Here is a 114263-nt window from a genome sequence, read left to right as displayed (position 1 = left end):
ATTGTCTCCGTTCCTGACCGCAGTGACTCAACTCGTAAGCCGACTTTGGCGCGAATTGTCGCAAAAACAAGATCAGATGACGCCGAGAGAGAAGAATCCGCGAAAAATTATACGCGCATCGGCATCAGGACGTAGAGGGCGTCGACGCCGGCCGTGTCGCGAATGAGCGTCGGGGAGCCTGCATCGGCCAGAAGGAAGATGGCGTCGTCGCCAGACAACTGGCTGGTGATATCCAGCAGATATTTGGCGTTGAAGCCGATTTCCATCGCGTCGTTCTCGTAGCCGACAGCCACTTCTTCCGTCGCACTTCCCGAATCCGGGTTGTTGACGGTGAGCAGCAGCTGGCCATCGGAGAGCGCCAGCTTCACGGCGCGGCCACGCTCGGACGAAATGGTCGAGACTCGGTCGACGGCACGGGCGAAGGTCTGGCAATCGACGCGCATTTCCTTGTCGTTCGCCTGCGGAATGACGCGCTGATAGTCGGGGAAGGTGCCGTCGATCAGCTTGGAGGTCAAAACGACCGAGCCGATGGAGAGGCGGATCTTCGAGTCCGAGATCTCGATACCGATGATCAGATCCGGATTGTCGATCAGCTTCTGCAATTCGCCGACCGTCTTGCGCGGAATGATGATGCCCGGCATGCCCTCGGACCCCGAGGGCGCATCGACATCGGCGCGCGCCAAACGGTGACCGTCGGTCGCAACCGCGCGCAGCTTAAGGGCGCCGGAGGCTTCGATCGTGTGCAGGAAGATACCGTTCAGGTAGTAGCGGGTCTCTTCAGTCGAGATCGCGAACTGGGTGCGATCGATCAGCATCTTGAAGTCGGCCGCCTTCATCTTGAAGCTGTGGCTGAAGCTTCCGGCGGTGAGATCCGGGAAATCGGACTGCGGTAGGCACTGCAGCGAGAATTTCGACCTTCCCGAAGCGACCGTCATGCTGCCACCGTCAGGCGTGGTGGCGAGCAGGACTTCCGATCCATCCGGCAGCTTGCGCACGATTTCATAGAGCAGATGCGCGGGAACTGTCGTGGCTCCGGCCTGCTCCACCATCGCCGGCGTGCTTTCGGTGATCTCAAGATCGAGGTCGGTCGCCTTCATGTCGAGCGCTGCCCCTTCGGCCTTCAACAGGACGTTCGACAGGATCGGGATCGTGTTGCGACGCTCGACCACGCGATGCACATGGTTCAGCGACTTGAGGAGATTGGACCGTTCAAGAGTTATACGCATGAGACGCTACCGCTTTCGACGTGTCGTCATCCGGAGGCCCGGATGGAAGAAGGGCCGGCCTTAAGCCCGGGCCGGACGATGTGGACGGGCAAAATGGCAGGAAACGAACCGGAAAAGCAAGAGCCTCCAAGGTTTTCCACGCCCATGCACACCTGAGCCTGACAGAATGGTTTATGGCCGGGCGCCCTTGTAGAAGATCGGGGCGTGGAGGATAAAGACGCCATGACAGATCATGACAAATCCGAAGCGCAGGCGCCGTCCGCCAAGCGCTACCGCCTCAACGACACACTGGTGCCCGCCCGCCCGCTGGAGCCGGCGCTTTACTTGGTCGCGACCCCCATCGGCAACCTGAGCGACATCACGCTGAGGGCTTTGGAGACGCTGGCCGGCGCCGACGTGGTCGCCTGCGAGGACACCCGCGTCACCCGCGTTTTGCTCGATCGCTACGGCATCGAAAATCGCCCTTACGCCTATCACGAATACAATGCCGACGAGGCGGGAGCCCGGCTTCTCGCCGCGCTGGACGCCGGCAAATCGGTGGCCCTGGTCTCCGATGCCGGCACACCGCTCGTCTCCGATCCCGGTTATCGTCTCGGTCAGTTGGCGATCGAGGCCGGCCATCGTGTCGTGCCGATCCCGGGTGCGTCTGCGCCGCTCGCCGCCCTTGTCGGCTCCGGCCTGCCCAATGATGCCTTCCTCTTCGCCGGCTTCCTGCCGACCAAGGACAAGGCCAAACGCGAACGTATGAAGGAACTCGCCAAGGTGCCGGCCACGCTGATCTTCTTCGAATCCCCGCACCGTATCGGCGATACGCTTAACGCTGCCGCCGAGGAACTCGATGCCAGCCGCCCGGCCGCCGTCTGCCGCGAACTGACCAAGACCTTCGAGGAATTCCGCCGGGGCACGCTGGGTGACCTCGCGGCGATCTATGCTGACAAAGCCGTGAAGGGCGAGGTGGTGCTGGTGATCGGCCCGCCGATGGCGGATGCCGCTCCAGATGCGGCCGACGTCGACAGTCTGCTCGCCGAACTCGCCGGCACCATGCCGACCGCCAAGGCGGCTACCGAAGCAGCCAAACTGACAGGTCTGCCGCGCAAGGACCTCTATCAGCGCCTGCTGGAACTCAAGGGGGCCGCATGAAGCGGCAAGGCGCGGATCGAAAACGCATCCGCGCCGAAAGGCTGGGCCGCTGGTCGGAATATCGCGCAGCGGTCGCGCTCCTTCTCAAGGGATATCGCATCCTCGCCTTCCGCTACCGCACCCGGGCAGGCGAAGTCGACATCATCGCCCGCCGTGGCGATCTCGTCGTTTTCGTCGAAGTGAAAGCGCGAAAGACCGTCTCATCCGGCGTCGATGCCGTCGGCTGGGAGGCCCAGCGGCGCATCCACAATGCCGCAGATCACTGGATTTCCAGGCAGTCCGACGCGACAAAACTGTCACTTCGCCATGATATCATCGTGGTGCGGCCATGGCGCTGGCCGACGCACCTGCCGGGTGCGTTCTAGCTTCGTTTCGGCTTCGTTGTGGAAAACTCGAAACCCGTCTTTTGTGACAGGTCTGTCACGAAACATTCAAGTGGCTGTCATCGATCAGCCCTAATGCAGGCCTCACCGCAACAACCGGTGGAGAGGATCTGTCCCATGATCAAGAAGATTTCCCTGGCCGCTCTGGCCCTGACCATGACCGCATCGACGACGCTTGCCGCGACCAACATCACCTGGTGGCACGGCATGGGTGGACGCAACGGCGAAGTCATCAACGAGCTCGCCCAGAAGTTCAACGCCGCCCAGAGCGAATGCGCCATCACGCCCGTTTCCAAGGGCTCTTATGAAGAAGCCTTGTCGGCCGGCATCGCCGCCTTCCGCTCTGGCGAGCAGCCGAACATCCTGCAGGTCTTCGACGCAGGTGCCGCGACCATCATCAATTCCAAGGGCGCGACCATTCCGGCTGAAGACCTCCTCAAGGACAACGGCTTTGCCTTCGACCGCAATGCCTTCATCGAAGGCGTTCGCTACTTCTACGCCGACTCGGACGGCAAGTTCGTCGGCATGCCGTTCAACTCCTCGGCCCCGATCATGTACATCAACGACGAAGCCCTGAAGAAGGCCGGCGTCGAAGCCCCCAAGACCTGGGAAGAGTTCGAAGCCATCGCCCCGAAGCTGAAAGAGGCCGGCTTCATCCCGCTCGTCCAGTCGCAGCTGACCTGGCAGTTCACCGAGAATTTCTTCTCGCGCAACAACATCCAGTTCGCCTCGAACAACAACGGTTATGACAGCGTCGTCGACACCACGATCAACGTCACCGACGAGCGCCACGTCATGATGTATGACAAGCTCAAGGCCTGGTACGACCAGGGCCTGTTCGGCTATTACGGCGCGGCCTGGAACGACAACCAGAAGGTCTTCGAAGAAGGCAAGGCTGCTCTCTGGATCGGCTCGTCCGGCTCCTTCGGCGGCCTGCAGAAGACCGCGACCATGCCCTTCTCGGCAACCTTCCTGCCATATTGGGGCTCGATCGAAGGTGCTGGCGTCCACTCCTTCATCGGCGGCGCTGCTCTCTTCGCCATGTCGGGCAAGTCGGCTGAAGAAAACAAGTGCACGGCCTCCTTCTTCAACTTCCTGACCTCGACCGAGATCCAGAAGTTCTACCACCAGGCCACCGGTTACGTCGCCATCACCAATGCTGCCTATGAAGCGGCCAAGGCGGAAGGCTACTACAATGAGAAGCCCGCCGCTGAAATCGGCATCAAGCAGCTGCAGCTGCCGGGCGCCGAGTGGGATAAGGGCTATCGCCTCGGCTTCTACCCGCAGATCCGCTCGGTGATGGAACGGGAATACAACCGCATCTTCGCCGGTGAAACCACCCCGAAGGAAGCCATGGAAACCATCAAGAAGGAAGCCGACGAGCTGCTCGCCCGCTTCGCCAAGACGGCCGGCTGATCATCCCCGGGCGATTGCCCCTCACCCCACCCTCTCCCCGCAGGCCGGGAGAGGGTGTGTAGACGCTGCGGCATCGCCCTTCTCCCCGCTTGCGGGGAGAAGGTGCCGGCAGGCGGATGAGGGGCTCCCGTTCCATGCGGGAGGCCCCTTCTTCTCGAAAGACACCACCATGAAGCGCGTCCAGTTCAATTCGCGATATCTGCCCTATCTGTTCCTGCTGCCGCAGTTCGTGATCATATCGATCTTCTTCTACTGGCCCTCCGCCCAGGCGATCACCTCGTCCTTCTACATCGAGGATCCCTTCGGCTTCGGCTCGAGCTTTGTCGGTTTCGCCAATTACTCGGATGCGCTCGCCTCGCCGGAGTACCGCAAGATTGCCGGTTTCACGGTCGCCTACAGCCTGATCGTCACCACGCTCGCTTTGTCGCTCGGTCTCCTGCTCGCTCTAAAGGCTGATGCGGTGATCAGAGGCAAGTCGGCCTACAAGACGCTGCTGATTGTCGTCTATGCCATCGCCCCGCCGGTCGCCGGCCTGATCGGCATGATGTTCTTCGACCAGCATATCGGCCCCTTCGTCAAATTCGCCGCCCTGTTCGGCTGGGACATGAAGGTCGGCCTCAACTATTTCGACACGGCCTTTGCCATGGTCGCGGTCGCGGTCTGGAACCAGATCCCCTACAACTTCATCTTCTTCCTCTCCGGTCTGCAGGGCATCCCGGCCTCGATCCGCGAGGCAGCCGCCATCGACTGCAAGTCCGGCACGCGGCGCTTCTGGACGGTGATCCTGCCGCTCCTCACCCCGACCGCCTTCTTCCTGCTGGTCATCAACATGACCTATTCGTTGTTCGATACCTTTGCCGTCATCGACGTCATCGTGAAGGACAAGCCGGCCAACAACCCGATCACGCTGGTCTACAAGGTCTATCTCGATGGCTTCCGCGGCAACGATCTCGGCTCGTCTTCGGCCCAGTCGGTCATCCTGATGTTGGTCGTCCTGGTCCTTACCATGATCCAGTTCCGTTTCATCGAACGCCGCGTCCATTACGGTTGAGGAGAGCGCCATGTACCGCACCAAATTCTTCGACCATCTGATCCTGATCGCGGGCGTGATCTTCATGCTTGGACCGCTGGTCGTCGCCTTCACCACCTCGACCCACTCCGCTGCCGAAATCCACACCCATGGTCTGATGCTGTCGATCGGTGATGACTTCACGTCGACCTATGACAAGGTTCTATTCAAGTCCGGTGGTTTCACCGGCCAGGTCACGGGCCTGACCATGGCGATGAACTCGCTGATCCTCGGCTTAGGCTTTGCCATCGGCAAGATCGTGCTGTCGATGCTGGCGGCCTATGCCATCGTCTATTTCCGCTTCCGTTTTGCAACGCTCGCCTTCTGGCTGATCTTCACCACGCTGTTGTTGCCGCTCGAAGTGCGCATCATGCCGTCTTACAAGGTAATGAGCGATCTGGGTCTCTTGAATAGCTACCAGGGCCTAATCCTGCCGCTCCTGGCCTCGGCCACCGGCACCTTCTTTTTCCGGCAGTTCTTCAAGTCCGTGCCCGACGAACTGCTGGAGGCCGCCCGCATCGACAATGCTGGCCCCTTCAAGTTCTTCGTCGATATCTTGCTGCCGCTCTCGCGCACGATGATCGCCGCAGTGTTCATCATCATGTTCGTCTATGGTTGGAACCAGTATCTCTGGCCCATGCTGATGACGACAGACGAGAGCTTCTACACCCTGATGCGCGGCATCAAGCAGATCCTCCAGGTCTGGGTCGGCGCGCAGATCCCCGATTACAACGAAGCCTTTGCCATGGCCGTGCTCGCCATGCTGCCCCCCGTTATCGTGGTGGTCGTGTTCCAGAGCTGGTTCATCAAGGGCCTCACCGAAACCGACAAGTGAGAGAGGAGCGCAACATGGCTTCCATCGATATCAACGAGGTCTGCAAGATCTACGACAAGGGCGGCGCCAAGGCCGTCGACAGCGTCGACATCCAGATCGAGGACGGCGAGTTCATCGTGCTCGTCGGCCCCTCCGGTTGCGGCAAGTCCACGCTGCTGCGCATGGTGGCGGGCCTTGAGGCGATCTCGCAAGGCACGATCTCGATCGGCGACCGAGTGGTCAACGAGGTCGAGCCAGCGGACCGCGACATCGCCATGGTCTTCCAGAACTATGCGCTCTATCCGCATATGACGGTCTACGACAATCTGGCCTATGGCCTGAAGAATCGTGGCACCCCGAAAGAGGAAATCGCCGCGCGTGTCGCCGAAGCCGCCAGGATGCTGGAGATCGAAAAATATCTCGACCGCAAGCCGCGCGCACTCTCGGGCGGCCAGCGCCAGCGCGTCGCCATGGGCCGCGCCATCGTCCGCAAGCCCGCTGTCTTCCTTTTCGATGAGCCACTCTCCAATCTCGACGCCAAGCTTCGAGTCTCCATGCGCGGCGAAATCCGCAAGCTGCAGAAGCGCCTGAAGACGACCGCGATCTATGTCACCCACGACCAGCTGGAGGCCATGACGCTCGCCGATCGCCTGGTGGTCCTGAACGGCGGCCGCATCGAGCAGATCGGCACCCCGCTTGAGGTTTACAACCGTCCTGCCTCCACCTTCGTCGCAAGCTTCATCGGGTCTCCCGCCATGAACCTTCTCGACGGTGAGGTCGAGCACGGACGGCTGATCGTCGGCGTGGCTCCCCTCGATATTCCAGGTGATCTGCCGGAAGGCCCGATCCGCATCGGCCTTCGGGCCGAGGATCTCGTGGTCGCGGAACCGGACGAAGCCCAGTTCGTGCTGTCAGTCGACTACGTCGAGGAACTCGGCGCTCAGCGGCTGGTCCACGGTTTGGTGGGCGATCAGATGCTCACGGTAATCGTCTCGCCGAACGCGCCGCTGACCGGCCGGCTGCCGGTCAGGATCGCGCCTGAAAAGCTGCATTTCTTCTCGGCCGATACCGATAAGCGCATCGAGCCGGTAACCGCAGGAGAGGCGCCCGCGCCTGTCAGGCAGGCTCCTGTTCCAAGCTTTGCCTGAGCGCTCCCGATAGATTGCATTTGAGCAATCTGACAAACCGGGTTTTAGCGGCTTCTGGATAAGCTTCTCCCCGATTTGCTGTGTGGGGGAACCTTATGCCTGTGAAACTGCTCCTGGCCGGCATGGCCGGTCTGATGCTCGCAACGCCACGCCGCCGGAGCGAAAGCCCGGCTGCCATGGTCGCCGCGCATGGTGATCACCTCGCGCTGAAGGCTGCCCCGATCAATCCGGAATGGATCATCCGCGGCACGCCGCTCGCCCGCATCGGCGAGCACTCCACCAGCGCTGATGAAGCAAGCTCTACTGCCGTCTGGGATTGCACGGCCGGCGAATTCCGCTGGTACTTCGGCTGGGATGAAACGGTCGTCATCCAGGAAGGCGAAGTGCATGTGACCGACGCAGACGGCGAAGAGCGCCTGCTACGGGCCGGCGACATCGCCTATTTCCGTGGCGGCACCTGGGCAACCTGGCGCATCGACAACTATGTGCGCAAAGTGGCATTCCTGCGCAAACCCTTCCCCGGGCCCATTGCCATGCTCTATCGCCTGCGCAACGCCCTTCGCCAGGGAAAGTTCTCTGCCCTCTGAACAGAGAGCAGCATCAGGAAAATTCAAGGCTGTCGCCGTTGCCATCACCACTGGCGCAGCCTAAATCTGCCTTGCTTTCGAACGAGGACAGAGCTTATGGCGAAAATCACCAATGTCGCGGTCCAGATGGACCACGTCTCCACGATCAACATCGCTGGCGACTCGACCTTCGCCATGAGCCTGGAGGCGCAAGCGCGCGGCTACAAGCTCTTCCACTATACGCCTGACCGCCTGTCGATGCGCGACGGCAAGGTCTATGCGACCGTCGAGCCGATGGAACTGCGCGACGTCAAGGGCGACCATTTCACCCTCGGCGCCCCGGAGCGTATCGACCTGTCGACCATGGATGTCGTTCTGCTGCGCCAGGACCCGCCCTTTGACATGAGCTACATCACCTCGACCCATCTTCTGGAGCGCATTCACCCGGAGACGTTGGTGGTCAACGATCCGGCCTGGGTGCGCAACTCGCCGGAAAAGATCTTTGTCACCGAATTTGCCGACCTGATGCCACCGACCCTGATCACCAAGGATCCGGCAGAGATTGCCCGTTTCCGCAAAGAGCAGGGCGATATCATCCTGAAACCGCTCTACGGCAATGGAGGCGCCGGCGTCTTCCATTCCACGCGCGACGACCGCAACTTCTCCTCGCTGATGGAGATGTTCAACCAGATGTTCCGCGAGCCTTTCATCGCGCAAGGTTATCTGCCGGCCGTGCGCAAGGGCGACAAGCGCATCATTCTCGTCGATGGCGAGCCGGTTGGGGCGATCAACCGCGTGCCGGCGGAACATGATGCACGCTCCAACATGCATGCCGGCGGCAGGCCGGAACCCACGGAACTGACAGCCCGCGAGCGCGAAATCTGCGCCCGCATTGGTCCTGCTCTGCGCGAACGCGGCTTCCTTCTGGTCGGCATTGATGTCATCGGCGATTACATGACCGAGATCAATGTGACCTCGCCGACCGGCATCCGCGAAGTGAAGAAGTTCGGTGGCGCGGATATCGCCTCGCTTCTCTGGGATGCCATCGAAAGCAAGCGCGGCTGATACCAACTGCCTGAATCGGCTGCAAAAGTTCTTGAGGCGTTCTGCCTCTGCAACCCGATGCAACCCGACACTTACCTGCAGATGCGGATGTTCCGCAAATGTTCTTGCCATTCACTGCTCCTTATGCGAGATTGTTCCCGTCGTCACACGCAATATGAAGTTGCGTTGGGCGCTTCACGTCGATCGGCGAGGGCGGGCAATGGTAGCGCGTGTCAGTACGGTTGCATTCCAGGGGATCGAGGGTGTGCCCGTCGATGTCCAGGTCATGGTGGCGCCCGGCAAGGCGGGGATGCAGATCGTCGGCCTGCCCGACAAGGCCGTGGCCGAAAGCCGCGAGCGGGTGCAGGCGGCGCTTCATGCCTCGGGCCTCTCCCTGCCGCCGAAGAAGATCACCGTCAATCTGGCGCCGGCAGATTTGCCGAAGGAAGGCAGTCATTTCGATCTCCCGATCGCGCTCGGCTTGATGGCGGCACTCGGCGCCATTCCCGGTGATGCTCTCTCGGGTTATCTTGTCATCGGCGAACTCAATCTTGATGGCACGATCGCCCCGATCGCCGGCGCACTTCCAGCGGCGATCAGCGCCAATGCCGTCGACAAGGGCCTTATCTGCCCGGCGGAAAGTGGCGCTGAGGCCGCCTGGGCCGGCGCCGAGCTTGATATTCTGGCCCCCCGCAGCCTGATCGGCCTCGCTAACCACTTTCGTGGCACGCAGGTCCTGTCACGACCGGAGCCTTCGGTGCGCGCGCTACCGGCCAACCTGCCCGATCTCGCCGACATCAAGGGCCAGGAAGGCGCCAAGCGCGCGCTGGAAGTGGCAGCTGCCGGCGGACATAATCTCTTGATGGTTGGCCCTCCCGGATCTGGCAAGTCCATGCTGGCCGCGCGGCTCCCCTCGATCCTGCCGCCGTTGTCGGCGCCGGAACTGTTGGAAGTCTCGATGATCCATTCGATCGCGGGTCAGCTTTCGGGCGGCAAGCTCTCCGATCGGCGACCCTTCCGCACCCCGCACCATTCCGCCACCATGGCGGCCCTGGTCGGTGGCGGGTTGAAAGCCCGCCCGGGCGAAGCGTCGCTGGCGCATCACGGCATTCTCTTCCTTGACGAATTGCCGGAATTTGCCCCGCCGGTTCTTGATGCGCTCCGCCAGCCGCTCGAAACCGGTGAATGCATCATCGCCCGCGCCAATCATCGTGTTTCCTATCCCTCCGACTTCCAGTTGGTGGCGGCGATGAACCCGTGTCGCTGCGGCATGGCCGGAGAGCCGGGTCATGTCTGCGCCCGCGGCATCCGCTGCCAGACGGAATATCAGGGCCGCATCTCTGGCCCCCTGATGGATCGCATCGACATCCGCATCGACGTGCCGGCGGTCTCGGCCTCCGATCTCATCCGGCCCGGAACGGCTGAAAGCAGCGCCGACGTTGCCCGGCGCGTGGCGGCCGCCCGTCAGCGTCAGCGCGAACGCTTCGCGCGCCTCGAGCTGCCGTTTTCGACCAATGCCCGCTGCTCGACAGCGTTGATCGAGACGCTTGCCGAACCCGACCCTGCGGGTCTGCAGCTTCTGCGCGACGCGGCCGACAAGTTCCGCTTTTCGGCCCGCGGTTATCACCGCGTGCTGAAGGTGGCTCGCACGCTCGCCGATCTGGATGGGGTGGAAACCTTGGGCCGCATCCATCTTGCCGAAGCGATCTCTTACCGCATCGCCTCGGAACGTCTGGCGGCGGCGGCGTGATCGGCTGGAGAAGGGGTAAGTTTGGCGCGCCGAGATCCCGAAGCTGGGGGGAACGGAAGGCTGCGAGTGCGGACTGCGACTAGACGGGGCGATCTTGTTAGGCCGGGGCGCTTCGGCCTCGGTGGTTGAGGCGAAGATCAGGCCGGCTGTCCCATCTCGGCTGGGCGCAGCATATCGGTTGGCAATGACATGCGGATGATGGCGCCGCTTTCGGGATAGCTCATCTCGGCCTGGCCACGCACGCCGGAGATGACGCGCTTCATCAGCGTGGAGCCGAAGCCGCCGGCACCCGCCTGGGGCGCCGTCGGCACCGGACCGCCGCTCTCGCGCCACTCGATGACCAGCCGGCCCTCTTCGCCTTCGGCTTGCTCCAGCCGCCAGGTGAGATCGATCTGGCCGGAACCGACACTGAGCGCACCATATTTGGCAGCGTTGGTGCCGAGCTCGTGCAGGATCAGGCTGAGCACCACCACCGTCTGGCCGCCGATCGGAACCCTGGGACCGGAGGCGGAAAAGCGGGGGGTGCCGACGACCGCAAAGGGCTCAAGCGCCTGGAAGATAACGGCCTGCAGCGAGGCATCCTCGCCTTCGCGCAGGCCCCGCAGCAGAAGATTGGACCGGCCGAGTGCTGTCAGGCGGTCGCGCAGGCGCGCCGCCAGTTCCTCCGCGCTGGAGGCGTTCTTCAGCGACAGGCTGATAATGGCATTGATGGTGGCGAAGATGTTCTTCAGCCGGTGGTCGAGTTCCTGCGCCATGACCTCCTGGCCGTCCGCCAGCCGCTGGGTTTCCTGCCGCGCAGCGATCTCGGCCCGGTAGGCGGCCATCATCAGATGGATCAGGGTGAGATCGGTGACGATAACGAAGACATAGAGGCCCATGGCAACCAGCGTGCCGGCTGAGACATCGAAGCGATAGGGCGTGATGAAGAAGAACCAGGCGGCCAGGCCAGACAGAATGGAGACGAGGATGCCCTGACGCACACCAAAGACGAAGCCACAGATGACGACGGCGGGAAAGAAGGTGAGAAACGGAAAGCCAGCCGGCATCAGCGGGTCGAGCCAAGCCCGCAGAACCAGCGCAACCAGGAAGACGACGAGGCTCAACCCATAGGTGACGATCTTGTCCTTGCTGGACAGCGTTTTCTGAACCGCGGCAAAGGCCGGCAAGGTATCGAAATATGCGCGCATGGCCCCATTCGTCTCGCAGAACTTACGAATAATCAGAAATTACGGAAAGGTGTTAAAGAAATGCTAGCTGACGCGAATGACGGCTGCAACCCATCACGACACTTAGTGGTCCCTCCTGATTTTCACAAGCTCAACGGTCTTTCCCGCGGCGCTGGAGAGGATGTCGACGCATGCGCGACGCGCGTGAAAGGAGCAGTTTTTCACCGGGGAGAGAAGAAGAAAAATCATCAGACCTCGTCGCTCCGGCCCTCCTTTTAGGCTCAGAACGATCGCCACCATCTATCATCTGCGCCTTGCGACAGCCGCCCTCATAGTATCGAAGCGCAGTCACCGGGATTGGTGGCCAGCATGCGCTGGGGCTGAACTAGACAGATGCAGCCCGGGAGGGCCGCATCTGCCGATTGCGGACGGACTGTTTATTCCCCGAGCCCGGCAAACAGCGCAGTCGAGAGATAACGTTCGGCGAAGGACGGGATGATGACGACGATCGTCTTGCCGGCATTCTCCGCGCGCTGGCCGACCTTGATCGCGGCCGTCAGCGCAGCACCCGAGGAAATCCCGACCGGCACGCCTTCCAGCCGCGCAACCAGCCGGGCATTCTCGAATGCCTCGTCATTGGTGACGGTGACGACCTCGTCATAGATGGAGGTGTCGAGAATGGCCGGGGCAAAGCCCGCGCCGATGCCCTGGATCTTGTGGGGTCCGGGATTGCCGCCGGAGAGAACCGGGCTGTCGGCGGGCTCGACCGCCACCACCTGGACCGAAGGCTTCTTCGCCTTCAGCACCTGGCCCGTCCCGGTAATCGTGCCGCCGGTGCCGATGCCGGACACGAAGATGTCTATGCCGCCCTCCGTGTCGTTCCAGATTTCCTCGGCTGTCGTCTTGCGGTGGATCTCCGGATTGGCCGGGTTCTCGAATTGCTGGGGTATGATGGAATCCGGCGTCGTTTCTGCCAGCTCCTGCGCCTTGGCAATCGCGCCCTTCATGCCCTTGGCGCCTTCGGTGAGAACCAGTTCCGCCCCGAGCAGCGCCAGCATCTTGCGGCGCTCGACCGACATGGTCTCCGGCATGGTCAGGATCAGGCGATAGCCTTTGGCCGCGGCGGCAAACGCAAGCGCAATGCCGGTATTGCCCGAGGTCGGTTCGATCAGGGTCGTTTTGCCGGGCGCTATCTTGCCCTGCGCTTCCAGGCTTTCAATCATCGCCACCCCGATACGATCCTTGACCGAGGCAATCGGATTGAAGAATTCAAGCTTGGCCAGCAGATGCGCCTTCACGCCCTTTTCTTTGGCCAGCTTGTCCAGCCTGACGATCGGTGTATCGCCGATCGTCTCGGTGATCGATCCATAGACGCGACCGCGTCCGGGCTTCTTGGCATCCGTCATGTCTGGTCTCCCTGCAGATTTTTTGCTGACACCGAAGATAGGCGCATTGCCCTCGTCCCGCCAGAACCCTTTGTCTGCGCCTTGATTGAAAAGGGAAATATTCCTCCGCGCCTGATCGCAAAGCCGGTCGCAAAACTCGTCTGTGACATCGCGCCACCGCGATTGCCCTCGCGGATCAGACGGGCCGCGTCGCGATATAGGCGGCGGTGCCGGCAAGGATCCCCGCCGCTCCGCGATTGAGCAGCTTCAAGGCCGACGGTCTCTTCATCAGGTGCCGCGCCTGGGCCGCGAGCAGGATATAGGGAATGAGCACCGACATCAGCACGGCAAATGTCAGCCCGATCAAGAGAAGATAATCGACGAGACCGATGGCGCCGAGCGGCAAAAGGCTCGGCACCAGCGCGATATAAAACAGCATGGTTTTCGGGTTGCCGAGTGTGACCAACAGGCCCGAAAGGAAAGAGCGCCAAGCCCGGTTCTCGGTTTCTGCTGCCACGGACTGCGCCAGCAGGCCCGATGTCCACAGTTTGTAGGCGATATAAACGAGATAGGCCGCCCCAATAAACTTGATCACGAGGAACACCGTGGTGAATGTCTTTGCCACGAGTGCCAGCCCGAGGATCACGGCGGTCAGGTAGACGATATCGCCAAGGATCAGCCCAAAGCCCATGAAGAGCGTCGGCCGAAATCCGGACCCAAGCGCCCGCGCGACGATGGCCGTCATACCGGGTCCGGGAATAGCCGCTGCAATGAACAGCGCGCCGCAATAGGCGATAATCGTGGCCAGTGTCATGGTGGTGTCCTCTTCCGCACCCTTTGCATAAGTCCGCCCGAGCCGACTTGCAACGGTGACACGATCGGCCTTGCAGCGTGAAAGCCTCCGCTCTTAAGTGGCGCGGCCATAGCCCGGAGCCTTCCGCATGCCAAGCCTTCCCGCCTTCGTCGCTTTTGCACTTATCTGTCTCGGCATGGTGCTGACGCCGGGGCCGAACATGATCTATCTCGTGTCGCGCTCGATCTGCCAGGGGCCTATGGCCGGGCTTGTCTCGCTGGGCGGGGTGGCGCTTGGCTTCTTTGTCTACATGCTCTTGACCGCCTGCGGCATCACCGTGCTTTTGCTCGCTGTGCCGCTTGCCTATGACATGCTGAAATTCTGCGGCGCACTTTATCTCGGCTGGATCGCCTGGCAGGCGCTCCGCCCCGGCGGCCGTTCGCCCTTCCAGGTGCGGGACCTGCCGGTCGATAGCCCGCGGAAACTCTTCGTCATGGGCTTCGTCACCAGCCTGCTCAATCCGAAGGTCGCCATCCTCTACATGTCGCTCCTGCCGCAGTTCGTGGACCCCACGATTGGCAGCGTCTTCACCCAGTCGCTGATCTTGGGCTTTGCGCAGATCGCGATCGCCGTCACCGGCAATGGTCTGATCGCCCTGTCGGCCGGCACCATAGCCCTCTTCCTCGCCGGACGGCCGGTCTGGATGGTGGTGCAGCGCTGGCTGATGGGCACCGTGCTTGCAGCCCTCGCCATCCGCATGGTCACGGAAGCGCAGCGCTGACCACGCGAAGCGCGCGTGGCGACGTCGGCAGGCGGCCTTCGTCGGTCGGCTTAAGTCTTGCTCAAGAGCCGCAAAAGGCTGCCGACACCCTTCAGAAATCCGCCAGCGGCGACAGCATGAGGGGGACCTTGATGGCAGATGGCTCAAGACCTCTGATCATCAGGGCGCAGGACCCGGCATAGGGGCGGGCTTCGCCAACCCATCCGAGACGGTCTGTCGGAAAACACACCTCGACCCGATCAACCACAACGCCTAAGGCGGAGCAGATGTCCGCCATCAAGGGGATGCGAGGCGCCGCAATATCCAGCATGTGCAAGCTCTCGCCCTCAAGCTTCCAGGCAATGACGGCATCAAACGTGTGCAGGTAGCTCAGCCGGATCTCCGGATCGAAGAATGAGTTCAGCAGGAACATTTCGGACTGGCGCTGAACGGAAAACACCGCGGAAACCGGTTGGCGGTTGGCCAGAATATGTGAGACCAGCGCGACATCATCGGAGTTCGCCAGATCGAGATCCCGAGAATGAATGCCGGTGGAAGTCGTCGGCGGCACCTTCCCGCAAAACCGGAACTGCGGCAGAACTTGAAAACCAAAAGCGCGATAGAGATCGGGCTTGTCGGTCAAAAGGATGCCCACCTCGAAACCCTCTGCGTCGGCCCAGGCAAAGGCGCGCTGCATCAGGTCGCGATAAAGTCCCCGGCCACGATAGTCAGGGCGAACGGCACCGGATTGAAAACCCGCCGCCCTGACGACACGACCCTCGATAACAAGCGGCATGGCAAACGCCGAGAAATTGGCAATGCAGCGGCCGGTTTCGTCAAAGTACCCGAACGGCATCGACGACGGGTCTGGCCCGCCGAGGCGGTTTTGCAGAGTGATGTCGATGCCGAAGACGTCTTGCAGCAGATCCGCGAGCGCCTGAAAGGCGTCCGGATTGGCGAAATAACCTTGCCGTAGGGTTAGTCTCTCCGACATGCCCGGGCCCTCACACCCCCGTCGAGCCGAACCCGCCGGCACCCCGCGCCGTGTCTGATGTCTCGGTCACCTCGGCCACACGCGCCTGCGTCACCGGCGCAATCACCATCTGGGCGATCCGCATGCCGCGCTCGATGACAAAATCTTCGTCCCCGAGATTGATCAGCAGCACCTTCACCTCGCCGCGATAATCGCTGTCGATGGTCCCGGGCGTGTTGAGGCACGTCACACCGTTCTTGAAGGCAAGGCCGGAACGGGGCCGGATCTGCGCCTCGAAACCCTCGGGAATCTCGAAGATGAAACCGGTCGGCACCAGCGCACGCTGTCCCGGTGCAAGCACCATCGGCTCGTCGGCCACCACGGCAGCCCTGAGATCCATGCCAGCCGCGCCGCGCGTCTCATAAGCCGGCAGGTCGAGCCCTTCACCATGCGGCAGGCGCTTGAGATTAAGCACGGGTGCGAGGACGTCGGTCGGGATCGGGGACATGGCGCATTCCTTTGTTTTGCGCGCTCAATTGCATATTGGCCGTCGAAACGCTAGATAACCGCCGACCAAAAGGAATTCCTGAGACATGGCTGAAACCCTCGCAGAGGCGGTCTCCCGCCGCCGCACCTTTGCTATTATCGCCCACCCGGATGCCGGCAAGACGACGCTCACCGAAAAGCTGCTGCTGTTCGGCGGCGCCATTCAGCTCGCCGGTGAAGTGAAGGCGAAGAAGGATCGCATCCAGACCCGTTCGGACTGGATGAAGATCGAGCGCGAGCGCGGCATTTCGGTCGTCACCTCCGTGATGACCTTCGAATATGAAGGCAATGTCTTCAACATTCTCGATACGCCCGGCCACGAAGACTTTGCGGACGACACCTACCGTACGCTGACCGCGGTCGATGCTGCCGTCATGGTCATCGACGCCGCCAAGGGTATCGAGCCGCGCACACTCAAACTCTTCGAAGTCTGCCGCATGCGGGACATCCCGATCATCACCTTCGTCAACAAGATGGACCGCGAAAGCCGCGACATCTTCGAGATCCTCGACGAGGTCGAAGAGAAGCTGGCGCTCGATACAGCCCCGATCACCTGGCCTGTCGGCCGTTCGAAGAGCTTTTGCGGCTCCTACAATCTGGCCAACAGCAGCTATCGAGGCAGTGACACCCAGGCCGAGGCGACCAAGGTCAATGGACCGCAGAGCGTGGCCGAGCACCTGCCGGAAAACGAACGGACCGCTTTCGTCGACGAACTGGAACTCGCTGTCGAGGCTTGCCGCCCCTTCGATCATAAAGCTTTCCTCGAAGGCCACATGACGCCGGTCTTCTTCGGTTCGGCGCTGCGCAATTTCGGTGTGCGCGATCTGATCAATGCGCTGGGTGACTTCGCGCCGCCGCCACGCGACCAGGTTGCTGACGTCAGAACCGTGCATGCCTCGGAAGAAAAAATGACGGCCTTCGTTTTCAAGATCCAGGCCAACATGGACCCGAACCACCGCGACCGCATCGCCTTTGCCCGCATCTGCTCCGGCAAGCTGGAGCGCGGCATGAAGGCCAAGCTCGCCCGTACCGGCAAGCTGATGGGGCTGACGGCCCCGCAATTCTTCTTCGCCTCGCAACGCCAGCTGGCCGACACCGCCTTTGCCGGCGACGTGGTCGGTATCCCGAACCACGGCACACTGCGCATCGGCGATACGCTGACCGAAGGTGAAAACCTCGTCTTCCAGGGCGTGCCGAACTTCTCGCCGGAAATCCTCCGCCGCGTGCGGCTGGAAGATGCGATGAAGGCAAAGAAGCTGAAGGAAGCGCTGCAGCAGATGGCCGAAGAAGGCGTCGTGCAGCTCTTCTCGCCGGAAGATGGCTCGCCGGCCATCGTCGGTGTCGTCGGTGCGCTGCAGCTCGACGTGTTGAAGGAACGTCTGTCGGCGGAATACACCCTGCCGGTCTCCTTCGAGATGTCGCGCTTCTCCGTCTGCCGCTGGATTTCGGCCGAAAGCAAGGACGATCTGGAAAAATTCATGACCCAGCGTCGCGGCGATATCTGCCGGGACCTCGACGGCGACCCGGTCTTCATGGCGCAGGATCAGTTCTCGCTGCGTTACGAGGCCGAGCGTTATCCGGCGATCAAGATGGTCGCCATCAAGGAGTATCACGTCGCCAAGGCAGCGTGACGTCAAATGCTTCGGCATGCGCTCCATAGGGCGCATGCCGCGAAGCCTCAATGGGGAGGCAATCTGGTCACCGCCTCAGCGGTGACGCAGCCGCATCAGCCCTTCACCATCGACATCCACCGTCACGCCCTCATAGCCGTGCAGCTTCGGATAATCCGTCTCAAGCAGATGCGCATGGGTCGCGGTGATCACCATGACATCGGCGCCAGCGCCTTCGCCGGCCAGAACACCGGCCATCACATCCTCGAACACCAGACAATGTGCGGGATCGACGCCGAGCTTTTCAGCGCCCAGCCTGTAGCCAGCCGGGTCGGGTTTGCCGATCTTGACGTCTTCCGCGGTCACGATCTTCAGCGGCTGCGGCAGGCCCGCGGCTGCGATGCGGGCACGCGCAAGCGCCGAAGGCGCCGAAGTCACGATCGCCCAACGATGGGCGGGCAGGGCGTTCAGAAAATCGATCGCACCTGCAATCGGCACAATTCCTTCGACATCCGCGATCTCGCCGCGCTCGATTTCCAGCGCCTCCGCTTCGACATCCACACCCGGCAGGTTCAGCCCCCGGATCGTGTCGATGCCGCGCTTGCCATGCATGGTGGGCAGGAAGGCTTCGACATCAAGCCCGTGTTTTGCGGCCCAGCGACCCCAGACCCGCTCGGCGGCGGCGATGGAGTTGAGCAACGTGCCGTCCATGTCGAACAGAAAGCCATGATAGGATCTGGCAGGAAGAAGCGAGGCGGTAAGGGTCAAGAGCGTGCACCTGATGCTTGGGGGATGACAGGCAGGTAGCCAATTTGGCGGCTGGCGGCAAATGAATTGATTGGCAGCCGCTCCACCGGTGACAGGAGCGGCGGACTGGTCTAGACAGAAAGAAGACAGGGGCGTCTGGCGAGAGCCGGGCTGAGAAGCACCCTTTGAACCTGAACCAGATCATGCTGGCGGAGGGAGTCGTTCGGTCCTTTCGGCAGCCTTGCTGCGTAAGATCGTCACCGCTCCGCCTTTTGAAGGGAGCGCGCCGATGACCACCCAAATCCGCAATGTCCTGTCTATCGCCGGCTCCGATCCCTCCGGAGGTGCGGGCATCCAGGCCGATCTTAAGGCAATCTCCGCGCGCGGCTGCTACGCCATGGCTGCCTTGACCGCGCTCACTGCCCAGAACACGCAAGGTGTCTCGGCTGTCCGCCCGCTCGATCCCGATTTCGTTGAGGAGCAGATCCGTATGGTCTTCGCGGACATACAGGTTGATGCGGTGAAGATCGGCATGATCGCCAATGCCGGGATTGCGGAGGCTGTCGCCCGCGCGCTCGAACCCCATCGCGGTGTCCCGATCGTGCTCGACCCTGTTATGATCGCCAAGGGCGGTGCGGCACTACTCGACCCCACCGCCGTCACCGTCCTGAAGCGGCGCTTGCTGCCGCTCGCGACCCTGCTCACGCCCAACCTGCCGGAGGCGGCAGCCCTGTTGAACGAAGCGGAAGCTCGCGACCGCGAGACCATGGCTGCACAAGCCCAGCGACTGGCAATCCTCGGCCCCACCGCCGTTCTGATGAAAGGCGGGCATCTCGCAGGTCGAGACAGCCCGGACTGCCTGCTAAGTGGGGACGACGTCACCTGGTTCGAGGCGACAAGAATTGCGAGTGGCAACACCCATGGCACCGGCTGCTCCCTGTCGAGCGCGATTGCCGCCGAGCTGGCAAAGGGCCGTCCGCTTGCTAAAGCCGTTGGCTCGGCCAAGGACTGGCTTCAGCAGGCCATTGCCATGGCGGACCGGCTTGAGGTGGGCAGCGGCCACGGCCCTGTGCACCATTTCCATGCTCTGTAGTCGGCCGACCAGAGGCGTTGAAGATTTCAGCTGTCGGCGTGCCGCTCGAGATCACGGATGTCGAAGACGAAGGGCAGGGCGGAACCCAGCCATGATTGGTGGTGAGGTTTAAGTTCGCGCCGCTGGTCAATGGTGCCAAGCCGGATGCCGATCGCCCCGTCAGCGCTTTCACGCCAAAGCGGCGAGCCACAGTCGCCACAGAAGAACTGATCGCTCGGCTTTCCGCTGTCACCGAGCTTTCGGTAGCGTCGAGGTTCGCCGGAGAGAAGACGGAGACTGTCGGGCAGGGCTGCGGCCGTCACGCGATAGGCCGATCCGGTCAGGCGCTGGCAATCGGTACAATGGCAGATCCCGATCCGCTCAGGGTTGATTTCCGCCTCGTAACGAACAGCGCCGCACTGGCATGCACCGGTGATCTGCATGGGCAACCTCCGGACAAAGAAACGCCCGGCGCTGGAGGGCCGCCGGGCGAGATGAACTTGACTGCACCCTATTAATGATCGGCCTTGATAAAAGTTCCGTTCTGCAGCTCTTTCATCGCCTGCATCAGTTCTTCCCGGCTGTTCATCACGATCGGACCGTGCCAGGCGACCGGCTCCTTGATCGGTTTGCCGGTGACGAGCAGGAAGCGGATGCCCTTCTCGCCGGCCTGCACGGTGATTTCATCGCCGGTGTCGAAAACGACCAGCGTACGATTGCCGGAGAGGTCACGGATGTTCAGCTCCTCACCCATATATTCCTTCTCGACCTTCACCCCGAACGGCTTGGAGGCATCGCGGAACGAGCCGGAGCCGGCGAAGATGTAGGCAAAGGCCGAGCGATAGGTATCGACCGGGAAGGTCTTGCGCTTGCCCGGCGGGACGGAGATGTCGAGATAGACGGGTTCGGCGGCAATGCCGTCGACGGGACCCGCTTTGCCCCAGAAGTCGCCGCAGATGACCCGCACGGATGTACCGTCGTCATCGACCACCACGGGGATATCGGCGGACTTGATGTCCTGATAGCGCGGCTTCGTCATCTTCAGTGATGAGGGCAGGTTGGCCCAGAGCTGGAAGCCGTGCATGCGGCCAGCGAAATCGCCCTTCGGCATCTCCTGATGCATGATGCCGCTGCCGGCCGTCATCCATTGCAGGTCGCCGGCGCCCAGCATGCCCTGATTGCCGAGGCTGTCGCCGTGTTCAACGGTGCCGGCCAGCACATAGGTGATCGTCTCGATGCCGCGATGCGGATGCCAGGGAAAGCCGCGAATGTAATCGCCAGGATCGTCGTTGCGGAAATCATCCATCATCAAAAAGGGATCGGTCATCGAAGGATCGCCGAAGCCAAAGACGCGGTGCAGCTTGACGCCGGCCCCTTCCAGGGTCGGTGTGGCGCGGCTCTCATGCTTGACGGGACGAATGGACATGGGGCGGGGCTCCTCTGCCAAGTGATGGTTTCAAGGGCCCAATATAGCCGCTCCCGGCTCCCCCTGCAGTAGGGCCCAGCGGAACGCAGTGTTCACATTTGCCTATGCTGCAGCGCAGAAAAAGATTGCGACCCCTGACAAAATTCTGTCATGAAAGTGCGGATGTTTGCAAATCGTTAGCCTATAAGGCGAACACTGTTGTCGGGCAGCCCTTGTGTCGGCGCCTTCCGGAGTTGTGAAACGCATGTGTCGTTGGGCAGCCTATCGCGGAGAAGCGATCTTCCTCGAGGAACTTGTCACCTCGCCTGCCCACTCGCTCATCGAACAGTCCCATTGCGCCACCCGCGCCAAGACCGCCACGAATGCCGATGGTTTCGGCATCGCCTGGTATGGCGACAGACCCGAGCCGGGCCGTTTTCGTGACGTGCTGCCAGCCTGGTCCGACTGCAATCTGAAAAGCCTCGCTCGCCAGATCCGCTCGCCGCTCTTCCTCGCCCATGTCCGTGCCGCGACCCATGGCTCGACCCGCCGTGACAATTGTCATCCCTTTGTGCATGACACCTGGTCCTTCATGCACAATGGCCAGATAGACCATTTCGACCGCATCCGCCGCCCGATGGAAGCGATGCTCGATGACGCGCATTTCCACGCCCGCGTCGGCACGACGGATAGCGAACTGCTTTTCCTGCTTGCTTTGCAATTCGGCCTGAAGGAACGCCCGCTCGCGGCGATGGCCGAGGCCGTCGGCTTCGTCGAGCAGATCAGCCTGCATCTGGCAGGCGCTGCCGGCATCCGCCTGACGGCTGCCTTCTCGGACGGAGACACGCTTTATGCCGTGCGCTACTCGACTGATGAGTTCGCGCCGACCCTTTATGCAGCGCCCATGGGGCCGAAGGGCAGCTACTGCCTCGTTTCCGAACCGCTCAACGACGAGGCCGACACCTGGGTAGAAATTCCCGCCTCAAGTGCCGTCATCCTCAACGATAAGGGTTTGCAGGCTGCCGAATTCAAGCCGGTCTCCGCGCGAATCGAAATGGCGCCGGATCGGCCGATCGCGCTCGCCGGCTGACGCTCCGGCCTCAGTCTTCGATGCCGAGTTCACGCCTGAGCTTGCGTGTCAGGCCGCCGCTGACGGTCCGGTAGGAGCGAACAAGGTATTCCTCAAGATCCGTTGCCGTCAGCTCCGTGCTCGGGCTCACGCTCACCCATTTGCGCTTGGCGAAATAGGGCGCCTGCGCCACGCCTTCGAGCGATGTCAGGATCTCGAAACTCTCCTCGCTCACCTTGAATGCGAGATGCCGCTCACTGTCGGTCAAAAGAGCGAAGACCTTGTCCCCGACCTTGGCGACGCAACCGTCCCACTGGTCGACGAGGCTTGTGCCAGCAAGTCCTTCCACGAAGCATACGAAATCTGCACGGTCGAACAGGCTCACGCGGAAGCACTCGCAAAATGGGAGGCGATCCAGCCGGCCAGCCGCTGCGCAACTTCCTCTTTCGAGAGCTCCGGCCAGTCCTCTACGCCGTCCTTGGTGATCAGTCGCACGCGATTGCGGTCGCCGCCCATGATCCCCGTCGCCGGCGAGACGTCATTGGCAACGATCAGGTCGGCGCCTTTGCGCTCCAGCTTCGACCGTCCGTTGGCCTCGACATTTTGCGTTTCGGCGGCAAAGCCGACAACGAGGCGCGGTCGCTGCGCGCGATGCCCCACGGTCTTCAGGATGTCCGGGTTCTCGGTCAGCATCAGAGGCGGCGGCGCTTCTCCCGGCTGTTTCTTGATTTTCTGGTCTGAACCGGAAGCCACCCGCCAGTCGGCAACGGCCGCAACCATGACCGCGATATCGGCCGGCAGGTTGGCGAGCACAGCATCCCGCATCTCTTCGGCCCGCTCCACATGCAGAACACGCACACCGGAAGGATCGGGAATGGTCACAGGTCCGGAGACCAGTGTGACCTCTGCCCCTAACCGGGCCAGAGCTGCGGCAATCGCATGCCCCTGCTTGCCGGAGGAGCGGTTGGCGATATAGCGCACGGGATCGATCGGCTCCTGGGTTGGGCCTGAAGTCACGACGGCTTTCAAGCCGGCGAGCGGCTTCGGCCCGGACAAGAGCTCTTCCACCGCAACGACAATCTCCAGCGGCTCGGCCATCCGGCCAAGGCCGCGCTCGCCGCTTTCGGCCATCTCGCCCGCCATCGGGCCGATCATCCTGATGCCGTCCGCCTTCAATGTCGCGACATTGCGTCGGGTTGCAGCATTGTCCCACATCTTCGGGTTCATCGCCGGCGCGATCAGGATCGGCCGATCGCTGGCAAGAAGCACGGCGGAGGCGAGATCGTCGGCGAGCCCATGCGCCATCTTCGCCATGAGATCCGCTGTCGCCGGCGCCACCAGTACGAGATCGCAGTCCCGCGCCAACCGGATATGGCCGACATCCTGTTCATCCTCACGGGAAAACAGGTCGAGATAGACATGGGCCGCAGAAAGCGCGCCAACGGCAAGCGGGGTGACGAATTCCTGGGCCGCCCGCGTCATGATCGGCGTCACGCCCGCGCCCCGTTCCCGCAGGCGCCGGATGAGGTCGAGGCTCTTATAGGCGGCAATGCCGCCGGCGATGATCAGAACAATACGCTTGCCGGCCAAGGTCATGAAAGTAGGGCCCCTTTTGTCGGCGTGACCCTAGCGCAAATCGGCGCTGAGGCAAACGCTGTCGCAAGGGCTGGTAAACGCCGGGAGCCATTGGGAAAGGATCAGGAGATCACGTCGAGCTTCAGCGGCACCTCTGCGACGGTTCCACCTTGGCCTTCGAGATAGCGCAAACCGTCGCCCAGTGTTGAGGCCATCGATTTGACGATCCGGCTGCCGAGCCCGGTGCCCTTCGGTGCGTCATCGGCGTTCATGCCCACCCCGTCATCCTCCACCCTGAGCAGGGCGTCGTCGTCCGATATCCGCTTCAGATGCACGCGGATATCGCCTCCTTCACCGGGGGCATAGGCGTATTTATGCGCGTTGGTCACCAGTTCGGTGACGATCATGCCGACGGAAACGGCCTTGTCGGCGCTGAGCGAGATCCGGTCGGCATCGAGCAGCAGCCGCATCGGTTTTTCGGCGCTGCTCAAGGAGTTGGAGAGCTCTGCCGTCAGGCGGCCGAGATATCGGTCGAGTTCCACCCGGCTGACATCGTCGGAGGTGTAGAGGCTGCGATGCATGCCGGCAATCGCGGTAATGCGGGCCTGCGTCTCGGCAAGCTCCGCCTTCACCTCTTCGCTCCGTGCGCTGGAAATCTGCAGGCGCAAAAGGCTGGCGACCAGCGCCAACGAGTTGGCGACACGGTGATTGACCTCGGCGAGCAACGCTTCCGCCCGCTCCTTGGCCAGGCGGATTTCCTCGTCCGCCCGCTCCTTGGCGGCGCGCAGCTGTGCGTTCGCGATCGACTGCTCGATGGCGCTCGTCAGCAGAGACAGAAAGTCCTCGCTGACCGTCTTGATGACGTAGTCGGCAGCACCCGCCTTGATCGCTTCGATTGCGATCTGCGCCTCGTTCGAACCTGTCACGTAGACGACAGGTAGGTCGACGCGGGTTTCCCGCATCAGGGCCAGCACTTCATGACCCGTTGTCTGGCGCAGATAGTGATCGAGCACGATCGCGTCGAACTCCCCACTCTTCAAGAGTTCCAGCGCGTCATTCGCGGTTTCCGCATGCGCCATGTCGTGCCCGAGCCGAACCAGATGCTTTTGCACCAGGCGCGCAATGGCTGCGTCGTCATCGATATAGAGGACGCGGAAGCTCATCGGCGCGGGTCCGGGGTCATGGGATTTGCATAACGGAAAAGAAGAGACCGAGCTGCCGGATGGCATTGGCGAAATTGTCGTAATCGACAGGTTTGGTGATATAGACATTGGCCCCGAGGTCGTAGCACCGCTGGATTTCGCGCTCGTCGTCCGTCGTCGTCAGGATGACCACAGGCATTCGCCGCGTATACGGATTGGATTTGATCTGATCGAGGATATCCGTGCCGGACATGTCGGGTAGGTTGAGGTCGAGCAGGATCAGAAGATAGCGGTCTTCCGAGACCTTTCCGCTCCGGTCCTGACCCAGCACGTAATCAAGCGCCTCGGTCCCGTTGGTGAACGGAATGATGTCGTTGTTCACGCCCGCACGCCGGACGTTCTTTTCAATGAGACGAGCATGGCCCTCGTCATCTTCGATCATGATGATCGTAACTTCTTTTCCCACCGCTTTCATAATCAACTCCGTACCAAGCGTGATAGATCGTATGGCAGCCTGAGCACGAAGGTTGATCCCTCTCCCAAACGAGAGGTAACGCTGATCTCCCCGCCCAGGTTCCTTGCCAGGGAACGAACATGGGCAAGCCCGATGCCTTCGCCCGCTTTATCCTGTTGTCCGGATCGGCGAAAGAGCTCAAAGACGCGCTCGTGGTCCTGTTCGGCAATGCCGCGGCCATTGTCCTGCACCTCGATGCGAACCATGTGCCGGCCCTCGGGCATCGAGCGGATCGATAGCGCCAATGGCACCTCCGGCTTTTTGTACTTGATGGCGTTGTCGACAAGGTTGCCAAGGATCTGCTCGACGGAAAGCCGGTCGGTGATCAGACGGTCGGCACGGATGTCGAGATCGATGGTCCCGTCGCTTTCGCTGATCTGGTGATAGACACTCGCCGTGATCGTCTCGACCAGCGGCTTGAGTTCGATTTCTTCGGGCTTCAGCTGGCGGCGGCCGTCGCGTGAGATCTTCAGGATCGCGTTGATCAGCCCGTCCATCTTCCGCGTCGAAGAGCGAATGAAGCCGATCGCTTCTGGCAAGTCTTCGGAGGCAGCCAGTCGCGCCGACTGGATCTCGTCTTCCGTAAGCGGCTTGCCGTCGTTCAGCACGTAGGCTTGCAGAGCCTTGAGGGAGGTGTCGAGCTCTGCGGTAAAGCCCATGATGTTGACCAGCGGTGCCCGCAGATCATGCGTGACGATGTAAGCGAAGCGCTGGATTTCCTGATTTGCCTGCATCAGGTCTTCGGTCCGCTCGGCCACCCGCGCCTCCAACCCCTCGTTCAATCGCCGAACCTCTTGCTGCGACGTCGCCAGCGCCCGAATGTGCTGGCCAACGACGAAAAGGGCGGCGCCCATGATGACGATGATCGCCACCCCGCCGGCGATGGTGATCCATTGCAGCTGTTGCGTCGCGTCGATCTGCTGGTTGGCTCCGCCGTCAATGGCGGCATCCGACTTCTGCTTGAAATCCTCCAGGATGGCACGGATCCGGTCCATGGACTCGCGGCCGACATTCGTCTCGACCAAGGCGATTGCCTGGGCCTGCTCGCCGCTGCGGACCAGATCCACAGTGCGTGCCAGTTCGGTGAGCTTGGCATTCACCAGTTCGCTCAGCTCACGCGTGTCTCGTTCCTTGGTCGGCCGTCCATCGACCGCTGCTGCCAGCTTGTCGACGGCGGCGCGGATCTCGCCGACGGCGTCTTCGTAAGGCTGCAGGAAAATCTCGTCCCCGGTGATCAGGAAGCCCCGTTGGCCGGTTTCCGCATCTGTCAGCTTCTGCATGAGGTCGGCCGACATGCGTCGGATATCGCGCTCAACGAGGATGTCGGCGAAGGTCGTGCGGGTACGCTCGACCAGCCCGAAGCTGGCGACGATGATGATGATAAGGATCCCGGTGCCGATCAAAAGAAAGAGCAGGGCGGATCGGACCAGGCCGGTTTGTGTGGCAGACATTGATTTCCAGACGGAACAAAGAACGCGTTTCGATGTTCCAACGCGATCGTCGCCCTATTGTTCCATCCGGAGCGCGAAATAAATTTCGGTCAAATGCAATGCGTTAAAGGAGGTGTACGGCAATCGTCACAAGCGACAGGGCGATGACCCAGAGCGCCACCCGCCCGGACCGTGTATGCCGTGCCTCCGCCCGCCCGATCCGCTCGGCCGTCTCCGCATCGAAGCGAAGCCCTTCCTCGCTCATCCGCACGATCTCGCCATGCAGCTTTTCCGTCTTGGTCGCGATCTCCGGCAGCGCCTCCGCCAGTCGCATGGCGGCCTTCGCACCGTCCTTGAGGTCGGTGACGATCCGCTTCGGTCCCAGATTGTCGCGGATCCAGTCAGAAACGACCGGCTCGGCTGCCTTCCACATGTTGAAGCGCGGATTGAGAATGCGCGAAACGCCCTCGACCACGACCATTGTCTTCTGCAGCATGACAAGCTCGGGGCGCGTCTCCATGTCGAAGATCTCGGTGACCTCGAACAGCAGCGTCAAAAGCTTGCCCATGGAAATCGTCTCAGCCGGCTGGCCATGGATCGGCTCGCCGATCGCCCGGATCGCCTGGGCAAAACTCGCGACATTGTGGTGCGACGGCACATAACCGGCTTCGAAATGAACTTCCGCCACCCGCAGGTAATCGCGGGTGATGAAGCCATAGAGGATCTCGGCGAGGAAGCGACGTTCCTTCTTGCCCAGCCGCCCGGCAATGCCCATGTCGACGGCAACAATGGTCCCGGTGGGATCTACGAACAGATTGCCGGGATGCATGTCGGCATGGAAGAAGCCATCGCGCAGCGTGTGGCGCAGGAAGGACTGGATCAGCGTATCGGCAAGAGCGTTCAGATCATGTCCAGCGGCGACAAGGCCTGCGACATCCGACATCTTGATGCCGTCGATCCATTCCATCGTCACGACGTCACGACCGGTGCGCTCCCAGTCGACCCGGGGGACACGGAAGCCCGGATCATCCGCCGTGTTCTCAGCGATCTCCGAAAGGGCAGCTGCCTCCAGCCGAAGATCCATCTCCACCTTGGTGGTCTGTTCCAGCGTCTTCGTTACCTCGACGGGCCGCAGCCGCCGCGAGTTCGGGATGAACCGTTCCTGCAGATGCGAGACGAGATACATGGCCTCAAGATCGGCGGCAAAACGCTTGCGCACGCCGGGCCTGATCACCTTCACGGCCACCTTGCGGCGTCCCTCTGGCGTCTCGACCTCGGCGGGATGAACCTGCGCGATCGAGGCTGCTGCAATCGGCTCATCGAAGCGTGCATAAAGGTCTTCGATCGTCCGGCCGAGAGACTCGCGGATCGTGGTGCGGGCTGCTTCAGTCGGGAAAAACGCCATCCGGTCCTGCAGCCCCGAGAGATCTTCCGCGAATTCCGCACCCACGACATCGGGTCTCGTTGCCAGGAACTGGCCGATCTTCACATAGGAAGGTCCGAGCCGTGCCACCGCATTGGCGAGCCGATCAGCGCGGTCGACGGATTTTGCCCGGCTGCGGGCAAGCGGTGCAACGGCCGCTTTCGCGAAGCCGACGAGTGGCGGCAAGCCCTCGGAGGGCAGGGCAGCAATAACGCCCTCCCGCACCAGCACCCAGCCGACCCGCGCCAAGCGGAAATATGCACCGATCATGCTCATGCCGGTCAGATCTTCCAGCCGGAATGCAGCGCCGCGATGCCGCCGGTGAAATTGGTGAAGCGCACGCTTGCGAAGCCGGCACGCTCGATCATCCGCGCAAAGTCCGGCTGGTTCGGGAACTTGCGGATCGATTCCACCAGATACTGATAGGGCTCCGCATCACCCGTGATCATCTTGCCAAAACGCGGGATCGCGTTGAACGACCAGGCGTCATAGACCTTGTCCAAGAGCGGCAGCTCCACTTCCGAGAATTCCAGCACCAGCAGTCGGCCCCCGCGCTTCAGCACCCGGAAGGCCTCCGACAGCGCCACATCGATATGCGGCACATTGCGAATACCAAAGGCAATCGTATAGGCGTCGAAGGTGTTGTCCTCGAAGGGCAGGCTTTCGGCGTTTGCCTCGACAAAGGTGAGGTTTGGGGTAAGCCCCTTCTTTTCCGCGCGTTCTGCGCCCACACCCAGCATTGAGCCATTGATGTCGAGCACGGTCGCATGGGCCAGCCCGTTGGAGGCTTCCACGATTCGAAACGCGATGTCGCCGGTGCCGCCGGCAACATCCAGCACTTTATAGTTCGGATCCTTGCGCGGATTGAGCGAGGCGACCATCGCATCCTTCCACACCCGGTGCAGCCCGGCCGACATCACGTCATTCATGATGTCGTAGCGCTTGGCCACCTTGTGGAAGACCTCGTTGACCAGGCCCTGCTTTTCCTGCTCGTCGACCTGACGGAACCCGTAGGAGGTTTCCATGCCACCATCGGCGGAAATGCGGCTTTCGGTCATCGGTTCACTCCACGGTACGGACAGGTCGGGGGACCATAGCGAAAAGGCTTCTCACGCGCTATCTGCGCAAGTACACCCGCTTCAAGGCTGGTCTATAGACCGTAAAACAGGCGCTTCAAACAGAAAGATGGGCTGAAATGCCGGAATTGCCAGAGGTAGAGACAGTCCGTCGCGGCCTGGCGCCGACGATGGAAGGCGCACAGCTGCGACGCCTGGAGCTGCGCCGCCCCGACCTACGCTTTCCACTGCCGCGCGATTTTGCCGCAAGGGTGGAAGGCCGTCGCATCGAGGCGCTGTCGCGCCGCGCCAAGTATCTCCTCATTGATCTGGATGACGGCGCAACCGTGATTGCCCATCTCGGCATGTCCGGCTCTTTCCGCATCGAAGAGGGGGAGGCGGCAGAAACACCCGGCGTCTTCCATCACGAGCGCAGCAAGGACGAAAAGCACGACCACGTTCTTTTTCATCTGGAGCGCGCAGAAGGCCCGGTCCGCGTCATCTACAATGACCCCCGCCGATTTGGCTTCATGGATCTCGTCAACCGCGCCGAGCTCGACGATTACCCCGCCTTCCGCGATCTCGGGCCCGAGCCCGTCGGCAATAGGCTCTCAGCCGATTATCTGGCTTCGCGTTTTGCCGATCGCAGCCAGCCCCTGAAGAGCGCACTGCTCGACCAGAAAGTCATCGCCGGGCTCGGCAATATCTATGTCTGCGAAGCGCTCTGGCGGTCGCATCTGTCGCCCACCCGCAAAGTCTCGACCCTGGTGACCAAGACCGGCAAGCCGAAGCCGGAGCTGACGCTGCTTGCCTCGTCCATCCGCGAGGTGATCGCCGACGCCGTCGAGGCCGGTGGCTCGTCGCTGCGCGACCATATCCAGACGGATGGTACGCTGGGCTATTTCCAGCACTTCTTCCGCGCCTATGACCGCGAGGGCCGCGACTGCCTGACGGAGGGTTGTGGCGGTACCGTCGAAAGGATAGTTCAATCCGGTCGCTCGACATTCTATTGTCGCCGGTGCCAGAAGTGAGCCTTGAAGGCCAGCCAGGGAGAGAGACATGTCATTCGAAACGTTGTTGACTGAACGTCGCGACCGCGTCGCCGTTATTACCCTTAACCGGCCGCAGGCGCTGAATGCGCTCAATTCCACGGTCATGCGCGAACTGCGCCAGCTGCTGTCCGAGCTGGAGACCGATGCGGGCATCGCCGCGGTTGTTCTCACCGGCTCGGAAAAGGCCTTTGCCGCCGGAGCCGACATCAAGGAAATGCAGTCGCTCGACTTTGTCGATGCCTATACCGGCGGCTTCATCGGCGGCTGGGACGATATCGCCGGCTTCCGCAAGCCGATCATCGCCGCCGTCTCCGGCTTTGCGCTGGGCGGCGGTTGTGAGCTCGCCATGATGTGCGATTTCATCATTGCCTCGAAGACCGCGAAATTCGGCCAGCCCGAAATCACCCTTGGCATCATTCCCGGCATGGGCGGCTCCCAGCGCCTGACCCGCGCCGTCGGCAAGGCCAAGGCGATGGATCTGTGCCTCACCGGTCGGATGATGGATGCGGCGGAAGCCGAGAGCGCTGGTCTCGTCGCCCGCGTGGTCGAACCGGAGCGCCTGCTTGACGAAGCCCTGGAAGCCGCCGCCAAGATCGCTGGCTTTTCTCTGACCGCCGTCTTGATGGCGAAGGAGGCGGTGAGCCGCGCTTTCGAGCAGACATTGACGGAGGGCCTGCGCTCTGAACGCCGCCTATTCCACTCGCTCTTTGCCACCGAAGACCAGAAGGAAGGCATGGCGGCCTTCGTCGAGAAGCGCAAGCCGGCCTTCCGCAACAGATAAGCGCCCGCAACGGCGCGTTATCTGCAGAATCCGCGTTGACGCATTCGCGCTTTCCCGCTATATGCCCGCCCACGGTTGGAAAAGCCTTTAGTGCCTTTCCATGAAACAGCTCCCCAAGTGCTGGTATGGCAGGTCGCAACGACCCGACGCGGCGATGGTGGGCTTTGGTTTGAATTTCGAGAGAGGCATCTATGGCCAATACTTCTTCGGCGAAAAAGGCGACCCGCAAGATCGCTGCCCGCACTGCAGTCAACAAGGCTCGTCGCTCGCGCGTTCGTGGTTTCATCCGCAAGGTCGAAGAAGCGATCGCTTCCGGTGACGCAGCGGTTGCCAAGGATGCCCTGCAGGCAGCCCAGCCGGAACTGCAGCGCGCCGCCACGAAGGGCGTCGTTCACGCCAACACCGCATCGCGCAAGATCTCGCGCCTGGCGGCTCGTGTGAAGGCTCTGGCTGTCTAATTTTAGACACCATTCTGACAAAATCTAAAGAGCCTGGCGTTTCGCCGGGCTTTTTGCGTTGTCCGCCGGCCTCCCGTCAAAATTGTGTTTTAGGATATGCTTGTGCGCCGCAGCGTGTCAATGGCGTGACAGAAAATCTACATATATTTCAATATCTTGGGGGAGGTGCCTGTGTGTTGGCTCGCTTCCCCTTGGGGCAGGTTGGGCGCTTCGCGAGTCAAGAGAATTTTTATTTTTTCGCGTCCAGGAAAGTCCAATTCGGGACTGATTGTGAATCTCCTTGATTCAAAAGCGATTCTTTTTCAGCCGAATGTGACGCAAAAATGAAGTACCAAGAGTCAATGGCCATGCGCCGAATTCGCGTAAAAATCAGTGTTGATCTTGCCTTTTGATCCTGCATTAATGATCTCCAGCAAAGGGCGCGGGACTGGTCTGCAAAGACGGTCTGGAAGGTAGAAATACCGATCCGACACGCAAGCCTTTGCCGGAGCGGAGTGTTTCCATTCCGTTTTCTCTAAAAGTAACCGGCATTGCATCGGCAACCCCTGTGGTTTCCGCGTGGTGGCGGTTTTGCGCCTCGATCGGGCTTGCTGCCGGATCGAGCAAGAGTGGACCGCATGTCGAGGATGCAGTCCACTATAATGAGAGCAGGTCGTCGTCTTGGGGGGATGGTGGCCGGACTGATGCGAAGCCTTTGGCTGAAGGCTTGGAACCAGTCCATTCGGGGACTGTTGATCCGGTTACGGATCGCCATAAGAGAAGCGGCTGTCGGACGGCTTAAGAGGCGCCCGGCACCTGGAATGATTTGGAAGGCGGCAAAATGCAGACGAATTCTATGACGGCCGGTGCGTTGGCGAACGGGGACAATGCACATTCGGCGCTGGGCGCCGCATGCTCCGAGGGCGCGGGAGACAATGCCGAAATGAAGCATGACGCTCTTTTCGACCGGTTCAGCAAAAGATTGAAAGCCCAGGTTGGGGTTGATGTGTATCAGAGCTGGTTCGGCCGCCTGAAGCTGCACTCCGCCTCCAAGAGCGTGGTGCGCCTGACAGTCCCGACGACCTTCCTGAAGTCGTGGATCAACAACCGCTATCTCGATCTCATCACCACGATCTTCCAGGCCGAGGATCCGTCGATCCTCAAAGTCGAGATCATGGTGCGCAGCGCAAGCCGCAACATCCGTGGCCCGGCCCTCGACGAGCGTCAGCCAGGTGCAGAGCCCGCCCCGCAGCAGGCGGCCAGCCGCAAGCCGGGTCCGCAGCACATCGGCCAGATCGCCTCTCCTGCCGGTCCGTCCTCCGTCACCGGTCGCGCCGCCAGCACCGCAAGCCCGCTTTTCGGCTCGCCCCTCGATAGCCGCTATACCTTTGATGGCTTCGTCGAAGGCGCATCGAACCGTGTGGCACTCGCCGCCGCCAAGACGATTGCCGAAGCCGGCGCCGGCGCCGTGCGCTTCAACCCGCTTTTCATCCATTCCTCGGTTGGCCTCGGCAAGACCCATCTTCTGCAGGCAATCGCCAATGCCGCTGTTCATAGCCCGCGCGCACCCCGCGTCGTCTATCTGACCGCCGAATATTTCATGTGGCGCTTCGCCACTGCCATCCGCGACAACGATGCCCTGACGTTGAAGGACTCGCTGCGCAACATCGACCTCCTCATCATCGACGACATGCAGTTCCTGCAGGGCAAGATGATCCAGCACGAGTTCTGCCATCTCCTCAACATGCTGCTCGACAGCGCCAAGCAGGTCGTCGTCGCCGCCGACCGCGCGCCGTGGGAACTGGAATCGCTTGATCCGCGCGTCCGCTCGCGTCTCCAGGGTGGCGTTGCGATCGAGATGGAAGCGCCTGATTACGAGATGCGCCTCGACATGATGAAATCGCGTCTGGAGGCCGCCCGCAAGGACGATCCGTCGCTCGATATCCCCTCCGATATTCTCGAGCATGTTGCCCGCAACATCACCAGCAGCGGCCGTGATCTGGAAGGTGCCTTCAACCAGCTGCTGTTCCGCCGCTCCTTCGAGCCGAACCTGTCAATCGAACGCGTCGACGAACTGCTCGCCCACCTCGTCGGCGCCGGCGACCAGAAGCGCGTCCGCATCGAAGACATCCAGCGCGTCGTCGCCCGTCACTATAATGTGTCGCGCCAGGAACTGGTCTCTAACCGCCGCACCCGCGTCATCGTCAAGCCGCGCCAGATCGCCATGTATCTGTCGAAGACGCTGACCCCGCGCTCCTTCCCCGAAATCGGCCGCCGCTTCGGCGGGCGCGATCACACCACGGTGCTGCATGCCGTGCGCAAGATCGAGGAGCTGATCTCCGCCGATCAGAAGCTGTCGCAGGAAATCGAACTGCTGCGACGCCTGATCAACGAATAAGACGACATATCAAGGCCGGCTCCCAAGCCGGCCTTTCTTTTTGAGCAGATCCCATGACCGGCGATCCTTCCCTTCGCTTCTATGACGAGAACGCCGCCCTCTATGCGGCGCGTGACAGGCGTCTGCCCGAACCGCAGATGATCCGTTTCATCGAGCGTCTGCCAGCGGGTGCCCGCATTCTGGAACTCGGTTGCGGCGCAGGCGGCGACAGCGAGGCCTTGCTCGCGCGCGGTTTCGATGTCACCCCCTCGGATGGATCAGCCGCCATGGCATCCGAAGCCGAGCGAAGGTTGGGACGCCCGGTTCTGGTCCTGCCATTCCAGCAGCTGGGATACGAAGCGGAATTCGACGGCATCTGGGCCAATGCCTGCCTTCTGCACGTCCCGCGCAACGATCTTCCGGATGTCCTTGGCCGCATCATCAGGGCGCTGCGCCCCGGCGGGCGCTTCTATGCCAGCTTCAAGGCGGGCGGAGCGGAGGGGCTCGACCGCCTCGGACGCTACTACAACAGGCCTTCTCAAGAGGAACTGGAAGCACTCTGCCGGCCCGCCGGCTTCACCGAGATCGACATCGAAACTGTCTCAGGCGGCGCCTTTGACGGCGAACCGACCACCTGGCTCTATCTTCACGCGGGCCTGGCCTGAACCCTGGCGACGGGAATGATTTCAGGGCTGGTCGCGGAAGAGGGGCTGCCGTCGAAATCACCGAGCCAGTCTGTCGCCGCAAAACCCGCTTCCGTCAGCAATCGACCAATGGTCTCGCGGTCCGCAAACCGCAACCGGCTCTCGCTTAACCGCCTTTCGCTAGTTTCCAGAAGCGTGAACACGGCATCGAAGGTGACATGCTCGCCCTCGATCGCCTTCACCTGGTAGAATACTTCGACCGGCCCAATCCCGTCGACATCCCGAAACTCGCGCGTCTCGCCTTCCGTCCAGTGGTCCCACGCCCGCGCAAGCGGATTGCGGCTCTCGAACACCAACCGCCCCTCGGGCGCCAGATGCCGCCGAACAAAATCCAGCATCGCTCGCGTTTCGGCATCGTCGAGAAACACCTGAAAAACATGACCGGTCATGATCACCAGATCGAACTTTTCGTCGAGAGATAGTCTGGGGTCGAGCGCACTTCCCTCAACCCAGTGCACACGGTGGCCCATGTCCTTGCTCCGCGCCACCGCCAGCATGCCGGGTGCGGGATCGAGACCTGTCACCGCGTGCCCAAGATCGGCGAGCGCCAGCCCGATCGATCCAGTGCCGCAGCCGATGTCGAGCACCCGGCAAGGCGTGTCCGCAAGGCCGAGATAAAAGGCTTTGTCGTCCCCGTGACTGTTGAAGGCATCATACAGGACAGCCATGTCATGTCGGGCAAAGGCATCATCGACAGGCATGACACTCTCCTTCGTTTCAGCAGGCGAGATCGGCCACCACGGCGTTCAGGATCAGCATGCCTGCCGGCGTGCAGCGCAGGCGGGAATTGCCCAGCCGCTCGATGAAGCCCTGTTCCAGCAGGAACTGCTCCTTGTCCGGGTCCGGATCACGACCGGAGAGCTGTTGCCAGCGGGCGAGATCGACACCCTCGCGCAGCCGAAGTCCCATCATCAGCAATTCGTCAGCCTGGGCCTCGTTGTCGAGATCCTCCCGATCGACGATCCCGTGGCCATCCTGCTCGACGGCGGAGAGCCAGGTCTCCGGATGCTTCTGCGCTGCCGTCGCGATCTTCAATCGCCCCTGCGTCAGCCGCCCATGCGCCCCCGGGCCGATCCCGGCATAATCGCCGTAACGCCAATAGGTGAGATTATGCCGGCTCTCGGCGCCCGGCCGCGCATGGTTGGAAACCTCATAGGCCGGCATGCCCTCGCGTGCGGTAATCTCCTGCGTCGCCTCGTAAAGCGTCGCCGCCTGCTCCTCGTCCGGCACGATCAGCTTGCCGGCCTTGTGCAGCCCGTAAAAGGCGGTGCCTTCCTCGATCGTCAGTTGATAGAGCGACAGGTGATCGACCGCATAGGAGATCGCCTCCTTCAACTCGCGCTCCCAAGCCTCCACCGTCTGGTTCGGCCGAGCATAGATCAGGTCGAAGGACATACGCGGAAAGATCTCCCGCGCTAGCCGGATGGCTTTCAGCGCATCGGCCACGTCATGCAGCCGCCCAAGGAAGCGGAGATCCGCATCGTTCAGCGCCTGAACGCCCATCGACACGCGGTTGACGCCGGCGGCGCGATAGCCGTGAAAGCGCGTCGCCTCGACGCTGGAGGGATTGGCCTCCATGGTGATCTCGATACCGTCGGGCACATGCCAGGTCGAGGCAATGCCGTCCAGAATGGCGCCGACGGTCGAAGGATCCATCAGTGATGGCGTGCCACCGCCCATGAACACGCTGGTCACCGTCTTCGGTCCCGACAGCGCCCGCATCGTCTTCATTTCGGTGAGGAAGGCCTGGACGAAACGCGCCTGATCCACCGGCTGGTGGCGCACATGGCTGTTGAAGTCACAGTAAGGACATTTGGCCGCACAGAACGGCCAATGGATATAGACCCCGAAACCGGGCTCTCCCGTGTCGGGCAAAAGCGTGGACGACCTGTCGGTCAAAGCTCATGCCTCCAGGCAGGTTTCGACGAACAGCTTGAACGCCCGCGCCCGGTGCGACAGGGCTTCCGGGTCGCCCGGCTTCCAGCCGTGCTTTTCATCTGCCGTCATCTCGCCAAAGGTGCGCGCATGGCCCTCCGGCTGGAAGATCGGATCATAGCCAAAGCCCGCCGTCCCGCGCGGCGGCCAAGCAACGACGCCCTCGATCTCGCCCCGGAAAAATTCAGTATGGCCATCCGGCCAAGCAAGGCAGAGCACGCTGACGAAGCGGGCGGTCCGCTGGGCGGGTTCCGTCGCGCCGCGCTCGGCAAGCGCCTTTTCCACCTTCCCCATCGCCCAAGGAAAATCGCGTGTCCCGTCCTCGCGCTCGGCCCAATTGGCCGTGTAGACGCCAGGCGCGCCGTCGAGAGCGTCGATGACAAGACCACTGTCGTCGGAGAGGGCGGGAAGTCCCGAAGCCTTGGCCGAGGCCAGCGCCTTGATCGCCGCATTCTCCTCGAAGGTCGTGCCCGTCTCGTCGGGTTCGACGAAGTTGAGATCCTTCGCCGACTTGGCGGAGAACCCAAAGGGGCCGATCAGGTCGGCGATTTCGGCGATCTTGCCGGCATTGTGGCTGGCAACAACGATGGTGCGTGTGTCGAGCTTGCGCATAGTGAATGTCCTATTCGAGATCCCACAGGCGGGGATCGGCGCATTCCAGGCTGTTTCCCGCCGGATCGCGGAAATAGATCGATCGGGCGCCGTTCGGCCAGGTGACGGTCGATTCCAGGGGAATGCCGGCATTCTTCAGCTTGTCCGCCATGGCGTCGAGATCATTCCCGGTGACGCGGAAACAGGCATGGCCGGGCCCGGTCGTGCCGTGTCTCGGCACGTCCAGTGAGCCGGGCGGCAAGGGTTTCAGCGTTTCCACACCGTTGAAAATCAGCAGTATGCCGGATCCGCAGCGGTAAAAAATGTGGCGATTGCCGTTCCGTTGGATCGTCTCAAGTCCCAGCACCCCACCATAGAAGGTTTCGGCCTTGTCCAGATCGTCCACATAAAGGGCGGTTTCGAGAACGCCTTCGATCATGCTTTCCTGCCTTCAGGCAATCGCCTGCTTCTGCAGCGCCACCAGTTCGTCAATCCCGTTGCGGGCGAGACCCAGCAGCGTCAGGAATTCGTCCTGGCTGAACGGCTTGCCTTCGGCGGTGCCCTGGATCTCGACGATGCCGCCGGAGCCTGTCATGACGAAGTTCGCATCGGTTTCGGCTGCGGAGTCTTCCAGATAATCGAGGTCGATCACCGGCTGATTGGCGAATATCCCGCAGGAAACGGCGGCGATATGGTCTTTGAGGACCTTCTCGACCTTAATCATGCTGCGGGCTTCCATCCACTTCAGGCAGTCATGCAACGCAATAAAGGCGCCGGTAATCGACGCCGTTCGCGTGCCGCCATCCGCCTGGATGACGTCGCAGTCGATCGAAATCTGCCGCTCGCCGAGCGCTTCGAGATCAACGACGGCCCGCAGAGACCGGCCGATCAACCGCTGGATTTCCTGGGTACGGCCGCTCTGCTTGCCCGAGGATGCCTCGCGGCGCATGCGCTCGCCGGTCGCGCGCGGCAGCATGCCATATTCCGCCGTCACCCAGCCCTTGCCGGAATTGCGCAGCCATGGCGGCGTCTTTTCTTCCAGGCTCGCGGTGCAAAGCACATGCGTATCGCCGAACTTCACCAGGCAGGAGCCTTCGGCATGCTTGGAAAAATTGCGCTCGAAAGAAACTTTGCGCATTTGGTCGGTTTTTCTGCCGGATGGCCGCATTGCTATCTCCTGGGTTGTCAGAGCCTTCTAAGGACGGCGGCGGGTATTTGCAAAGAAAAACCATGTGCAGGTCCTGCAACGGCGGGCAGCCGGCCAATTACCCCTTTGTCATCCACCTGCGAATGACTATATTCTTGCCATGGAAACAATGAGATCATGCCAGCCCTGACAATGGCCGCATCCAACACGACCATCGCAGATGTTGCAGCATCGCTGGACGACCGCTCCAGAGAGGTCTTTCGGCGGATCGTCGAGACCTATCTCGATTCCGGCGATCCCCTCGGCTCACGCAATCTCTCCCGACTGCTGCCCATGTCGCTCTCGCCCGCTTCCGTGCGCAACGTGATGAGCGATCTCGAGCATTTGGGTCTCATTTACGCCCCCCATGTCAGCGCCGGCCGACTGCCGACACAGGCGGGCTTACGCTTCTTCGTCGATGCCTTCATGCAGGTCGGCGACCTCTCGGAAACCGAGCGCGACAGCATCGAACGCCAGATCCGTCCCTCAAGCCCGGACCAGCCGGTCGAAACTATGCTGACCGAGGCCAGTCGCATGCTGTCGGGCCTGTCGCGCGGCGCGGGCTTGGTCATCTCGGCGAAGAATGATCCGGTCCTCAAACATGTCGAATTCATCCGCCTGGAGCCGACCAAGGCGCTCGCCGTGCTCGTCGGTGAACACAATCAGGTCGAAAACCGCATCATCGATCTGCCCTCGGGCGTCACCGCCTCGCAGCTCACCGAAGCCGCGAATTTTCTCAATGCCAATCTGACCGGCCAGACACTGCGCGAATTGCGCAGTCAGATCGACAGCATGAAGGCCGAGGTCGCCTCCGAGCTCGACACGCTCTCCCAGGACCTCGTCAAGCGTGGGCTGGCAGTCTGGTCGGGCGAGGGGGCCGAGCAGAACCCGACCCGCCTCATCGTGCGCGGTCGTGCAAACCTGCTCGAAGGCCTCGTTGACCTCGAAGATATCGATCGCCTACGCCTCCTCTTCGATGATCTCGAGCGCAAGGAAAGCCTGATCGAGATCCTTGATCTGGCCGAAAGCGGCCCGGGTGTTCGCATTTTCATCGGCTCGGAGAACAAGCTCTTCTCGCTGTCTGGCTCGTCGCTGATCGTTGCCCCTTACCGGGACGGCGAGGACCGCATCGTCGGCGCTGTCGGCGTAATCGGCCCGACCCGGCTTAACTATTCCCGCATCGTGCCGATGGTCGACTATACAGCCCAGCTCATGGCGCGCTTGTCGCGCTCCGGGCGGTAATACCAAGTCTCGATGATAGAACCTATAGGATGGCTAATGGCAGGTCGCTGGCTAGGCGCGATGCGCCGGGCGATGCTTCCGCATCGTCCAAGCGGCGCAACAACGCCAGAGGCCTCCCATTAGCCAACTTCGGTCGGCTTCTCGCCCCTTCTGGCGTCGTCGAGATCCTCGACCGATGCGCAAGCATCGCTCTTCGGACCTCTCCTAGCCAGCAGGGACGATCGAGCCGATCCTATCGGTTCCTATCATCGAGATTTGGTATAAGGCCGAATTGGCCGGCGACCCTTGATTTTTTCACCCTAAACCCTGATATCGGGCACGAAATCGAACCCCGTGTTCGAAAACGCAGAATCATTCGGAGAACGTCATGACCGAAGAAACCAACAAGAACGGACCTGACGCGGACGCCGCAGAGGCTTACGCTACCGAAGCTCAGGAAGATCAGTCGCAGGCTGAAGCCGAAGGCGGCGAGACTGATGCGCTCGAAGCCCTGAAGGCGGAAAATGCCGACTTGCGCGATCGCTTCCTGCGCCTCGCAGCCGACATGGACAACCTGCGCCGTCGCACCGAACGCGAGATCAAGGACGCCAAGTCCTATGCCATGACGGGCTTCGCCCGTGACATGCTCTCCGTCTCCGACAACCTGCGCCGCGCCATCGAAAGCCTGCCGGAAGACGCCCGCGCTGGCGCCGATGCTGCGGTCACGGCCCTTATTGAAGGCGTCGAGATGACCGAGCGCGGCATGCTGGCGACCATGGAACGTCACGGCATTCGCAAGATCGAGCCGGTCGGCCAGAAGTTCGACCCGAACTTCCACCAGGCCATGTTCGAAGTGCCCAATCCTGACGTGGCAAACAACACCGTCGTCCAGGTCGTGCAGGCCGGTTATGCGATCGGCGAGCGGGTCCTGCGCCCTGCCATGGTTGGCGTCGCCAAGGGCGGCCCTAAGGCGGAAGCTTCCGCCGAGGATGCTGCCAAGGCCTGATCACGGGCGTCACCGCAAACGAAAAAAGCGCCCCGAGAGGCGCTTTTTTTATATCTGCACGGTGCGTCGATGCCGCTTAAGCGGCGTTCGAGGCCTGCTCCTCATTGAGGAAGGTATAAATCGCCGAGGCGGATTCCGTTGCGCGCAGCTTGGCGACCAGATCCTGGTCGCGCAGCACGCGGGCAATGCGCGACAAGGCCTTTAGGTGATCGGCGCCAGCACCTTCCGGTGCCAGTAGCAGGAAGACGAGATCGACCGGCTGGTCGTCCAGCGCTTCGAAATCGACAGGGGTTTCGAGCCGGGCGAAAACCCCGGTGATCTGCGTGACCTTGTTAAGCTTGCCATGTGGAATGGCGATGCCATTGCCGACGCCGGTCGAACCCAGCCGCTCGCGCTGCAGGATGACGTCGAAGATTTCGCGCTCGGGGATATTGGTCAGCTTGGAAGCCTTGGCCGCGAGTTCCTGAAGCAGCTGCTTCTTCGAATTCACCCTGAGTGTCGGTACGACAGCGTCCTGATGCAGCAAATCTGCCAAGGCCATATCAATTTCCTTCATGCGTCTGAGCCGGTGGCGGGCGAACGTTTTCGCGTTTGCCCGCGCCAGTCTCGTCAGCCTTTGATGTTGGCGGAATCGATCCACCCGATATTACCGTCATTGCGACGATAAACGATATTCAATTGTTCTTTTCCCGGGCTTCTGAACAGCAGCACCGGTTCGTCCGTCATGTCGAGGGCCATGACTGCCGAAGCAACCGTCATGGTCCGCAATTTCTTCGTGCTCTCGGCCACGATTGTCGGCGCATAGTCTTCCGGCAGTTCCTCATGATCCTCGTCGACGGAGTCCATGACCGTGTAGGCCACCTCGATCGGCGGGTTCGATGCTTCGCCGGCGTGATGATCCTTCAGCTTGCGCTTGTAGCGGCGCAGGCGCTTCTCGACGCGCTCAAAGGCGGTGTCGAAGGCCACTTGCGGATCATTGGCCTCACCTGCGGCGTGCAGGTTTGCGCCGGTATCGAGATGCACCAGGCAATCGGCCGAAAATCGCGACTGCGATTTTGCCACGACCACTTGCCCGGAATACCCTCCGTCGAAGTATTTGGTAACCGCATCCTGGATTCGGTCTTCGATCCGCTGGCGGAAAGTTTCACCGATTTCCATCTGCTTGCCGGATACACGCACACTCATGGAGTTTCCCTTCTTATGATTGGTTACGTGCCCATTTTACGCCAAGCGACGCCCGCGTCCAAGCTTTTAGAGTGGTGCGGGCAGTCTGTACCTTCGTTTGTCGGGCGTGATCCGGCCAATTGTCTCCGGGGCCAACAGTGTGCGCTGTCGATTGCGGCGCGCTTCTAGCCGCCATCCCGTCAAAAGTCAATGACCGGTTAATTTCCCGGATTTCAAGGGGGTCTCAGTGGGTGGGGATCTTCGCCATGGCGCGCTTTTCCCGCCGCCGCTGAACCGAGGACGGGATGTTCATGGACTCACGGTATTTTGCCACGGTCCGGCGCGCAAGCTCCACGCCGCCGGATTTCAGCGTGTCGACGATGTCGTCGTCCGATAACACCGCCTCCGGGCTCTCTTTCTCGATCAACGCCCGGATCCTGTGACGAACGGCTTCGGCCGAGTGGCTGTCGCCACCTTCTGCGGATGCGATCGACACCGTGAAGAAATATTTGAGCTCGAACAGCCCGCGCGGCGTCAGCATATATTTGTTGGTGGTGACGCGGCTGACGGTGGATTCATGCATCTTGATCGCGTCTGCGACCGTTTTCAGGTTCAGCGGCCGCAGGTGATCGACCCCGTGATCCAGGAAGGCCGATTGCTGCCGCACGATCTCGGCCGCCACCTTGCTGATCGTGCGCGCCCTCTGGTCGAGGCTGCGGGTGAGCCAGTTGGCGTTCTGCATGCATTCCGACATGAAGGCGTGATCGGGACTGTCCTTCGCCCCACCCTGGCGCCCCACCGCCACCATATAGCTGTGATTGACCAGCACCCGGGGCAGCGCATCCGGATTGAGCTCGACCTGCCAGCCACCATTGTTGTCCGCGCGCACGACGACGTCGGGCGTCACCGATTCCGAGACGCTGTGCTCGAAAGAGCCGCCCGGCTTCGGGTTGAGCTTGCGGATCTCCGACAGCATGTCGAGCAGATCCTCCTCGTCCACGCCGCAGAGCCGCTTCAGGGTGGCAAAATCCCGCTTGGCGAGGAGCTCGAGATTGTCCACCAGCATGGCCATTGCCGGATCATAACGGTCGCGCTGGCGCAGCTGGATCGCCAGGCATTCGCTGAGCGAGCGCGCAAAGACGCCTGCGGGCTCCAGCGTCTGCAGCGTCTGCAACACGGTTTCGATCTGCTCCCGGGCACGCCCCAGTCGCGCCGCCAGGTCATCGAGATCGAGCCGCAGGTAGCCGCACTCGTCAAGGTGATCGACCATGACGGCCGCAATCAGTTGGTCGGCAGGTGTCGGAAGAGCAAAAGGAATCTGCTGGTTCAGGTGGTCACGTAGGCTGATCTGCCCGGCAACGAAATCGTCGAGATCGAAGCCTTCCCCGGTCTCCCCGGAACTCCCCGGCATCGACTTCCACTGCCCGAGCAGCTCCGGCGCATCGGGACGCATGCTGGAGCCTTCGTCGGCAAAGGCGGTGTCGAAATTCGTGTCCAGCCGGTCATTGAGGTTCTCGCTGCCGCTGCCCTCATACCAGTCGCTGTCGAGCGAGGGGCTTGCAATAGTATCGTCGGTGGATTGGCCGTTGTTGACGCTGGCGCTGCCATGGGCGTCGGCGGTATCGGCAGCGTCGGAGCCCAAATCTCCGTCATCTGCATTCAATTCGAGCAGGGGATTGCGTTCCACCTCTTGCGAGATGAACTGCATCAATTCGATATGGGTCATCTGCAGCAGTTGGATGGACTGCACCAACTGCGGTGTCATCACCAGCGATTGGCTCTGTTTCAGGAACAGATTCGCGGACAAGGCCATGGCGGACGCTCGACTCCCCTGCATTCACCCCGCAAACTGCGAATTATGCAGGGCGAAATCCACTTGGCCCAAAAATTGCTTTTTATTTTGGTTTGGTCAAGCCGCAGGAGGTCGCGGGCAGACTTTTATTGTCCAGCTCAAAGGCTGAACTTGTCGCCAAGATAGAGGCGGCGAACATCGGCATTGTTGACGATGTCATTGGCCCGGCCATGGGTGAGCACTTCGCCGGCATGGATGATATAGGCGCGGTCGATGAGCCCCAGCGTCTCGCGCACATTATGGTCGGTAATCAGGACCCCGATCCCGCGCGCCGTCAAGTGGCGCACCAGATTCTGGATATCCGAGACCGAAATCGGGTCAACGCCGGCGAAGGGTTCGTCGAGCAGCATGAAGGTCGGGTCGGTCGCCAGCGCGCGGGCGATTTCCAGGCGCCGCCGCTCACCACCGGAGAGCGCCACCGAAGGTGACTTGCGCAGCTTCTCGATATGGAACTCGTTCAGCAACTCGTCGAGCTTTGCCTCGCGCTGCTTCTTGTCCGAGATATGCACTTCGAGCACGGCCCGAATATTGTCTTCCACGCTCAAGCCACGAAAGATCGACGCTTCCTGTGGAAGGTAGCCCACGCCCAGCCGTGAACGACGATACATCGGCATCGACGTCACATCATTGCCATTGATCGATATTGTGCCGGCATCAACAGGCACAAGGCCGGTGATCATGTAGAAACAGGTGGTCTTGCCCGCACCGTTCGGGCCGAGCAGGCCAACCGCCTCGCCCCGGCGCACGACCAGCGATGCCCCGTTCACCACGCGGCGGGAGTTATAAGTCTTGGTCAGACCATGTGCGATCAGCGTGCCCTCATAGCGCGCCTTGTCGCCCGGCAAACCTGCCGGCGCAGTCGCCGGATTGGCCTGCTTAGTCCTGGAAAAAAACGGAATTTGCACGTTCAAACCGATCGGTCACTTTTTCTGCGATTTGGGGTCGAGCTGGATCTGCACGCGACGCCCGCAACTGTCGAGTTTGGCCTGGCCGGTTTCCATGTGCACCGTCAGCTTGCAGCCGACGAAAACATTCTGCCCTTCCGACAGCACCACCTTGTCGCCTTCGAGCACGAAGACCTGCTGTGACATGTCGAAAAAGCCCTTGTCGGCGGTAGCCTGCTGCGTCTCCGACTGCAGGAACACCTTGTCCGAGACGTCGATCTTCTCGATGTCGGCATTGCCTTGCGTGACTGTGCTGCCCTCGCCACGGTAGAAAACCGTCATGGCGCCGGCCTGAAGCGTGGTGGTGCCCTGCACGACCTTGACGTTGCCGGTGAAGAAAGCCTTCTTCTCCTGCTCGCGAATTTCCAGCGCGTCGCTTTCGATCTGGATCGGCTGATCGTTGGACAGCTTCATCCCGGCCATCTGGCTGCTCTTCGTCTGAGCCATGGCCGCAGATCCGGCAAAGGTGGCACAGCCGGCAGCGAGCACGAGACCAGCGATCATGAGCGGGGAGAGGCGGCGATGTTTCATGGCTGGATCGTTTCCATTGACCGATTGCTGCGCAGGGAGGACGGCTCGATGTTCAACCTGACATCCCCCGAAAATATCATTGTTCGACCCTTATCCTTCATATTGAGGGAGTTCGCAACAATCGACGCGCCCTTGGTTTGAATGGCGATCGGGTCTTTCGTTTCCATTGTGCCGCCGGCAATGTCGAGGCGCGCGGAATTGAACTGCGCGTCGATCCCACTCGACAGATTGAGCGTGAACGGCTTGTCGAGATTGAGCAGATTGGCGCCCCTGTCGAACAGCCCGCCCTGGGCCACGATTCGCGCCACCACCTTGTCGTTCACAGGCACGGCCGCGGTGATGGTTTCGAGATTGATCAGGTTCGGATTCTTGATGTCCTGAAGGGCCCGGTCGGCCCGCATCGAGTAATTGACCCCGTCGGAATTGCGGCCCGCGATCGCCGGCTTTTCCATCACGATCTTGCCGTTCTCGATCTTCGCCGACTCGATATGCAGCTCTTCCGGCATCATGCTGCGCACGGCCGAAACCCCGATAAAGATCAACGAGATGATCAGTGCCGCCACCGGCAGAAGCACACGCAGCCGCCGCACGCGCGCCGAATGGCCCACCGCGCGACGATAGGCTGCCGCATCGGAGGCGGCTCCGTTTGCCTGACGGATGTCGGTGGGGGTCTGCAGCATTCGTCGCAATCCGTTTTGATGGCGGGCAGCCAGTCTGCCGAGCGGCCCGCAGTTTTTGTCGTTTCGCATGTCTCTCGGCGCTTGCCAATACGGCGCATATGGATTGTCGCAAGCGCGGCACAAGAGGAGGTGCCGGAGCATCTAAAGATCGCCCGTCTTCTCTCCTTCATGCGGAGAAAGTGAGACCGGCGCCCTTCCAAATGTTTGTGACATCGGTCATTGGCTTAGCAAGGTGCTCGCGCTATGGTTAAGTTGTTCCTTGACTGTGCTTTTTTGCTTTGGCAACGTTGGCGCCGCTCAAGTCACAACAGAAAATTCAGGGGGTCGGCGTGATCAAGTCGGAATTGGTGCAGATTGTCGCGGCCCGTAATCCGCATCTCTATCACCGCGATGTCGAAAATATCGTCAACGCAGTCCTGGATGAGATCACTGATGCGCTTGCCGCCGGCAACCGCGTGGAACTGCGCGGCTTCGGCGCCTTCTCCGTGAAGAATCGCCCCTCGCGATCCGGCCGCAACCCGCGCACCGGCGAAACCGTTTTCGTCGAGGAAAAATGGGTGCCCTTCTTCAAGACCGGCAAGGAGCTTCGCGAGCGTCTGAACCCCGGCATGGGCGATGAAGACGACGAATAAGATCGGGCCGCATTGAAAATTCAGCGCCTGGCCTTACCTTGGAGCTGACGACATGCCGCCTGCATCGAGGGCGGAACAGCAGGGAGTTGCAACATGGTCCGGAAAATCGTGAGCCTCGTGATCCTGCTGCCGCTGGCGATCCTCCTGGTGGTTCTCGCCGTCGCCAATCGTCACCCCGTCAGTCTGGCCCTCAATCCGTTCAACCCTGCAGATCAGGCCTTGTCGCTCTCGGCGCCGCTCTTCGTCCTGCTCATCCTTGCGGTCATGCTGGGCGTGCTGCTCGGCGCCGTCGTCACCTGGTTCTCCCAGGGCAAGCATCGCAAAAAGGCCCGCAGCCAGTCGCGCATGGCACAGCAATGGCAGGCCGAGGCCGATCGCCAGAAGACCCGCGCCGAACAGATCGCCGGTGCAACCCTGCCTCAGGCCACCCCGCAACTCGCCGCCAAATAGCCTCGCGGCAAATTTTCTTTTCGCGCCCTGTCCGGAATGCTAAGGGCTGGCCGAGATCAGCACCGAGCCACGGATCATTGACGTGAAGAACAAGGAACGTCGCCCCGGCGCCAAGCCATTCCCGGGAGCGAAGCCAAAAGCCAATGGCGATGCCGGCCGCCCCCGCCCGCCGAAGGCAGGGGACGTTGCTGGCAAGCCTGCACGGCCATCGTCGGCGCCTGCAGCGGGGCACGCAGCCGGCAAGTCCGAGCGCAGCAGTTCCCGGCCGATGCGTCGCAGCCCCGCAGAAGACGGCAAGGTCGCAAGCCCTGCTGATGCGGCTTCCGAACCGGCCCGCCCGCTCGCCATCCGCACCGGCGACCGTCCGGCCGAGCGCGTGCCGCTCATCCTCGAATCCTCCGGCGCCGGCGATTTCCACCTGATCGACAGCGGCGACGGTCTGAAGCTGGAGCAATACGGCCCCTATCGCATCGTCCGCCCGGAAGCCCAGGCGCTCTGGCCAAAGGCACTACCCACCCATGTCTGGGATAAGGCCGACGCCGTCTTCACCGGCGACACCGACGAAGACGGCATGGGCCGCTGGCGTTTCCAGCGCGAGGCGCTCGGCGAAACCTGGCCGCTGTCTTTGCTCGGCATCGATTTTCACGGCCGCTTCACCGCCTTCCGCCATGTCGGCGTCTTCCCCGAGCAGATCGCCCATTGGAGCTGGATGAAGCAAAAGATCGAATCCGCAGACCGGCCGCTGAAGGTCTTGAACCTCTTCGGCTATACCGGTGTCGCCTCGCTTGTCGCCGCCGCTGCCGGCGCCGAAGTCACCCATGTCGATGCGTCGAAGAAGGCGATCGGCTGGGCCCGCGAGAACCAGTCCTTGAGCCGCCTCGATAAGGCGCCGATCCGCTGGATCTGCGAGGATGCGATGAAGTTCATCCTGCGCGAGGAGCGCCGTGGCCATCGCTACGACATCATCCTCACAGACCCGCCGAAATTTGGCCGGGGTCCCAATGGTGAGGTCTGGCAGCTCTTCGACCATCTGCCGTTGATGCTCGACATCTGCCGCGAACTCTTGGCGCCCAAGGCCGTGGGCCTTGTGCTGACAGCCTATTCGATCCGCGCGAGCTTCTATTCGATCCACGAACTGATGCGCGAAACCATGCGCGGCAAGGGCGGTCTGGTCGAATCGGGCGAACTCGTGATCCGCGAGGCAGGCCTCGACGGCAAGACGCCGGGCCGCGCGCTCTCCACCTCTCTCTTCAGCCGCTGGGTACCGAAATGACCGACGACTATCGAAACGAGGGGCCGCGCCGCGTCGGCCAGGTCAAGGAAGTCACCAGCCTCGCCAATCCCATCATCAAGGACATCAAGGCGCTCTCCCAGAAAAAGGCGCGCGACGAGAGCAAGATATTTCTCGCCGAAGGCCTGAAGCTCGTCATCGATGCGCTCGATCGCGGCTGGACCATCCGCACCCTCGTCTATGCCAAGGCCGGTAAGGGCAAGCCGCTGGTCGAGAAGGTCGCCGCCCGCACCGTTGCCGCAGGTGGCCTTGTGCTGGAAGTCAGCGAAAAGGTCATGTCCTCAATCACCCGGCGGGAAAACCCGCAAATGGTCGCCGCCGTCTTCGAGCAGCGCTGGACGGCACTCAAGGATATCAGGCCGCAGGATTCCGAAACCTGGATCGCGCTCGACCGCGTTCGCGATCCCGGCAATCTCGGCACGATCATCCGCACGGCCGACGCCACCGGCGCCTCGGGCGTCATCCTCGTCGGCGATTGCACCGATCCCTTCTCTATGGAAACCGTGCGCGCCACCATGGGCTCGATGTTCGCGCTGCCGCTCATAAAGACAACGCCTGCCGATTTCCTCAAGTGGAAGAAGACGGTCGACGCCCGTCTCGTCGCGACCCATCTCGCTGGTGCCGTCGACTACCGCACCATCGACTATCGCTCCAAGCCCGTCATCCTGATGATGGGCAACGAACAATCCGGCCTGCCGGATGAGCTGGCTCAGGCCGCAGACAAGCTCGCCCGCATCCCGCAGGTCGGCATGGCCGACAGCCTCAATCTGGCCGTCGCCACTGGCGTCATGCTCTTCGAGGTCCGCCGCCACCTGCTCGCGCTCGATGGAGGCAAGTGACCCCGATGCTGTCAGCCTTCAATCGGCCGCTGCCGGTCATCCTCTTCATCATCGCCGCTCTCCTGCTCGATCAGGCGATCAAATATGCGGTCGAGATCACTCTGCCCATGCAGGAGCTGGTCCCGGTTCTACCCTTCTGGGCGCTTTACCGCACCCACAATCTCGGCGTCGCCTTCTCCATGCTGTCGCATCTCGACGCCTGGTTCATCGTGGCGCTCCGCCTCGTCATCGTCGCCTTCGTGCTCTGGCTCTGGCGCAAGACCGGCCCTGAGCAGCGTTGCGCCCATCTCGGCTTTGCCATGATCATCGCAGGCGCGCTCGGCAATCTCATCGACCGCTTCACCTATGGTTATGTCGTCGATTACATCCTGTTCTACACGCAGACCTGGTCCTTTGCGGTCTTCAATCTGGCGGACAGCTTCATCACCATCGGTGCGATCTGCATCGTCATCGACGAGGTCATCCAGCACCGGAAGCCGAAGCCCGACGCCGAGTGAGGGATAAGCGGAATTTTGTCACTTTCCTGTTGCAGTAAAGTGTTTAAACGCCCGTGACTTGAACGCTGGATTAAGCCGATGAACGTGGATGTGCTCGACCGTGGAATGATGCTGGACGCAGGCCCTGCGACGCGCCCTTCGACCGTGTCCGCCAGCCGCGATCTCCTCGGTCGCATCGGCAATCTGGAAACCCGCATCGCCGGCACAGAACGCGAAATCGACGCCGCCCAGGCCGTGCGCTATCGCGTCTTTGTCGAGGAGATGAAGGCCCAGGTTTCCTTGGAAGACGCCCGCCGTGGCCGCGAGGTCGACAGCTGGGACGCGCTCTGCGATCATCTTCTCGTGCTCGACCGCTCGATCGAGGGCGACGCCGAAGACCAGATCGTCGGCACCTATCGTCTGCTGCGCCACGACGTGGCTATCGCCCATGGCGGCTTCTATTCCGGCTCCGAATTCGGTGTGAACGCGCTCGTCGCCCGCCATCCGGGCAAGCGTTTTATGGAGCTCGGTCGCTCCTGCGTCCTACCGCAATACCGCACTAAGCGCACGGTCGAGCTGCTCTGGCAGGGTTGCTGGGCCTATGCGCTCCATCACCGCATCGACGCCATGTTCGGCTGCGGCTCTTTCCCCGGCACGCAGCCGGAAGAACACGCACTGGCGCTGTCCTTCCTGCATCAGAATGCCGTTGCCAAGGGTGAATGGGCCGTCGACGCATTGCCCCATCTTTACCGCGAGATGGACCTGATGCCTTCGGAAGCGGTCAACCCGCGCCGCGCCCTCTTCGCCATGCCGCCATTGATCAAGGGTTATCTCCGCCTCGGTGCCATGGTCGGCAATGGCGCCGTCGTCGATCAGGCCTTCAACACGACCGACGTGCTGATCATCCTGCCCATCGCCAGCATCTCCGGCCGCTACGTGAACTACTACGGCGCCGACGCCGGCCGCTTCGCCAGCGCCAGCTGACAATCGTCTCTTCTCCCCAGCGGGGAGAAGATCCCGGCAGGGAGATGAGGGGGCGGCGAAGCCGAACCGCAGACCCTCAGGTGTCACCAGTCACCGCGAAACGACACATCCGGCGGGAATGTCTCCACCTACCCCGCCTCGGCAACCATCTGCCACCTCCACCTTCCCGACCCGCAACGCCACCTCCGTCACCATCGGCAGGTCCGCAAGCTCTCTTGGGCTCATGCCGAGCAGCTCCGGATGACCCAACGGATCGTACCGCCAGTCCTTAGCGACCTGATCGCGCGGCCGAACCGCCGTCTTCCAGAAAAGCTTGAACATGGCTTCCCCTAACGCGCGCCTGCTGGACGCGAAGTCGGTTTGAACAGGCCTTGATCCTCTGCTTCCCCTCGATACTTTTCAATTGAGTTTTGACCCGGCCGGCTATAGCTTTTCTATATGAAAAACCTGAACCAGGTGCATCTGAACGGCCTGCGGGCCGTGGAAGCCGTTGCCCGCCTTGGCTCGCTTCAGGCGGCGGCAGACGAACTCGGCGTGTCGGTTGGCGCCGTCAGCCAGCAGGTGATCAAGACCGAGCAGCAGCTCGGCCGAACGCTCTTCGAGCGGACCAGCCGGGGCATGGTCCCCATCGAGACGGCGGGAGGCGTGCTCTCACGTCTTGTGGACGGCTTCCGGCTCCTGTCCGGTGCCGTCGCCTTGGCGCAGAAGACCGACGACAGCCTGCTGACCATCTCTGTTGCCCCCGTCTTCGCCGCCCGTTGGCTCGTTCATCGCATTGCCGCCTTCTCCGCGCTCTATCCCCATATCGGGCTCAGGATCGACGCCAATGACCGGCTGACCGATGCCAGCCAGACGGATGTGGATTTGCGCATTCGGGTCGGTCGCGGCCACTGGCCAGGCTTCAAATCGGAATTGATCCTCGAACAGCGCATCGCACCCGTTTGCACGCCTGTCATGGCGGCGTCTCTCAAGCAGCCCGCTGACATCCTGGACCTTCCCAAGATCATCGACAGCCGGGCCATGTTCACCTGGGATGTCTGGCTCTCAGCCGTCGGCTTGGCCGGCGCGGAGATCAAGGCGCGCCACAGTTTCAGCGAAGCCTCTCTCTGCCTGGATGCGGCGATCGCAGGCCAAGGGGTCATGCTCGCCTGGCAGACTCTCGCCTCTCACCAGTTGCAGCACGGCCAGCTGGTCGCGCCCTTCGGCCCCGCAGTAAAAACCGGCTTCGGCCACTATTTCGTCGTGCCCGAGAATGCGAAGCGGTCGGAAAAGGTGGAGAAGTTCAAGCGCTGGCTCAAGCACGAGCTTGACGGGGATATGGAGCGGCTCGCGAAAGCCGCTCCGGTTTTTGCGTCTTAATCAGCCCGCCGCGTTATAAGCCGCAATCGCCGCCATGTTGACGATGTCGCTGTCCTTGGCGCCCATTTGCGCGATCTGCACCGATTTTTCGAGCCCGATCAACAACGGCCCCATCACGGTCAGACCGCCCAGTTCCTGCAGCATCTTGGTCGAGATCGCTGCCGAATGGATTGCCGGCATGACCAGCACATTGGCCGTGCCCGACAGACGGCAGAACGGATACTGCTCCATCCGGTGCTGGTTGAGCGCAATGTCGGCGCCCATCTCGCCGTCATATTCGAAAGACACGCCGCGACGGTCGAGGATCTTCACCGCCTCGCGGACTCGCTCCGAACGCTCGCCGGTCGGATGGCCGAAGGTGGAATAGGCCAGCAGCGCCACGCGTGGCTCCAGCCCCAGCCGAAGCGCCACGCCGGCTGCCTCTTCGGCGATATCGGCCAACTCATCCGCCGTCGGCATGTCATGCACGGCGGTATCGGCCACCACGATCGTCCGTCCACGGGCCAGCGCCAGCGACACCCCGATCACCCGGTGACCGGGTGCAGTATCGATGCAACGGCGCACGTCTTCAAGGGCGGTCGAATAATTGCGCGTCGTACCCGTCACCATGGCGTCCGCATCGCCCAGCGCCACCATGCAGGCGGCGAAGTGATTGCGGTCGGTGTTGATCAGCCGCTGCGCATCGCGGTGCAGATAGCCTTTCCGTTGCAGGCGTGAGTAGAGATATTCGGTATAGGCCTCGACCCGCGTCGAAAGCCGCGCATTGACCACTTCGATCCCCGGACGGTCGAGATCGATCCCGGCTCGCTCCGCCGTCGCCTTCAGCGGCTCGTCGCGACCAAGCAGGATCGCGGTGCCAAGCCCCTGGTTGACGAAGGCGATCGCCGCCCGCATCACCTGCTCCTCTTCGCCCTCGGCAAAGACGACGCGTTTCGGATGGCTGCGCACATGCTCGTAGATGCGCTGGGTGGCCGCCGCGATCGGGTCGCGACGGGCCGACAGTTCATGGGCGTAGGCACCGAGATCCTCGATCGCCTTGCGCGCCACGCCCGTCTCCATCGCAGCCTTAGCGACAGCAACCGGAATGGCCGAGATCAGCCGCGGATCGAAGGGTACCGGAATGATATATTGCGGCCCGAAACGCGGCCGCTCGCCCTGATAGGCGGCCGCCACATCATCAGGCACGTCTTCGCGCGCCAGATCGGCGAGCGCCCTGACAGCCGCGATCTTCATCGCATCATTGATCTGGATTGCCCGCACATCGAGCGCACCTCGGAAGATGTAAGGGAAGCCGAGCACGTTGTTGACCTGGTTCGGGTAGTCCGAACGCCCGGTCGCCATGATCGCATCGTCGCGGATCGCGGCCACTTCCTCCGGAGTGATCTCCGGGTCCGGATTGGCCATGGCAAAGATGATCGGGTTCGGTGCCATCGAGGCGACCATCTCCGAAGACAGCGCCCCTTTCTGCGAAAGCCCGAACACCACATCGGCGCCCACCATAGCTTCCTTTAGCGTCCGACGGTCGGTCTTCACCGCATGGGCGCTCTTCCACTGGTTCATGCCCTCGGTGCGGCCTTGATAGATCACGCCCTTGGTGTCGCAGAGAATGATGTTCTCGCCGTTGAAACCCATGGCCTTGATCAGCTCGATGCAGGCGATCGCCGCAGCGCCCGCACCATTGCACACGAGCTTGGTCGTCTTGAAGTCGCGCCCGGTCAGCTTGAGCGCATTGATCAACCCGGCAGCCGCGATGATGGCCGTGCCATGCTGGTCGTCGTGGAAGACCGGAATGTCCATCAGCTCGCGCAGCCGGCTTTCGATGATAAAGCAGTCGGGCGCCTTGATGTCTTCGAGATTGATCCCGCCGAAAGAGGGGCCGAGATAACGCACGCAATTGATGAATTCGTCGACATTCTCGGTATCGACTTCGAGGTCGATGGAATCGACATCGGCAAAGCGCTTGAAGAGGACGGACTTGCCTTCCATGACCGGCTTGGAAGCAAGCGCCCCGAGATTGCCGAGGCCCAGAATGGCCGTGCCGTTTGAGATGACCGCCACCATGTTGCCGCGCGTCGTATAGTCGTAGGCTGTCGCCGGATCGGCAGCGATCGCCTTCACAGGCACGGCAACGCCGGGGGAATAGGCAAGCGACAGGTCGCGCTGTGTCGCCATCGGCTTGGTCGGGGTTATCTCGAGTTTGCCGGGACGCCCCTGCGAGTGAAAGTCCAGCGCCTGCTGCTCCGTTACCGAGACTTTCGTCCGGCCGGTGGTCTTCTCGTTTGCCATGCGTCCCCTCACCATCTTGTGGGCAGCGGGCGAACGCCGGCCCATCCTTGTTGTGTTTCCTCGCCTTAAGTCGTTAGTGTCACATCGCATCCTTTTCAAGAAAACATTGAGCCCGTGACGCTATATCAAGCCACCCCGAGTGATGTCCTGAACGTCGCCGAGCTGACCTCGGAGGAGAGCCGCGCCACGGCGACCCCGATGATGGAACAGTATATCGAGATCAAGGCCGCCAATCCCGGCAGCCTGCTCTTTTACCGCATGGGCGATTTCTACGAACTGTTCTTCGAGGACGCGGTCGACGCCGCGCGCGCGCTCGGCATCACGCTGACGAAGCGCGGCCAGCATCTCGGCCAGGACATTCCCATGTGCGGCGTGCCGGTGCATGCGGCGGATGACTATCTGCAGAAGCTGATCTCCCTCGGCTTCCGCGTCGCCGTCTGCGAGCAGGTCGAAGACCCGGCAGAGGCGAAGAAGCGCGGCTCGAAATCGGTCGTCAAGCGCGACGTCGTGCGTCTGGTCACCCCAGGCACGATCACCGAAGAAAAACTCCTTTCGCCCTTCGAATCGAACTATCTGATGGCGCTCGCCCGCATCCGCGGCGGCTCCGCGCCGCAGCTGGCGCTCGCCTGGATCGATATCTCCACCGGCATCTTCCGCCTCGCCGAAACCACAGAAACGCGCCTTCTCGCCGACATCCTGCGCATCGAGCCGCGTGAACTCATCGTGCCCGACACGCTCTTCCACGACGAAGAGCTGAAGCCTGCCTTCGATGTGCTCGGCCGCGTCGTCGTGCCCCAGCCGGGCATCCTCTTCGACAGCGCCAGCGCCGAAGGCCGCATCGCCCGTTACTTCGGTGTCGGAACGCTCGATGGCTTCGGCGCCTTCTCCCGCGCCGAGATTGCAGCGGCCGCAGCCGCCGTCGCCTATGTCGAAAAGACCCAGATCTCCGAGCGCCCGCCGCTCGGCCTGCCCGAACGGCAGAATGCCGCCTCCACTCTGTTCATCGATCCCGCCACCCGCGCCAATCTCGAACTGGTCAAGACGCTGTCGGGTGAACGCAACGGCTCGCTCCTGAAGGCCATCGACCGCACCGTCACCGGCGGCGGCGCCCGTCTGCTGGCCGAGCGCCTGATGTCGCCGCTGACCGATCCGGAGGCCATCTCCGACCGGCAGGATTCGATCGCCCATCTGCTCGCCGATGGGCTGCTCGTCGACCGCCTGCGCGATGCCCTGAAGCGCGTGCCCGACATGCCCCGCGCGCTCTCCCGTCTAGCACTCGATCGCGGCGGCCCGCGTGACCTCGGCGCCATCGTCGCCGGACTTCTCGCCTCCGCCGATGTCGGTCGCCTGCTCGATCCCGCAAGGCTGCCGAAAGAACTCTCCGAGGCCGTCACCGATTTGGCAGCCTTGCCCGCCGATCTCGCCCCGAGCCTCGCCTCTATGCTGGCTGACGAACTCCCGCTCCTGAAGCGCGACGGCGGCTTCCTGCGCGACGGCGCAATCCCTGAACTCGACGAACTCAGAGCGCTGCGTGACCAGTCCCGCCGCGTCATCGCCGGCCTGCAGCTGCAATATGCCGAGGAAACCGGCATCAAGTCGTTGAAGATCAAGCACAACAACGTGCTCGGCTATTTCATCGAGGTCACCGCCGGCAATGCCGGTCCGATGATCGAGGGTGACGAGGCCAAGGCCCGCTTCATCCATCGGCAGACCATGGCCAACGCCATGCGTTTCACCACGACCGAACTCGCCGATCTCGAAAGCCGCATCGCCAACGCCGCTGGCCAGGCCCTGTCACTGGAACTCGCCGCCTTTGATCAGATGGTGAGCCAGGTGGTCGCGGCAGCCGAACCGATCAAGGCCGCTGCGCGCGCGCTCGCCACCATCGATGTCGCATCAGGCCTGGCTGCGCTTGCCGAAGAGCAAGGCTATTGCCGACCGCTGGTCGATGACTCGAGAATGTTCACGATCACCGCCGGCCGCCATCCCGTCGTCGAGCAGGCCCTGCGCCGCCAGGCCGCCAGCCCCTTCATCGCCAATGATTGCGATCTTTCGCCCAATGACACCAAAGGCCCCGGCGCCATCTGGCTGCTGACCGGTCCCAACATGGGCGGTAAATCGACCTTCCTGCGCCAGAACGCGCTGATCGCCATCCTTGCCCAGATGGGCTCCTTCGTGCCCGCCGGTGCTGCCCATATCGGCGTGGTCGACCGCCTCTTCTCCCGCGTCGGCGCCTCCGACGATCTGGCCCGTGGCCGCTCGACCTTCATGGTCGAGATGGTCGAGACCGCCGCCATCCTCAACCAGGCGACCGACCGCTCGCTGGTCATCCTCGACGAAATCGGCCGTGGCACCGCGACCTTCGACGGCCTCTCCATCGCCTGGGCCGCGGTCGAGCACCTGCATGAGGCAAACCGCTGCCGCTCGCTCTTCGCCACCCATTTCCACGAGTTGACCGCTCTCTCGGAAAAGCTCGCCCGCATGTCCAACGTCACCATGCGCGTCAAGGAATGGGATGGCGACGTCATCTTCCTGCATGAGGTCGGCCCGGGGGCTGCCGATCGCTCCTATGGCATCCAGGTCGCTCGCCTGGCCGGTCTCCCTGCCGCCGTTGTCGCTCGCGCCCGCGATGTGCTCACACGCCTGGAAGACAGCGACCGCAAGAACCCGGCCGCGCAGCTCATCGACGATCTGCCGCTCTTCCAGGTCGCCGTTCGCCGCGAGGAGATTGCTAAGGCTGGCCCTTCGAAGGTCGAGGAGGCATTGCGCTCACTCGATCTTGACGACCTGACGCCTCGCCAGGCGCTGGATGCGCTCTATGATCTCAAGAAACAACTTGGCAAGCCTTGATGGGTAGAGTGCCTGTCAAAGGCGCCCGAAAAGCGCTATAGCGCCACCCGAACCGGGCTTATTCCCGACGACTGAGAGAGCATGCCGCGCCCATGGCCCAAGCTGAACTTGCCTTGAACGATCTCCTCGACGTCGAAGCCCTGAAGGCGTCCTGTGAAACGGTCGCCCGCGCACAGACCGGCAACTTGCTGGAAATCCGCGCCAAGCTGCTGCCCGTGCTGAAAAAGGCGAACGCCGACGCCCGCGAAGTGGCACGTCTGAAGCTTTTCGAGGATGGCAGCGGTCTCAACTGCGCCAATCGCATTTCCTGGATCCAGGACCAGCTGATTTCGGTAATCTTCGACATCGCCCGCTTCCATGTCTATCCGAAGGGCGCGGATGGCCTAAGCGTCGCCGCCGTCGGTGGTTATGGTCGTGGCACGCTCGCACCCGGCTCCGATATCGACCTGCTGTTTCTTCTGCCCCCCAAAGCCTCGCCCACCATGCACAAGGCGGTGGAATTCGTCCTCTATCTCCTCTGGGACATCGGCTTCAAGGTCGGCCACGCCACCCGCACCGTCGAGGAATGCATTCGCCTCGCCAAGTCCGACATGACCATCCGAACGGCCATCCTCGAAACCCGCTTCATTTGCGGCGCAGAGACGCTGGTCACCGAGTTGCAGCACCGCTTCGACCAGGAAGTGACGACCGGCACCGCGCCGGAATTCATTGCCGCCAAGCTCGCCGAACGGGACGAACGTCACCGCAAGGCCGGCGACAGCCGCTATCTCGTCGAGCCGAACGTCAAGGAAGGCAAGGGCGGCCTGCGCGATCTCCAGACCCTGTTCTGGATCGCCAAATACAATTACCATGTTCGCGATACCGGCGAACTCGTTCGCCTCGGTGTGCTCTCCCGTCAGGAATGGCGCCTCTTCCAGAAAGCCGACGATTTCCTCTGGGCCGTGCGTTGCCACATGCATTATCTGACCGGCAAGCCGGAAGAGCGCCTCTATTTCGATATCCAGCCGGAAATCGCCAAGAGCCTCGGTTATCAGGCGCGCCCCGGTCTCTCGGCGGTCGAACGCTTCATGAAGCACTATTTCCTGGTGGCCAAGGACGTGGGCGACCTCACCCGCATCTTCTCCGCCGCGCTTGAGGACCAGCAGGCCAAGGCGATCCCCGGCCTCGGCGGCATGATCGGCCGTTTCGCCAATCGCCCGCGCAAGATCGCCGGCGCCAGCGAATTCATCGATGACCGTGGCCGCATCGCGCTCGCCGATCCCGGTGTCTTCAAAAAGGACCCAATGTCGATCATGCGCCTCTTCCATGTGGCGGATCTGAACGGGCTGGAATTCCATCCGGATGCCTTGAAGGCCGTCACCCGCTCCCTGTCGCTGATCGATCATGATTTCCGCGAGAGCGAGGAAGCCAACCGCCTGTTCCTGTCGATCCTCACCTCGCGCAAGGACCCCGGCTTCATCCTGCGTCGCATGAACGAAGCCGGCGTGCTCGGCCGCTTCATGCCGGAATTCGGCAAGATCGTCTCGATGATGCAGTTCAACATGTATCATCACTACACCGTCGACGAGCACCTGATCCGCACGGTCGAGGTCCTCTCCGAGATCGACAAGGGCAAGGCGGAGGAGATCCATCCGCTCGCCAACAAGATCATGCCGGAGATCGAGGATCGCCAGACGCTCTATGTCGCGGTCTTGCTTCACGACATCGCCAAGGGGCGGCAGGAGGATCACTCCGTCGCCGGCGCCAAGGTCGCGCGAAAACTCTGCCCGCGTCTTGGCCTCTCGCCCAAGCAGACCGAAATGGTCGCCTGGCTGATCGACCAGCACCTGCTGATGTCCATGGTCGCCCAGACCCGTGACCTGCATGACCGCAAGACGATCACCGACTTTGCCGAAAAGGTGCAGTCGCTCGACCGGTTGAAGATGCTGCTGGTCCTGACGATCTGCGATATCCGCGCCGTCGGCCCCGGTGTCTGGAACGGCTGGAAGGGCCAGCTTTTGCGCACGCTCTATTACGAGACCGAATTGCTGCTGTCAGGCGGCTTCTCTCAGGTCTCCCGCAAGGAGCGCGCCAAGCACGCCGCCGAGCAGCTCACTCAGGCGCTCGAAGGCTGGAGCCAGAAGGACCAGCGCACTTACACCAAGCTGCATTACGAGCCCTATCTGCTCTCCGTCGATCTCGAAGACCAGGTCCGCCACGCCCATTTCATCCGGGAATCGGACAAGTCGGGCAAGGCGCTCGCCACCATGGTGCGCACCCACCAGTTCCACGCGATCACCGAGATCACGGTACTCTCGCCCGACCATCCGCGCCTGCTGTCGATCATCGCCGGCGCCTGTGCCGCAGCCGGTGCAAACATCGCCGACGCGCAGATCTTCACCACCTCGGATGGCCGCGCGCTCGATACCATCCTCATCAACCGGGAGTTCCCGATTGATGAAGACGAGATGCGCCGCGCCGCCACCATCGGCAAGATGATCGAGGACGTGCTGTCGGGCCGGAAGCGCCTGCCGGAAGTGATCGCGACGCGCTCAAAGGGCAAGAAGAAAAACAAGACCTTCCCGGTCCAGCCGGATGTGCGCCTGTCGAATGCGCTCTCCAACAAGTTCACCGTCATCGAAGTGGAATGCCTCGACCGCATCGGTCTTCTCGCCGAGATCACAGCTGTCCTGTCCGATCTCTCGCTCGACATCCACTCGGCCCGCATCACCACCTTCGGCGAAAAGGTCATCGACACCTTCTACGTGACCGATCTCGTCGGCCAGAAGGTGACCAACGAAAACCGCCAGGCCAATATCGCCAACCGCCTGAAGCCGGTGATGACCGAACAGCCGGACGAGCTGAAGGACAATATGCCCTCGGGCATCATTGCGCCGCCGCCCCGCGCGACCCCGGCGCCGAAAAAGGCACGCGCCTGATATGAGCCTCGTCAAGAAATTCATGACCGTCGGTGGGGCAACGCTCGGCAGCCGCCTCTTCGGCTTCGCCCGCGAAACCCTGATGGCCGCAGCACTCGGCACAGGCCCGGTCGCCGACGTTTTCTACGCCGCCTTCCGCTTTCCCAATCTCTTCCGTCGTCTCTTTGCTGAAGGGGCCTTTAACGCCGCCTTCGTGCCGCTCTTTGCCAAGGAGATCGAGGCAAATGGTCTGGATGGCGCCAAGCGCTTCTCCGAAGAGGTCTTCGGCGTCCTCTTCTCGGTGCTGATGATCCTCACCATCGGCATGCAGCTTGCCATGCCCCTGATCGTCGAATGGATCATCGCCCCCGGCTTCGTCGGCGATCAGGAGAAGTTCGATCTGACGGTGCGCCTCGCCACCGTCATGTTCCCCTATCTCATGTGCATGTCGCTGACGGCCATGCTGAGCGGCATGCTCAACTCGCTGCACCACTTCTTCGCCGCCGCCATTGCGCCTGTCTTCCTCAATGTGCTGATGATCAGCGCGCTTGGATGGGCGCTCTGGACTGGCGCCGATCCCGCCGCCACCGCCTGGGCACTCTCCTGGTCGGTGCTGGGCGCCGGCCTGTTGCAGATGGCGGTCGTCTATCTCGGCGTACGCCATGCCGGCATCCGCCTTGGCTTCAAGCGCCCGCGCTTCACGCCGAATGTAAAGCGCCTGCTGGTCCTTGCGATCCCGGCCGCCGTCACCGGCGGTATCACCCAGATCAACCAGCTGATCGGCCAGGCCATCGCATCCGGCAAGGAAGGCGCTATCGCCGCCCTGCAATATGCGGATCGCATCTACCAGCTGCCGCTCGGCGTCGTTGGCGTCGCGGTCGCGGTGGTTCTTCTGCCGGAATTGGCGCGGGCGCTGAAAAGCGGTCACATGAAAGAGGCCGGCAATCTGCAGAACCGCGCCATCGAATTCGTGCTCTTCCTCACGCTCCCGGCTGCTGCCGGCATCTGGGTTTTGTCGGACGAGATCATCCGTGTGCTTTACGAGCGTGGTGCCTTTTCCGAACAGAACACCGCAGTCGTCGCCTCGATCCTCGCCATCTATGGTCTCGGCCTGCCGGGCTTCGTGCTGATCAAGGCGCTCCAGCCGGGTTATTACGCCCGCGAGGACACCAAGACGCCGATGCGCTTCACCATGGTCTCGGTCGCGCTCAATACCGGCCTCGCCGTCACGCTGTTTCCGACCTTCGAGGAAAGCGGCATCGCGATTGCCGAGGCTGCCGCCGGCTGGACCAATACGGTCCTGCTCTTCTCCGTGCTGCTCTGGCGCGGCCATCTCACCGTCGAGCGGTCGCTGATCACCCGCACGCTGCGCCTCATGATCGCCTCGGCCATCATGGCGGCCATGCTCGTCTATCTGTCGGACCGCTGGTCCGGCTGGCTCTCACCACAGAGCCCGCTGTTCGACCAGTTGCTCGCCCTCGGCGGCCTGATCGCCATCGCAATGCCCGTTTATTTCGGCGTGGCCTTTGCCATCGGCGGTGCCGATCTCGGCATGATCAGACGCAACCTGAAGCGCAAGCCGAAGCCGGCTGCCGAAAACGCGCCGGTTGCCGACGGCAGCGATCAGCAATAGGTCCAGGTCCGTTTCGGCCCGATATCGACATGTACGATGCCGTTGCAATAACGGCCAATGCCGCCAATGCCAGGCGCGGTGCGAGCGGCGGCCACGATCGTCTTTTCCGGGACGCCCGGAACTCGGATATCGGCGGCGAAACAGTGGCTGTGCTGCGACTTGCCTGAGCGCGGACGATGTCCTGATGTGACGATCGGCTTCTTGCCGGTCTTCTTGGCGATATGGGCGAGGATCCCCTTCAACTCGTCCGGAAAGCAGCTGGCGCGAACGCTCACCCGCTGAAGCGTATAGGCGACCGTGGTGTCATGCTTCATGAAGAAGTGACGCTTCTTGGTCTCGACGGCCTCCACGGGAGAGAGAATACCGATGGAAAGCACGCAGCCGAGCGCGACGCGAAACAATGTGCGCATGAGTGACCTTCTGGAATGAGTTTGTTGTTTTTGGCGATCCAGGTCGCCTGCGGAGGTTTTTTATTCCTGCAAATGTGGCAATTTTGGTGCGCCATGCTCATTTGACTATTCTAAAGGTGACTGCGTACCGCGGATGTCCCGGGCGGTTGCACACGAAACCGTTATCTAACTCTCTCGATTCCGGGAGGAAAAAACCGTAGGCGTGACATGAGGCGCCCCTGCGTCACAGTCCGAACCGAAAGCCCCCGTTCATGAGCCGAAACAGCCTTTTTCTCGTCTCTCTGGTCGTCGACACCTATGATCGCGCGAAGGCCTTCTACTGCGATGGCCTCGGTTTCACCTGCGTGGAAGACGTAGGTCAGCCCGAGGGCAAGCGCTGGGTGGTGGTCCGCCCAAGGGGCGGGGAGGGGGCGTCCCTGCTGCTCGCCGAAGCCACGGATGATGCTCAGCGCGCCGCGATCGGCAACCAGACCGGCGGCCGCGTCGGCTTCTTCCTCGAAACCGATGATTTCGCCCGCGATCATCGGCGTTTCCAGACCGCCGGTGCGGTCTTCCAGGAAGAGCCGCGTCACGAGCCCTATGGCACAGTCGCCGTCTTTGCCGATCTCTACGGAAACCTTTGGGATCTGATCGAGCGCAGGAAAGGTTGAAATATTAAGGCGGGTCGGACCCTTGAAGAGATTCTAGTGTCTCTTTTGTCTAGAATTTCCGTGTCTAACGATTGCGGCGACTAAAGACATGATCAACAAAAGTGCCAAAAGATTAAATAAAAATAAATGCAAAAACAGTCCGGTGTACGTGTAATCACCACCAAGTAAATTGGTGATCGTTTTGCATTTTGCTGCGTCACCGCAGGATTTGCCCATGGATGTAAGTCCAAAGAAGAGAAGGAGGCAGATGCCAAAAATTGACGAATATATTAAACATAGTCTCAAGCCTCTAGCTTTGGGCTTCAGATTTGTGATTTCGAACCGCCTAACCATGACTGCGGGGATGAGCACTATCGCGATGGAGGTGATGAGGCCGAGGCAGCATATAATAAAAGCAACACGGTAATTTCCTTCAAAATCAATCTGCATTTGGGAGGCAACAGATGAAACGATTACCGCACTTAGAGCCGGGCCTGCGCACATAGTCGCGCCTGAATATCCTCGCCCCTGTTGGATCTGGACAAAAAGCGCCAGCACAGACGCGACGACGATTAGGAATGAAGCCATCGGAACACTTACCTGAGTCTAATTGAATCGGTTGGTCGCATTGAAGCTACCAGAATTCAGGCTTCTGAGCGCTTGATTGCGCCCCGCGCGCCGTGCATAAGCCGAGACCGACACGATCAGTAGATCGGGCCCTCCACCAGCCTGTTGAGGATAACAATGACTGAGTTCAAGCCGCTGGTTTTCTCCGGCGTACAGCCGACCGGCAACCTCCATCTCGGCAACTATCTCGGCGCCATCAGAAAGTTCGTCGCACTGCAGGAAAACAACGACTGCATCTATTGCGTCGTCGACATGCACGCGCTGACCGCCCAGCTGGTCCACGAGGACATGGCCACCCAGATCCGTTCGATCACCGCCGCCTTCCTCGCCGCCGGCATCGATCCGGAAAAGCATATCGTCTTCAACCAGTCGCAGGTTCCGCAGCACGCCGAGCTTGCCTGGATCTTCAACTGCGTCGCCCGCATCGGCTGGATGAACCGGATGACCCAGTTCAAGGACAAGGCCGGCAAGGACCGCGAGCAGGCCTCGCTCGGTCTTTACGCCTATCCGAGCCTGATGGCCGCCGACATTCTCGTGTACCGCGCAACCCATGTGCCTGTCGGTGACGACCAGAAGCAGCATTTGGAGCTCGCCCGCGATATCGCCATGAAGTTCAACATGGACTTCCACGACAAGATCGTGCCGACCGGCCTCGGCATCGACATCAAGGTCGGCGAAGAGCCTGTTCATGCCTATTTCCCGATGGTCGAGCCGCTGATCGATGGACCGGCTCCCCGCGTCATGAGCCTCAAGGACGGCACCAAGAAGATGTCGAAGTCGGATCCCTCTGATCTGTCGCGCATCAACCTGATGGACGACCAGGACGCGATCTCCAAAAAGATCCGCAAGGCAAAGACCGACCCGGACGCGCTGCCGAGCGAAGTCGACGGCCTCAAGGGTCGCCCCGAGGCGGACAACCTTGTCGGCATCTTCGCAGCCCTTGCCGATCGCTCGAAGGAAGACGTTCTTATCGAATTCGGCGGCCAGCAATTCTCGGTCTTCAAGCCGGCCCTGATCGATCTCGCAGTCAACGTTCTCGCTCCGATCAATGCCGAGATGCGCCGCCTGATGGAAGATCCCGGCCACATCGACGCCGTGCTCCGTGACGGCAGCGCGCGCGCCCGCGTCCGCGCCGAAAAGACCATGAACGAAGTCCGCGACATCATCGGATTCGTGCGATAAGGTCATAAGGATTGCGGGCTGGCATCAGGCCCGCAATCAGCATTCGTTACACCTTACAGCCGGCGGGGTTCTCTATGGTTTCAACACGTCTCTCACGTCTTGAAGGTCACCGCCGCAAGTTCATGGCGGTCATCGACAATACCCCGGAATGCTCCCGCGCCGTCCATTATGCCGGCCGCCGCGCCAAGAATTCCAACGGTGGACTGGTGCTGATCTACGTGATCCCCGACGGTGATTTCCAGCAATGGCTGGGCGTCGAGGAGATCATGCGCGCCGAAGCGCGTGAGGAAGCCGAAGCCGTCATGGCCAAGGCCGCCCAGACCGTTCGGGAAACGATCGGAATCGAGCCGGAACTCGTTATCCGCGAAGGCAGCGCCTATCCCGAGATCAACAGCCTGATCGACGAAGATCGCGATATCGCGATCCTCGTGCTGGCCGCTGGCTCCACCAAGGAAGGTCCGGGCCCGCTCGTCTCGATGATTGCCGGTCGGGGTGCAGCTTTCCCGATCCCGGTCACGGTGCTGCCGGATTCTCTCACGGACGAGGAAATCGACGCGCTGTGCTAAATGGACTTCCTGAGGATCGCGTCTTGAAGATGCGACCCGCAAGGTCTATTTTGGAAATATTCTAATCTTTTGCGGTGCCATCACCGCCCCGGAGACCGCCATGTTCATCCAGACCGAAGCCACGCCGAACCCCGCCACCCTAAAATTCCTGCCCGGCAAGGTGGTGATGCAGACGGGAACCGCGGAATTCCGCGACGCCGAAAGTGCTGCCGCCTCGCCGCTCGCCTCGCGCATTTTTGCGATCCCCGGCGTTACCGGCGTCTTCTTCGGCTATGATTTCGTCACCGTCTCCAAGGACGGCCCGGAATGGCAGCACCTCAAGCCGGCCATCCTCGGCACTATTATGGAGCATTTCATGAGCGGTGCTCCGGTCATGGGTACCGCGTCCACGTCGGCCCAAGTCGATGGCGACGAAGAGTTCTTCGAGGCCGGCGATGAAACCATCGTCGCCACCATCAAGGAACTGCTCGAAACCCGCGTCCGCCCGGCCGTCGCCCAGGACGGCGGTGATATCACCTTCCGCGGCTTCAAGGACGGCAAGGTCTTCTTGAACATGAAGGGGTCCTGCGCCGGTTGCCCGTCTTCGACTGCGACGTTGAAGCATGGCGTGCAGAACCTGTTGCGCCACTTCGTGCCGGAAGTTCAGGAAGTCGAAGCGGTCTGATTGGACCGGTCTGGGGATAGGATGATCGTCCTTGCGATCGATACGGCGGGTGTGGATTGCGCAGCCGCCGTCTTTGACACCAATTCCGGCAAGCTGTTGGCAAGCATCAGCGAAACCATCGGCCGCGGTCATGCCGAACGCCTGATGGCGATGATCGAAGAAGCCCTGAAGAGCGCCGGCCTCAGCTTGAAAGACGTGCAGAAAATCGGCGTCACCGTCGGCCCGGGTTCGTTTACCGGCATCCGTGTCGGCGTCGCAGCCGCCCGGGGTCTGGCGCTGGCCCTCGGCGTGGATTGCGTCGGCGTCTGCACCCTTGAAGTCCTCGCCAGCACGGTGCCCGCGACTGATGCCCCTGTGCTCGCCGCCATCAATGCCCATCGCGACGAAGTCTATGTCCAGGCCTTCCGCAACGGCGTGCCCGAAGACGAGCCTGCCCTCGTGACCTTGGAGGATTTCCTCTCCCGCGCAGCCCGTCCGGGTACGCAGCTTGTCGGCTCGGCTTCAGCCCTGATCGCCGACCCCGAAGCGCAAACCGAACCCGATCATTACCCGATCGAGATCGTCGCCCGCATATCAGCAACGACGAAAGCTCAGGGCAAGGCCAAGCCACTCTATTTGCGCGGACCGGATGCAAAACCGCAGACCGGTTTTGCCGTATCGAGAGCCTGACATGCGCGACAGCCTGTTCTACCGCCAGCCCGAATTCGAAATCGTAGACATGGTGCCGGATCACTGCCGTGCCGTGGCCGAGTTGCATGCCCAGCGTTTTCCCCGTGCCTGGGGGGACGGCGAATTCCTGAGCCTGCTCCTCCAGCCCAACACCTTCGGTTTCGCCGCCTGGCAGACCAACACCCTGATCTTCAAGGCGCCGCTTTCCGGCTTCGTGCTCGCCCGCGAAGTGGCGGGTGAGGCCGAGATCCTGACGATCGCCGTCAGCGACAAGGTCGGCCGTTTCGGCCTCGGCTGGCGCCTGATGCAGGCAGCAGCCCGCGAGGCGAAAAACCGCGGGGGCGAGGCCATGTTCCTCGAAGTGGATGATGGCAATGCCCCGGCATTGGGTCTCTACCGCAAGCTCGGTTTCGAGACGGTCGGCGAACGCCCCGCCTATTACACCGACGACAGTGGTCGCCGGACCTCCGCGCTTGTCATGCGTCGCGATCTTCGCTAACCCGACGATTGCACCAACCGATCATCTGCGGATATGCTGACCTTATGAACGACGCCCTGAAATCGCTGGAAGCGCTCTGTGCCGAACGCGGCATGCGCATGACCGAGCAGCGTCGTGTCATCGCCCGTATCTTGGAAGATTCCGACGATCACCCGGATGTCGAGGAGCTGTACCGCCGTTCCTCCAAAATCGACGCCAAGATCTCGATCTCGACCGTCTACCGCACGGTCAAACTCTTCGAAGATGCCGGCATCATCGAGCGTCACGATTTCCGCGACGGACGTTCCCGCTATGAAACGGTCCCCGAAGAACACCACGATCACCTGATCGATCTGAAGACCGGCACCGTCGTCGAGTTCCATTCGCCCGAGATCGAGGCGCTTCAAGAACGCATCGCCCGCGAACACGGTTTCCGCCTCGTCGGCCATCGTCTGGAGCTTTACGGGATTCCGTTGTCAAAGGACGAGAAATAGCCGATGCAATCCGACGGCGGCAGGTTCGGCCTGGTCAACAGCCTGCGGATCGCCGTCATGGCCGTCGTGCTGTTCCTCGTCTCAATCGTCCTCATCCCGCTGCAACTGCTCGCCCTGCGCTTCGACTGGCGCCTGCGTCGCCGCCTGCCGCGCACCTGGCACCGGATCGCCCTCTACTGCCTCGGCATCCGCGTTCATGCCCATGGAGCCCTCGACCCGCGCCGCCCTCTGATGATCGCCGCCAATCATGCGTCATGGAAGGACATTGTCGTCCTCGGCTCGCTCGCCGACGTTGTCTTCATCGCCAAGACCGAAGTCTCCTCCTGGCCGGTCTTCGGCACGCTCGCCCGCCTGCAAAAGACGATCTTCGTCGTGCGCGAGGAAAAGCGTCGCACGGGCGATCAGGTCAACGAGATCGCCGGTCGCATGGCCGATGGCGAAGTCGTCGTGCTCTTCCCCGAAGGCACCACCTCCGACGGTAACCGCGTGCTCTCGGTCAAGTCCTCCCTTTTCGGCGCCGCTGCCGCTGCTCTGCCGAAGGATGCGGAAGATGCCGTCGTTCACGTGCAGCCGGTCGCCATCGCCTACACCCGCGTCCAGGGCATGCCCATGGGGCGCTACTATCGCCCGATCGCCGGCTGGCCGGGCGATATCGGCCTGGTCCCCCATCTGCTTGGCGTCCTGAGGGCCGGCGCCCTTGATGTCGATGTCACCTTTGGTGAAACCGCAGACTTCCGCCCCGGCGACAACCGCAAGAGCTTGGCCGAAAAAGTCGAGAGCCGTCTGCGCGGCATGCTGCTTGCCCATCTGCGCGGCCGCCATCGCCCTTGATCGCATCCTATGATTTTTCGGTTTAACCGCGCGCCGAAAACCACTAAATAGCCCGCATGACCCAGGACACCGTGACCCTTACCGACCAGCAGGCGCCGGGCGCCAACACGCGCAAGGTCTTCATCAAGACCTATGGCTGCCAGATGAACGTCTATGACAGCGGCCGCATGGCCGATGCCCTGGCGGCCGATGGTTATGCCCCGACGGAGGTCATGGAAGACGCCGATCTCGTCGTCCTCAACACCTGTCACATCCGCGAAAAGGCCGCCGAAAAGGTCTATTCTGCCCTTGGTCGCCTGCGCGAGCATAAGAAGGCCCGGGCCGCCGAAGGCAAGGAATTCATGATCGGCGTCGCCGGCTGCGTCGCCCAGGCCGAAGGCGAGGAAATCTCCCGCCGCGAGCCCGCAGTCGATGTGGTCCTCGGCCCGCAGACCTATCACCGGCTGCCGCAGGCCTTGCAGAAGGCGCGTCTGGGCGAGCGCGTGGTCGACACGGAATATGCGCTGGAAGACAAGTTTGAGCACCTGCCGGATCCGACCAAGGTCATCGGCAAGCCGCGCTCGGTCACGGCCTTTCTGACTGTTCAGGAAGGTTGCGACAAGTTCTGCACCTTCTGCGTGGTGCCCTATACCCGTGGCTCGGAAGTCTCCCGCCCGCTCTCCCAGCTTTTGACGGAAGCCCGTCGCCTCGTCGACAGCGGCGTGCGCGAACTCACTCTGTTGGGTCAGAACGTCAATGCCTGGCATGGCGAGGACGAAAAGGGCAGAGCGATCGGCCTCGGCGATCTTCTCTACCGGCTCGCTGAAATCCCCGGCCTTGCCCGTCTGCGTTACACCACCAGCCATCCGCGCGACATGGACGACCGCCTGATCGAGGCGCATCGCGATCTCCGCATGCTGATGCCCTATCTGCACCTGCCGGTGCAGTCGGGGTCCGACCGGATCCTGAAGGCGATGAACCGCCGCCACAAGGCATCTGAATACGTTGCCCTGATCGACCGCATCCGCTCCGTCCGCCCCGATATTGCGCTCTCTGGCGATTTCATCGTCGGCTTTCCCGGTGAAACGGATCAGGATTTCGAAGACACGATGAATCTCGTGCGCGAAGTGAACTATGCGCAGGCTTATTCGTTTAAGTACTCGACCCGACCGGGAACGCCCGGCGCCGATCTTCCAGATCAGGTCGCCGAGGACGTGAAGACCGAACGACTGGCGCGCCTCCAGGCGTTGCTGCTCGAACAGCAGCAGGCCTTCATGCAATCCCTGGTCGGACGCCAGATGGACGTGCTCCTTGAGAAGCCCGGCCGCATGCCCGGCCAGCTCATCGGACGCTCCCCCTGGCTGCAATCTGTGAATCTTGATGCAATGTCTTCGCAAATCGGTGACATTATACAGGTACGAATCACCGCAGCCGGCCCAAACAGCTTGTTTGCCGAGGTGGCAGAGGGTTAGAGTGAGGGCCTTAACCTGATCCAGGAGCCTGATCGCTTGAACGCAACAGAAGTGGTTTCCTCACCCTCGCGCAACATCAAAACCGCTGCGACCGACGCCAATCACTTCATCTTGACGTTCGAGAACAACAGGCTGGCCAGCGAACTCTTCGGCCAATTTGACCAGCATCTGAAGCTGCTCGAACAGCGGCTGCAGATCGAGGCCCATGCCCGCGGCAATTCCGTTGCCATCACTGGCGAATTGCAGGCGACTAATCAGGCCCGCCGCGCGCTCGATTTCCTCTATGCCCGTCTGCAGAGCGGCGGCTCGGTGGAGGCCTCTGATGTCGAAGGTGCAATCCGCATGGCGGTCGCAGCGGACGACCAGCTGACCTTGCCGACCCTCGAGCGCAAGGCCCGGTTGTCGATGGCCCAGATCTCCACGCGCAAGAAGACGATCGCCGCCCGCACGCCGACCCAGGACGCCTATATGCGCGCCCTTGAACGCGCCGAACTGGTCTTCGGCGTCGGCCCGGCCGGCACCGGCAAGACCTACCTCGCGGTTGCCCATGCCGCCCAGCTTCTAGAGCGTGGCGTCGTCGACAAGATCATCCTGTCCCGCCCCGCCGTCGAAGCCGGCGAACGCCTCGGCTTCCTGCCCGGCGACATGAAGGACAAGGTCGATCCTTATCTCCGCCCGCTCTATGACGCGCTCTACGACATGATCCCCGGCGACAAGGTCGAACGCGCCATCACCGCCGGCGTTATCGAAATCGCCCCGCTCGCCTTCATGCGCGGCCGCACGCTCGCCAATGCCGCGATCATTCTCGACGAGGCGCAGAACACCACCTCGATGCAGATGAAGATGTTCCTGACCCGCCTTGGTGAAAATGGCCGTATGATCATCACCGGCGACCCCAGCCAGGTCGACCTGCCGCGCGGAGTCACCTCCGGACTGGTCGAGGCGCTGCAGGTACTGAAGGGCGTCGAAGGCGTCTCTGTCGTCCGCTTCAAGGACACCGACGTCGTGCGCCACCCCTTGGTTGGCCGTATCGTTCAGGCCTATGACGCCAAATACAAGGTACAGGATGAAAGCGAGCAGGCCGATCCCTGACGGCCCGCCCAGACCCGATATGACGCAATTGGACATACAGATCGCCGTCGAGTCAGACGGCTGGGCCGACGAGACGGCGCTGGAGGCTTTGGCCTCCCGCGTGCTCGGCGCAGCGGAAACCTTTCTCGCCGAGGTCGAGAACCAGCCCTTTCCGGTGCAGCCGACGGAAGTCTCGCTCGTCTTTGCCGACGATGAAATGATCCGCGAGGTCAATGCCGAATGGCGCAACAAGGACAAGCCGACAAACGTTCTGTCCTTTCCCGCGTTTCCCCTCACACCCGGCAAGATGCCCGGCCCGATGCTGGGGGACATCATCATCGCCCGCGAGACCGTGGAGCGCGAAGCCGTCGAACTCGACAAGACGTTCGAGGACCATCTGACGCACCTCATGGTGCATGGATTCCTCCATCTCTTCGGTTACGACCACATCGAAACCGAAGACGCCGAGGAAATGGAAGCGCTGGAGACTCGCATTCTGGCGGAACTTGGCCTATCTGACCCCTATGCGGGGCAGGACCCCATCTGATAGTTTGGACCAATGAGCGACTTTGTGACAAGAACGGCCCCTGAGGCCAATGACGGACCTGAAGGCCCGTCGTCCGACGAGGGCAGTAGTCCTTCGCGAGCGGAAAGCTCGAACCGAAACTCCACCTCTTTCTGGGCTCGTCTCGCCCGCATCATCAAGCCGTCGTCGTCGACGAGCCTGCGCGAGGACCTGACGGTCGCGCTGAAGGCGGATGCGAGCCTGGGTGAGGCCTTCACGCCCGAAGAGCGGGCGATGCTGCACAATATCCTGCGCTTCCGCGAAGTGCGTGTCGAAGACATCATGGTGCCGCGCGTTGATATCGAGGCGGTGGACCAAAGCGTGACGATCGGCGAATTGATGACCATTTTCGAGGTCTCCGGCCGTTCGCGCATGCCCGTTTATGCCGAAACGCTCGATGACCCGCGCGGCATGGTCCACATCCGCGACCTTCTCTCCTATGTCACCAAGCAGGCCCGCAGCCGCCGCCGCGCACCCGCGCGTGCTGCTGTAAACGGCGCCGACAAGGTGGAGAAATCAGACAAGACGGCGAAGGCGAAGATCGATTTCGATCTTTCCCGCATCGATCTGTCCAAGACCGTCGCCGAGGCCGGCATCATCCGATCGATCCTTTTCGTCCCGCCATCCATGCTCGCCTCCGACCTGATGAGCCGCATGCAGGCCGCCCGCACCCAAATGGCGCTGGTCATCGACGAATACGGCGGCACCGACGGCCTCGTCAGCCATGAAGACATTGTCGAAATGGTCATTGGCGACATCGATGACGAACATGACGATGAAGAAGTCATGTTCAGCCGCATTTCCGATGACGTGCTGGTGGCGGACGCCCGAGTCGAACTCGAGGAGATCGCCGAGGCGATCGGCCCCGATTTCGACATCAAGGATCGCCTCGAAGACGTCGACACCCTGGGCGGCCTGATCTTCTCCGCGCTTGGCCGCATTCCGGCCCGCGGTGAAGTCGTGCAGGCATTGCCAGGCTTCGAATTCCATATTCTCGACGCGGATCCCCGCCGCATCAAGCGTGTCCGTGTCACCCGCAAGCGCGCCGCCGCCCGCCGCCGCTCGACCAAGGGCGAGGTCGAACCCCGTAACGACGAGGTCGAAACGGGCAAGACACGCACGCCGGCAAAATCGTCGGCGCCGGCCAAGGCGCCTCCCGCCCAGCCCGCAGAAGCCAAACCCCGTGCCGCGAAGGCGGAGCCCAAGCTACGCCGCAGCAGGCAGGCAACCGCACCTGCGGCACCGGTCGTGGACGAGCCTGAATTACCGGCCGCCACGAATGTGGTTCGTATGCCTGCGGCTGCGGCAACTGCCTCTCCTGCCGCCACGTCCTCATCCCCTGAGAATGGCGACAATTCCGCCTCCGGCGCGTAAAGGCCCCGCATCGTGAAGGCCGCGACATCCGCACGGAAGTTTGAAACACTGCCGGGCGGTTGATTCGCGGTAGCGGAGGGGTGTGCATGGAACGACTGGCCGGCAGGATTTTGCTGCTCGGAGGATGGCGGCGGGCAGGGCTTGCCGTCCTGGCGGGTGCTGTTGGCGCTCTTGCCATGCCGCCATTCGGCATCTTTGCAGCCATGTTCGTCTCCTTCACCCTGCTTGTCTGGCTTCTCGATGGCTTGACTGGGAATCCAGAACGCAGCGGAACCCTCAATCTGAGCGCCGCCTTCGTCACCGGCTGGCTCTTTGGCCTCGGCTATTTCGTCGCCGGTCTCTGGTGGCTGGGCAATGCGCTCTTGGTCGATGACAGCGGCTTTGCCTGGGCAATCCCGCTTGCCGTCCTCGGTCTGCCGGCCATGCTCGCCATCTTCTACGGCTTTGCCACCATGCTCGCCCGTCTCGTATGGTCCGACGGCATGGGCCGCATCGCGGCACTGGCCTTCGGCTTCGGCCTTGCCGAATGGCTGCGCGGCACGGTCGCCACTGGTTTTCCCTGGAATGCCATCGGTTACGCCGCCATGCCCGTGCCGCTGATGATGCAGTCGAGCTATGTGCTCGGCCTTTTCGGGGTGACGGCACTGTCGGTCTTCGTCTTTGCCGCACCCGCTCTGCTCGGCACCCGCCGGGGTTTGCTGCCCGGCCTCCTGATCGCCGTACTCCTCTCGGTAGCACATCTGGGATATGGCGGCTGGCGGCTTTATCTCGCTCCATCAGACACGGGAGAGCGGAAGCAGATCAGCGTCCGCCTCGTTCAGCCGGCCATCGACCAGGCGCAGAAGATGGAGAATTCCGATCGCGTCGGCATCTTTGAGAAACACCTGGCGCTCACATCGGCCCCCCCGCCCGAGGGTCGGAAAAGACCGGACGTAATTGTCTGGCCGGAAACCTCCATACCCTTCATCCTCACCGAAAATCCGGATGCCCTGGTCCGCATCGGCGACGTGCTTCAGGATGGCCAGGTGCTGATCACGGGTGCGGTGCGTGCCGAGGAACGCGGCGCGGGCCTGCCGCCGCTCTATTACAATTCCATCTACATGATCGACGACAAGGGTCAGATCCTGTCGGCCAGTGACAAAGTGCATTTGACGCCGTTCGGCGAATATGTGCCCTTCGAGGATGTGCTGCGCCGCTTCGGCATTGAAGAACTGATCAGCCTGCCCGGCGGCTTCTCGCCCGCCGCCAGCCGGTCGCCGCTCACTCTTCCATCGGGCATCTCCTTCTATCCGCTGATCTGCTACGAGGCGATTTTCCCGGGCGAAATCCCTGCGGATCTAGCGGGCGCAAACGCCATCCTCAACATCACCAATGACGCCTGGTTTGGCGCGACGCCCGGCCCCTACCAGCACTTCCTGCAATCCCGCTTGCGGGCGGTGGAGCGCGGTGTACCGCTCTTGCGTGATGCCAATAATGGTATTTCTGCCGTGATTGATGCTCATGGTGAGGTAGTGGACGGCCTGGCTCTGAACGCATCGGGCGCAGTCGATGCAACCCTGAGCATAGCTTCTGTGCCGAAATGGAACAATTTAGACCACAACCTAAACTTTTGGTTGATCCTGGGATCCCTTGGTTTCGTGGCGTCCATTTCTAGTCTGGGTTTTATTAGGCGAATGAATTGACCAAAAACCCCTAAAATTGCATAGTGGCTCCGACCGTGAGTCTGAAAGTATGCTGGAAGATCATCGACGACGGGTACAACGTATCGTAATGGTTGGGCGGGCATGGGGTTATGGTCGAAACGCCAACACATTTGTCAGGACGACATTAATGATCGAGAACAAGAAGAAGCCGAACCCGATTGACATCCACGTGGGTAGTCGGATTCGCCTTCGTCGCACGATGCTTGGCATGAGCCAGGAGAAGCTTGGTGAAAGCCTCGGCATCACATTCCAGCAGATTCAGAAATACGAGAAGGGGACCAACCGCGTTGGTGCAAGCCGCCTTCAGAATATTTCAAATATTCTGACCGTCCCGGTTTCTTTCTTCTTTGAAGATGCGCCGGGCGAGAATGCTTCTTCGTCAACCGGCATGGCCGAAGCCTCCAGCTCCAACTACGTCGTGGACTTCCTGTCCTCGTCCGAGGGCCTGCAGCTCAACCGGGCTTTCGTCAAGATTGCCGACCCCAAGGTCCGCCGCAAGATCGTCGATCTGGTCAAGGCACTCGGAGCCGAAGCCGATACCGAGTGATCGGTCATCGAACTTGGCGAAAAAAAGCGGTCCCCCCGGGCCGCTTTTTTTGACCCGTAGGGAAAAGTTTACTCACATAAAGATATATTTATGTGGTTGTGTTCTTGTCATGGAAACTTGAACTGGGTAACGATGCCGCCATCCATACTTTGAGGGGAATCCCGATGCGCGCCAACTATCTCTTCACCAGCGAATCCGTATCCGAAGGTCATCCGGACAAGGTTTGTGACCGCATTTCCGACGAGATCGTCGATCTCGTCTACCGGGAAGCGGCCAAGACCGGCGTCGATCCCTGGACAGTGCGCATCGCCTGCGAGACCCTCGCCACCACCAACCGCGTCGTCATCGCTGGTGAAGTTCGCCTTCCGCCGAGCCTGATGAAGACCGACAAGAACGGCAACGAGGTCATCAACCCCGCCAAGTTCAAGTCCGCCGCCCGCAAGGCGATCCGCGACATCGGCTACGAGCAGGACGGTTTCCACTGGAAGACCGCCAAGATCGACGTGCTCCTGCACTCCCAGTCCGCTCACATCGCCCAGGGCGTCGACAAGGCTGCCGATAGCTCCAACAGCGAAGGCGCCGGCGACCAGGGCATCATGTTCGGTTACGCCTGCAAGGAAACGCCGGACCTGATGCCGGCCCCGATCTATTACGCCCACAAGATCCTGCAGCTCCTGTCGACCGCCCGCAAGAAGGGCGAAGGGGATGTTGGCAAGCTCGGTCCTGATGCCAAGAGCCAGGTGACCGTCCGTTATGTCGACGGCAAGCCGGCCGAAGTCGCCTCGATCGTTCTCTCGACCCAGCATCTCGACGAGAGCTGGGATTCGAAGAAGGTCCGCCAGGTCGTCGAACCCTTTATCAAGGAAGCGCTCGGCGAATTGAAGATTGCCGACGACTGCGCCTGGTACATCAACCCGACCGGCAAGTTCGTCATCGGCGGTCCCGATGGTGACGCGGGCCTCACTGGCCGCAAGATCATCGTCGACACCTATGGCGGTGCAGCGCCTCACGGCGGTGGCGCCTTCTCCGGCAAGGACACGACGAAGGTCGACCGTTCGGCCGCCTATGCCGCCCGTTACCTTGCCAAGAACGTCGTTGCCGCCGGTTTCGCCGATCGCTGCACGATCCAGATCTCCTACGCGATCGGCATTGCCCAGCCGTTGTCGATCTATGTCGACCTGCACGGCACCGGCAAGGTCACCGAGGACGAGGTCGAGGCCGCCATCCGCAAGGTCATGGACTTGTCCCCGTCCGGCATCCGCCGCCATCTTGACCTGAACAAGCCGATCTATGCTAAGACGTCAGCCTATGGCCACTTCGGCCGCAAGGCTGGCCGCGACGGGTCCTTCTCCTGGGAGAAGCTCGATCTGGTCAAGCCGCTCAAGGACGCTCTCAAGGCTTGAAGGCAATATGACGGACGCGGAACGCAAGACGAGGTCGACCGAGGCATTCTTCGGTCGACGCAAGGGCAAGCCGTTGCGCGAGCAGCAGGTCGGGCGCATGGAGACCATCCTGCCCGAGCTCAAGGTCGATCTCGGTACGGCGGCTCCTGCTGACCTGAAATCGCTCTTCCCAGTACCCGTCGAAAGGCTCCGTCTCGAAATCGGCTTCGGCGGTGGCGAGCATCTCGTTCACCGCGCCCGCACCAATCCCTCCACCGGCTTCATCGGCGTCGAACCCTTCGTCAATTCCATGGCAAAGCTCCTCGCCGTCGTGGAGGCCGAGGGGTTGAAGAACATCGCCGTCTATGACGATGATGCCGTGCAACTGTTGGATTGGATGCCCGAAGGCCAGATCGACCAGATCGACCTTCTCTACGCCGATCCCTGGCCGAAGAAGCGCCACTGGAAGCGACGCTTCGTCTCGCAGGTCAATCTGGAGCGTTTCCATAAGGTCTTGAAGCCCGGCGGCACCTTCTGCTTCGCCTCCGATATTGACACTTATGTCAACTGGACGCTGCAGCATTGCCGCGATCACGGGGGCTTCGACTGGACGGCGCGCAATGCCAGTGACTGGCTCTCACCCTATGAGGGCTGGCCGGGTACGCGTTACGAAGCCAAGGCCCGTCGCGAAGGCCGGTCCTCGGCCTATCTCACCTTCATCCGCCGCTGATCAGCCTCGTTAGAGGCCGACACCATCCAGTCTGGCGTCTCGCTCAATGCAGCGAAACGGTTTTCAGATCGTCTTCGGCTGCCTTGAAGAAGGTGCTCGAACGGTTGTCTGTCAAAAGGATCGGCGTGCCGTCTGCGGCAAACAGGGCCCAGAGGTCCAGAGTCGGATCGATCTCCGGCGCTTCCGGAAAGCAGCGCAACACTTCGTCCGATTTCATCTTGCGAATATAGCCCACTTCGCCGGCTCCGAGATGAGCCAGTTCGGATTGCGTCAGGCGGGCTGAAGCTTCTTTCATTAACATTCCGAGCCTCCACATGCGGGGGAGAGGCGGCAAACCATGCCGCAATCCTCATTGTGCGGCGGAGATGTTAATTTTCCTTACCAGATGGACCGGTGCCATGCGGATGATTTCGATCGAAAGCAGGCCGTTGCGCAAACTCGCCCCGGTCACCTCCATACCCTCTTCCAGCCCGAAAACGCGCTGGAATTGCCGGGCTGCAATGCCCCGGAAGAGGAAGTCCTGCTCCTCGCGCTCCGCCTGCCGGCCGGTGATCGAAAGCTGCCCGCCCTCAACCGTCACATCCAGTTCGTCTTCGGTGAAGCCGGCGACGGCAAGGGTGATTCGCAGCCGGTCCTGCCCCTTTTCAGGGGGCAGCCTTTCGATGTCATAGGGCGGATAGCCGTCACTGCCTCTTGGCCGGCGAAGGGGAACCTCCTCGGCGAGACTGAATGTGATGATCAACCCGTCAGTGGGCAGTCGGCTCCGGCTCATGCTATCCTCTGCTTGGCATCACCGGCTCAGGAGGCCGGTTTCCATCGCCCCGAATATGGGGAGCTTCGCGCGGCGCGACAAGCGGTGGAATGCTTGACAAACGCCATCCGGACCGCCAAGCCTCGCGCTTTCGACATCAGGACACCCCATGACAGAACCTCGGAAAATCATTATCGACACCGATCCGGGCCAGGACGATGCAGCGGCCCTTATGCTCGCCTTCGCAAGCCCGGACGAACTGAACCTTCTCGGCATTACCACGGTCGCCGGCAATGTGCCGCTCTCCTATACGAGCCGCAACGCCCGCATCGTCTGCGAACTCTGCGGCCAGCAGGACCGCGCCGTCTATGAAGGCGCCGAGCGGCCGATGGTACGCCCCCTCGTTACCGCCGAGCATGTGCATGGCAAGACCGGCCTCGATGGCGCGGTTCTCCCCGAGCCGACGATGACGGTGCGGCCTCAACATGCCGTCGATTTCATCATCGACACCATCCGCCGCGAGCCGGCAGGCACAGTCACGCTCTGTACGCTCGGTCCGCTCACCAATATCGGTCTGGCCCTCGAAAAAGCCCCCGACATTGCGCCACGCGTCAAGGAACTGGTCATGATGGGCGGCGGCTTCTTCGAAGGCGGCAACATCACGCCGGCCGCCGAATTCAACATCTATGTCGATCCGCATGCGGCAGCTGCCGTCATGGGCTCCGGCATCCCTGTCACCATGATGCCGCTCGACGTTACCCATCAGCTGATGACGACCAAGGCCCGCGTCGCCCGCATCGCCGAAATCGGCACGAAGCCCGCCGCAACCATGGTCGAGTGGCTGCAGTTCTTCGAGCGCTTTGACGAGGAAAAATACGGCTCCGACGGCGGTCCGCTGCATGATCCGACAGTCATCGCCTACCTCCTGAAGCCGGAGCTCTTCGGCGGGCGGCACTGCAATGTCGAGATCGAGCTGCAGTCCGAACTGACGGTTGGCATGACCGTCGTCGATTGGTGGCGCGTCTCCGGCCGCAAGCCGAATGTCCAGGTCATGCGCGAAGTCGATGCCGACGGTTTCTTCGATCTGCTCATCGAGCGTTTCGCCCGCCTCTGAGGGCGCCGCCCATGTCATTGCCTGAGCTGAAATGCAAAGGGCCGCCAAAGTCTGGCGGCCCTTTCTCGGTTTTGAGCAGATAGTTCAGAGGGTCTCAGAACTCTTCCCAGCTGTCGCCGCCCGATGACGCACCGCCGGAGGCGGCGACTTTGCGCGGTGCAGGCTGGTAGGCAGGCGTCTTGGGCGCCGCCGTGACCGGAGCCCCCGATGGCCGCCGCATGATCTCCGCCGTGCTCCGCAGCGAAGTCGTGGCATGCGCGCTGCCGCTGACCTGGAACCGCGCGACGAGATCCCGCAGATTGTCGGACTCGCTGCGCAGCGCCATGCTGGCTGCCGTTGTTTCCTCGACCATCGCCGCATTCTGCTGCGTCACCTGGTCCATCTGGTTGACCGCCGAATTGACTTCCTTGAGGCCGGACGCCTGTTCGCTGGCCGAGGCGGAGATCTGCAGGATCAGGGCGTTGATCTGCATGACCTGATCGGAGATCTTCTGCAGGGTTTCGCCGGCCTGGCCGACCAGCTCGACGCCGTCCTTCACCTGTGCGCCGGATGCGTTGATCAGCGCCTTGATCTCCTTGGCCGCATTGGCAGACCGCTGGGCGAGCTCGCGGACTTCCTGGGCGACGACGGCAAAGCCCTTGCCGGCTTCACCCGCACGGGCGGCCTCCACCCCGGCATTGAGCGCCAGGAGGTTCGTCTGGAAGGCGATTTCGTCGATCACACCGATGATCCGCGAGATCTCCAGCGACGACTGCTCGATGCCATGCATCGAGGCGACCGCCCGTCGGACAACCTCACCGGATTTCTCCGCATCCTGAACGGCAACGCTCACCGTATTGGCCGCAACGCCGGCATTGTCGGCGCTCGAATTCACCTGCTCCGTCAGCTCGTTCAGCGCGGCTGCCGTTTCTTCGAGGCTGGCGGCCTGCTGTTCGGTCCGCTTCGAGAGATCGGCTGCACTTTCCGAAATCTCGCTCGTCCCGGCGCTGATGTTGACGACGCTCGTGTTGACCGATGCGATCGCCTGTTCGAGTGTCGCGACGGCGCCGTTGAAGTCGCGCTTCAGGGCGGCGTATTCCCCGGGAAACTCCTCGGCAATCCGGAAGGTGAGGTTGCCGCGCGACAGCTCAGCCAGACCGTTGCCGAGGGCGGAGACCACGTGCTGCTGCGTCGCCGATGAGGCGGTGCGTTCCTGCTCGTTGCGACGGCGTTCGCCTTCGGCTTCGTTGCGCTGTGCATCCGCTTCGGCCGCCAAAACGCGGCTTTCAGCCAGGCGATGGCGGAACCCGTCGAGCGCCTTCGCCACCATGCCGATTTCGTCCTGGCGATCCTGGTTCGGTACGCTATCGTCATAGCGGCCGGTGCTCAGAACAGTGACGCTGTCGACGAGCCCGGAGAGAGGCTTGCGAACGAAGCTGCGCACTGCCAGGTAGAGTGCGGTCATCACGGCAAAGAGCACGATGAAGCCGCCGATGATCATCATGTAGGTCTGCGACTGCACCGGCGCGCTGATCGCGGCATGGGGAACATCCACGAGGATAACCCAGTTGGCGTTCACGTCGGGCAGCGAGAACGGATAGACCACACGGTCGAAGGAGGCGTCGCCCTCGCCGAGATTCTTGACGATGCCGCCGGTCAGAGACGTCAGGGACGACTTGACGAGGTCTGCACCGGCGCCGTCATAGTTCTTCATTTTCAGGTCGGGCGTCGGAGCGACGATCCATTTGCCGGTCTGCGAGAGCAGCGTGACGCGGCCGGTTTCGAACGGATGGAGCTTGTTCAGCTTGTCGGCCATGGCTTTAAGCGAAATATCGACGCCACTCACGCCGATCAGCTTGCCGCCTGCCATCACCGGATAGGCGATCGAGGTCATCGCAGTGTTCTCACCGGTGGTCGATTCCGCATAGGGCTGCGTGATCGCGCCCTTGCGGCTCTTGGCAGCCAGCGAATACCACTCGGCATCGTAGCCAGAATCGAAGGTCGAGAAGGTGAAGCCGCCGTCCTTGCTCTTAGTCCAGTAAGGATTGAATGCGCCATTCTTCGCAGAGCCGGTCTCCGTGTTGCCGGCCAGGTTCGGTGACTGGCCGTCAAAGGCGTTCGGCTCTTCGCCAAACCAGCTGCCGAACGCAAAGGCGTTCTGTTCGAGATTGGCCTTCAACACGTCGACGACGGATTTGCGGTCGAGATATTTGCCCTCCTGTGCGCGTCCGATCACGCCAGCCATGGATCGGGCAGCGCCTGCGAGTTCACCCACCGAGCCGGCCACATCCGTGGCGATAGCCTTCGCTTCGGCCTGCGCCTGGGCCATCGTCAGGGCTTCGACGCGTTCGCGAGTCTGGAGAATGAGGAAGAGGTTCGAGACAAAAAGGACGGTCGCGATGGCGGCACCCGTCACAAGTATTAGTTTGGCGGCCAACGACTTCATTGAAAAAATGGACATTGCTACCTCGGGGTCACATGAAAGATGACGGCATTGGAGGCGCGTGATGCGTTCGCAATGCTGGAACATGCTCCATCATGGAGGCACGGGCACAAGCAACCAGCCGCGAAAGGGTTGGCTTCGACGGCAAAGATGAATCGCCAATCCTAAATATTGATTAAAGACAGAAAGGTGGAAAAGCCTGAAAAACAGCGCTTTTCCGGATGTTTTCGATCGCCAGGAATCTCTGAGACGTTTTATGTCCTGGCCGCGACATCCGCCGCCAGGGGGATCGACGGTTGGGCACCGGCCGTCAGGCAGGCCAGCGACCCTGCCACCGCCGCCCGGCGAAGTGCCGCGCCGAAGCCCAGTCCTGCATCGAGGCTTGCGGCAAAATAGCCGCAGAACGTGTCCCCGGCGCCCACGGTGTCCATCGGCTCGATCTTCAGTCCCTGCGCCTTGTGCAGCATGTCGCCTTCGGCGGCGATCACGCCTGCAGCACCGAGCGTGATGATCAGCACCTGCCCGGTCTCGCGATGCATGGCAAGCGCCGTCTCTTCCCGTTCGGCAGCGCTCAGCCCCTGGCGCCCCGCCAGCAATTCGAATTCCGTCTCGTTGGCAATCACAACGTCGGCGAGCTTCGCCAGCGTCGAGGCTTCTGCCGTCAGTGGCGCCAGGTTGAGAATTGTCCGGACACCGGCGCTCTTGGCAGCATTAAGGGCCGCTTCCACCGCCGGAGCCGGCACTTCCAGCTGCAGCATCAGCGTATCACCGGCCTTTAGAGCCGAAACGGCGGCTTCAGCCTGCCCGGCATCCACGGTGCCATTGGCACCGGCCACCACCGCGATCATGTTTTCGCCGTCCCCGCCCACCAGGATCAGCGCCGTACCAGTCGGCCCGTCCACTGTTTTGACGCCCGTGAGGTCGGTTCCCGCATCTTTGAGAAGAGACAGCGCCGGCGCTGCAAATTCGTCACGGCCGACAGCGCCCACCATCAGGACATCGGCACCGGCGCGGCGGGCGGCCAGCGCCTGGTTCGCACCCTTGCCGCCGGCAGCCGTCGCAAAACTCGTGCCCGCCACCGTTTCACCAGGAACCGGCAGGCGTGGCGTGGTGGCAACGAGATCCATGTTGATGGAGCCGAAGACGGTGATCATGAGCGCGCGAGCCTCCCTAAAGCAATTCCAGAGCATGAAGGGCGACGCTGACGGCGCCGGATCTGCTCCGGGGTGTTGCGCTCTTGTGGACCAGCCCGTCAGTCCTCGTCAACAACCCTGAGCTTGAGAAGCCCGGTCCGGCTTTCCACTGCCCGTGGCGAGGCGTCGGCAGGGTCCACCGCGCCACCCGGCACCTCGAATTCCATCGCCTCGATCTTGGCGCCGCGTTTGGCCAGCTTGTCGGAGGAGGTGATGATCTGCTCGACATCCTTCTGCGCCGCCAGAAAATGGCTCTGCAACTTGCGTGTCCGGTCGTCCAGCCGGCCGAGGTCCTCCATCAACCGGACCACCTCGCCCTGGATCAGATGCGCCTGTTCGCGCATGCGCTGATCCTTGAGCACCGCCTGGATCACCTGGATCGACAGCATCAGCAAAGACGGCGAGACGATCACCACCCGCTGGCGATGCGCCTTCTGCACCACGCCTTCGAAATTCTCGTGGATCTCGGCAAAGATCGATTCCGACGGCACGAAGAGAAAGGCCATCTCCTGCGTCTCGCCCGGCAGCAGATATTTGTCTGAGATATCCTTGATATGCACCTCGATGTCGCGGCGGAACTGCTGGCTCGCGACCTTTTTGTGCTCCGGCGTCTCCCCGTCGCGGATCGCGTTCCAGGCCTCCAGCGGAAACTTCGCGTCGACAACCAGCGGCGGCGAATTATTCGGCATACGGATCGTGCAGTCCGGCCGCGATCCGTTGGAAAGCGTCGTCTGGAATTCATAGGCCCCCATCGGCAGCCCGTCGGCAACGATCGTCTCCATCCGCGACTGGCCGAAGGCGCCACGCGTCTGCTTGTTGGAGAGGATCGCCTGCAGCCCGACCACATCCTTAGCCAGCGACTGGATGTTGTTCTGCGCTGCATCGATTACCGCCAGCCGCTCCTGCAGCGTGCGCAGATTGTCATGCGTGGATTTCGTTTGCTCGGTAATCGTCGTCCCGAGCCGATGCGTCATGCCATCCAGCCTTTGGCTGATCGATTGGTTCAGCTCCGCCTGCCGGCTCCCGAACACTTCGGCCATCGTCGCCAGCCGCCCCTGCATCTCCGCCTGTGCCTTGAGAAGCTCCGCTAGCCGCGCCTCCGCCGCCTCGTCGCGCCGCAGCGTTTCCTCCATCATCTGCGCCCTAAGGTTCGCCGACCGTCGCGCCGCAGCGATCAAGGCGATGATGGGAAGGGCGAGCAGCACCGCCGCGAGCGCCAGCAGGAATCCAGGTCCGAGCGTGACGGAGCCGATAGTGATCGCGGGAAGATCTTGAATGTTCATGGCAAGACTATATCCGATTCGACCGGACGGACCAGATCAAAGAGTGAACGCGCCGCCAGCCTCGGGGTAATGGACGCAAAAGCTGAAATTAAGTTTGCGGTCAAATTGACAAATGGCAAGGGTGGGAGCGGTGGCTACCCAAAAACATCTGCTCACAACTGCACGCTGCAAATTTCGTCAATTTTAGAAACTCCACATTTACCATTTGGGGTATTCCTTAATAAGGCATGGCGATATTGCCATGACCCTTCGGATGGAAAGACTAAGATGGTATCGGCGAGTGATAATGCGGATCTGAAGAACCGCCTGCGATTTCTGGGATTGGACGATAAAGGGCGTGATACCCTGCGCCGAATGGGTCCGCTAATTCGAGCCAATATTGGGACCGCCCTTGAAATCTTCTACGATAAAATCCGAAAGGTGCCTGAGACCGCAGCTTTTTTTCGTAGCGAAGATCACATCCGCAGTGCCAAGAGTCGTCAGGAAGACCATTGGGGCATCGTCGGCACGGCGGAATACACCGACAGCTATGTCGAGGGTGTCACCAAGGTCGGCAAAGCCCACGCCCGCATCGGTCTTGAGCCGCGCTGGTATATCGGCGGTTATGCGCTGGTGCTCGAACAGCTGATCCACGCAGTCTCCCGCGACCGATGGCCGAGCCGCTTCGGCCGGCAGAAGGCGCCACAACTGGCCGACGAGATTTCCGTCGTCATGAAGGCCGCAATGCTCGACATGGATTACTCCATCTCTGTCTATCTCGACATCCTGGCCGCCGAGCGCAAGCAGGCAGAAGAGACAAGGCTGCGCACCGAGGCTGAACAGGCAACCGCGCTCGCCGCCCTGCGGGCCGTCCTGACCAAGCTTGCTGCAGGCGACCTCGAAGCCCGACTGCCGGACGATTTGCCCGCCAATTTCGCCGAGATGGCGCGCGACTACAATGCCTCTGTTGATGCCCTTCGCGCTACGATCGGTACGGTTCGCAGCTCCGCCGACGAGATCTTCAAATCCACGTCCGCCATCGCAGAGGCAACCGACGACCTCGCCCAGCGCACCGAGCAGCAGGCGGCAGGTCTTGAGGAAAGCACTGCCGCCCTGCACGAACTCACCCAGAACGTGACGCTTACCGCCGATGGCGCCCAGAAGGCAGCTCAGGTCGTCGGTGTTGCGCTTGATGAGGCGCGTGTCTCCGAAGAGGTCGTCTCCCGGGCCGTCGATGCCATGGGCGCCATCGAAAAATCCTCCGATGCCATCTCCAAGATCATCGGCGTCATCGACGAAATCGCCTTCCAGACCAACCTGTTGGCCCTCAATGCCGGTGTTGAGGCCGCCCGCGCCGGCGAGGCCGGTCGTGGCTTTGCGGTTGTCGCCCAGGAAGTCCGCGAACTTGCCCAGCGTTGCGCCAATGCTGCCCGCGAGATCAAGAGCCTGATCTCCCAGAGTTCGACCCAGGTCAATTCCGGCGTCGGCCTCGTCAACAATGCCGGCGATGCCTTGAAGCAGATCATCGTGCGCATCGGCGAGATCAACCAGATCGTCGGCACGATCGCGGCCGCAGCAGCCGACCAGTCGGGCGGCCTGCGCGAGGTCAATACCTCGATCGCCTCCATGGACCAGATCACTCAGCGCAATGCGGCGATGGTGGAGGAAACCTCCGCCCAGACTGCGACGCTCGGGGAAGAGGCCGAACGCCTGCTCGCCGCCCTCCAGGGTTTCCGGATCCAGAACGCGCATGCCCATGCCCAGAGCCACACGTCTGTTCGTCGCCATCAGCCGGCGGATCGGAGGATGGCGGGTTGACCGCCAGCGCCGGGGCGAAGTGGAACAATTCGCCCCGGCGTTTAGCTTCTGTTTAGGAAACCGTGACAGGTCTGATTGACGACGATCAATCCCTCAGCCTCGCGTTGGTATCATGCATCAGAAATCGAACACCGATCTGTCCGAACGCCTCGACTTCCTGGAAATCGACCAGAAGACGCGCGACACCTTGGGAGAGCTGCGTCCGACCATCCACGATGTCATGGGGCCGGCGCTCGACAAGTTCTATGCCAAGGTCGGCAAGACGGCTAAGATGGCCAGTTTCTTTCGCGACAGCGCCCATATGAACGGCGCGAAGAACGCCCAGATCGGCCATTGGGACAAGGTCGCCAAGGGCGGCTTCGATGAGGATTATGTGCGCGGCGTCACCGCCGTCGGCAAGGCCCATGCCCGCATCGGGCTGGAGCCGCGCTGGTATATCGGCGGCTATTCCATGCTGGTTGGCGAACTGCTCTCCGGCGTGCTCGTCAAGCATTGGCCCTTCCCGTTTGGCAAGCGCCATGCGGAAGCCCTGGCCGAGAAGATGAAGGCTCTCGTCAAGGCCGCCATGCTCGATATGGACTATGCCATCTCTGTCTATCTCGATGAGCTGGAAACCAGGCGCAAGGCGCTGGAAGAGGAGCGGGCCCGCTTCGAGGCCGATCAGGCGATCGCCATGGAGCATCTGCGCCGTGGCCTGGAATCGCTCGCCCGCAGCGATTTCGAAACCCGCATGACGACCGACCTGCCGGAAAACTTCAAGGAAATGGCCGGCTATTACAACGACACGGTCGACAAGTTGAACGTCTCCTTCGCCGCCATCCGCCGCGCCTCGGAAGAAATCCTCGGTGGCACCGATGCCATCGCCCATGCATCGAGCGAACTTGCGAGCCGCACCACCCGCCAGGCTGCCGGCGTCCAGCAGAGCTCCACCGCACTCCAACAGCTTTCCGTCAGCGTCAGCCAGACGGCCGCCAATGCCGAGCGCGCATCGGCCGCCGTGCGCGAAACCCAGCAGCAGGCCCAGACCTCGGGCACCGTCGTCTCCCGCGCCGTCAACGCCATGGACGCCATCGAGAAATCCTCCACCGAAATCTCCAAGATCATCGGCGTCATCGATGAAATCGCCTTCCAGACAAACCTTCTCGCCCTGAACGCCGGCGTTGAAGCCGCCCGCGCCGGGGATGCCGGCAAGGGTTTCGCCGTCGTTGCCCAGGAAGTCCGCCAGCTCGCCCAGCGCTCGGCCGATGCCGCCAAGGAAATCAAGCAGCTGATCTCGCAGAGTTCCGATCAGGTGAAGCAGGGCGTCGAACTCGTCACCGGCACCGGCGAGGTTCTGGGCGACATCATCGCCCGCATCGATGCCATTGACAGCTTCGTCTCCGACATCGCGACCGCCGCGAAGGATCAGGCGACGGGCCTCAACGAGGTCAACCAGGCCACCCGCAACATGGATCTGCTGACCCATGAAAACAGCGGCATGGTCGAGCAGACCTCGGAAGAAACCCGTCGCCTGCGCGCCGAAGTCGCCGGCCTCGTGGAATTGATGAGCCATATCCGCACCCGGACCGAAGATGCGGGTCGCGGCCATCGCCGCAATGCCGCCTGATCGCTCAGACGAGAAGGGGAGAAGATCGGTGCATTTTCCGATTTCCTCCCTTTCGATCTTGCGCTAAGGGAGGCTCATGACCATCAAGCCACTCATAATCCTGCCCGATCCGCTGCTGCGCCAGGTGTCTCAACCTGTGGAGCGCGTGGATTCCGAGCTGAACCAGCTCGTCGACGACATGCTCGAGACCATGTACGAGGCCCCCGGCATCGGGCTCGCCGCGATCCAGGTCGGCGTGCCGCGCCGCCTGCTCGTCATCGACCTCGCCAAGGAAGGCGAAGAGCCGGCCCCGCTCGTCTTCATCAATCCGAAGATCATCCGGTCATCGGACGAGCGCTCGACCTATGAGGAAGGCTGCCTTTCCATCCCGGATTATTACGCCGAGGTCGAGCGTCCCGCCACCATTACGGTCACCTCGCTCGATCGCACCGGCAAGGAAGTGACGACCGAGGCCGATGGCCTGCTCGCCACCTGCCTGCAGCACGAGATCGACCATCTCGACGGCGTGCTCTTCATCGACCATATCTCCCGCCTGAAGCGCGAGATGGTCATCAAGCGCTTCACCAAGGCTGCCCGGCAGAAGATCTGATCCGAGGCCGCGCTTCGGCGCGACCGTCCGCTCCCTCCTGAAGGCGAGATCGATATGGCATTGCGCATCATTTTCATGGGAACGCCGACCTTTTCCGTCGCCACCCTCAAGGCGCTTCACTCCGCCGGTCATCAGATCGTCGCCGCCTATTCCCAGCCACCCCGCCCGGGCGGCCGCCGTGGCCTCGATCTGCAAAAGTCGCCGGTCCATCAGGCCGCCGAAGAGCTCGGCATCGAGGTTCGTCACCCGCTCAATTTTCGTGATCCCGCCGACCGCGAGGCCTTCGCAGCCCTGAACGCCGATGTCGCCGTCGTCGTCGCCTATGGGCTGCTTCTGCCCCAGGCGATCCTGGATGGCACGCGGCTCGGCTGCTACAATGGCCATGCCTCGCTGCTGCCGCGCTGGCGCGGTGCCGCCCCCATCCAGCGGGCGATCATGGCCGGCGATGCCGAGACCGGCATGATGGTGATGAAAATGGACAAGGGCCTCGACACCGGCCCCGTCGCGCTCACCCGCAAAATCGCAATTGGTCCCGACATGACCGGCGGCGAACTGCATGATGCCCTGAGCTTGATCGGTGCAGACGCCATGGTCGAGGCCATGGCGCTCCTGGAAAAAGGCGCACTCGAAACCGTCGCCCAGCCGGAAGAAGGCGTGCTCTACGCCGCCAAGATCGACAAGGCCGAAACCCGTGTCGACTTGTCCCGTCCGGCGAAGGAGGTCCACGACCATATCAGAGGTCTGGCACCGTTCCCGGGCGCCTGGACCGAAATCGAGGTCGGCGGCAAGCCCGAGCGTGTGAAGCTGCTCGCTTCGCATCTCGCCGAAGCGGAGGGCCAACTCGCAGCGCCCGGCACCATCATCGACGATCAGCTCACGGTCGCTTGCGGCACCGGAGCCGTCAGCCTCGTGCGCCTGCAAAAGGCCGGTGGAAAGCCGCTCGACGCGAAGGATTTCTTGCGCGGCACGCCGCTTGTCAAGGGCAAGGTGATCGCCTGATGCCGCGCTTCCGCATGATGGTGGAATATGACGGCACCGCCTATGTCGGCTGGCAGCGCCAGCGCAATGGCCATTCGGTGCAGGCAGCGCTGGAAAAGGCGGTGTTTCGCCTGACCAGCGAAACCGTCGTCGTCCGGGGTGCCGGCCGCACCGATTCCGGCGTGCATGCCAGGGGCCAGGTGGTCCACACCGATCTCACCCGTGCCTGGGACCCTGTGAAGCTGCGCAATGCGCTCAACGCCCATCTCGCCCAGGCCGGCGAGCAGGTCGCCGTGCTGGACGCCATGCCCGTGCCGGATGATTTCGACGCGCGTTTTTCAGCCCTCAAGCGCCATTATCTCTATCGCATCATCATCCGTCCGGCGCGTCTCGCGCTCGAGGCCAACCGCGCCTGGTGGGTGCCGAAGCCGCTCGATCACGAAGCCATGCACGAAGCCGCCCAGCAACTGGTTGGCCATCACGACTTCACCACCTTCCGCTCAGTCCATTGCCAGGCCTTGAACCCGGTCCGCACGCTCGACCGGCTGGATGTCTCCCGCCACGGCGATCTCATCGAGATCCGCGCCAGCGCCCAGAGCTTTCTGCACAACCAGATCCGCTCCTTTGCCGGCACGCTGAAACAGGCCGGCGAAGGCAAGCTGACGCCTGAGGATGTGCGCGCAGCCCTCGAAGCCCGCGACCGCAAGGCCTGCGGCCCGGTGGCGCCGCCGGAAGGCCTCTATTTCATGCGGGTGGATTATCCCGGCGACGAGCCGCAGCCGGATATCTGAAGCCGGACCTCAGCCCGGGTAAACGCCGAGATAACGTTCCAGCACTTCCGCCAGAATCATCGATGGCACCAACACCACCATGATGATCGTCGACACGGTCAGCAGGTGGTCCCCAATGATCATTCGGACGATGCGGAACAGGATGATGATCAGCGTCACCATCAGCAGGAACCAGAGGAGCGCCACAAGTCCGCTGAGGCCCGGCAGCAGCATCATGACCAGCACCAGCAGGCCATAGGCATAGGATGCCGGCAGCGCCAGCCAGTTGGTCACCACTACGAGGGCGGTGAATTTTTCAGCAAGCCCGACCATCCAGCACAGCACGCCAAGCAGGATGACCGGCACCAGCCAGTTCGCCGCTTCCACCAGGGCCAGCCGGAAGAAAAACAGAAGCCCGGCCGAGGTCCCCGAAGGCTGTCCCTCAAGGAAGAGCACGCGCCACCAGGCAAACGACAAGAGGATCGCCGGCAGCGACCAGGCGATCGACCAGAAGGAGCGCGCAGCGCCGCGATCGCTGAAATCGAGATGGGTAAAGCCTGCCGGATCCTGCTTCATCAGCAGCCACAGGCCCTTCAGGTAGATCTCGATTTCCTTAAGCGTCGGCATGCGCAAACCACTGCTCGATGAAGGTCTGGTAGATCACCGTCAGGGTTTCGAGGTCGGCGACTGAAACGCGCTCGTCGACCATATGCATGGTCTGCCCCACCAGGCCAAACTCCACGACAGGGCAATAATCCTTGATGAAGCGCGCATCCGATGTGCCGCCGGTCGTCGAAAGCTTCGGAGTCCGGCCCGTCACCGTTTCGATTGCAGCGGAGAGCGATGAAATCAGGCTGTTGCTGCGCGTTAGGAATACGTGGCTCGGCCGCTCGGACCACACCATCTCATAGCCGATCGCGGCGCGACCCGGCCGAAGCTCGGGATCGATGGCAGCCGCGTCCAGACGCCGCAGGATCTCGGCTTTCACGCTGTCGGCATCCCAATGGTCGTTGAAGCGGATGTTGAATTTGAAGCGGGCGGTCGCCGGAATGACATTGGTCGCGGCATTGCCGACATCGATCGAGGTAACTTCAAGGTTCGAGGGCTGGAAATTTTCCGTGCCCGCGTCGAAGGCCGGGAACATCAGGCTCTTGGCCAGCGAAAGCGCACCGCGCACGGGACTGTCGGCGAGGTGCGGATAGGCCGCGTGGCCCTGTACGCCGCGCACCGTCACAGTCCCGGAAACCGAGCCACGCCGACCGATCTTGATCATGTCGCCGAGCGTATCGGGATTGGTCGGCTCGCCCACCAGGCAGGCATCCCAGCGCTCGCCACGTGCGGCTGCCCATTCGAGCAGCTTCACCGTGCCGTTGACGGCAGGTCCTTCTTCGTCGCCGGTAATCAGCAGCGACACCGAGCCCTTCGGCACCTTGCCGGCCTCGACCAGCCGCGCATAGGCCGCGATGAAGCAGGCAATCCCGCCCTTCATGTCGACAGCGCCCCGGCCAAACAGCATTCCGTCACGCACCTCGCCGGAAAACGGCCCGGCCGACCAGTCCGCCTCATCGCCGACAGGCACCACATCGCTATGGCCGGCAAACATCAGATGCGGGCCATCGGTGCCGGCGCGGGCATAGAGGTTTTCGATGTCGGGTGTATCGACGTCGCGCTCGACCATCCGGTCGACGGCAAAGCCAAGCGGCTTCAACAGGTCCTCCAGCACCGAAAGCGCCCCGCCTTCGTCCGGCGTGACGGAGGGGCAACGGATCAGGGCCTGCAGGACGTCAACGGGATGTGTGGCGATCATGACCAGATTCGGGAATGTTAGATCCTGGAGCCGCGCCCCGGATCAAGATGGGGAGAACAGGGGGAGGTGTAACCGATCCGGCGGCCCCTGTCACGCGGTGGCCCCGGCGCCGGCCAGTCAGCTGGTGGCGTCGAACGCCACCAGCTGTGTTGCGATCAGTCGCGCAGCAATTCGTTGATGCCGGTCTTCGAGCGGGTCTGTGCGTCGACGCGCTTGACGATCACGGCGCAGTAGAGATGCGGTGCGGCAACGCCGTTCGGCATCACCTTGTCGCTGCCCATCGAACCGGCGACGACGACCGAATAGGGCGGTACTTCGCCATAGGTCACTTCGCCGGTGGCGCGGTCGACGATCTTGGTCGACTTGCCGATGAACACGCCCATGCCGAGCACCGAACCTTCGCGGATAATGCAGCCTTCGACGACTTCCGAACGGGCGCCGATGAAGCAGTTGTCCTCGATGATCGTCGGGCCGGCCTGCATCGGCTCCAAAACGCCGCCGATGCCGACGCCGCCGGACAGGTGCACATGCTTGCCGATCTGTGCGCAGGAACCGACGGTCGCCCAGGTGTCGACCATGGTGCCTTCGCCGACATAGGCGCCGAGATTGACGAAGGAAGGCATCAGGATCGCGTTTGGCGCGATATAGGCCGAGCGGCGCACGACGGCATTCGGCACCGCGCGGAAGCCGGCGGCGCGGAACTGGTTCTCGCCCCAGCCTTCGAACTTCGACGGCACTTTGTCCCACCAGGTCGAGGAACCCGGACCGCCCTTGACGACTTCCATGTCATTGAAGCGGAAGGAGAGAAGTACGGCCTTTTTCAGCCACTGATGCACGGTCCAGCTACCGTCCTCGCCACGGGTGGCGACGCGCGCCTTGCCGCTGTCGAGCAGATCAAGCGCGGCTTCGACAGCGTCGCGGATCTCTCCCTTGGTGGCGGTCGAGACCGTGTCGCGGTTCTCGAAGGCAGCTTCGATGACGTGTTCGAGCTGGGTGAGATCGGAGGCGCTCATCTGAATTCCTTAAACTTCGTTGTCTAACCTTGGGGATGGAAGCGATCAGGGTCTGATCGAAAATTCGCGCAAAGCTCTAGCGCATAAGTCGCTGCATGAAAACAGCGACTGGCGGCCTTGCGCGTCGGAAAGGAACAAGCATGGCGAGACTGAAAAACGGCAAGCATCGGCGCAAGGACGGATCCTGGGATCCTTTGAAGGACTCCTCCACGGACCGTCAGACCGCGAAGGTCATCCCGCGCACGCCGCAATCCGCGTCCTCGTCCTATACGCTCGCCTATGCCGATGACGAATTCCTCTGCCGCGAGGAACTGCGGCCGGTGCGCCTGCAGCTGGAATTGCTGAAGACCGAGATGATCCTCACCGAGCGCAACATCAAGTCGACGGTGGTGATGTTCGGCGGCGCCCGCATCCCCGCACCCGGCGAGGCCGCCTGGGCGGCGAAGAACGATATCCAGAAGAAGAACCTGGAAGATGCCTCGATCTATTACGACCAGGCCCGACGCTTCGCCCAGCTTTGCTCCAATCAGTCGAAGGCCAGCGATTATCACGAATATGTCGTCGTCACCGGCGGTGGTCCAGGCGTCATGGAAGCCGGGAACCGAGGTGCCGCCGATGTCGGCGCACCCTCGATCGGCCTCAACATCGTGCTGCCGCATGAGCAGGCGCCGAACCCCTATGTGACGCCGGAGCTCAGCTTCAACTTCCACTACTTCGCCATCCGCAAGATGCATTTTCTGATGCGCGCCAAGGCGATCACCATCTTCCCCGGCGGCTTCGGCACACTGGATGAGTTCTTCGAGGCAGTGACGCTGATCCAGACCAAGCGCATGGCGCCAATCCCGCTCATTTTGTTCTCCAAGGCTTTCTGGCACGACATCATCAATTTCGAGGCGCTCGCCACCTTCGGCACGATCGCGCCCGAAGATCTGGAACTCCTGCACTTCGCCGAAACGGCGGAGGAAGCCTGGCAGATCATCGCTGATTTCTACGACCTGGACGCAGAAACGGCCCCGTAAAGGGGCCGCATCCACGTCGCCTGGGAGGCTTGTCAGGATCAGCGGAAGAAGATCGGCCGCTTCGGCATGTCATCGACGCTGATCACGCCGTCCTTGTTGCGGTCCATGCGCTCGAACATCTTGTCGCCCATGGCGGTTGCTTCCGCCTTGCTGATCTGGCCGTTCTCGTCGGTATCGGCCACCCGCATCATGCGTACAGGACCACCCATGCCACCGGGACCGCGATCACCACGGCCTTCGCCGCGCTCGGCCCGCTCATTGTGCCAGCCATGGCGCTTGCCATCGTGCCCCTTACCATCACGGCCCTTGCCGTCATGATGCTTGCCTGGGCCGGGACCACCCATGGCGTCCATGCCATCGGGGCCGCGCATCTCGTCGGGACCACCCATGTCATCGGCTTCGGCCATGTCCTGCGGCCCTTCGTCCGGCGGCGGAGCGGCTGCCTCGTCCTGATCATCATCGCCCGGCGGCGGTGGCGGTACGGCCGCCTCGTCGTCCGGTGCCGGGGCATCGGCCTTCATCTCGGCGCGGGCTTTTTCCATTTCGGCGCGCATCGACTCGCGATGCTTGCGCATCTCGCCCGGCGTGATCGAGCCGTCCTTGTCGGCGTCGATCGAAGCGAACATCGCTTCGCTGGCGCCGGCTGCTTCTTCCTTGCTGATCTTGCCGTCCTTGTTCGTATCGAACTGCTGCAGCATGCGGACGAACATGACTTCCGGGCCGCCGCGCGGCGGGCCGCGTCGATCGCCGCGATCCTGGGCAAAGGCGCCGCCGGCCGTGGTACCGATCAGGAGGGACGCCGCAAGGGTCGCCAGGGTGATGGTTCTGCCGTTCATCTGAGGTCCTTTCAATGACTGTGTCTATGAGAGGAATGTAGGGTCGATGGCGGCCACGGCCTACTTAACGATCGGTAAGGCGCATGAAACTTTCGTAAGCTTCACCTGAAAGTCAGGCCGGATCGCCCAGAACGTGGCCGAGGAAGCCGCTAAGATCGTCGGTGATAAAATCGACGCTCTCACCATCGATATGCTCCACCCGCTCCCAGGTTTCGAGGACAGCCGTGTCGAGATTGCGCGGCACCAGCAGCACCGTCTTCATGCCAAGCGTCTTCGGCACTTCGAGATTGCGCGGCAGATCCTCGAACATCGCGGCATGCTTCGTGTCGATGCGGTTGAGGCTGGCGAACTTGTCATAGGTGGCGCCGGCCGGCTTCGGCACATAGTCGGCCGCGACGATGTCGAAGATGTCGTCGAAGTGGTCGAGGATGCCGAGCGCACGGGCCGCATCCTGAGCATGCGCGACCGTGCCGTTGGTGAAGATGAACTTTCGCCCCGGCAGCCGCTTGATCGCATTGCCCAGCGCTTCGTCAGGCAGCAGCATCGAATAATCGATCGCATGCGCCTTTTCGAGGAAGGCGTTCGGATCGACCTTGTGATGCAGCATCAGGCCCGCGAGCGTCGTGCCGTGCTCGTGGTAGTAACGCTTCTGCAGCACCTTCGCCTCGACCGGATCGACCTGCAGCAGCTCGGCCACGAAGGCGGTCATGTTGGAGTCGATCTGCGCGAAGAGATTGATGTGATGCGGGTAGAGCGTGTTGTCGAGGTCGAAGACCCAGTCACGCACATGGGCAAAATCATCGGGCGAGGGGAGCTTGGCAGGTTTGGTCATCGGGTCCTTATGGCAGAAGCCTGAGAGGATGCAACGGGGGCCGGGTGGCTGCGTTCGATCGCATGGGTCCGCAGGAAATAGGATTGGTTGCCGCTTCGGGAAGTGCTATCAGAGGCACATGGCTCGAATGATGTTGATCCGCACCGGCAAGTCGAGTGTGATCCTGCAGGATCGCAAGCGTTTGCCATGCCGTTTCCATCCGCTTGCCACTGGGACCATCCGCCACCGCACGGCCTGATGCGCGGCCCTTGCGGCCTGCCCTTCACCGCATTTCCCCATTTCGCCGCGTCTCCGACGCCGGCTGTCATTCCGGATCGATCCCCATGGAATTCTGGGCCATCATCACCATCGGTGCTGCCTTCCTGCAGAACATGCGCTCTGCCCTGCAAAAACACCTGAAGAGCCGCATGGGCACGACAGGCGCCACCTTCGTGCGCTTCGGCTTCGGCCTGCCCTTCGCCTTCCTCTATCTCGCCATCCTGCATCAGGGCTTCGGCCACCCTCTGCCGATCCCGGGCCTCGTCTTTGCCGGTTGGGCGGTGGTCGGGGCGCTCGCCCAGATTGCCGCGACCTTTCTGCTCGTGCATCTCTTCTCCTTCCGCAACTTCGCCGTCGGCACCGCCTATTCGCGCACGGAGCCGGCCCAGGCGGCCCTGATCGCGCTCGTCTTCTTCGGCGAAACGGTGACGGCCGGCACCTTTGCCGCGATCCTCGTCTCGATCGCCGGCGTCATGCTGATCTCGGTTGCGCGCACCACGCTCACGCCCTCTGCCTTGGTGACGTCGGTTCTGAGCCGCACCGCCGGGATCGGCCTTGCCTCCGGCTTCTTCTTCGGCCTCTCCGGCACCGCCTATCGCGCCGCCTCGCTGTCGCTGGCGCCGACCTTGCCGGCCCCCGATGCGGTTATGCAGGCGGGCTACACGCTCTGTGTGGTCATCGTGGTGCAGACCCTCTCGATGCTCGCCTGGATGCTGTGGCGCGACCGGGCGGAGCTTTCCCGCATCCGCGCCGCCTGGAAGATCAGCGCCCTCGTCGGCTTCGTTGGCGCGACTGCCTCCTTCGGCTGGTTTATCGCCATGACGCTGCAGCAGGTGGCCGTGGTGAAGGCATTGGCCCAGGTCGAGATGTTGTTCACCTTCGCTTCGTCGGTCCTGTTCTTCAAGGAGCGGATCAACCGGCTTGAGGTGGCGGGATGTGGGTTGATCGTCTGCGGGGTGTTGTTGCTGGTTTTGGTTTGAGGGGGATAGGGCGACGTCTCCCCGTCGGTGGGGGAGAAAGCGATTTCGATGAATTAGGTGAGCGTAAGCCGCCTGAACATCAGAAATCGCAAGTGAGGGGGTCCGTTCGTCGTGCCACCATCACCGATCCCCTCACCGGGAAAATCTGAGGTTTAGCCCTGATCGGACTAAGCCCTCGATTTTGTAACCTCTCCCACAAGGGAGAGGCGGTCGCGGCGGCTTCCGCTCGGCCTCATGCTGAGGTGCCCACCATCACCCAGGTGCGGAACGAACCCTCGGCAGATCCTCGGGACAGGGCCCGAGGATGACGGCGATTGGGGTTAGGCCGGGTATCCTCCGCATGCGTTTCGGCCTGTTGCGACGGTTGTGGAGAATGCGTTTCCTCTCTGCGATCGTCATCCTCGGGCTTTGTCCCGAGGATCTGCCAGCGTGTCGGCACACTCGCGCTGCTTCGCAACCCGAAATGTTAAGACTGTCAAAAACCCCAAGCTTCGCCGCCGGTCGGGATCATCTCCCTCCGGRTCGGTCAAAATTTGTCTCGGACGAGGCGCCAGAAGCAACCTGTCTAAGTAGTTTATGTGGCTCCTTCCGGCGCCCCGTTCGGCGTTTTTTCCCGCTGCANTCGGTCAAAATTTGTCTCGGACGAGGCGCCAGAAGCAACCTGTCTAAGTAGTTTATGTGGCTCCTTCCGGCGCCCCGTTCGGCGTTTTTTCCCGCTGCATGCGTCCCTCTGGCAAGGCGGCGACGGGCGTCGGTCCTCGGGTCAGGCCCGAGGATGACCGACGTTCGACCGGGCGCGGGTCCGGCTGCGGCATCACCTTTCGATGACGCATCAGCCTGGCCGGTGGCCCGGGAGGTTCCCGCCGGATGGTGCACCATTCCGACCGGGACCCTCGCCCGGGGGATGAAGCCTTTGACCTTTTCAGATCTCGACCATCATCCCCGCCGTTTGTTTCGCCCCGCCGTCTGGTATGGTTCACGACAGCGTTGGCGCCTTGTCTGTGTGCCCCTGAGGCACGTCCTTCCGATCGGGTTATCCGGTTGGCGGCATCCGACCGCCAAACCTTCGTTCCATCCCCACGTCCGGAGGGAGACCGTTGCAGCGGGCCGGGGTCTTGCACCTGCGACAGCNCATCCCCGCCGTTTGTTTCGCCCCGCCGTCTGGTATGGTTCGCGACAGCGTTGGCGCCTTGTCTGTGTGCCCCTGAGGCACGTCCTTCCGATCGGGTTATCCGGTTGGCGGCATCCGACCGCCAAACCTTCGTTCCATCCCCACGTCCGGAGGGAGACCGTTGCAGCGGGCCGGGGTCTTGCACCTGCGACAGCGCTTAACCCCGGCGCCGGCCCCGCCTCGCCTGACATCGCATCGTCAGGTGTATCCGAGGGCGGGACGGGGTTGAGTTTACGGGAGGGAAAATGGTGGGGGATGAAAAAATGTGTGGGGGTTTGATTTTGTTGGGAAAAGTCTGGAAGTCATCCCCCTTTTTTCGGAAAGGGCCCTGTCTGGCGGGACTGTCTGGCGTCAGAAGGCTTGTGTATGGATCCTCGGGTCAGGCCCGAGGATGACGGAGTGTGGGGGGGCGACTGGTATCCTCCGCTACTGTCTTCACCGGACAACGTTTGCGGAGGATACCCCTATCTCCCCGAGAGGTCGTCATCCTCGGGCTTGACCCGAGGATCCAGACACAAGCCAATCTTGGGTTCCATGCACCCCTTGCGGGGGAGACTTCGGAGCGGTGGCCGAAGGCCAGAAATCGATCCAGTGAATGGATGTCAGCGAACGGGGGCCTGAGCGCGACGCCGCGCGAAGGTTTTGAGAGAAACTGGCCCGATCAGGGCCAAACCTCGGATTTCGCAAGAGGGGGGCTCGGTGAGGAGAGTGCCAACGGAACTGTGCCCCTCTCCGGGAAAATCTGAAGTTTAGGCGGCTTGCGCGGACCTCAAGCCTTGGATTTTCCGTCCTCCCCCGGAAGGGGGAGGTAGGGCCGCCGCTGGCGGGTAAGTCGTGGCATTGGCGCGCCGACCTTCAAAAACATTTGCGCTTTTCCCGCCGCGCGATACATCCAAGATACGCAACGCGCAGAAGCCGCCGGAGACCCCATGACCCCCTCGAACCCACCCGGCGCTGCCGCATCTGATCACGCCTACCCCAAGCGCTGGACGGCGCTGGCCGTGATGATGCTGGCGAATTTCATGAATTTGCTCGATGTCACCATCGTCAATGTGGCGCTGCCGAGCCTGCAGTCGGGGCTGGGGGCGACGTCGAGCCAGATCGAGTGGGTTGTGGCGGGTTACGTGCTGGTCTTTGCGCTTGGGCTTTTGCCTTTTGGCCGGCTGGGCGATGTTCGCGGCAAGAAGCGGGTGTTCCTGATGGGTGTCGGCGCCTTTACCTTCGCCTCGTTGCTCTGCGGCATGGCGCCCGGCATCAACAGCCTGATCCTCGCGCGCCTGCTGCAGGGAGCGGGTGCTGCCGTCATGACGCCGCAGGTGCTGGCGATCGCGCAGATGATGTTTCCGCCCAAGGAACGGGCGGCGGCCTTTTCGCTGTTTGGCTTGAGCGCCGGTCTCGCCTCCGTCTCCGGCCCACTGCTGGGCGGCTGGCTGATCAGCATGGATCTGTTCGGTCTTGGTTGGCGGCCGATCTTTCTCATCAACATTCCCGTTGGCATCATCACCATCCTGCTCGGCGCACGCCTGATACCGGCGCTGGCACCGCGCCCGGGGCTGAAGAACGATCTTGTCGGCATCGTGCTCGCGGGCCTCGCGATCTTCTGCGTCATCTTCCCGCTGATCGAGGGGCGCGGCTTCGGCTGGCCCGCCTGGTGTTTCGTCATGCTGGCGCTCGCTGTTCCGCTGGCGATTGCCTTTGCGCTGTGGGAGCGCCGCCAGCATCGGACAAAGGGGCCGGAGCTGCTGCCGCTCAATCTGATGACCAATCGCAACTATGTTATCGGCACGCTGATGACGGCGACCTTCTTTTCGACGCTGCCGGGTTTCTTCCTGACCTTTGCGATGTTCCTGCAACAGGGCTTTGGCTTCACCCCGTTGCAATCAGGCCTGACGACGGTGCCCTTCTCGTCGGGGATCTTCGTCGCCTCGCTGATATCAGGCCGGCTCGGCAACATCACGCCGCGCCTCAGGGTGATTGCGGGCGTCGCAATGGTCATCACCGGCATGGCGATGCTGCGCTTCCAGATCATGGGGTTTGGCGATGTGGCCGACCGGGTGGCGCTGCTGCCCTGGCTTTTGTTGAGCGGGCTTGGCATGGGGATCGCGATTGCACCGATGTTCCAGCTGGTGCTGGCGGGCGTGCCGCCGCATGATGCAGGCTCTGGTTCCGGTGCGCTGCAGGCGATCCAGCAGGTGGGAAGTGCGCTCGGGATTGCGATCGTCAGCCAGATCTTCTTTGCCGATCTGGCGACGAGCCTGGCCGCCGGCACCGCCAATCACGCGGCCTATATCCACGCACTGGCAACGGGACTGTTCTACAATTTTGCCGGCTATACACTGGTGCTGATTGCCGTGCTGATGATGCGAGCACAGGCGGGCCCGGCTGTGCAGGAAAGGCCCCTGCCGGTCGAGTGACCGGCGAGGGGTAGGGTAGGGCCGACAGCGGCAGTGCTCAGGGCACCAGCAGCGTGCCGGCGCCCGTTTCGGTGAACAGTTCGAGCAGGACCGAATGGGCGGTCTTGCCGTTGAGGATGACGACGCCCTGAACGCCGGCCTTGATCGCGTCGATGCAGGTCTCGACCTTCGGGATCATGCCGCCCGAAATCGTACCGTCCTTGATCAGCGCATGGGCTTCCGCGACCGACAGTTCCTTGATCAGGTTGCCGTTTTTGTCGAGCACGCCAGGGACGTCGGTCAGGAAGAGCAGGCGCGAGGCATTGAGCGCACCGGCAATGGCACCGGCAAAGGTGTCGGCATTAATGTTGTAGGTGGCGCCGTCACGGCCGGGGGCGACCGGGGCAATGACGGGGATCATTTCAGAGCGGGCAAGCAGGTCGAGAAGCGTGCGGTCGACTTCGACCACTTCGCCGACGAAGCCGAGATCGAGCACGCGCTCGATATTGCTGTCGGGATCGCGGACCTTCTTCTGCGCCTTTTCCGCAAAGACCATGTTGCCGTCCTTGCCGCATAGGCCGATTGCCCATTCGCCGGTCTGGTTGATCAGCGCGACGATTTCCTTGTTGATCGAGCCGGCGAGCACCATTTCGACGATCTCGACCGTCTTCTGGTCGGTGACGCGAAGGCCGTTTTCGAAGCGTGATTCGATGCCCATCTTGGCGAGCATCGCGCCGATCTGCGGGCCGCCGCCATGGACGACGATCGGGTTGACGCCGGACTGCTTCAAAAGGGCGATATCGGCGGCAAAGGCCTTGCCGAGCTCGGGATTGCCCATGGCATGGCCGCCATATTTGACGACGATGGTCTTGTTCTCATAGCGCTGCATGAAGGGCAGGGCCTGGACGAGAAGGCGGGCCTGGATTTCGCTTTCGGGAGCCGACATGGAGAAAACCTCGTTTGGAATGGCGGCCTTTTAACGCATGTGTCGCCGCGATGGAATAATCGGCTCACAATATAAGCGGCCGGTGACATGCATCTTCATCCTGTCGCATTGCAGAAACAGATTGCCGCCCTAAATCAGCTGCGACTGGAGGATGGGGGTATCATGATACGCGACGACATCGGCGAGCTGCTGGCCCGTGTGGCCCTTCGCGACCGCTCCGCGTTTTCGCTCCTCTATCAGAAGCTCTCGCCGAAACTTTTTGCCATCTGCCTTCGTATGTTGAAGGACAGGGGCGATGCGGAAGAAGCCCTGCAGGACGTTTTCGTCAGGATCTGGGACAAGGCCGGCAGCTATTCGGGCGATGGCCTCAACGCCTATGGCTGGCTCTGCGCCATCACGCGCTACCGCTGCATCGACCGCTTGCGGGCGAAGCGGCCAGAGAGCGAGGATCTGGAGGCGGCGGAAGATCTGGCCGATCTTGGGCCCGACCCCGAACAGACGGCGATGCTGCGCTCTGAAGGCGCACGCATTGACACATGCATGGAGGCATTGGATCCTGACCGGGCGCGCGCCGTCCGACAGGCCTATGTCGAGGGACTGTCCTATCAGGAACTGGCCGAGACATTCGCGGTTCCGTTGAACACGATGCGCACATGGCTGCGACGCAGCCTTTTGAAACTGAGAGAGTGCATGGATGAGCACGCCCGACCAGAGCAAGGGTGACAGATCGCGGGACGAGGTCCTCGCCGGGGAATATGTCCTCGGCGTTCTCGGTGTGCCTGAGCGCGCCGAGGTGGAGGCGCGTCTGCGCCATGACCGGCAGTTTGCCGAGGTCGTGCGCCGCTGGGAGGCCAATCTTCTCCAGTTCAACGACGACTACGCCGAGGTGACGCCGCCGGATCAGCTGTTCGGCAAGATCGAGCAGCGGCTGTTTCCGGTGGCTGAAAATAACGCTGCACCGCGCGGGCTGTGGAATGCTCTGTGGCTGTGGCGCGGACTGACATTTGCCTCGCTCGGCGGTCTGGCGCTTGTGGCTGGATTGCAATGGGCGCCCGCCTTGCGGCCGCAGCCGGCAGCCACACGGCTGACGGCGGAGCTGTCGGGCGAACAGAGCCAGATCGCGCTTCTCGCGAGTTATGACGCGGGTTCGGGCCAGCTGGCGGTAACGCCGGTGGCAGCCGGTGGCGCCGAGCAGAAATCGCTGGAGCTGTGGCTGGTCGAGGGCGAGCAGCCGCCGGTCTCGCTGGGTGTCTTGCCACAGACGGGGCAGGGCGAGATCGCCGTGCCGGAAGCCTTGCGCGGACGGCTCTCGGAAGGTGTGGTGCTGGCCGTCAGTCTGGAACCGTTTGGTGGCTCCCCGACCGGCAAGGCGACGGGTCCGGTCCTGGCCGTCGGCCCTGTGCACCCCTGATCGGCTGAAAGTTTCTTTTTAATTCAAGAGGATAGAAAAACGGCGAGAAAATTTTCGCCGTTTTTGAAACTTCTGTTCGAAGCGCCCCGTCCTTGGTGGTGTCCCCGATTGAGGGATCCCACTCAGGCGTCCGACGGCCCGAACCGTCAGGACGCGTTCAAGAACACCAAGGACAGAGGAAACCGTAATGTTCAAGATCGCCCTTCGCCCGCTCGCAATCACCGCCGCCCTGCTCGCCAGCTCCGTTGCCGCCTATGCCGCAAACCCGATGGTTGGTGGTGCAGAGATGCCCGAGACCAAGAACATCGTTGAAAACGCCGTCAACTCCAAGGATCACACGACGCTCGTTGCCGCCGTCAAGGCTGCCGGTCTTGTAGAGACCCTGTCGGGCGCCGGCCCGTTCACCGTCTTTGCCCCGACGAATGAAGCCTTTGCCAAGCTGCCGGCCGGCACCGTCGACAATCTGCTGAAGCCTGAGAACAAGGACCAGCTCACCAAGGTCCTGACCTGCCATGTGGTCGGCAAGGCCGTGATGTCGGACGCGCTGGTGAAGATGATCGCCGATGACGGCGGCGAACACGACGTGCCGACGGTCGGTGGTTGCACGCTGAAGGCCAAGGCCGCCGACGGCAAGGTGACGCTGACCGACGAGAACGGCGGCGTCTCGACCGTGACCATTGCCGACGTCAAGCAGTCGAACGGCGTCATCCACGTCGTCGACGCGGTGATCCTGCCGAAGATGTAATTTCTAAAGGAGGGGGCTGTTTAGCCCCCTGTCCCATCACAGGTGCCTGAGCGTCAAAGGCCCTGTTTGACGGCCTCGGTGATTGCGCCCCGCAATTGCTCGAGGCCGTCTGCTTTTTCAGACGAGGTCGCAAGCACTTCCGGGAAGGCGGCCGGATGTTTCTTGATCTTCTCCAGCGTCTCGGCAATCAGCCGGGGCACGCCCGCTTCCTTGATCTTGTCGGTCTTGGTCAGCACGATCTGGTAGGAGACGGCGGCCTTGTCGAGCAGCGTCAGCACTTCGTCGTCGTTCTTCTTGATGCCGTGGCGGCTGTCGATCAAGACATAGACGCGCTTCAGCGTCGCGCGCCCCCTCAAGTAATCGAAAACCAGCTTCGTCCAGGCATCGACCTGTTCCTTCGGCGCCTTGGCATAGCCATAGCCGGGCATGTCGACAAGCGCCATCGGCGGCAGATCATCGGCCTGCCCGGAAAAGCCATCGGGCACGAAATAGTTGAGCTCCTGGGTGCGACCCGGCGTGTTGGACGTGCGGGCAAGACCGGCCTGGCCGACCAGCGCATTGATCAGCGATGACTTGCCGACATTCGAGCGACCGGCAAAGGCGACTTCGAGCGGACCTTCCGGCGGCAGGAATTCCATCGACGGCACGCCGCGGATGAAGATCCACGGACGGACGAACAGGGGATAGTCGCTTCTCTGATTGGGGTCGCGCATGGCTCTGGCCTCTCTTGAACCCGGTCAATTCAGGTTTTGCGCGGCAAAGTCAAGCCGCAGCTCATTGAACCTCTGCGCGGGAAGGGCGCATGTGGCTGACGAGATAGGTGAAGAGGGCGGCCATGACGATCGCGCCGCCAAGGATCGTACGGCCCGAGGGGATCTCGTTGTGCAGGATCACCATCCAGACCGGGGCGAGGATCATTTCGGCCGTGCCGAGGAGGGCTGCGAGCGCTGACGGGATGAGCCGCGCGCCCGTCACGTAGAGCGCCATGCCGAGGCCGAGATTGAGGGCGCCGAAGCAGAAGAGCAGCGCGAGATCCTGGCCGCCCACGACAAAGGCGCCGGCCTGGGTGGCCGCAATGACAGACGCGATGAAGGAGCCGCCACAGGCGGCCGGTGTCATGCGGATGCCGGGATAGCGGCGGGTAACGACGGTCATGCAGGCGAAGATTGCGGGGATGCTGGCCGCAAGCGTCAGCCCGAGCACGGAGCCGCCTTCGCCGATCGAGGCCGAGACCATGATGCCGACGCCGAGGATGACGGCAAAGATCGCGCCCCAGGTGACCGGCGTGATCGGCTCGCCGAGAACGATACGGGCGAGAAGCGCCGCAAAGAGCGGGATCGAGGCCATGAACAGCACGACATTCGCAACCGGCGTCATCGAGACCGCGAGCACGAAGAAGGTGGAGACCAGCGCGAAGCCGACGGCGATGGAGAAACCGGGCCAGCCGAGTGCACGGAAGAGACGGAGCGTGCCACGCGGCCCGTCGCGCAAGAGCATGAAGACGGCGAGGAAGAGGCCCGCGAACAGACAGCGCCAGAAGACGATGGTCCAGCCGTCGGCAACGCCGATGAAACGCTGGATCGCGCCGCCATAGCTCCAGGCGATGGCGGAGCCCAGCACGAGTGCGATACCGGCAAGCGAGCGGGGAGTTGGAAGTGAGGCAGCCTGGGTCATGATGTCTCGATGCACTGCAGCAAGGGGCTGAAACGAGAAAGCCCCGGCAGAACCGGGGCTTGTCGAGATCATTTGGTGCCAGCGGGTTTTCGCCGGAAGACCTTGCCGATGTTTTTGAACAGCTCGATGTCGACGCCGTGGCGCTTCATGATGATCGACTGCTGCAGGACCGAAAGCGTGTTGTTCCAGGCCCAGTAGATCACGAGACCGGCCGGGAATGTGCCGAGCATGAAGGTGAAGATCACCGGCATCCAGTTGAACAGCATCGCCTGGGTCGGATCCGGCGGCGTCGGGTTCATGCGCATCTGGACCCACATGGTGATGCCCATGATGATCGGCCAGACGCCGAGATGCAGGAAGGTCGGGGCTGCGAAGGGCAGGAGACCGAACAGGTTGACGAAGCTCGTCGGATCGGGCGCCGAAAGGTCCTGGATCCAGCCGAAGAACGGCGCGTGGCGCATTTCGATGGTGACGTAAATGACCTTGTAGAGCGCGAAGAAGACGGGGATCTGCAGGAGCACCGGCCAGCAGCCGGCGACCGGGTTGATCTTCTCTTCCTTGTAGAGCGCCATCATCGCCTGCTGCAGGCCCATGCGGTCGTCGGCATATTTCACCTTCAGCTCTTCAAGCTTCGGCTGCACGCGCTTCATGTTGGCCATGGAGGCGTATTGCTTGCTGGCGAGCGGGAAGAACAGAACCTTGACCACGATGGTGGTGAGCAGGATCGCGACGCCGAAGTTGCCAACGAGATGATAGAAATAGTCCATCATCTTGAACATCGGCTTGGTGAAGAAATAGAACCAGCCCCAGTCGATCATCAGGTCGAACTTCGGGATGTTGAGGTTCGCTTCATAGGCGTCGATGACCGGAACCTGCTTGGCGCCGGCAAAGACCAGAGTCTTCATCGAGGTGTTCTGACCGGCCGGGATGCTGACAGCATCGGCCTTGAAATCGGCCTGGAAGCGCGGCTGGCCGTCGGTGAAGTGCGAGAAGCGCGATTCGAACGGCAGGGTCTGGGCCGGAATGATCGACGACGCCCAGTATTTGTCGGTGATCCCCAGCCAGCCGCCGGTTGCCTTCGGATTGACGACGTTTTCCTTCTCGATCGCAGCATACTTGTCCTGAACCAGGCTGCCTTCCGCGCCGAGCACGCCGAGGAAGCCTTCATGCAGCACGAAGATCGCAGGCGTCGCCGGCTTGTTGTAGCGCGTGATGCGGCCATAGGGCGCGATGCTGGCAGAGGCGGTGCCGCCATTCGCAATCGTGTCCTCGACGGTGAACATGTAATGCTCGTCGACCGAGATCTTGCGGGTGAAGGTGAGGCCGGCATCATTGGTGTAGGTGAGGGTCACCGGGGTCGCTTCCGTCAGCGTCGCGCCGGCGGGCGCGGTCCAGACGGTGTTCGGGCCGGGGACCTGGCCGGCATTGTCGCCGGCGATGAAGCCGAGCTCGGTGAAATAGGCGTCCTTGGTCTCGGCCGGATTGAACAGCGTGACGATCGGGCTCGTCTTGTCGACGGTCTCACGGTACTGCTTGAGCTTCAGGTCGTCGAAGCGCGCGCCGGTGAGGTTGATCGAGCCCTGAAGATCCTGCGTGTCGATGGCGATCCGGGCGGTCTTGGCGACAGCGGCTTCGCGGCTTTCGACGGACCCGGCCGTGGCAGCGCCGGCGGGAAGCGCGCCGTTGACGGCGGTACCCGCAGCCGGCGTGGTGGTGGTCGCGGCAGGATTTGCGGCCTCGGCAGCCTGCTGCTGCGCGATCTGGGCCTCCTGCGCCTTGCGCTGGGCCTCAATGCGAGGGTTCATGTAGAAGAACTGCCAGGCAAGTACGATCAGCACCGATAAGGCAATCGCGACGAAATAATTGCGGTTGTTCTTCATCATTCTTTCCTGGGACCGGTCTTGTGCGACCGCGTGTTGTTCGTCTGGCGGTTTTCAATACGATGGATCAGCTGTTGCGACAGCTGACTGAAGGGTGCACCGAGCACCTCGCGCCGGCCGACAATGACATAGTCGTGTCCCGGCTTCATTGCAAACGCCGCATTCAGTCGCACGGCTTCTTTGAGCCTGCGCCGCATACGATTGCGTTCCACTGCATTGCCATGTTTCTTGGTGACCGTGTAGCCCACTCGGGCCGGCGCGTCGTCCTTGCGGTCGAGGACCTCGAGGAGGAACAGTCGACCCTTGCGCGCTTCGCCGCGTCTGACGGCGAGGAACTGGGGCCGGCTTTTCAGCCGGCCGACAGATATCTTGGTGTCCGTGGACGTCATGAGCCCGTCAATCTCGTCGGGCACTTCAGGCCTTAAGCCGAAAGCTTCGCACGACCGCGCGAGCGGCGAGCGTTGAGGACCTGACGGCCGCCCTTGGTCGCCATGCGTGCACGGAAACCGTGGCGACGCTTGCGAACAAGCTTGGAAGGTTGGAAAGTACGCTTTGACATTTATTTAATACCGCGGTGTGCGGCCCTTCTTGGGATTTGCATTGCTGCAAAAGCGTTGGTTCATCGCACGGGAAAACGCCGCCGGGGCGCCTTTTCCGAACGTGCGCGGCTTATACGGGTGCGGGTCCGAAGAGTCAATCGCGCGACGGCGGAATTGAAGGGACGTGATTTCCCCTCTACGCGGCGGAAAAACTGCACGGATCTGCACGACATGAGCACTCCCTAAAAATGGGGAGGAACGAGCCGTTAAACTCTCCTGACTAACCTATCCGAATATTAGGGAGTATGCGCGTTGGGCGCATTCGCATTGGAGTGCAGGTCGTGAAGGTTAGCGGCAAAGTCTATTCGTTGGTGGGCATTCTGGGGGTGGCAGCGATTGTCATCGGCGCTATGGGCGTGTTCGTGACGGTCCAGTACGGGCAAAAATCGGCAGCGCTTCTGGAGATTTCCCAGCGCGCCTATTTGGGTGAGCGTCTGAACCGCATGGTGACGGCCGTGGTCATGGAAGCGCGCGGTATCTACGCCGCGCCCAATACCGAGAAAGCCAAGCCCTTCGCCGAAGGGATCCTGAAGAACCTCGACAAGATGGATGCAGCCCTTGCCCAATGGAAGCCTCTGGTGCCCGAGGCGCAGAAGGCGACCTTCGACGGCATGACGGCGAAAGCCGCTGAATTCCGCACGTTCCGCGCTGAAACGGCACGTCTCGGGATCGAGGCCGATCCCAAGGAAGCCAATGCCCAGGGCAATACCGACGCCAACCGCGCTAACCGCAAGGCCTTCCAGGCCGACATCGATGCGGTGGTCGAGGCGGATCTGGCCGAACTGACGGCGATGACGGACAGCCTCGCCTCCTTCCGCAGCACCATGTTGATGTTGATTTCCGGCGTGACCCTGCTGGCCGTCGCCATCGGGGCCGGCCTCGGCATTCATATCGGCGTCAACCATCTGAGCCGCCCGATCCGCCGTGTAACCGGCGCGATGAACGCCATTGCCGGCGGCAATTATTCGACCGAAATCCCCTATAGCGGTCGTCCGGATGAAATCGGCGAGATGGCTGCGGCTGTCGAGGTATTCAAGGAGAACGGTCTCTCGGTTCAGCGGCTTAACGCCCAGGAAAGCGCCATGCGCGCCAAGAGCGACGATCTGCAGACCAGCATGGCGGCTGTCGTCGCCTCCGCTGCTGCCGGCGATTTCTCCCGTCGCATCGAGAAGGACTACGAGGACGCCAACCTCAACCGTTTCGCCTCGAACATCAACGAGCTTCTCGGTTCGGTCGAGACCGGTGTTTCGGAAACCAACCGCGTTATCGGCAGCCTGGCTGCCAACGACCTGTCGCAGGAAATGAGCGGCACCTTCCGCGGCGTCTTCGCCGAGCTGCAGGAAAACGTCAACAAGTCCTTCCAGCGCCTGCGCCAGACCATGTCTGATATCCGCGGCCGCACCGACTCGATCAATGACAATACGGTGCAGCTCACGTCTGCGACCAATGATTTGTCGAAGCGCACGGAACAGCAGGCTGCAGCACTGGAGGAAACCTCGGCAGCACTCGACGAGATCACGGTCGTGGTCCGTCAGTCGAGCGAGCGCGCCCAGGAGGCGAGCCACATGGTGACCGAAGCCAAGCACAGCGCCGCCCAGTCGGCGACCGTGGTTGGTGAAGCGGTCAACGCCATGGGCCGTATCGAGCAGGCTTCGCGCGAAATCTCGCAGATCATCAACGTCATCGACGAGATCGCTTTCCAGACCAACCTCCTGGCGCTGAATGCAGGCGTCGAAGCGGCCCGCGCAGGCGAAGCCGGCAAGGGTTTTGCGGTCGTTGCCCAGGAAGTGCGCGAACTCGCCCAGCGCTCTGCCAATGCCGCAAAGGACATCAAGACGCTAATCACCAAGTCAGGCGAGGAAGTCGCCGGCGGCGTGAAGCTGGTGCAGCGCACCGGAGAGGCACTGTCGGAAATCGAAAGCCGCGTGTTGAAGATCAACGACCATATTCATTCGATCGCGGCTGCCGCCAAGGAGCAGTCAACGGGTCTCGCCGAGGTGAATACCGCGATCAACCAGATGGACCAGGTTACCCAGCAGAACGCGGCCATGGTCGAGGAAACGTCGGCCTCGACCCACAAGCTGTCGGCGGAAGCAGGCGGCCTCGCCCAGATCATCGGCCAGTTCAAGCTCGGCGACGACGCCCGTGGCATGCGCGCGGCGCCAGCACCGGTCGCAGCCCAGCATCGGCCGGTGGCATCGCCGGCACGGCAGCTGGCCGGCAGCGTTGCCCGTGCCTTTGGCGGCTCCGGCCGGGCGGCGGCCGCAGCGGCTGCCCCCAAGGGCGACAGCTGGGAAGAGTTCTGATCTTTGAGAATATCCGAGAAAAATCGAGGGCCGCGGCATCCAATGCCGCGGCCGTTTCGTTTCCATGACCAAAGATTAACGTCTGCGGCGATCTTCCGCGTGGTCTTGTCTGGCGCGCTCGACTAAGATGTCTGGACGCCCCGATCCGAAATCGACCTTTGGGACAACAGGAACGTGACTTGATGTTTGACCGGCAGGACAGCGATCTGCAGTCCGACCTCTCCGGTGGCTACCGCATGCCGAGCCGGATCAGGGGGCTGTCCGGCAAGCTGTTGTGGCTGACGATTGCCTTCGTGATGTTGGCCGAAATCCTGATTTTTGCGCCGTCTGTCGCCACCATGCGCCAGCGCTGGCTGCAGGATCGCCTCAATACGGCTGCCGCTGCCGGCGTGGTCATCGATGGCCTGCAGCCGCTGGAATTGCCGCGCGGTGTGCAGGAGGACACGCTGGCGACCACGGGCACCAAGGCGATCGTGTTGCGCAAGGACGGTACCTCGCGCCTGCTCGCCGTGACCGAGATGCCGGCGGAAGTGGATGCCGCTTACGATCTTGCCGATTATTCCGAGCTCGAATCGATCCGCGATGCCTTCTACACGCTGTTCTTCGGCGGCGACCGCCTGCTGCGCGTCTACGGCCCGATTGCCGATGCGAGCGACACGACCATCGAGATCGTCATGGAGGAGAGGCCGCTGCGCCGCGCCATGCTGGGTTACGCGCACAACATCCTCATCGTCTCGCTGATGATCTCGGTGATCACCGCCGTCCTGATGTTCCTCGCCATCAACCGGATCATGATCATGCCGGTGCGGCGGCTTGCCCGCAGCATGCAGGCCTTTGCGGAAAATCCGGAGGATCCTGCCCGAATTTTGAACCCATCGGACGGTCACGACGAAATCGCGGTGGCTGGTCGCCACCTGACCCGCATGCAGGATCAGTTGCAAAAGACGCTCCGCCAGCAGAAGACGCTGGTCGATCTCGGCCTCGCGGTCTCCAAGATCAACCACGACATGCGCAACATTCTGGCCTCTGCCCAGCTGATGTCGGACCGGCTGGTGGATGTCGAGGATCCGCTGGTAAAAAGTTTTGCCCCGAAGCTTCTGCGCGCGATCGACCGGGCCGTTGGTTACACGAGCGAGGTCCTGTCCTATGGGCAGACCTCGGAGGCCGAGCCGCAACGCCGGCGCTTCCGCCTGGTCGAGCTTTGCCAGGAGGTGCGTGAACTTCTGCAGTTGAACCAGGAGCTGGCCATCGAATTCGTCGAGATGATCGCGCCGGATATCGAGATCGACGGCGACAGCGAACAGCTCTTCCGCGTCATTCACAACATCTGCCGCAATGCCGTGCAGGCACTGGCGAGCCACGCACCCGACGATCCCGACCATCCGCGCCGCATCACCGTTTCGGCCCAGCGCACCGGCTCGGTCGTCGCGATCACCATCGACGACACCGGGCCCGGCATGCCGCCTAAGGCCCGCGAAAATCTCTTCGCCGCCTTCCGCGGCTCGGCCCGCTCGGGCGGGACGGGGCTGGGGCTGGCGATTGCCCGCGAACTGGTGCTCGCCCATGGCGGCACGATTGCGCTTGTGGAAAAGCCGGGGCCAGGCACCCTGTTCCGCATCGAAATCCCCGACAGGCCAGTGGCTCTCAACGACTGGCGCGCCCGCGCCTGAGCCTTCTTTCGGAAGCCGCTTGAGGTGACGTGACGGCAAAATGACTCTTTTTTGAAAAACGACGCTTGCATTCCAAAGCGTCACGCTTTAGAGGATCGCCAACGCCGACGAACAGTCGGCTGGCAAGCACCCGTAGCTCAGCTGGATAGAGCACCAGACTACGAATCTGGGGGTCAGGAGTTCGAATCTCTTCGGGTGCGCCATTTTTTTCTCTCCCTTCCCACGTCATGCAGTCGAGCAATTGCGTCTGGTACGCGTCGTCGGCTGCGAGGTTGCGGCAATTCCATAAATTTCGAGCTTTTTCGTTGAGCCCGCGTTTACCGCTCTTGCTTACCCGACCCTAATCCCTTGTTGTTACAACAGTCTCCAAGAACCGCGGTCCGGCCGCAGATACCTTGGGGAAGCACATGGCATTGGCAACCTGGACGGACCAGCAGGTCATCAACCAGCTCAATTCGGGCTCCAAGTGGTCCGGCTCGGTCATCACCTACTCCTTCCCCACGGTCGTCTCTGCCATGGCCACCTATTCGGGCGAGTCGGGGTTTTCTGCCTTCAACGCCACGCAGCAGGCGCGCGCCATTCTGGCGCTGACGCTCTGGGATGATGTCATCGCCTCGTCGATCCAGCAGGTGACGGCCGGCACGACGACCTCGGCGGCGAATATCGAATTCGGCAATGCGACCTCCGGCGTCAGTTACGCCCATGCCTACTTTCCGACCACCGGCAGCGTCTGGATGAACAGCGCCTATAATTCGGGCCAAGGCACCAATGACCTGATGACCCCGAAGATCGGCGCGCACGGCTTCCTGACCTTCGTCCACGAGATTGGCCATGCCCTGGGTCTCGAACACATGGGTGAATACAACGGCAGCGCCGATACGCCATCCTCCTACCAGGATTCGACCGTCTACTCGGTCATGTCCTATTTCGGCCCGTCCTGGGGATCCGGTTCGTCGAATGGCGAGGGCCTGGTGGCCTGGGCCGACTGGGTCGGCGCGGATGGCAAGCTCTATTCGCCGCAGACGCCGATGATGAACGACATCATGACCATGCAATCCATGTATGGCGCCGACACGACGACCCGGACCGGCAATACCGTCTATGGCTTTCAGTCCAACATCACCGGCACGACGGCTGCGATTTATGATTTCACCCAGAACCTCAACCCGATCATCTGCATCTGGGATGCCGGCGACACCGATACGCTGAACCTGTCGGGCTGGAACACCGCGAGCACCGTCGATCTTGCGCCGGGTTCCTTCTCGTCGGCCAACAGCATGACGATGAACATCTCGATCGCGCGGGGCGCCTGGATCGAAAACGCCGTCACCGGCAACGGCAACGACACGGTCACCGCCAACGCTCTCGCCAACGTCATCACCACCAATGGCGGCAATGATACGATCAACGCGCTCGGCGGCAACGACACGATCGCGGCCGGGACCGGCAATGACCGGATCGACGGCGGCGAGGGCACCGACACGGTGGTCTTCGGCGACAGCTGGGCGAATATCACCTGGACCTACAATGTCGCGCTCGCCACCTTCACCTTCATGGGAACCCTGATCGGCGCCGACACGATCACGGCGGTCGAACGGTTCATCGATTCGATGAATGTCGAACGCACGCTCGCCTCGCTGCTGGATCCCAGTCTTCTGCCGGCCGTCGCTTCGGTCGCGGCCGGGGCTTCGACGGTCACCGAAGGCACGGGTAGCACCACCGCCGTCACCTTCACCATCACTCTAAGTAAGGCTGCGACCGCGACGGAAAGTCTGACCTGGACCGCTGCCGGCACGGGCACCAATGCCGCAAATGCCTCGGATTTCAGCGGGGCCTTGACCGGCACCGTGAGCTTCGCTGCCGGCGAAACGACCAAGACCGTGACCGTCTATCTGAATGGCGACACCACCTTCGAAAGCGCCGAAACCTTTGCGCTGGCGCTGTCCGCTGCATCGTCGGGACTGAAGCTCGGTACTGCCTCTGCCACGGTCACCATCGCCAATGACGACGCGCAGGCCACCCCATACATTCTCAATGGAACCTCGCGTTCCGAGGTCCTCACCGGCACGGACTTCATCGACCAGATTTCCGGCGGTGGTGGCAATGATACGCTGCGAGGCAATGCTGGTAATGATATCCTGTTCGGTGCTGCGGGTAACGACATCCTTGATGGAGGGGCAGGTGCAGACCAGATGACGGGCGGCGCCGGCAACGACATTTATTATGTCGATGTGCTCGGAGACGTAATCACCGAGGCGCGCAATGCGGGCACCGACACGGTGCGCACGACGCTGTCTGTCTATACGTTGTCGAGTTGGCTCGAGAACATCGAATATCTCGGCGCCGGCGATTTTACCGGCGCCGGCAATGAACTTGCCAACCGCATTACCGGCGGTGCGGGCAACGACACGCTGTCAGGTGGCATCGGCAACGATACGCTGATCGGCGGGCTGGGCAATGACAGTCTCGACGGCGGCGCCGGCAACGACACGATGACCGGCGGTGCCGGCAACGACAGGATGACCGGCGGTGCCGGCAACGACACCTATGTCGTGGACAGCAGCCATGACAGCGTCTCTGAAATCGCAGGGCAGGGCATCGACACCGTGATGACCAGCTTGACGAGCTATCGCCTCGGCAATTACATCGAGAACCTCACCTATACAGGGACCTCGGCGTTCAAGGGCTACGGCAACAGCCTCGACAATGTGATGATCGGCGGAAGTGGCGCGAACACGCTTGACGGCGGTGCCGGGAACGACACGCTGTACGGTCAGGGCGGCAACGACACTCTGCTCGGCAATACAGGCAACGACACCTTGTATGGCGGTGAAGGCAATGATCGTCTTGATGGCGGCACCGGGGACGATTGGCTCTCTGGCGGTCTCGGCAATGACACGCTGACAGGCGGCGCCGGCGCAGACAAGTTCGTCTTCGCCGAGACAGGCGCTGGCAATGCCGACCGGATCACAGACTTCGACTCGCTCGACCAGATTTTGCTCGACGTGGACGTTTTCACCGACATCGGCTCGCTTGGTACGCTGCTCGAACAGGCCTTCGGTTCGGGGTCGACGGCCACCACTGCCGACCAGCGCATCCTGCACGACCAGTCGACTGGGGCTCTTTATTATGACGCCGATGGCAGCGGTAGCGTCGAGGCGACCATCTTCGCTTATGTGAAGGTCGGCCAGATCCTGACGCATGACGACTTCGCGCTCGTCGCCTGATCTTGCTCACCGGATATTCTGACGGGCGATGCTGAAAAGCGTCGCCCGTTCGGCTTTTTCCGCTTCCCTGACAAAAGGGCTTGGTGAACACGAAAGCGTGTTCTAACTGTCGACTTTATCGTTACAGGCCGGGATTCGGCCCCTGCCATGCGTGCGTTGCGGCCAAGCCGCAGCGACCGCAGAGGCGCGCAGGCGCGGATCCGATGTCGTGAATGTGAGACAGTGACATGAGATGGAAGCG

At 62.0% G+C, this 114263-nt stretch carries 106 protein-coding genes, 1 tRNA gene, 2 pseudogenes and 1 riboswitch (1 of these 110 only partly in view); of the genes and pseudogenes, 63 read left to right on the top strand and 46 right to left on the bottom strand.

The features are described from left to right. Positions 1–107: 107 nt before the first annotated feature. On the bottom strand, positions 108–1226 hold the full coding sequence (dnaN, locus tag ASE36_RS07180; protein ID WP_062276977.1) for a DNA polymerase III subunit beta: 1119 nt from the start codon (positions 1224–1226) through the stop codon (positions 108–110). 222 nt (positions 1227–1448) lie between these two features. On the opposite strand from dnaN, the gene rsmI reads away from it, so the two are divergent. The 9 genes from rsmI (at position 1449) to ASE36_RS07135 (ending at position 10556) form a co-directional block, all read left to right on the top strand. Next, on the top strand, positions 1449–2366 hold the full coding sequence (rsmI, locus tag ASE36_RS07175; RefSeq protein WP_062276972.1) for a 16S rRNA (cytidine(1402)-2'-O)-methyltransferase: 918 nt from the start codon (positions 1449–1451) through the stop codon (positions 2364–2366). Further along, positions 2363–2731 (top strand): YraN family protein, encoded by a 369-nt coding sequence (locus tag ASE36_RS07170; protein ID WP_062276969.1) that lies wholly within the window; start codon positions 2363–2365, stop codon positions 2729–2731. The genes rsmI and ASE36_RS07170 overlap by 4 nt, the downstream gene beginning before the upstream one ends. Positions 2732–2866: 135 nt before the next feature. Continuing rightward, positions 2867–4165, top strand: coding sequence for an extracellular solute-binding protein (locus ASE36_RS07165; protein ID WP_062276966.1), 1299 nt, complete (start codon positions 2867–2869; stop codon positions 4163–4165). A 169-nt stretch (positions 4166–4334) separates the two neighbouring features. Next, complete coding sequence (locus ASE36_RS07160; RefSeq protein ID WP_062276964.1) at positions 4335–5216, top strand: ABC transporter permease subunit; 882 nt, start codon at positions 4335–4337, stop codon at positions 5214–5216. 10 nt (positions 5217–5226) lie between these two features. Then, positions 5227–6069, top strand: coding sequence for an ABC transporter permease subunit (locus ASE36_RS07155; protein ID WP_062276961.1), 843 nt, complete (start codon positions 5227–5229; stop codon positions 6067–6069). A gap of 14 nt (positions 6070–6083) precedes the next feature. Beyond that, positions 6084–7196, top strand: a complete 1113-nt coding sequence (locus tag ASE36_RS07150) for a sn-glycerol-3-phosphate import ATP-binding protein UgpC (protein WP_062276958.1) — start codon at positions 6084–6086, stop codon at positions 7194–7196. Positions 7197–7291: 95 nt separating this feature from the next. Then, entirely contained in the window at positions 7292–7783 is a 492-nt protein-coding gene (locus tag ASE36_RS07145) for a cupin domain-containing protein (RefSeq protein WP_082510870.1), read from the top strand. A 96-nt stretch (positions 7784–7879) separates the two neighbouring features. Next, positions 7880–8827, top strand: coding sequence for a glutathione synthase (gene gshB, locus ASE36_RS07140; RefSeq protein WP_062276955.1), 948 nt, complete (start codon positions 7880–7882; stop codon positions 8825–8827). 199 nt (positions 8828–9026) lie between these two features. Beyond that, entirely contained in the window at positions 9027–10556 is a 1530-nt protein-coding gene (locus ASE36_RS07135) for a YifB family Mg chelatase-like AAA ATPase (protein WP_062276952.1), read from the top strand. Positions 10557–10693: 137 nt separating this feature from the next. Here the strand turns inward: ASE36_RS07135 and ASE36_RS07130 are convergent, their stop codons facing one another. The 3 genes from ASE36_RS07130 to ASE36_RS07120 form a co-directional block, all read right to left on the bottom strand. Beyond that, complete coding sequence (locus tag ASE36_RS07130) at positions 10694–11743, bottom strand: HWE histidine kinase domain-containing protein (protein ID WP_062276949.1); 1050 nt, start codon at positions 11741–11743, stop codon at positions 10694–10696. 416 nt (positions 11744–12159) lie between these two features. Further along, positions 12160–13128, bottom strand: a complete 969-nt coding sequence (gene cysK / locus ASE36_RS07125) for a cysteine synthase A (protein WP_062276947.1) — start codon at positions 13126–13128, stop codon at positions 12160–12162. A gap of 175 nt (positions 13129–13303) precedes the next feature. Further along, positions 13304–13921: a LysE family translocator gene (locus tag ASE36_RS07120; RefSeq protein WP_062276944.1), complete on the bottom strand. Its 618-nt coding sequence runs from the start codon at positions 13919–13921 to the stop codon at positions 13304–13306. 127 nt (positions 13922–14048) lie between these two features. On the opposite strand from ASE36_RS07120, the gene ASE36_RS07115 reads away from it, so the two are divergent. Further along, a complete protein-coding gene (locus tag ASE36_RS07115; RefSeq protein WP_062276941.1) occupies positions 14049–14681 on the top strand; it encodes a LysE family translocator in 633 nt (210 codons plus the stop codon). A 91-nt stretch (positions 14682–14772) separates the two neighbouring features. Here the strand turns inward: ASE36_RS07115 and ASE36_RS07110 are convergent, their stop codons facing one another. Both ASE36_RS07110 and dut read right to left on the bottom strand, forming a co-directional pair. After that, positions 14773–15654, bottom strand: a complete 882-nt coding sequence (locus tag ASE36_RS07110; RefSeq protein WP_062276938.1) for a GNAT family N-acetyltransferase — start codon at positions 15652–15654, stop codon at positions 14773–14775. Between the two features lie 10 nt (positions 15655–15664). Then, entirely contained in the window at positions 15665–16141 is a 477-nt protein-coding gene (gene dut / locus ASE36_RS07105) for a dUTP diphosphatase (RefSeq protein WP_062276935.1), read from the bottom strand. A gap of 85 nt (positions 16142–16226) precedes the next feature. On the opposite strand from dut, the gene ASE36_RS07100 reads away from it, so the two are divergent. Further along, positions 16227–17810 (top strand): peptide chain release factor 3, encoded by a 1584-nt coding sequence (locus ASE36_RS07100; RefSeq protein ID WP_062276932.1) that lies wholly within the window; start codon positions 16227–16229, stop codon positions 17808–17810. Between the two features lie 75 nt (positions 17811–17885). On the opposite strand, the gene ASE36_RS07095 is transcribed toward ASE36_RS07100, so the two are convergent. Further along, a complete protein-coding gene (locus tag ASE36_RS07095; protein ID WP_082510956.1) occupies positions 17886–18500 on the bottom strand; it encodes an HAD-IA family hydrolase in 615 nt (204 codons plus the stop codon). 174 nt (positions 18501–18674) lie between these two features. Beyond that, positions 18675–18771, top strand: a riboswitch (TPP riboswitch). A 54-nt stretch (positions 18772–18825) separates the two neighbouring features. On the opposite strand from ASE36_RS07095, the gene thiD reads away from it, so the two are divergent. Continuing rightward, complete coding sequence (gene thiD / locus ASE36_RS07090) at positions 18826–19629, top strand: bifunctional hydroxymethylpyrimidine kinase/phosphomethylpyrimidine kinase (protein WP_062278176.1); 804 nt, start codon at positions 18826–18828, stop codon at positions 19627–19629. A gap of 26 nt (positions 19630–19655) precedes the next feature. Here thiD and ASE36_RS07085 read toward each other — a convergent pair whose 3' ends face one another. Both ASE36_RS07085 and ASE36_RS07080 read right to left on the bottom strand, forming a co-directional pair. Then, a complete protein-coding gene (locus ASE36_RS07085; RefSeq protein ID WP_062276926.1) occupies positions 19656–20051 on the bottom strand; it encodes a GFA family protein in 396 nt (131 codons plus the stop codon). A 71-nt stretch (positions 20052–20122) separates the two neighbouring features. Continuing rightward, positions 20123–21034, bottom strand: a complete 912-nt coding sequence (locus tag ASE36_RS07080) for a pirin family protein (protein WP_062276923.1) — start codon at positions 21032–21034, stop codon at positions 20123–20125. A gap of 244 nt (positions 21035–21278) precedes the next feature. Here ASE36_RS07080 and ASE36_RS07075 point away from each other — a divergent pair, with 244 nt between their 5' ends. Continuing rightward, positions 21279–22103: a class II glutamine amidotransferase gene (locus ASE36_RS07075; protein WP_062276920.1), complete on the top strand. Its 825-nt coding sequence runs from the start codon at positions 21279–21281 to the stop codon at positions 22101–22103. A gap of 10 nt (positions 22104–22113) precedes the next feature. On the opposite strand, the gene ASE36_RS07070 is transcribed toward ASE36_RS07075, so the two are convergent. The 7 genes from ASE36_RS07070 to ubiE form a co-directional block, all read right to left on the bottom strand. Next, on the bottom strand, positions 22114–22467 hold the full coding sequence (locus ASE36_RS07070; RefSeq protein ID WP_062276917.1) for an MmcQ/YjbR family DNA-binding protein: 354 nt from the start codon (positions 22465–22467) through the stop codon (positions 22114–22116). After that, positions 22464–23678 carry a bifunctional phosphopantothenoylcysteine decarboxylase/phosphopantothenate--cysteine ligase CoaBC gene (gene coaBC, locus ASE36_RS07065; protein ID WP_062276914.1) on the bottom strand — a complete coding sequence of 405 codons (1215 nt, stop codon included), beginning with the start codon at positions 23676–23678 and terminating at the stop codon, positions 22464–22466. The genes ASE36_RS07070 and coaBC overlap by 4 nt, the downstream gene beginning before the upstream one ends. 101 nt (positions 23679–23779) lie before the next feature. Beyond that, positions 23780–24820, bottom strand: coding sequence for a sensor histidine kinase (locus ASE36_RS07060; protein WP_062276911.1), 1041 nt, complete (start codon positions 24818–24820; stop codon positions 23780–23782). A 16-nt stretch (positions 24821–24836) separates the two neighbouring features. After that, entirely contained in the window at positions 24837–25274 is a 438-nt protein-coding gene (locus ASE36_RS07055) for a response regulator (protein ID WP_062276908.1), read from the bottom strand. Between the two features lie 2 nt (positions 25275–25276). Continuing rightward, on the bottom strand, positions 25277–26764 hold the full coding sequence (locus tag ASE36_RS07050; RefSeq protein WP_062276905.1) for a sensor histidine kinase: 1488 nt from the start codon (positions 26762–26764) through the stop codon (positions 25277–25279). 103 nt (positions 26765–26867) lie between these two features. Then, positions 26868–28442, bottom strand: a complete 1575-nt coding sequence (gene ubiB, locus ASE36_RS07045; RefSeq protein ID WP_062276902.1) for a 2-polyprenylphenol 6-hydroxylase — start codon at positions 28440–28442, stop codon at positions 26868–26870. Between the two features lie 5 nt (positions 28443–28447). Further along, complete coding sequence (gene ubiE, locus ASE36_RS07040) at positions 28448–29224, bottom strand: bifunctional demethylmenaquinone methyltransferase/2-methoxy-6-polyprenyl-1,4-benzoquinol methylase UbiE (RefSeq protein WP_062276891.1); 777 nt, start codon at positions 29222–29224, stop codon at positions 28448–28450. Positions 29225–29361: 137 nt separating this feature from the next. Between ubiE and mutM the strand changes: the two genes are divergently transcribed. From mutM to ASE36_RS07015, 5 genes are all read left to right on the top strand, one after another. Continuing rightward, entirely contained in the window at positions 29362–30252 is an 891-nt protein-coding gene (gene mutM / locus ASE36_RS07035; protein WP_062276888.1) for a bifunctional DNA-formamidopyrimidine glycosylase/DNA-(apurinic or apyrimidinic site) lyase, read from the top strand. A gap of 28 nt (positions 30253–30280) precedes the next feature. Beyond that, a complete protein-coding gene (locus ASE36_RS07030) occupies positions 30281–31054 on the top strand; it encodes an enoyl-CoA hydratase (protein ID WP_062276885.1) in 774 nt (257 codons plus the stop codon). A gap of 191 nt (positions 31055–31245) precedes the next feature. After that, positions 31246–31512 (top strand): 30S ribosomal protein S20, encoded by a 267-nt coding sequence (gene rpsT, locus ASE36_RS07025; protein WP_062276883.1) that lies wholly within the window; start codon positions 31246–31248, stop codon positions 31510–31512. Positions 31513–32332: 820 nt separating this feature from the next. Next, entirely contained in the window at positions 32333–33889 is a 1557-nt protein-coding gene (gene dnaA, locus ASE36_RS07020; protein WP_062276880.1) for a chromosomal replication initiator protein DnaA, read from the top strand. Between the two features lie 53 nt (positions 33890–33942). After that, positions 33943–34533: a class I SAM-dependent methyltransferase gene (locus ASE36_RS07015; RefSeq protein WP_062276877.1), complete on the top strand. Its 591-nt coding sequence runs from the start codon at positions 33943–33945 to the stop codon at positions 34531–34533. Here the strand turns inward: ASE36_RS07015 and ASE36_RS07010 are convergent. From ASE36_RS07010 to rph, 5 genes are read right to left on the bottom strand one after another with little or no spacing between them, the layout of a single operon-like run. Continuing rightward, positions 34515–35273, bottom strand: a complete 759-nt coding sequence (locus ASE36_RS07010) for a class I SAM-dependent methyltransferase (protein WP_062276874.1) — start codon at positions 35271–35273, stop codon at positions 34515–34517. The two genes, ASE36_RS07015 and ASE36_RS07010, sit on opposite strands and share 19 nt — an antisense overlap. A 16-nt stretch (positions 35274–35289) precedes the next feature. Then, on the bottom strand, positions 35290–36471 hold the full coding sequence (gene hemW / locus ASE36_RS07005; protein WP_062276871.1) for a radical SAM family heme chaperone HemW: 1182 nt from the start codon (positions 36469–36471) through the stop codon (positions 35290–35292). Positions 36472–36474: 3 nt separating this feature from the next. Continuing rightward, positions 36475–37119, bottom strand: coding sequence for an RdgB/HAM1 family non-canonical purine NTP pyrophosphatase (gene rdgB / locus ASE36_RS07000; RefSeq protein ID WP_062276869.1), 645 nt, complete (start codon positions 37117–37119; stop codon positions 36475–36477). Positions 37120–37129: 10 nt separating this feature from the next. Further along, complete coding sequence (locus ASE36_RS06995) at positions 37130–37537, bottom strand: VOC family protein (protein ID WP_062276866.1); 408 nt, start codon at positions 37535–37537, stop codon at positions 37130–37132. A 12-nt stretch (positions 37538–37549) separates the two neighbouring features. Next, complete coding sequence (gene rph, locus ASE36_RS06990; RefSeq protein WP_062276863.1) at positions 37550–38266, bottom strand: ribonuclease PH; 717 nt, start codon at positions 38264–38266, stop codon at positions 37550–37552. A 171-nt stretch (positions 38267–38437) separates the two neighbouring features. Between rph and hrcA the strand changes: the two genes are divergently transcribed. After that, entirely contained in the window at positions 38438–39526 is a 1089-nt protein-coding gene (gene hrcA, locus ASE36_RS06985; protein WP_062278174.1) for a heat-inducible transcriptional repressor HrcA, read from the top strand. Between the two features lie 331 nt (positions 39527–39857). Next, positions 39858–40511, top strand: a pseudogene (grpE, locus tag ASE36_RS06980) (nucleotide exchange factor GrpE); the annotation flags it as partial. A 76-nt stretch (positions 40512–40587) separates the two neighbouring features. On the opposite strand, the gene ptsN reads toward grpE, so the two are convergent. From ptsN to lptC, 6 genes are all read right to left on the bottom strand, one after another. Next, the gene (ptsN, locus tag ASE36_RS06975) at positions 40588–41052 is read right to left on the bottom strand and encodes a PTS IIA-like nitrogen regulatory protein PtsN (protein WP_062276857.1); all 465 of its coding nucleotides are present in this window, start codon (positions 41050–41052) and stop codon (positions 40588–40590) included. A gap of 68 nt (positions 41053–41120) precedes the next feature. Beyond that, positions 41121–41696, bottom strand: a complete 576-nt coding sequence (gene hpf, locus ASE36_RS06970; protein ID WP_062276854.1) for a ribosome hibernation-promoting factor, HPF/YfiA family — start codon at positions 41694–41696, stop codon at positions 41121–41123. A gap of 223 nt (positions 41697–41919) precedes the next feature. Next, positions 41920–43488 carry an RNA polymerase factor sigma-54 gene (gene rpoN / locus ASE36_RS06965; protein ID WP_062276851.1) on the bottom strand — a complete coding sequence of 523 codons (1569 nt, stop codon included), beginning with the start codon at positions 43486–43488 and terminating at the stop codon, positions 41920–41922. 137 nt (positions 43489–43625) lie between these two features. Further along, positions 43626–44426: an LPS export ABC transporter ATP-binding protein gene (gene lptB, locus ASE36_RS06960; RefSeq protein WP_062278172.1), complete on the bottom strand. Its 801-nt coding sequence runs from the start codon at positions 44424–44426 to the stop codon at positions 43626–43628. Positions 44427–44447: 21 nt separating this feature from the next. Further along, the gene (locus ASE36_RS06955) at positions 44448–45002 is read right to left on the bottom strand and encodes an LptA/OstA family protein (protein WP_062276848.1); all 555 of its coding nucleotides are present in this window, start codon (positions 45000–45002) and stop codon (positions 44448–44450) included. After that, positions 44999–45682, bottom strand: coding sequence for an LPS export ABC transporter periplasmic protein LptC (lptC, locus tag ASE36_RS06950; protein ID WP_062276845.1), 684 nt, complete (start codon positions 45680–45682; stop codon positions 44999–45001). The genes ASE36_RS06955 and lptC overlap by 4 nt, the downstream gene beginning before the upstream one ends. A 329-nt stretch (positions 45683–46011) precedes the next feature. Between lptC and ASE36_RS06945 the strand changes: the two genes are divergently transcribed. The 6 genes from ASE36_RS06945 (at position 46012) to ASE36_RS06920 (ending at position 50354) form a co-directional block, all read left to right on the top strand. Then, positions 46012–46314, top strand: coding sequence for an integration host factor subunit beta (locus ASE36_RS06945; protein ID WP_054149157.1), 303 nt, complete (start codon positions 46012–46014; stop codon positions 46312–46314). 93 nt (positions 46315–46407) lie between these two features. Beyond that, positions 46408–46764, top strand: coding sequence for a LapA family protein (locus tag ASE36_RS06940; protein WP_062276843.1), 357 nt, complete (start codon positions 46408–46410; stop codon positions 46762–46764). 82 nt (positions 46765–46846) lie between these two features. After that, positions 46847–48037: a class I SAM-dependent methyltransferase gene (locus ASE36_RS06935; RefSeq protein WP_062276841.1), complete on the top strand. Its 1191-nt coding sequence runs from the start codon at positions 46847–46849 to the stop codon at positions 48035–48037. Beyond that, positions 48034–48894, top strand: coding sequence for a TrmH family RNA methyltransferase (locus ASE36_RS06930; protein ID WP_062276838.1), 861 nt, complete (start codon positions 48034–48036; stop codon positions 48892–48894). Before ASE36_RS06935 ends, ASE36_RS06930 begins: the two co-directional genes overlap by 4 nt. Positions 48895–48899: 5 nt before the next feature. Further along, on the top strand, positions 48900–49391 hold the full coding sequence (gene lspA, locus ASE36_RS06925; RefSeq protein ID WP_062276835.1) for a signal peptidase II: 492 nt from the start codon (positions 48900–48902) through the stop codon (positions 49389–49391). Between the two features lie 105 nt (positions 49392–49496). After that, entirely contained in the window at positions 49497–50354 is an 858-nt protein-coding gene (locus tag ASE36_RS06920) for a GNAT family N-acetyltransferase (protein ID WP_413813647.1), read from the top strand. 90 nt (positions 50355–50444) lie between these two features. Here ASE36_RS06920 and ASE36_RS06915 read toward each other — a convergent pair whose 3' ends face one another. Then, positions 50445–50675 (bottom strand): hypothetical protein, encoded by a 231-nt coding sequence (locus ASE36_RS06915; protein WP_062276830.1) that lies wholly within the window; start codon positions 50673–50675, stop codon positions 50445–50447. Positions 50676–50792: 117 nt separating this feature from the next. On the opposite strand from ASE36_RS06915, the gene ASE36_RS06910 reads away from it, so the two are divergent. Next, positions 50793–51713, top strand: a complete 921-nt coding sequence (locus ASE36_RS06910; RefSeq protein ID WP_062276828.1) for a LysR substrate-binding domain-containing protein — start codon at positions 50793–50795, stop codon at positions 51711–51713. Here the strand turns inward: ASE36_RS06910 and ASE36_RS06905 are convergent, their stop codons facing one another. Continuing rightward, the gene (locus ASE36_RS06905; protein ID WP_062278170.1) at positions 51714–53999 is read right to left on the bottom strand and encodes an NADP-dependent malic enzyme; all 2286 of its coding nucleotides are present in this window, start codon (positions 53997–53999) and stop codon (positions 51714–51716) included. A gap of 198 nt (positions 54000–54197) precedes the next feature. On the opposite strand from ASE36_RS06905, the gene mutS reads away from it, so the two are divergent. From mutS to murJ, 3 genes are all read left to right on the top strand, one after another. After that, entirely contained in the window at positions 54198–56849 is a 2652-nt protein-coding gene (gene mutS, locus ASE36_RS06900; RefSeq protein WP_244474698.1) for a DNA mismatch repair protein MutS, read from the top strand. A gap of 92 nt (positions 56850–56941) precedes the next feature. Further along, positions 56942–59767, top strand: coding sequence for a [protein-PII] uridylyltransferase (locus ASE36_RS06895; protein WP_200945156.1), 2826 nt, complete (start codon positions 56942–56944; stop codon positions 59765–59767). A 1-nt stretch (position 59768) separates the two neighbouring features. After that, on the top strand, positions 59769–61379 hold the full coding sequence (gene murJ / locus ASE36_RS06890; protein WP_062276817.1) for a murein biosynthesis integral membrane protein MurJ: 1611 nt from the start codon (positions 59769–59771) through the stop codon (positions 61377–61379). On the opposite strand, the gene ASE36_RS06885 is transcribed toward murJ, so the two are convergent. Continuing rightward, positions 61370–61789: a YcbK family protein gene (locus ASE36_RS06885; protein ID WP_062276814.1), complete on the bottom strand. Its 420-nt coding sequence runs from the start codon at positions 61787–61789 to the stop codon at positions 61370–61372. The two genes, murJ and ASE36_RS06885, sit on opposite strands and share 10 nt — an antisense overlap. 251 nt (positions 61790–62040) lie before the next feature. Between ASE36_RS06885 and ASE36_RS06880 the strand changes: the two genes are divergently transcribed. The 16 genes and pseudogenes from ASE36_RS06880 (at position 62041) to trmB (ending at position 76752) form a co-directional block, all read left to right on the top strand. Beyond that, positions 62041–62439: a VOC family protein gene (locus tag ASE36_RS06880; RefSeq protein ID WP_062276811.1), complete on the top strand. Its 399-nt coding sequence runs from the start codon at positions 62041–62043 to the stop codon at positions 62437–62439. A 723-nt stretch (positions 62440–63162) separates the two neighbouring features. Beyond that, on the top strand, positions 63163–64227 hold the full coding sequence (gene trpS / locus ASE36_RS06870; RefSeq protein ID WP_062276804.1) for a tryptophan--tRNA ligase: 1065 nt from the start codon (positions 63163–63165) through the stop codon (positions 64225–64227). A 74-nt stretch (positions 64228–64301) separates the two neighbouring features. After that, positions 64302–64793, top strand: coding sequence for a universal stress protein (locus tag ASE36_RS06865; protein ID WP_062276801.1), 492 nt, complete (start codon positions 64302–64304; stop codon positions 64791–64793). Positions 64794–64893: 100 nt separating this feature from the next. Next, complete coding sequence (locus ASE36_RS06860) at positions 64894–65457, top strand: NifU family protein (RefSeq protein ID WP_062276798.1); 564 nt, start codon at positions 64894–64896, stop codon at positions 65455–65457. A 21-nt stretch (positions 65458–65478) separates the two neighbouring features. Continuing rightward, entirely contained in the window at positions 65479–66126 is a 648-nt protein-coding gene (gene tsaB / locus ASE36_RS06855) for a tRNA (adenosine(37)-N6)-threonylcarbamoyltransferase complex dimerization subunit type 1 TsaB (protein ID WP_062276795.1), read from the top strand. 1 nt (position 66127) lies between these two features. Beyond that, positions 66128–66625: a GNAT family N-acetyltransferase gene (locus ASE36_RS06850; RefSeq protein ID WP_062276792.1), complete on the top strand. Its 498-nt coding sequence runs from the start codon at positions 66128–66130 to the stop codon at positions 66623–66625. 44 nt (positions 66626–66669) lie between these two features. After that, positions 66670–67098 carry a Fur family transcriptional regulator gene (locus tag ASE36_RS06845; protein ID WP_062276789.1) on the top strand — a complete coding sequence of 143 codons (429 nt, stop codon included), beginning with the start codon at positions 66670–66672 and terminating at the stop codon, positions 67096–67098. 3 nt (positions 67099–67101) lie between these two features. After that, positions 67102–67929, top strand: a complete 828-nt coding sequence (locus tag ASE36_RS06840; protein WP_082510868.1) for a lysophospholipid acyltransferase family protein — start codon at positions 67102–67104, stop codon at positions 67927–67929. A gap of 56 nt (positions 67930–67985) precedes the next feature. Beyond that, positions 67986–69380 (top strand): tRNA (N6-isopentenyl adenosine(37)-C2)-methylthiotransferase MiaB, encoded by a 1395-nt coding sequence (gene miaB / locus ASE36_RS06835; RefSeq protein ID WP_062276784.1) that lies wholly within the window; start codon positions 67986–67988, stop codon positions 69378–69380. A 36-nt stretch (positions 69381–69416) separates the two neighbouring features. Next, complete coding sequence (locus ASE36_RS06830; protein ID WP_062276782.1) at positions 69417–70472, top strand: PhoH family protein; 1056 nt, start codon at positions 69417–69419, stop codon at positions 70470–70472. 19 nt (positions 70473–70491) lie between these two features. Continuing rightward, positions 70492–70998 carry an rRNA maturation RNase YbeY gene (gene ybeY / locus ASE36_RS06825; protein ID WP_062276778.1) on the top strand — a complete coding sequence of 169 codons (507 nt, stop codon included), beginning with the start codon at positions 70492–70494 and terminating at the stop codon, positions 70996–70998. Between the two features lie 12 nt (positions 70999–71010). Beyond that, a pseudogene (locus tag ASE36_RS06820) lies at positions 71011–72156 on the top strand (hemolysin family protein); the annotation flags it as partial. Positions 72157–72476: 320 nt separating this feature from the next. Further along, on the top strand, positions 72477–74072 hold the full coding sequence (gene lnt, locus ASE36_RS06815) for an apolipoprotein N-acyltransferase (RefSeq protein ID WP_062276776.1): 1596 nt from the start codon (positions 72477–72479) through the stop codon (positions 74070–74072). A gap of 148 nt (positions 74073–74220) precedes the next feature. Continuing rightward, a complete protein-coding gene (locus ASE36_RS06810) occupies positions 74221–74640 on the top strand; it encodes a helix-turn-helix domain-containing protein (protein ID WP_062276774.1) in 420 nt (139 codons plus the stop codon). A gap of 164 nt (positions 74641–74804) precedes the next feature. Then, positions 74805–76043, top strand: a complete 1239-nt coding sequence (gene metK, locus ASE36_RS06805) for a methionine adenosyltransferase (protein WP_062276771.1) — start codon at positions 74805–74807, stop codon at positions 76041–76043. Between the two features lie 7 nt (positions 76044–76050). Beyond that, positions 76051–76752 (top strand): tRNA (guanosine(46)-N7)-methyltransferase TrmB, encoded by a 702-nt coding sequence (trmB, locus tag ASE36_RS06800; RefSeq protein ID WP_062276768.1) that lies wholly within the window; start codon positions 76051–76053, stop codon positions 76750–76752. A gap of 43 nt (positions 76753–76795) precedes the next feature. Here trmB and ASE36_RS06795 read toward each other — a convergent pair whose 3' ends face one another. Both ASE36_RS06795 and ASE36_RS06790 read right to left on the bottom strand, forming a co-directional pair. Further along, on the bottom strand, positions 76796–77053 hold the full coding sequence (locus tag ASE36_RS06795; protein ID WP_062276764.1) for a DUF1150 family protein: 258 nt from the start codon (positions 77051–77053) through the stop codon (positions 76796–76798). Positions 77054–77101: 48 nt separating this feature from the next. Next, positions 77102–77524, bottom strand: a complete 423-nt coding sequence (locus ASE36_RS06790; protein ID WP_062276762.1) for an Hsp20 family protein — start codon at positions 77522–77524, stop codon at positions 77102–77104. A 148-nt stretch (positions 77525–77672) separates the two neighbouring features. On the opposite strand from ASE36_RS06790, the gene ASE36_RS06785 reads away from it, so the two are divergent. Then, positions 77673–78617 (top strand): nucleoside hydrolase, encoded by a 945-nt coding sequence (locus ASE36_RS06785; protein ID WP_062276759.1) that lies wholly within the window; start codon positions 77673–77675, stop codon positions 78615–78617. Positions 78618–78711: 94 nt separating this feature from the next. On the opposite strand, the gene ASE36_RS06780 is transcribed toward ASE36_RS06785, so the two are convergent. From ASE36_RS06780 to ASE36_RS06770, 3 genes are all read right to left on the bottom strand, one after another. Further along, positions 78712–81057, bottom strand: coding sequence for a methyl-accepting chemotaxis protein (locus ASE36_RS06780; protein ID WP_062276755.1), 2346 nt, complete (start codon positions 81055–81057; stop codon positions 78712–78714). 236 nt (positions 81058–81293) lie between these two features. After that, the gene (locus tag ASE36_RS06775) at positions 81294–82193 is read right to left on the bottom strand and encodes a ribokinase (protein WP_062276752.1); all 900 of its coding nucleotides are present in this window, start codon (positions 82191–82193) and stop codon (positions 81294–81296) included. Between the two features lie 98 nt (positions 82194–82291). Next, a complete protein-coding gene (locus ASE36_RS06770) occupies positions 82292–83515 on the bottom strand; it encodes a DNA recombination protein RmuC (RefSeq protein WP_062276749.1) in 1224 nt (407 codons plus the stop codon). A 267-nt stretch (positions 83516–83782) separates the two neighbouring features. On the opposite strand from ASE36_RS06770, the gene ASE36_RS06765 reads away from it, so the two are divergent. From ASE36_RS06765 to truA, 5 genes are all read left to right on the top strand, one after another. Beyond that, positions 83783–85312, top strand: coding sequence for a globin-coupled sensor protein (locus ASE36_RS06765; RefSeq protein WP_062276747.1), 1530 nt, complete (start codon positions 83783–83785; stop codon positions 85310–85312). A 109-nt stretch (positions 85313–85421) separates the two neighbouring features. Next, positions 85422–86918 (top strand): globin-coupled sensor protein, encoded by a 1497-nt coding sequence (locus tag ASE36_RS06760; protein ID WP_156378582.1) that lies wholly within the window; start codon positions 85422–85424, stop codon positions 86916–86918. A gap of 76 nt (positions 86919–86994) precedes the next feature. After that, positions 86995–87507, top strand: a complete 513-nt coding sequence (gene def / locus ASE36_RS06755; RefSeq protein WP_062276742.1) for a peptide deformylase — start codon at positions 86995–86997, stop codon at positions 87505–87507. Between the two features lie 54 nt (positions 87508–87561). Beyond that, positions 87562–88506 carry a methionyl-tRNA formyltransferase gene (gene fmt, locus ASE36_RS06750; RefSeq protein WP_062276739.1) on the top strand — a complete coding sequence of 315 codons (945 nt, stop codon included), beginning with the start codon at positions 87562–87564 and terminating at the stop codon, positions 88504–88506. After that, complete coding sequence (gene truA / locus ASE36_RS06745; protein ID WP_062276736.1) at positions 88506–89276, top strand: tRNA pseudouridine(38-40) synthase TruA; 771 nt, start codon at positions 88506–88508, stop codon at positions 89274–89276. The genes fmt and truA overlap by 1 nt, the downstream gene beginning before the upstream one ends. A 9-nt stretch (positions 89277–89285) precedes the next feature. Here truA and ASE36_RS06740 read toward each other — a convergent pair whose 3' ends face one another. The 3 genes from ASE36_RS06740 to dapD all read right to left on the bottom strand — a co-directional run bounded on the left by ASE36_RS06740 (position 89286) and on the right by dapD (position 92075). Then, complete coding sequence (locus tag ASE36_RS06740; RefSeq protein ID WP_062276733.1) at positions 89286–89882, bottom strand: hypothetical protein; 597 nt, start codon at positions 89880–89882, stop codon at positions 89286–89288. After that, complete coding sequence (gene dapE / locus ASE36_RS06735; RefSeq protein WP_062276730.1) at positions 89869–91062, bottom strand: succinyl-diaminopimelate desuccinylase; 1194 nt, start codon at positions 91060–91062, stop codon at positions 89869–89871. The genes ASE36_RS06740 and dapE overlap by 14 nt, the downstream gene beginning before the upstream one ends. Positions 91063–91217: 155 nt before the next feature. After that, positions 91218–92075: a 2,3,4,5-tetrahydropyridine-2,6-dicarboxylate N-succinyltransferase gene (dapD, locus tag ASE36_RS06730; RefSeq protein ID WP_062276727.1), complete on the bottom strand. Its 858-nt coding sequence runs from the start codon at positions 92073–92075 to the stop codon at positions 91218–91220. A 140-nt stretch (positions 92076–92215) separates the two neighbouring features. On the opposite strand from dapD, the gene ASE36_RS06725 reads away from it, so the two are divergent. Next, positions 92216–93094, top strand: coding sequence for an LOG family protein (locus ASE36_RS06725; protein ID WP_082510864.1), 879 nt, complete (start codon positions 92216–92218; stop codon positions 93092–93094). 38 nt (positions 93095–93132) lie between these two features. On the opposite strand, the gene ASE36_RS06720 is transcribed toward ASE36_RS06725, so the two are convergent. Continuing rightward, the gene (locus ASE36_RS06720; RefSeq protein WP_062276722.1) at positions 93133–93930 is read right to left on the bottom strand and encodes an EF-hand domain-containing protein; all 798 of its coding nucleotides are present in this window, start codon (positions 93928–93930) and stop codon (positions 93133–93135) included. Between the two features lie 112 nt (positions 93931–94042). Continuing rightward, the gene (locus tag ASE36_RS06715; RefSeq protein ID WP_062276719.1) at positions 94043–94762 is read right to left on the bottom strand and encodes a pyrimidine 5'-nucleotidase; all 720 of its coding nucleotides are present in this window, start codon (positions 94760–94762) and stop codon (positions 94043–94045) included. 323 nt (positions 94763–95085) lie between these two features. Here ASE36_RS06715 and ASE36_RS06710 point away from each other — a divergent pair, with 323 nt between their 5' ends. Both ASE36_RS06710 and ASE36_RS06705 read left to right on the top strand, forming a co-directional pair. After that, complete coding sequence (locus ASE36_RS06710) at positions 95086–96000, top strand: DMT family transporter (RefSeq protein WP_062276716.1); 915 nt, start codon at positions 95086–95088, stop codon at positions 95998–96000. 2100 nt (positions 96001–98100) lie between these two features. Next, complete coding sequence (locus tag ASE36_RS06705) at positions 98101–99585, top strand: DHA2 family efflux MFS transporter permease subunit (RefSeq protein WP_062276711.1); 1485 nt, start codon at positions 98101–98103, stop codon at positions 99583–99585. A 37-nt stretch (positions 99586–99622) separates the two neighbouring features. Here the strand turns inward: ASE36_RS06705 and argB are convergent, their stop codons facing one another. Further along, complete coding sequence (gene argB, locus ASE36_RS06700) at positions 99623–100510, bottom strand: acetylglutamate kinase (protein ID WP_062276708.1); 888 nt, start codon at positions 100508–100510, stop codon at positions 99623–99625. A 162-nt stretch (positions 100511–100672) separates the two neighbouring features. On the opposite strand from argB, the gene ASE36_RS06695 reads away from it, so the two are divergent. The 3 genes from ASE36_RS06695 to ASE36_RS06685 all read left to right on the top strand — a co-directional run bounded on the left by ASE36_RS06695 (position 100673) and on the right by ASE36_RS06685 (position 102666). Next, a complete protein-coding gene (locus tag ASE36_RS06695) occupies positions 100673–101233 on the top strand; it encodes a sigma-70 family RNA polymerase sigma factor (protein WP_062278166.1) in 561 nt (186 codons plus the stop codon). Next, positions 101205–101921: an anti-sigma factor domain-containing protein gene (locus ASE36_RS06690; RefSeq protein WP_062276705.1), complete on the top strand. Its 717-nt coding sequence runs from the start codon at positions 101205–101207 to the stop codon at positions 101919–101921. The genes ASE36_RS06695 and ASE36_RS06690 overlap by 29 nt, the downstream gene beginning before the upstream one ends. Positions 101922–102108: 187 nt before the next feature. Next, positions 102109–102666, top strand: a complete 558-nt coding sequence (locus ASE36_RS06685) for a fasciclin domain-containing protein (RefSeq protein ID WP_062276702.1) — start codon at positions 102109–102111, stop codon at positions 102664–102666. 53 nt (positions 102667–102719) lie between these two features. On the opposite strand, the gene yihA is transcribed toward ASE36_RS06685, so the two are convergent. The 5 genes from yihA to rpmH all read right to left on the bottom strand — a co-directional run bounded on the left by yihA (position 102720) and on the right by rpmH (position 106779). Next, positions 102720–103379: a ribosome biogenesis GTP-binding protein YihA/YsxC gene (gene yihA, locus ASE36_RS06680; protein ID WP_062276699.1), complete on the bottom strand. Its 660-nt coding sequence runs from the start codon at positions 103377–103379 to the stop codon at positions 102720–102722. Positions 103380–103440: 61 nt separating this feature from the next. Further along, on the bottom strand, positions 103441–104340 hold the full coding sequence (locus ASE36_RS06675; RefSeq protein WP_062278164.1) for a DMT family transporter: 900 nt from the start codon (positions 104338–104340) through the stop codon (positions 103441–103443). A 68-nt stretch (positions 104341–104408) separates the two neighbouring features. Then, positions 104409–106220, bottom strand: a complete 1812-nt coding sequence (gene yidC / locus ASE36_RS06670; protein ID WP_062276696.1) for a membrane protein insertase YidC — start codon at positions 106218–106220, stop codon at positions 104409–104411. Continuing rightward, positions 106220–106621 (bottom strand): ribonuclease P protein component, encoded by a 402-nt coding sequence (gene rnpA, locus ASE36_RS06665; protein WP_062278162.1) that lies wholly within the window; start codon positions 106619–106621, stop codon positions 106220–106222. The genes yidC and rnpA overlap by 1 nt, the downstream gene beginning before the upstream one ends. A gap of 20 nt (positions 106622–106641) precedes the next feature. Beyond that, positions 106642–106779: a 50S ribosomal protein L34 gene (rpmH, locus tag ASE36_RS06660; RefSeq protein ID WP_062611277.1), complete on the bottom strand. Its 138-nt coding sequence runs from the start codon at positions 106777–106779 to the stop codon at positions 106642–106644. A gap of 321 nt (positions 106780–107100) precedes the next feature. Here rpmH and ASE36_RS06655 point away from each other — a divergent pair, with 321 nt between their 5' ends. The 5 genes from ASE36_RS06655 to ASE36_RS06635 all read left to right on the top strand — a co-directional run. Further along, positions 107101–109125, top strand: a complete 2025-nt coding sequence (locus tag ASE36_RS06655) for a methyl-accepting chemotaxis protein (RefSeq protein ID WP_062278160.1) — start codon at positions 107101–107103, stop codon at positions 109123–109125. A gap of 236 nt (positions 109126–109361) precedes the next feature. Further along, positions 109362–110795, top strand: a complete 1434-nt coding sequence (locus ASE36_RS06650) for a sensor histidine kinase (RefSeq protein ID WP_244474697.1) — start codon at positions 109362–109364, stop codon at positions 110793–110795. 126 nt (positions 110796–110921) lie between these two features. After that, positions 110922–110998, top strand: a tRNA-Arg gene (locus ASE36_RS06645). A gap of 204 nt (positions 110999–111202) precedes the next feature. Next, positions 111203–114022, top strand: a complete 2820-nt coding sequence (locus tag ASE36_RS06640) for a M10 family metallopeptidase (RefSeq protein WP_062276694.1) — start codon at positions 111203–111205, stop codon at positions 114020–114022. 227 nt (positions 114023–114249) lie between these two features. Then, on the top strand, positions 114250–114263 hold the 5' portion of the coding sequence (locus ASE36_RS06635) for a 4-hydroxyproline epimerase (protein ID WP_062276692.1). The gene runs 1027 nt beyond the window's last position; 14 of the gene's 1041 nt are visible here — the first part of the coding sequence; its start codon is at positions 114250–114252; its stop codon lies beyond the right edge, outside the window.

It is taken from the genome of Rhizobium sp. Root274 (assembly GCF_001429245.1).
GTDB lineage: Bacteria > Pseudomonadota > Alphaproteobacteria > Rhizobiales > Rhizobiaceae > Allorhizobium.
Note: the sequence above shows the minus strand (reverse complement) of the source record. Positions and strands in the feature narration are given on the sequence as shown.

Excerpts from the sequence above, each read along its gene's own strand:
- fmt (WP_062276739.1), top strand. The coding sequence starts at position 87,562 with ATGGCATTGCGCATCATTTTCATGGGAACGCCGACCTTTTCCGTCGCC.
- rpmH (WP_062611277.1), bottom strand. The coding sequence starts at position 106,779 with ATGTCAAAGCGTACTTTCCAACCTTCCAAGCTTGTTCGCAAGCGTCGC.
- cysK (WP_062276947.1), bottom strand. The coding sequence starts at position 13,128 with ATGACGGATGCCAAGAAGCCCGGACGCGGTCGCGTCTATGGATCGATC.
- gshB (WP_062276955.1), top strand. The coding sequence starts at position 7,880 with ATGGCGAAAATCACCAATGTCGCGGTCCAGATGGACCACGTCTCCACG.
- metK (WP_062276771.1), top strand. The coding sequence starts at position 74,805 with ATGCGCGCCAACTATCTCTTCACCAGCGAATCCGTATCCGAAGGTCAT.
- ASE36_RS06740 (WP_062276733.1), bottom strand. The coding sequence starts at position 89,882 with ATGCCGACGCTTAAGGAAATCGAGATCTACCTGAAGGGCCTGTGGCTG.
- ASE36_RS06880 (WP_062276811.1), top strand. The coding sequence starts at position 62,041 with ATGAGCCGAAACAGCCTTTTTCTCGTCTCTCTGGTCGTCGACACCTAT.
- ASE36_RS06930 (WP_062276838.1), top strand. The coding sequence starts at position 48,034 with ATGACCGACGACTATCGAAACGAGGGGCCGCGCCGCGTCGGCCAGGTC.
- ubiE (WP_062276891.1), bottom strand. The coding sequence starts at position 29,224 with ATGACCGAAAGCCGCATTTCCGCCGATGGTGGCATGGAAACCTCCTAC.
- ASE36_RS06840 (WP_082510868.1), top strand. The coding sequence starts at position 67,102 with ATGCAATCCGACGGCGGCAGGTTCGGCCTGGTCAACAGCCTGCGGATC.
- ASE36_RS06995 (WP_062276866.1), bottom strand. The coding sequence starts at position 37,537 with ATGATCGAAGGCGTTCTCGAAACCGCCCTTTATGTGGACGATCTGGAC.
- ASE36_RS06905 (WP_062278170.1), bottom strand. The coding sequence starts at position 53,999 with ATGGCAAACGAGAAGACCACCGGCCGGACGAAAGTCTCGGTAACGGAG.
- lspA (WP_062276835.1), top strand. The coding sequence starts at position 48,900 with ATGCTGTCAGCCTTCAATCGGCCGCTGCCGGTCATCCTCTTCATCATC.
- ASE36_RS06920 (WP_413813647.1), top strand. The coding sequence starts at position 49,497 with ATGATGCTGGACGCAGGCCCTGCGACGCGCCCTTCGACCGTGTCCGCC.
- ASE36_RS07100 (WP_062276932.1), top strand. The coding sequence starts at position 16,227 with ATGGCTGAAACCCTCGCAGAGGCGGTCTCCCGCCGCCGCACCTTTGCT.
- rsmI (WP_062276972.1), top strand. The coding sequence starts at position 1,449 with ATGACAGATCATGACAAATCCGAAGCGCAGGCGCCGTCCGCCAAGCGC.
- ASE36_RS07075 (WP_062276920.1), top strand. The coding sequence starts at position 21,279 with ATGTGTCGTTGGGCAGCCTATCGCGGAGAAGCGATCTTCCTCGAGGAA.
- miaB (WP_062276784.1), top strand. The coding sequence starts at position 67,986 with ATGACCCAGGACACCGTGACCCTTACCGACCAGCAGGCGCCGGGCGCC.
- ASE36_RS06910 (WP_062276828.1), top strand. The coding sequence starts at position 50,793 with ATGAAAAACCTGAACCAGGTGCATCTGAACGGCCTGCGGGCCGTGGAA.
- ASE36_RS06775 (WP_062276752.1), bottom strand. The coding sequence starts at position 82,193 with ATGATCACCGTCTTCGGCTCCATCAACATGGATCTCGTTGCCACCACG.
- thiD (WP_062278176.1), top strand. The coding sequence starts at position 18,826 with ATGACCACCCAAATCCGCAATGTCCTGTCTATCGCCGGCTCCGATCCC.
- ASE36_RS07120 (WP_062276944.1), bottom strand. The coding sequence starts at position 13,921 with ATGACACTGGCCACGATTATCGCCTATTGCGGCGCGCTGTTCATTGCA.
- ASE36_RS06720 (WP_062276722.1), bottom strand. The coding sequence starts at position 93,930 with ATGAACGGCAGAACCATCACCCTGGCGACCCTTGCGGCGTCCCTCCTG.
- ASE36_RS06650 (WP_244474697.1), top strand. The coding sequence starts at position 109,362 with ATGCCGAGCCGGATCAGGGGGCTGTCCGGCAAGCTGTTGTGGCTGACG.
- ASE36_RS06710 (WP_062276716.1), top strand. The coding sequence starts at position 95,086 with ATGGAATTCTGGGCCATCATCACCATCGGTGCTGCCTTCCTGCAGAAC.
- hpf (WP_062276854.1), bottom strand. The coding sequence starts at position 41,696 with ATGAGTGTGCGTGTATCCGGCAAGCAGATGGAAATCGGTGAAACTTTC.
- ASE36_RS06725 (WP_082510864.1), top strand. The coding sequence starts at position 92,216 with ATGGCGAGACTGAAAAACGGCAAGCATCGGCGCAAGGACGGATCCTGG.
- yidC (WP_062276696.1), bottom strand. The coding sequence starts at position 106,220 with ATGAAGAACAACCGCAATTATTTCGTCGCGATTGCCTTATCGGTGCTG.
- ASE36_RS07095 (WP_082510956.1), bottom strand. The coding sequence starts at position 18,500 with ATGGACGGCACGTTGCTCAACTCCATCGCCGCCGCCGAGCGGGTCTGG.
- rph (WP_062276863.1), bottom strand. The coding sequence starts at position 38,266 with ATGCGGCCATCCGGCAGAAAAACCGACCAAATGCGCAAAGTTTCTTTC.
- ASE36_RS06765 (WP_062276747.1), top strand. The coding sequence starts at position 83,783 with ATGGTATCGGCGAGTGATAATGCGGATCTGAAGAACCGCCTGCGATTT.
- ASE36_RS06780 (WP_062276755.1), bottom strand. The coding sequence starts at position 81,057 with ATGTCCATTTTTTCAATGAAGTCGTTGGCCGCCAAACTAATACTTGTG.
- ASE36_RS06955 (WP_062276848.1), bottom strand. The coding sequence starts at position 45,002 with ATGAAACATCGCCGCCTCTCCCCGCTCATGATCGCTGGTCTCGTGCTC.
- dnaN (WP_062276977.1), bottom strand. The coding sequence starts at position 1,226 with ATGCGTATAACTCTTGAACGGTCCAATCTCCTCAAGTCGCTGAACCAT.
- def (WP_062276742.1), top strand. The coding sequence starts at position 86,995 with ATGACCATCAAGCCACTCATAATCCTGCCCGATCCGCTGCTGCGCCAG.
- ASE36_RS06845 (WP_062276789.1), top strand. The coding sequence starts at position 66,670 with ATGAACGACGCCCTGAAATCGCTGGAAGCGCTCTGTGCCGAACGCGGC.
- ASE36_RS06770 (WP_062276749.1), bottom strand. The coding sequence starts at position 83,515 with ATGAACATTCAAGATCTTCCCGCGATCACTATCGGCTCCGTCACGCTC.
- ASE36_RS06690 (WP_062276705.1), top strand. The coding sequence starts at position 101,205 with ATGAGCACGCCCGACCAGAGCAAGGGTGACAGATCGCGGGACGAGGTC.
- ASE36_RS07060 (WP_062276911.1), bottom strand. The coding sequence starts at position 24,820 with ATGAGCTTCCGCGTCCTCTATATCGATGACGACGCAGCCATTGCGCGC.
- lnt (WP_062276776.1), top strand. The coding sequence starts at position 72,477 with ATGGAACGACTGGCCGGCAGGATTTTGCTGCTCGGAGGATGGCGGCGG.
- dapE (WP_062276730.1), bottom strand. The coding sequence starts at position 91,062 with ATGATCGCCACACATCCCGTTGACGTCCTGCAGGCCCTGATCCGTTGC.
- mutS (WP_244474698.1), top strand. The coding sequence starts at position 54,198 with ATGATGGAACAGTATATCGAGATCAAGGCCGCCAATCCCGGCAGCCTG.
- ASE36_RS07165 (WP_062276966.1), top strand. The coding sequence starts at position 2,867 with ATGATCAAGAAGATTTCCCTGGCCGCTCTGGCCCTGACCATGACCGCA.
- hrcA (WP_062278174.1), top strand. The coding sequence starts at position 38,438 with ATGGCCGCATCCAACACGACCATCGCAGATGTTGCAGCATCGCTGGAC.
- dut (WP_062276935.1), bottom strand. The coding sequence starts at position 16,141 with ATGTCCCCGATCCCGACCGACGTCCTCGCACCCGTGCTTAATCTCAAG.
- ASE36_RS06915 (WP_062276830.1), bottom strand. The coding sequence starts at position 50,675 with ATGTTCAAGCTTTTCTGGAAGACGGCGGTTCGGCCGCGCGATCAGGTC.
- ASE36_RS06795 (WP_062276764.1), bottom strand. The coding sequence starts at position 77,053 with ATGTTAATGAAAGAAGCTTCAGCCCGCCTGACGCAATCCGAACTGGCT.
- ASE36_RS07150 (WP_062276958.1), top strand. The coding sequence starts at position 6,084 with ATGGCTTCCATCGATATCAACGAGGTCTGCAAGATCTACGACAAGGGC.
- yihA (WP_062276699.1), bottom strand. The coding sequence starts at position 103,379 with ATGCGCGACCCCAATCAGAGAAGCGACTATCCCCTGTTCGTCCGTCCG.
- ASE36_RS06675 (WP_062278164.1), bottom strand. The coding sequence starts at position 104,340 with ATGACCCAGGCTGCCTCACTTCCAACTCCCCGCTCGCTTGCCGGTATC.
- ASE36_RS06785 (WP_062276759.1), top strand. The coding sequence starts at position 77,673 with ATGACAGAACCTCGGAAAATCATTATCGACACCGATCCGGGCCAGGAC.
- argB (WP_062276708.1), bottom strand. The coding sequence starts at position 100,510 with ATGTCGGCTCCCGAAAGCGAAATCCAGGCCCGCCTTCTCGTCCAGGCC.
- lptC (WP_062276845.1), bottom strand. The coding sequence starts at position 45,682 with ATGCTGCAGACCCCCACCGACATCCGTCAGGCAAACGGAGCCGCCTCC.
- ASE36_RS06695 (WP_062278166.1), top strand. The coding sequence starts at position 100,673 with ATGATACGCGACGACATCGGCGAGCTGCTGGCCCGTGTGGCCCTTCGC.
- ASE36_RS07080 (WP_062276923.1), bottom strand. The coding sequence starts at position 21,034 with ATGTCCATTCGTCCCGTCAAGCATGAGAGCCGCGCCACACCGACCCTG.
- dapD (WP_062276727.1), bottom strand. The coding sequence starts at position 92,075 with ATGAGCGCCTCCGATCTCACCCAGCTCGAACACGTCATCGAAGCTGCC.
- ybeY (WP_062276778.1), top strand. The coding sequence starts at position 70,492 with ATGACGCAATTGGACATACAGATCGCCGTCGAGTCAGACGGCTGGGCC.
- ASE36_RS07085 (WP_062276926.1), bottom strand. The coding sequence starts at position 20,051 with ATGCAGATCACCGGTGCATGCCAGTGCGGCGCTGTTCGTTACGAGGCG.
- trmB (WP_062276768.1), top strand. The coding sequence starts at position 76,051 with ATGACGGACGCGGAACGCAAGACGAGGTCGACCGAGGCATTCTTCGGT.
- ASE36_RS07110 (WP_062276938.1), bottom strand. The coding sequence starts at position 15,654 with ATGTCGGAGAGACTAACCCTACGGCAAGGTTATTTCGCCAATCCGGAC.
- ASE36_RS07010 (WP_062276874.1), bottom strand. The coding sequence starts at position 35,273 with ATGCCTGTCGATGATGCCTTTGCCCGACATGACATGGCTGTCCTGTAT.
- ASE36_RS07015 (WP_062276877.1), top strand. The coding sequence starts at position 33,943 with ATGACCGGCGATCCTTCCCTTCGCTTCTATGACGAGAACGCCGCCCTC.
- ASE36_RS07130 (WP_062276949.1), bottom strand. The coding sequence starts at position 11,743 with ATGCGCGCATATTTCGATACCTTGCCGGCCTTTGCCGCGGTTCAGAAA.
- ASE36_RS07115 (WP_062276941.1), top strand. The coding sequence starts at position 14,049 with ATGCCAAGCCTTCCCGCCTTCGTCGCTTTTGCACTTATCTGTCTCGGC.
- coaBC (WP_062276914.1), bottom strand. The coding sequence starts at position 23,678 with ATGACCTTGGCCGGCAAGCGTATTGTTCTGATCATCGCCGGCGGCATT.
- ASE36_RS07145 (WP_082510870.1), top strand. The coding sequence starts at position 7,292 with ATGCCTGTGAAACTGCTCCTGGCCGGCATGGCCGGTCTGATGCTCGCA.
- ASE36_RS06865 (WP_062276801.1), top strand. The coding sequence starts at position 64,302 with ATGGTTTCAACACGTCTCTCACGTCTTGAAGGTCACCGCCGCAAGTTC.
- ASE36_RS06705 (WP_062276711.1), top strand. The coding sequence starts at position 98,101 with ATGACCCCCTCGAACCCACCCGGCGCTGCCGCATCTGATCACGCCTAC.
- ubiB (WP_062276902.1), bottom strand. The coding sequence starts at position 28,442 with ATGAGCATGATCGGTGCATATTTCCGCTTGGCGCGGGTCGGCTGGGTG.
- ASE36_RS07030 (WP_062276885.1), top strand. The coding sequence starts at position 30,281 with ATGTCATTCGAAACGTTGTTGACTGAACGTCGCGACCGCGTCGCCGTT.
- ASE36_RS06940 (WP_062276843.1), top strand. The coding sequence starts at position 46,408 with ATGGTCCGGAAAATCGTGAGCCTCGTGATCCTGCTGCCGCTGGCGATC.
- rpoN (WP_062276851.1), bottom strand. The coding sequence starts at position 43,488 with ATGGCCTTGTCCGCGAATCTGTTCCTGAAACAGAGCCAATCGCTGGTG.
- ASE36_RS07050 (WP_062276905.1), bottom strand. The coding sequence starts at position 26,764 with ATGTCTGCCACACAAACCGGCCTGGTCCGATCCGCCCTGCTCTTTCTT.
- ASE36_RS06640 (WP_062276694.1), top strand. The coding sequence starts at position 111,203 with ATGGCATTGGCAACCTGGACGGACCAGCAGGTCATCAACCAGCTCAAT.
- ASE36_RS06810 (WP_062276774.1), top strand. The coding sequence starts at position 74,221 with ATGATCGAGAACAAGAAGAAGCCGAACCCGATTGACATCCACGTGGGT.
- murJ (WP_062276817.1), top strand. The coding sequence starts at position 59,769 with ATGAGCCTCGTCAAGAAATTCATGACCGTCGGTGGGGCAACGCTCGGC.
- ASE36_RS07155 (WP_062276961.1), top strand. The coding sequence starts at position 5,227 with ATGTACCGCACCAAATTCTTCGACCATCTGATCCTGATCGCGGGCGTG.
- ASE36_RS06715 (WP_062276719.1), bottom strand. The coding sequence starts at position 94,762 with ATGACCAAACCTGCCAAGCTCCCCTCGCCCGATGATTTTGCCCATGTG.
- ASE36_RS06790 (WP_062276762.1), bottom strand. The coding sequence starts at position 77,524 with ATGAGCCGGAGCCGACTGCCCACTGACGGGTTGATCATCACATTCAGT.
- mutM (WP_062276888.1), top strand. The coding sequence starts at position 29,362 with ATGCCGGAATTGCCAGAGGTAGAGACAGTCCGTCGCGGCCTGGCGCCG.
- ASE36_RS07160 (WP_062276964.1), top strand. The coding sequence starts at position 4,335 with ATGAAGCGCGTCCAGTTCAATTCGCGATATCTGCCCTATCTGTTCCTG.
- rpsT (WP_062276883.1), top strand. The coding sequence starts at position 31,246 with ATGGCCAATACTTCTTCGGCGAAAAAGGCGACCCGCAAGATCGCTGCC.
- ptsN (WP_062276857.1), bottom strand. The coding sequence starts at position 41,052 with ATGGCCTTGGCAGATTTGCTGCATCAGGACGCTGTCGTACCGACACTC.
- ASE36_RS07055 (WP_062276908.1), bottom strand. The coding sequence starts at position 25,274 with ATGAAAGCGGTGGGAAAAGAAGTTACGATCATCATGATCGAAGATGAC.
- dnaA (WP_062276880.1), top strand. The coding sequence starts at position 32,333 with ATGCAGACGAATTCTATGACGGCCGGTGCGTTGGCGAACGGGGACAAT.
- ASE36_RS07135 (WP_062276952.1), top strand. The coding sequence starts at position 9,027 with ATGGTAGCGCGTGTCAGTACGGTTGCATTCCAGGGGATCGAGGGTGTG.
- ASE36_RS06850 (WP_062276792.1), top strand. The coding sequence starts at position 66,128 with ATGCGCGACAGCCTGTTCTACCGCCAGCCCGAATTCGAAATCGTAGAC.
- ASE36_RS06685 (WP_062276702.1), top strand. The coding sequence starts at position 102,109 with ATGTTCAAGATCGCCCTTCGCCCGCTCGCAATCACCGCCGCCCTGCTC.
- ASE36_RS06860 (WP_062276798.1), top strand. The coding sequence starts at position 64,894 with ATGTTCATCCAGACCGAAGCCACGCCGAACCCCGCCACCCTAAAATTC.
- tsaB (WP_062276795.1), top strand. The coding sequence starts at position 65,479 with ATGATCGTCCTTGCGATCGATACGGCGGGTGTGGATTGCGCAGCCGCC.
- trpS (WP_062276804.1), top strand. The coding sequence starts at position 63,163 with ATGACTGAGTTCAAGCCGCTGGTTTTCTCCGGCGTACAGCCGACCGGC.
- ASE36_RS06885 (WP_062276814.1), bottom strand. The coding sequence starts at position 61,789 with ATGCGCACATTGTTTCGCGTCGCGCTCGGCTGCGTGCTTTCCATCGGT.
- rdgB (WP_062276869.1), bottom strand. The coding sequence starts at position 37,119 with ATGCGCAAGCTCGACACACGCACCATCGTTGTTGCCAGCCACAATGCC.
- truA (WP_062276736.1), top strand. The coding sequence starts at position 88,506 with ATGCCGCGCTTCCGCATGATGGTGGAATATGACGGCACCGCCTATGTC.
- ASE36_RS06895 (WP_200945156.1), top strand. The coding sequence starts at position 56,942 with ATGGCCCAAGCTGAACTTGCCTTGAACGATCTCCTCGACGTCGAAGCC.
- ASE36_RS07170 (WP_062276969.1), top strand. The coding sequence starts at position 2,363 with ATGAAGCGGCAAGGCGCGGATCGAAAACGCATCCGCGCCGAAAGGCTG.